Below are 111,282 nucleotides of genomic sequence, written 5' to 3'. Positions count from 1 at the left end.
GGCAACCTGTTGATCGGGGAACTGGCGCGCGATCGATTCATTGGAATGCCGGCCCCGCTCCCAGTCGATAGGGCTGCCGACTATCCCGCGCTTGCGCGTGCCGCCGGCGCCGGGGAGGTTCCCGGCTCGTCCGCGGGTGGCAAGCAGCCGAAGTTCTGCGCATATACGGCGCGCGGTCATGCGCTGGTGAAATTTTCGGCGCCAGACGATAACCCCGTCAGCGAGCGATGGCGCGACCTGCTGCTTGCCGAGCATCTGGCGCTTTCGGTGCTTGGCGTCGAAACCGAGGTTTTCGATTTCGGTGGTCAGCGATTCCTGGAAGTGCCGCGATTCGACCGCATCGGTCAGCTAGGCCGCGTTGGCGTGTTCTCTCTGCGCGCGCTCGATGCGGAATTCGTCGGAGACGTTTCGGCTCCCTGGCCGTCGCTGGTAAGTCGACTTGTCGCTGCCGGCCATGTCCATGCCGACGCCGTCGCTGGTTCTGCACTGCTTTGGGCATTCGGAACCCTCATCGGCAATACCGACATGCACGCGGGGAATCTATCGTTTGTAAGTCGTCACGGCCGCCCGTATCAGCTCGCGCCGGCTTACGATGTTCTGCCCATGGGGTTTGCCCCTGGAAGTGGAGGCGCACTCGTCGATACGCTTCCGCCGGTTTCACTGTCCGCTTCGGTCGATGGTGACACTTGGCGCGAGGCGCTGCGTTTGGCTGAAATGTTCTTTGCCATGGTCAGCGATTGCGATGGTTTCTCCGGCAGGTTCTCTCCCTGTGTCGAGTCGATACGCAAGCGTATCGACGAGGCCGCATCCCGCATCGCCCGGTTGGGATAAACCCCGGCCGAAGCCGGACTGCCCCGGCAGTCCTTGCGGCAAACCTCATCGATGCCCCTCATCGCCGCCACGTCGTGCGGCGCGCCAGCGCAGCCGATGCCGCAGGGCGCCCAGGGCCTCAGGGGATCAGGCCGTCGCCCAGACCGAACAGCGTGGCGATACCGAGGACGGCGAAGAGCAGGGCCGCGATGCCATGCACCAGCCGCACCGGCAGATGCTGGGCGATGCGGTCGCCGAGCAGCACCGCCGGCACGTTGGCCGCCATCATGCCCAGCGTGGTGCCGACGACCACCCAGGCCAGGGACTGGTACTGGGCGGCCAGGACCACCGTCGCGACCTGGGTCTTGTCGCCCATTTCGGCGAGGAAGAAAGCCACCAGGGTGGAGCCGAAAACGCCCCAGCGCGGGAGACGGGCCTCGTCCTCCTCGAATTTGTCGGGGACCAGGGTCCACAGCGCCATGCCGATGAAGGACAGGCCCAGCACCCAGCGCAGGGCCTGCGGCGCCATCAGGGAGGTCAGCCAGGTCCCCACGGCGCCGGCAAAGCCGTGATTGACCAGGGTCGCCACCAGGATGCCGAGGACGATGGGCAGGGGCTTGCGAAACTTGGCCGCCAGGATGAAGGACAGCAGCTGGGTCTTGTCGCCGATTTCAGCCAGGGCGACGATGCCGGTCGAGACGAGAAAAGCTTCCATGAGACCGGACAGGGTCAGGGGTTGAGCACGGCGCGGGCCGACGCTCAGGATTCGACCGGTTCGAAGTCGCTCTTCGGCGCTCCGCACTCGGGGCAGCACCAGTCGGCGGGAATGTCCTCCCAGCGGGTGCCAGGCGCGATGCCATGCTCGGGGTCGCCCGCCGCTTCGTCGTAGATATGACCACAAACCACACACTGCCAGCGTCGCATCATGACTGCTCCTTCAGTTCGTCAGCGGATCGGCCGGGTGCCGGGCAGGCGCGTCGCCAGCAAGGCGCACCGCACGACGTCGATGGCGCGATGGCGCGGAAAGCTGCTGCGCCAGACCAGGCCCACCCGCCGCGTCGGCTGCGGCTCGACGAAAGGCCGCACGCGCAGCAGCGGATCCTTGGCGGGAATGCCATCCACCGCCGAGGCCGGCATCACGGTGATGCCGACGCCGCTGGCCACCATGTGGCGAATGGTCTCCAGAGAGCTGCCCTCCAGGATGTGTGGCGAGGCGCCGGCCTGCAGATTGGCGGGGGTGCATAGATCCAGCACCTGGTCGCGGAAGCAGTTGCCCGGCCCCAGCATCAGCAGGGGCGTCCCCAGCAGTTGGGCCGGCTCGATCTCCTTGCGCTTGACCCAGGGATGGCCCACCGGCAGCAGCACGCGGAACACCTCGTCGTAGACCGGCTGCGCCACCAGCCCCGGCTCCTCGACCGGCAGGGCGAGGATGGCCACGTCCAGCTCGCCGTTCTTGAGCTTTTCCAGCAGGCGCTGGGTGAAATTCTCCTCGATGATCAGCGGCATCGCCGGCGCCGCCTCGCGCAGCAGGGGCACCAGGCGCGACAGCAGATAGGGGCCGATGGTATAGATGCAGCCCAGTCGCAGCGAGCCGGCCAGGGGATCGCGGCCGGCGGCGGCCACTTCGGTCAGCCGGGCGCATTCGGCCAGCACGCGGCCCGCCTGGGCCACCACCTGGGCGCCGATCTCGGTGACCCGCACTTCCTGCGGCGCGCGCTCGAAGAGCGCCACGCCCAGTTCATCCTCCAGCTTCTTCACCGCCACCGACAGGGTAGGTTGGGACACCGAGCACTTGTCGGCGGCGCGGCCGAAATGCCGCTCCTGGGCCAAGGCGATGATGTAGCGCAGTTCAGTCAGGGTCATGATGGCGTGAAAACGATGCGTCCAGGGCCGCATAATACGCATCATGACCCTATCGCCGCTGATCGCCGCCCTGCTGGACCCCGCGCGCTACGACGCGGGGACGACGCGGGTCGACCTGGTGGAGACCCATATCTCCTGGCTGCTGCTGGCGGGAACGCGGGCGTACAAGATCAAGAAGCCGATCGTCCTGCCCTTCCTCGACTACGGCACCCTGGACCGGCGCCGTGCCTGCTGCGAGGCCGAACTGCGCCTGAACCGCCGCTACGCGCCCCAGCTGTACCGCGGCGTGGCGCGGATCACCGGCAGCAGCGCCGACCCGCGCTGGAACGGCAGCGGGCCGGTGCTTGAATACGCGGTCGAGATGGAGCGCTTCGACGAGGCGGCGCGCCTGGATCACGTCTGCGCCCGCGACGCGCTCACGCCGGCGCATCTGGACGATCTGGCAGCGACCGTGGCCCGCTGCCATGCCGAGGCGCCGGCCGTGGCGAGCGGGGCGCCGTGGGGAACGCCGCAGCAGGTGCACGCCGACGCCGAGGAGAATTTCGCCGAGCTGCGACAGCTGATGACACCCGATGATCAGCCCCTGATCGAGGAACTGGCGCGCTGGAGCGCGGACGAATGCCTGCGCCGCGCGGCCGACTTCGCCCGGCGCCACGACCAGGGCCGGGTGCGCGAATGCCATGGCGACCTGCATCTGGGCAATCTGGTGCTGCTGGGCGAACGCGTGCTGCCTTTCGACTGCATCGAGTTCAACGAGGGGTTCCGCTGGATCGACGTGGCCAGCGAGGTCGCCTTCACCTATGTCGATCTGCTCGACCACGGCAAGCCGGACCTGGCCGCATGGTGGCTCAACGCCTGGCTGGCCGCGAGCGGCGATTTCGATGCCCTGGCGGTACTGCGCTTCTACGCTGTCTACCGGGCTCTGGTGCGGGCCAAGGTGGCCGCGATCCGCGCCGCCCAGGAGGGCGGCGAACCGTGCCAGGCGCGCGACTATCTGGCGCTGGCGCGACGGTTGAGCCGGCCGCCGGCCCCCACCCTGACCATCACCTGGGGCCTCTCGGGCAGCGGCAAGAGCCGGGCCTCGGCGCGGCGCCTGCAGGCGGATGCGGACGCGGCAACCATCCGCCTGCGCTCCGACGTCGAGCGCAAGCGCCTGTTCGGCCTCTCCGCGCTGGACCACAGCGGTTCCCCGCTGGACGGCGGGTTGTACACCGCTGCCGCCCACCAGCATACCTACCAGCGACTGGCGCACTTGGCGGAACGGATCCTGGCGGCCGGTTGGTCGGTGATCGTCGATGCCGCCTTCCTGCGGCGGCGGGAACGCGATGCCTTTCACGCCCTGGCCCGCACGGCCCGCGTGCCGTTCGCCATCCTGGCCTGCCAGGCGTCGCCGGCGCAATTGCGCGAGCGCGTGGCGCACCGCGCCGCGCAGGGCGCCGACGCCTCCGAAGCCACGCTGGCGGTGCTGGAACGGCAATTGCACGATCACGATCCGCTGGCGGCCGACGAGCGGCCCTGGGTGGTGCCCAATCAGGAAACGTCCTGACTCGCGGCGATACGGCGGGCACGGGGCATGTGGGAGCGGGCCATACCCGCTTCCACAAAATCAGAACCTCCGTGCCTCCTTGACAGAGCTTTTCCGTCGCTCCGCCCCGGAGGATGGCGAAGGGATGGAATGCCGAAAAAGCTTTTCCGCCGCGCCACCTTTCCCACGATGGGGAAAAGCGGCACGCGGCGCCAGCCGCAACCTATCGGTGCCGCTACAGCGTTCCCCGTGATATCGAGCACAGCGAGCCGACTCGAACCCTCCGGAGGGGGGCGAGTCCACCTCACAGTATCACCTCGACCCGGTTGCGGCCCTGTTGCTTGGCGCGGTACAGCGCCGCGTCGGCGCGGCTGATGGCGTTGTCGAGCGAGACGTCGGCGGGCTTCAGCAGGGTCAGGCCGATGCTGACGGTCATCGGGATGGCGATGCCCTGGAATTGCGCGGGGGACTGCTCCAGCGTGGTACGCAGGCGCTCCGCCAGTTCCAGCGCCCCGGCCTCGTCGGTGCCGGGCAGCACGGCGGCGAATTCCTCGCCGCCGACGCGGCCGAAGATATCCACCCGCCGCAGACTCTCCCGCGCCACGATGGCGAAATGCCGCAGCGCCGCGTCGCCGGCGATGTGACCATAGTTGTCGTTGACCCGCTTGAAGAAGTCCAGATCCAGCATCAAAAAGGCGGCGGACTGGGTGAAGCGCTTCACCCGCTCCATTTCCTGCTTTCCCTGCTCCATGAAGCTGCGCCGGTTGGGCACGCCGGTCAGGGTGTCGGTGGTCGCCAGGCGCAGCATCTCCTCCTCGGTACGGCGCCGCACCTCGATGTCCTGGAACGCCGCCACCGCGCCCTCGATCACGCCCTGGTCGATCATGGCGGTGATGGTCCATTGCACCGGAAAGCCGCTGCCGTCCTTACGGAACAGCCAGTCCTCGGCGGTGCGGGTCACGCCATCCTGCAGCGTCTGATGCATCGGGCATTCGTTGGCGTGAGACTCGCGGCCATCGGACTGCCGGTGATGGAACAAGGTGTGAGCATCCTGGCCGATCGCCTCCTCCCGCGCATAGCCCAGCATTTTCAACGCGGCCGGATTGACGAAGCTCACCTTCCTCTGTCGATCGATGCCGAAAATGCCCTCCCCGACCGACATCAGCAGCAATTCGTTGCGACGCGACAGGCTGGCGATCGCCTGTCGGTCAGCCTGCGCCGCCGCCGTCGCGTTGTCCAGCTGACGCTGCCATTCGGCGCGGGAATAACGCAGCAACAGCAGCAGCAGGATCTCCGCCGCGAGGAAACCGAAGGCATTGATGACGACGTTGCGCCAGGTCTGGTGGCGCAATCCGGTCACTGCGTCGCTGACATCGGACCAGACCAGCACCGAACCCACCGGCGCGCGCCGCGGATCCCTGCCGCCCAGGTAATCGCGCAAGGGAAAACGCACCACCTGGTAGGTGCGTCCGCGCCAAGCCAGGAGGCTGGAAGTGAAGCGGTCGCCATAGGCCGGCAGGACGCCCGCCGCCAGCCAGGCGCGCACCTCGGGACGCGTGGCGGTGTCCAGATAGCAGTCGCAGGAGACGTATTTCTCCCCAGCCGGCGGCCGGTTGGCCGGCCAGACGACGCTCTCCAGCCGGGCGCGGTCCACCACCACGGCAAATCCCGCCGTCAGTTGGCGATCCAGCAGGGACAGGATGGGCTCGAAGGAGCCGCCCGCCTCCACCGCGCCGATGGCCGTGGCGCCACCTTCGGCGGTGGGCAGCGACACCGGCGCCACGCCCCGTACCCCGGAATGGACACGGCCGATCTCGAACCCGGAGCGGGCGCGCCGATCCCGATTCACATCGACGACCAGCGGGCGGATCTCGTCGATGCGGTCGCCGAACTTTTCCGGCACGTGGATCCGCAGAAAGGACAGCGCACCCGGCGCCAGGAAGAAATGCAATTGGCGCAGGCCGAACTGTTGCTGCAGGACACGCCAGGATGGCTCCACCTCCTGCAGCAAGGCCGCGCGGATTTCGGCGGCACGACGGTGGCCGGCCCCGCCGCCTTCCGCCAGCACCGCCTCCCGGCCACGGGCGAACAACGCCGAAACGCGGGGCGAATTGGCTACCAGCGCGGCCAGGGTGACCAACTGATCCTGCTGGTTGGCCATCGCGACCTGGAAAGCCGTCTGCGCCCGCGCCGCCTGCTCCGCCAGCATCTTCTCGAAATCTTCCCGCTCCCGGGCATTGCGGCCCAGGGCCAGGGCCACGAACAGGATCACCAGCAGAAAGCTGGAGAAGCCGACCAGGGGAACAAAGAATCTTTGTCGCATGAGGTTAGGACCAACCGCCGACTCCCCGATGTTCACCCTTCCGATTCTATGCCGGTTCCATGACCCTGCGCCAATTCTCGATCTGAACGCTATCCCAGGCGCCGGCGCAGCACGGCGCTGTCGCCATCGACCGCCACCGAGAGCAGCAGCAGGGCTGCCGATCACGGTACTGGCCTGGGCGCAATGGAACAGCGAGAGCTCCACGTACAGCAACTGGCCCAGGGTGCCGTAGACGAAGGCCAGGAGCGGGTGCGCACCGGCCACCCAGCGTCAGGCGGCGCGGGGAACGATGGTCATGGTTTCTCCCAGTCAAGCAGCCGCCGCGACGGGGAAGTCATCGCGGCTTAACAGCGGCCCGATACACGGGCCGCGACAGAACGGCAAAGCGGTACGCAGACCGCGGGCGGGACTATGTCAGCGGTTGGTAGATCACCAGCCTTCGCAACCCTTGATGCGCTCAACCCAGCTTGGCCTGCTGGGTGATGTTCATGGCCGCGATGGCATGTTGACGGATGGATTCCTGTTCACGGGTTCGGCGATCAGGTTGGTGAAGCGCGCCCGATGATCTGCACGATCTCGGTCAGGCTGCGGCGGTAGCCGATGGTCAAGGCGTATTCGCACCAGATCCAGTCGGAACCTTCCTTCGCCATGTCCAACGCGATGGACTCGTGGTCGTGCTCATGGCATTTGCTCAAGAAAACATGGATCAGGGACGAGGCTCATATCGGCTCATATCGGCTCATATCGGCTCATATCGAATCAAAGCCCTTTCGTCCGGAATAATATCTAACACATTGTTAAATATATGATTTTCATATAAATCAAACGAATCCCAGCAGGCAGAACAAAACTCGATCAAATTTTTCCCGGTACCCATGGCGGCTCATAGCGACTCATTCTCGCCCAAGGTGTAGAACGCCCCGCGCCGCTCGCCATGCTGCACCAGTCTGCCTTCGTCCTTGAGCCGCTTCAACAATTTGGCGGCCTGGTCTCCAGTCAGATGACACAACTCGATCACCTCGCCGCGCCGGATGCGCCCATGATGCTGAAGATGACCCAATACCAGTTGCTCGTGCTGCAAGGAGCTGAACCCCGCCTGGCGGGTGTAGGCCACCTGCTTGCCCTTGGCGCGATAAACCTCCGCCGATAGCGTATAGCTGCGGTTGCGCGTGTTGCCGTGAGGCTGCACCAATCCGGCCTCGACCAGCCGTTCCAGCGTTCGCTTGGCCTGGGAGTGATCGCGATGGATGTGCCCGGCCAATTCTTCCACGCCCAGACGTTTTTGCTCGCGCAATGCGGCCAGCGCAATCAGGCTGTCGATGGGCAGTACGGCCCCATCTTGCCGGCTTTCCTGTTCGACCACCAGTTGCAGGAAAACCTCATCCGCTTCCACGGTTGCCAGTTGCAGCACCACACCGTGGTCATCGGTGCGGCTGTAGTCGGGTTCCGGTCGGCCAAAACGCAGCATGCCGCGATAAATCTTGTCCACCCCGCGTCCCGAACGTTCGACGACACCGATACGTTTCATGGCATCGGCCAGCGCCGGGTTGCGTGGACGCGGTTCGGTCGTCAGCAAATTATGGAGTGTCACGCCCTCCATCAATCCTCCCGGATTGCTGACCGTCAGTCCATGATCGTCCAGCCGCACATGGACAGCACCGAGACGGTGGTAATCGCGGTGCACCAAGGCGTTGGCCACCGCTTCCCGAAAGGCGCCAATGTCCACCTTGGGAACGGGAACGCGAAACAAACCAATCTGTACTTCATGCTCCGGGTTGTAGGGACGAAAATTGGTTTCCAGCCATTCCAATGCTTTCAACAATGGGTAACGCTGAAACTCATTGAACGACACGGCTTCGCGAGACAGCACCTGGAATGCCAGCTCATGCGTGGGCACGAGTTCACGCAAGGCATTCTCGCGACCAATCACCAGCAGGCCCGTGAGCGTTGGCACCCGTACCGCCTGGGCCCCTTGCCCGACACGGACGGTGAATCCGAGTGCGCCATCCAATGCCTCGTCATCCAGTTCCAGCAATATCCGGTCACCACCGAATTTCTGTATTGCCTGACGCAGGCGCTCCCGCTCCAGCGGATCGAAATCGGCAAGCGTGGCGCCGGCCACCGGCTGGGCCGACACATCCGTCAGTCCAAAACTCGATGCCCGGCTGATCCGGTCATGCGGCAACATGGGCACGCATTCGGGCGTGCCATCGTGCTTGATACGGCGGCGCAGATACACGCCTGCCGTCGTCGCAACCTCGGACATCGACTTGGGAACCGCAATCCGGGCGACGCGGCAGCCTGCGACATCCAGAGCCTCCACCGTCACCCCCAGGGATGGCGAGGTTCTGGCGGCGACCAGCCCCGGCAATCCGGCCAGATTCCGGTGGGCTTCATGCAGGCCCGTCGGCGTGCCGTCATCCTCCACACCCAGCCAGAGTTCCCCGCCATCGGCATTGGCCAGGCACACCAGGGCTTCGACCAGCTCATCGTCGGACAGGCGCTTGAGGTCACTCTTGAATTCCACCGTCAGGGTTTCTGCGTGCGGCAAGGGTGGGGAAGAACGGGGCTTGTTCATGCTCATGCTCGCGTCCCCCTCGTTGTTTTCGCAATTGCCCCCTCGCTCCGCTTGCGGAGAGAGGGCTGGGGTGAGGAGCGTTTTTCCGCTGTCATTTTCGTGTACGGCTCGAACAGCTTTTCCAGCCGCTCGGTGTCGTTCCGGAAACGGCGACCGATGTAGATGCGCTCCAGCACCTCGTCGTTGCGCTCGTGGGCGCGGCAAAGGACTGGAGGGCAAGGTCCGAGAGGGTGGCTTCGATTTCGACTGCGCTCATGGGGGCTTTTTTAGCGTGAAGTGTCCGGTAGCCCCGCTCAGTCGCGCAGTTCGCGGCCGGTCAGCTTGAGGAACACGTCTTCCAGATTGGCGGGACGGTGCAGGGTGCGCAGCTGCGGGCGCGTTGCCAGATGATCGAGCAGCGGCCGGGCGTCCTCCACGTAGCAGAACGCGGTCTCGCCGCTCACCTCGCAGCGGCGCGCGAAGCGGCCGGCCTCGGCGGCGGCCCAGCCGGGGGCGTCCTCGCCGAACACCTCCACCACGTGGGGTTCGATGAATTCGCCGATCAGGCCCTGCGGCGAGCCTTCGCTGATGATGCGTCCGGCATCCATCACCGCCAGCCGATGGCAGAGGCGCTCCGCCTCGTCCATGAAATGGGTGGTGAGCAGGATGGTCTTGCCCTCGGCCAGGAGACGCTTCAGGCGCTCCCAGATCAGGTGCCGGGCCTGCGGGTCCAGCCCCGTGGTGGGCTCGTCGAGGATCAGCAGGTCCGGATCGTTGACCAGGGCTCGGGCCAGGGTCAGGCGCCGCTTCATGCCGCCGGAGAGAGTCTTGATGTCGGCGTTTTCCTTGCCAGCGAGGCCGGCGAAATCCATCAGGTGGGGAATCCGGGCGCGGATCGCGGCATCGGGCAGGCCGAAATAGCGGCCATACACCAACAGGTTCTCGGCGCAGGTGAAGTCGGGGTCGAGGTTGTCCAGTTGCGGCACCACACCGACGCGCGCACGCGCCTGCCGCGCCCGGGCCGGCACCGGCTGCCCGACCAGTTCGATGCGGCCGTCGTCGGGCGCGATCAGACCCAGGCAGCAGCGCAGGGTGGTGGTCTTGCCGGCGCCGTTGGGACCCAGGAGGCCGAAGCATTCGCCGCGCCGCAAGGCAAAGGAGATCCCCGCCACCGCGCGGCGCCCGCCGTAGGACTTGACCAGGTCGTCGACGACCAGCGGCATCGCGGCCGCGGCAGAGGCGGCGGGGGCTATTGCCGGCGCTCCCATAGGGTGACCTCGGACAGGGTGTGCTGGTGCTTGCGCCGGGTTTCGCGAATCACGAAAGGCACCTCCAGCGGGCCTTCGAGCAGGCGAAAATGGGGCAGGAGGATTTCCTTCAGGCCGTCCAGGGTGGTGAAGCTTTCGCCGTCGCGCTTGAAGCCGCCGATCCATTCGGCGCGCGGCGTGTGTTCCTCCAGCCAGGTACAGGGCGTGGCGATGAGCAGGAGGCCGCCGGGATTGACGCGGCCCGCCAGCCCGTCGAGGAACTTCTTCGGACTGTAGAGGCGGTCGATCAGATTGGCGGCGAAGACCAGGTCGTAGCCGGTGAAGATGTCCTTCAGATTGCAGGCGTCGCCCTGGAAGAACTCGACCTTGCCGCGCACCGCGTCGAGGCCGAGGTCGGCCAGCCGCACCTCCCGGTAGCTGACCAGCTCGCCCTCGTCCGCCAGGGTGTAGCGCAGCACGCCGTCCTCGGCCAGGCGCACGCCGGCGCCGATGAAGCGGGCGGAGAAGTCGATGCCGGTGACGCGCTCGAAATGCCGCGCCAGTTCGAAGCTGGCGCGGCCGGTGGCGCAGCCGATGTCGAGCGCGCGGCGCGCGGGGCGCCCGCCCAGCGCGCGGATGGCGAGTTGCGCCAGGGTGCGCGGGAAGTTGGGGACGCCGAAGTGCTCGCCGCCGTAGTGGAACTCGCTGTACTCGCTCAGCATGCGGTCGCTTTCGTAGCCGACGGCGGGGGCCGGCGCCGGCGCGGCGGCAGCCACGTAGCGGAAGCCGGCATGCTGGAAGAAATGGCGGCGGAAGGCGTAGCGCGCGGCGGCGAGCGCCTCGTCGCCGCAGGAGATCCAGGCGCCGCCCTTGATCAGGTTGTGGCGATTGTCGAAGGTCGGCGTGGTGAAATCGTCATACACCGGGTGCACGGCGAAGCCGTCGAATGGATAGGTCGGCGTCTCGGTCCATTGCCAGACATTGCCGACCACGTCGTAGAACTCGCCGTGACGGAAGCGGGTCACCGGGCAGGAAGAGGCGCCGTGGTCGAGATGCAGGTTGGCCTCACAGGCGCGCTCGGGCACGGGGTCGGCAACGCCGCTGACGGCATGCAGGCGGTACCACTCGTCCTCGCTGGGCAGCCGCACCGGCAGGCCGCTCGCGCGCGCCTTCCAGGCGCAGAAGGCCTTGGCCTCGTGGTAGTTGGTCTCCACCGGCCAGTCCCAGGGCATCGGCACTTCCTCGCACATCAGGCGCAGCCGCCACTGGCCGTCGCGCCGCAGCCAGAAGGTCGGCTGCCGGGCGCGGGCGAAATTTCGCCAGGCCAGTCCTTCCTCCTGCCACAGGCTGTCGTCGGCGTAGCCGCCGGCCTCGACGAAGGCGAGGAACTCCTGGTTGCTCACCAGATGACGGCTGGCCTCGAAGGCCGGGACGGCGGCCTCGTGGCGGCCGTATTCGTTGTCCCAGCCATAGACCGGATCGGCGTAGTCCTTGCCGATGCGTACCGTGCCGGCGGCGACGGGCACCAGATCATTCTCCGGTGCCGGTCCAGTAGTGCGGCAGGGCTGCCAGTCGGGATGGGGGCGCACGTAGCACAGATCGTGCTGGCGGATCAGCACCGACGAGGTTTCGAGGTGGATGCGCTCGTGCTCGATTCCCATCAGCACGATCCAGAACGGGTTCTGCCAGTCCACCGGCAGAGTCAGCGGCGTCTCGGCGATGAAGGTGTCGACCACCTCGCGCACCCGGCGCCGGTAGGCGCGCACCGCCTCGACGCTGGGCCAGTCGTAGTGGGCGTCGTTGAGATCGTCCCAGCTCATCTCGTCCACGCCGACGGCGAACATCGATTCGAGGCGCGGGTCGATGCGCTGGCCGATCAGCCCGGCGACGAACAGCTTGTTGATGAAGAAGGTCGCCGTATGCCCGAGATAGAAGATCAGCGGATGGCGCAGGGAGATCGGCTTTTTGTAATACGCCTCGTCGCCGATCAGGGTCTCGAACAGCGACTCGTAGCGGTCGGCGGTGGCGTGGAAATAACGGCGGATCTCGGCGCGCTTGGCCTCGGCGTCGGTGCCGGCGAGATGCGGCGTGCGCGGAAAAAGGGCCGGGTTCATGGCAGCGGGGACGGCGGTGTGGCAAAGCCGCGGCAGATGATGTCGCGGATCAGATGCAGGCGCCGATGGAAGAAATGGTCGGCGCCGGGAATCACCGTCACCGGCAGGTTCAGCGGTTCCGCCCAGGCCAGCACATTGGCCAGCGGCACGGTTGCGTCTGCCGCGCCGTGGATGACGATGGTGTCGGCGGCGACGGCCTCGCTCCGGTAGGTGCGCGCGCCCTCGACGAAGCCGGCGGCGGTGCCCACCAGCACCAGGCGCGAGGCCGGCCGGCCGGCCTCGGCCAGGCGCTTGGCGATGCGAGTACTGACATAGGCGCCGAAGGAAAATCCGGCGAGCACCAGCGGCAGTTCGCCGAAGCGGCGGCGCGCGTAGTCCAGCACCGCGAGCTGGTCGTCGGTTTCCTGCTCGCCGTGATCATGCGCCCCTTCGGAAGCGCCGACGCCGCGGAAGTTCGGCCGCAGCGTGACATAGCCCAGCTCGCGGAACGTGCGCGCCAGGGTGGTCACCACCTTGTTGTCGGCGGTGCCGCCGAACAGCGGATGGGGATGGGAGATCAGGGCGATGCCCCGGGCACCCTCCCTCGGTTCGACAAAGACCTCGATGCGTCCCGCCGGACCGTCGATCAGGATGCGTTCGTGGCGGGACATGCCGATCCCCTAGACTTTCAGCCGCTCCACGACGACGCCCTTGACCAGATGGGAATCGACGATTTCCTGGATGTCTTCCTCATCCACGTAGGAATACCAGACGCCTTCCGGGTACACCACGGCCACCGGCCCCTTGTCGCAACGACCCAGGCAGCCGGCCTTGTTGACCCGGACCTTGCCCGGCCCGTCCAGCTGCAGGGACTTCACCCGATCCTTGGCGTAGTCCAGCATCTTCGCCGCGCCGGCAGCGGCGCAGCAGAGCTCGCCCTCGGCGCGCTGGTTGACGCAAAAGAACATGTGACGTTCGTAGAAACCCATGACATTACCCCGCGGAGAAATCCCAGATTATCGCAAATCCGCCGGCGGCACCGGGTACTTGAGGGCATTCTTGACCATCTTGGCGTGCGCCGCGGCGATCAGGTCGATGCCCAGCACGTCGGCCATGCGCAGCAGGTAGATGAAGGTGTCGGCGATCTCGTCCCGCACCTCCGCCAGGGTCTCGGCCGGCAGCGCCGCGCTTTGCTCCGGCGTCAGCCACTGGAAGTGCTCCACCAGTTCGGCGGCTTCGACGATCATCGCCATCGCCAGGTTCTTCGGCGTGTGAAAGCCCTGCCAGCGGCGCTCGGCGGCGAAGCGGCGCAGCGCTTCGCGCAGTTCGTTCAGGGTGTTGACGTTTTCCATGGTTCCCTCGTCACCAGCAGCAGCCAGGGCAAGGCCAGGAAGGGCCAGAGCATGGACGTCAGCCGGGTCAGACCGTTGAAGTTGAGGAAATGGCCCTGCACCCAGACCTGGGCGGCCTGGACCAGGTAGGGATTCTCGGGCGCCAGGTTGACCAGCACGGTGGCGAACAGGAGCGCGCTGCCCGCCAGCACGCGGCGCAGCACCGCGGGTAGCCAGAGGCAGGGCAACAGCAGCAGCAGTCCGACTGCCAGCCCCCGGCTATTGCCCGGCGTCAGCCAGTGCAGCGCCTGGTCCGGCTCCACCAGCAGCGCGGCGGCGAAGCTTCTCACCAGGAGCGCCAGCGCGAACAGCAGCAGCAGGGCCCGTACCCGGTGCTGCCGCAGCACGCCGCTCGCCAGCAGGCCAACGGCATAGGCGCCGGCGGCGGCGATGCCGGTTTCAATGCGGCTGAAATGCTCGGCGTCGAAATCGAAGGAGGACTCCAGGCCCAGCAGCTGGCGCAGGTCGCCGCAGCCGAAGAGCAGGATCTCCGGGTTGAGCTGGGTCAGCAGCCACAGGGCCAGCAGGATCAGACCGTAGTCGCCCCGGTGTCCCGCCACCACCCAGCGGTCGCGCCATTCCCGCAGGTGGGCGCTATCGAACAGGCGCTTCCCGGCGGCGGCGGCGAGCGCCCCCAGCAGGGTGCCGAGACTGTTGCCGCTCAGATCCAGGTTGGAGGGCACGCGGCTGGGCAGGAAATGCTGCAGCGTTTCCATGCCGAAGCTGAGGCCGCTGCCGATCAGGAGCGCCAAGGCGACGGCGAGCCAGCGCGGCAGGCGGGCCTGGAGGGCGGCGCCCCAGAAAAACCCCAGCGGCAGATAGGCGGCCACGTTGGTGGCCAAATCGAAGAATGTGAAATAGCGCGGCCAGGGCGCCGTCAGAAAGGCCAACAGCGGCGCCCCGGAATCCTGCCAGCCGGTGAACGGATGCAGGCTCGCATACAGCACCAGCAGCGTATACGCGGCGGCGATGTAGAGCCGCAGCCGGGGCGGCCGTGCCGGTGATGGGTTCATCTCGTGCGTCGTGCTGCGTGACGTGCGGACGGTGCCGGCAGTGTCCGGCCCGCCAAGTCAAACGCTAGACGCCGCGCGGCGTGATCAGGCGCTGGCGCTGGCGCAGGCGTGCCAGCAGTTCGGCCGGGGTGAAGCGGGCCGGATCGAAGCGCGGCAGTTCGATGCCGTCCAGGGTGTTCTTCACCAGCAGGCCGAGGTCGGTGTCGCCTTCGGTGAGCAGGCGGCGGCTGAAGAACAACGTGTCCGGGTCCTCCTCGCGCGCCATCAGCGCGATGAAATCGCGGCTCTTGGCGGAGATGGTGAGATCGGGCTGGGCGGCATCGAAAACCGGCCGGAAGCCGCGCGCCGAATAGGCGAAACGCAGGGTCAGGCCGGCGTCCAGCACCCGGATCGCGAAGCGCTTGCCGATCAGCGGCTCCAGCGGTTCGCGCGGAATCATCCGACCCAGCGCCAGGTTGAGGCCGGTGGTCAGGGCCAGGGTGGGCGGCAATTGCGGCAGCCTGGCGCCGATACGGGCCACCGGGGCCGGCAGGGTGAACTGGGGCAGTTGGCTGGGCAACCGGGGAAAGTTAGGTGGTTTGGGCAGCTTGAATACCATCATGCGGTCTCCACGAGTTCGAGTCCCGGTCGATTGTGCCAGAAACCGTTGCAGGGGCCGGCGGCCATGGTGCCATTGAGCGCGGCCAGGGCCGCCGCGTCGGCGCGGATGCCCTCCAGGGCGCGGCGGTACAGCGTGACGATGGTTTCCATGCCCTCGGCCTGCGGGCTCAGGCGCAGCACGTCGACGCCGGCGGCGGCCATGTCCGGCACTTCCCGCAGCAGGCTGTAGGTCTTCGCCGACTGGGTCTGGATGCCGTTCAGGGTCAGGAAGGGCTCGCCTTCCCGCGTCTTCAGCAGCATGCCGTCCGGGAATTCGATGCACTTGAACTCGCAGGTGTCCTTCTGCAAGTTGTAGCGCCGCGCCGTGAAGCAGCGCGCCGAATAGGCCAGCGGCAGGCGGCCGTGGGCGAAGACTTCGGTCTGAAGGCCGGCCGGCAACTTGGCCAGGATGCCCGTCAACTGTTCGCGGGTGGCCTCGGGCGGCAGCACCCAGCGCGTGGCACCCAGCTCCGCCAGGAGGCGCAGCGTCTCGCCGTTGAAGACGTTGAGGGTGGGGCCGGCGACGAAGGGCAGCTGCTGCGCCGCCAGCAGATGCACCGCGCCCATTTCGTTGGCCTCGACGACGAAACGGCCATTCTCCACCTCCCGGCGCAGGGCCTTGAGATCGGATTCCGATTCGATCAGTGCCTGGGTGGACAGCACCACTTCCTTGCCGGCGTCGGCCAGCCGGGCGGCGACCTCGAGCCAGTCGGGCAGGCGCAGCTCGTGGCGGCGGGAGCAGACGGTTTCGCCGACATAGACGATATCCACCGGCAGCTCGGCGGCGGCGGCGTAGAAATCCAGGGTCTGCTGGCGCGGCCAGTAATAGAGATTGGGACCGAGAGCGAGTTTCACAATACTTTCCTATCAAACGAGTCCGGCCGCCGGGCCGCCCCAAGGCCGGACGGCGCGCCGCCGGAGGCGGCATGGTCGTGATGCCGAAACGACAGCGACCCCGAGTTATCGAGCGTAGCGAGCTTGCAAGCTCCCCTTCCCAGGGGAAGGGGTTGGGGGATGGCGGCCACTATTTCCAGGGGCGGTTGTAGGCGCCGAGCGTGGTGGCCTGGCCTTCGGAGACCTTGTTCAGTTCGGCCATCCAGGCCGTCCTGGGCGTGAAATGGCCGATGTCGCGGCAGGCGCTGTCGATCGCCTCGCGCCAGACCTTGGTCACCTGAGCGACGTAGGCCGGGCTGCGCTGGCGGCCCTCGATCTTGATCGCGGCGATGCCCATGTTGACGATCTCGGGCAGCAGTTCCAGGGTGTTGAGACTGGTGGGCTCCTCGATCGCGTAATAAGTTTCCTCGTCCACCTCGAAACGGCCCTTGCACAGGGTCGGGTAGCCTGCCCGTTCGTCGTCGCCGAAGCGGTCGATCAGGATGCCGTTCAAGCGGGTTTCCATACCCTGGGGCGTCTGCTCCCAGCGCACTGCCTTACCCGGGGAGCAAGCGCCGTTGCAGTTGGGCGAGACACCGGTGGCGTAGGCCGAGAGGGCGCAGCGGCCCTCCACCATCACGCACAGGCCGCCGAAGCCGAAGAGTTCGATTTCCACCGGCGTGTTGTTCACCACCTGCTCCACCTGCGCCAGGGACAGCACCCGCGGCAGCACCGCGCGCTGGATGCCGAAGCGCTCGCGATAGAAGTTGATCGCCTCGTAACTGGTGGCCGAACCCTGCACCGACAGATGCAGGCGCAGCTGCGGATGGGTGCGCCGGGCGTAGTCCATCAGCCCCATGTCGGCGAGGATCACGGCGTCGACGCCGAAGGCGGCGGCCTTGTCTACAGCGGCGGTCCAGCGCGACCAGTTGTCGGTCTGGGGATAGGTGTTCAGCGCGATCAGCACCTTGGCGCCGCGCTCGTGGGCGTAGCGGATGCCCTCCTTGAGACTGTTGTCGTCGAAATTCAGGCCGTTGAAATTGCGGGCGTTGGTCTCGTCCTTGAAGCCGGCGTAAACGCAGTCGGCGCCGTTATCGACGGCGGCTTTGAGAGCGGGCAGGCCGCCGGCGGGGCAGACCAGTTCGGGGCGCTTGGGGGAAGACATGATTCGGCTGTGCGGCGGGTGACGGAGCGCGGAATTATATCGCGCCATGATTAGTGCCTTCTTTGCGCTAAATCATGGATTTATCCTTGGAAAAGTAGTTAATCACGACAGCCCGACGAAGCCCTTCGATTTCCTGGCTGTTCTCACCTTACCCATTCAAGCGGTAGAAAAACTCCTTTTTGATCGCCCTTGAGCGTCAAAGATAGTGCGGCTCCGAGAGGGCCGTTTTATCTGTCTTCCGTTGCACAACTGCTGAAGAGGAAATCTTTCGTCATATAGACAGAGCATTGCCATTTACTTATGCTCAAGTGCCGCTGGCCGTTTGCCATTACAGCATGTATGGTCAGAAATAATTTTAATGGCATTTATACGCCACTAAAATTTATTAATCCTTTGATAAATATAAGTAAATGATCGTATCGAGAATTTTATCCAGCCTAATGATGGATTTTTTCCCATCTTTTAGGCGGTCTACTTAACGTTATGCGTCATATCACGGAGTCATGTGATGGAAGAAGCATTGAGGCTCGCGAGGATCGAAGAGGAACCCATAAAGGGCGTCGCCCTTGGCAAGGGCTTTCACCTCTATGAACAGAGGAACCAGTGGGTGAATTGGGATGGCGATACTGACGTCGTAAGCCGCTCCCAAATGGCCATCCAACTTTCTCTAAACGACGCTGAACAGCGCGCTGAACACTTTCGGCTCCAGGGCACCAAATTCGTAATCGACGAGATTCCCATTGTTTGCCTTCGAGCAACATCAGGGTCAATCATCGTCGCCGAACTATTCTCAGAGGCTCCCTTCCTGGGGTACTTGAAGCATTCGCCACTGGACCCTCAACACACTATGGTCGGCCGACTGGTCTGGGCTCTGCCGCCTTCCAAGTGGCGCGTTGTTTTCCCGGCTGAGGCATCCGTTTTGCTCACCCCGCTGGACGGTACGTTCTACTCACGCGCATCTTCCCCTGGGAAAGGCAAGAGCCATCTCGGGTGGTCCCTGAAGGCTCGCGGTATCAATCAGGAGGGCATCAGAAAGTTCATCGCAGATATCAAAGCACTCATGTTCAATGAACATGACGCATAACCCTGCGGTCCACCGGACGCTGCGCGATAAAGCCGCGCAGCGCCGGTGACCTCCACGTTAGGCAATTAAGCATGAGCACAATCACCCTTGCCCAAATCAATGACGCCGAGGCAATCCTCAGTTTGCAGAAGCGCGCTTATGAGTCTGAGGCGAGACTGTACGATGATTGGTTCATTCCCCCACTTACACAGTCGCTCAGTTCACTCAAAGACGAAATTTTGGCTGGTGGAGCACTAAAGTACAGCCAAGGCGAGGTCATTATCGGCTCAGTTCGCGCCTCGTTCCAGGATGGCAAGTGTGAGATTGGCCGCCTCATTGTCGCGCCAGAGTTTCAGGGCCAAGGCATAGGCAGCACTTTGCTTAAAGCAATCGAGGCCCGGTTTCCTCAAGCACATAGTTTTGAGCTTTTCACTGGGTCCAAGAGCGATGGCAACATGGGCGTGTCCGAGTTTTTGTGTAAACGGGGTTTCGGTTACAGCTGAGGGATGCGCTCCTCGAACTGGATGGTAAAGCGATTTAGCGCTGCCTTCCAATCACGGATCGGCATGGTCCATTTCTGGCTGATGTTGCGCAGTGCCAGGTAGAACAATTTCAGCAGCGCCTCGTCGCTCGGGAACGAGCCGCGATTCTTGGTCAGTTTGCGCAGGCTCATATTGACCGACTCAATGGCATTGGTCGTATAGATGACCTTCCTGATCTCCGGTGGGTAATCGAAGAACGGGATCAGGCGTAGCCAGTTTCGGCGCCAGGACTGGCTGATCGGTAGATACTCGCCATCCCACTTGGCCTCGAACTCGCCCAGCCGTTGCTCGGCTTCATCGGCAGTGGCCGACTCGTAAATGCGTTTCAGGTCGGCAGCCACTTCCGGCCGACGCTTCCAGGAAACGTAGTTCAGGCTGTGCCGCACCATATGTACGATGCACAGTTGAACGGCAGCACGGGGAAAGACGGCCTCAATGGCCTCCGGGAATCCTTTCAATCCATCCACGCAGGCGATGAAGATACCGGCTCGTTCTTGCCGTGACCGAGGTGCTCGGCCAATTCAGCGTCCAACGCCTTCTCGACCAGCAACTTGGTCAGCTGCTTGAGCAGACCGTTCTCGCCAATCAGGTCTTCGGGTTTCTTGTAGTCGGCCAGCAGACCGGCCAATAGTTCTTCAGGGACTGCATGCTTCTTCGTGCTCATTGTGCCTCCGGACAGTTCGGCAGTTTCCTGCTAATCGTCCGTTTACACAAAATTCAGTACAGGCCCGGCAACATTCGTTTATACCGGCGGCATGGCTACGAAATCTTTGCCACCAAGGCACTTTCCCCTGCGCTCACATTTGTATTCATGTCCAAGCCGCAGGCAGTTGCCTAACAATTCATAGGTAATCCCCCCATTTCTAAGGGCGCCCGGAAGTAGAGTCACGCGGCCATGGCCAACCGCTGCTTTGGTGTGAATCCGCCCAATGCCATGTGTGGGCGATGGTGATTGTAGTGGTCCATCCACTGGGTAGCGAACAACCTGACCTCATCAAGGTCTTCCCAGTAGTACTGCGACAGCCATTCGTAGCGCACGGTGCGATTGAAGCGTTCGACGTAGGCGTTCTGTTGCGGCTTGCCAGGTTGGATGTAATCCAATCGAATCGCGTGTCTACCAGCCCAGGCCTGGATCAGCCCACTGATATTCTCCGGACCGTTATCACACCGAATGACAGCAGGGTGTCCGCGCCATTCGATGATCTGGTCCAGCGCCCGGATGACACGGGCCGACGGCAGGGAGAAGTCGATCTCCATGCCCAGTGCTTCCCGGTTGAAGTCGTCAATGACATTGAACAGACGGAAGTTCCGACCATCCGCCAACTGATCATGCATGAAATCCATCGACCAGACAGCATTGATGGCCGCAGGCACCACGAGCGGTTCCGGCTTTTCCCGCTGCAGACGCTTCTTGGGCTTGATCCGCAGGTTCAGTTCCAACTCCCGGTAAATGCGATAGACCCGTTTGTGATTCCAGCGGTAGCCCTTGACGTTGCGCAGGTACAGATAGCACAGGCCAAACCCCCAGTTGCGTTGATTGCTCGTCAGCCGCACCAGCCAGTCCGCAATCTCGGCGTTCTCGGCGCGATGCTTGGCCTCGTACCGGTAGCACGTCTCGCTGATGCTGAAGATTTCGCAGACCAGTCGAATCGATGCCTGCCTGGCCTGCACGACTTCCTTGGCCATCTCGCGCCGGCGGGATGGCCTCACCACTTTTTTGCCATCGCCTCCTTGAGAATCTCGGCCTTGAGGCGCTCCTCGGCGTACATCTTCTTGAGCCGGGCGTTCTCCTGCTCCAACTCCTTCATGCGCGCGATCATCGACGTATCCATGCCGCCGTACTTCGCCCGCCACTTGTAAAACGTCGCCGAGCTGATTCCCAGGTCCCGGCATATCTCCGGCACCGCCAGCCCAGATTCCGCCCTCTTGAGCGCCTCCATGATCTGGCTGTCCGTGAATTTCGACTTCTTCATGCAGAACTTCCCCTTTCGAGAAAATTCTACTTCCGACCACCTTCAATTTCAGGGGGGATTACCGCTCGACGACTTTCCATTTGTCATCTGCAACAGCAATTTGGAATACACTCTTGGCAAGATCAACGGCCATGGTAGTAGCATGCATTTCGGACTCATCTCGTCGAAGACCGATCCCCGTCCCCACGAGCACCGGTGGCGCCCACTGGGCGCCAGAAAGGCGGGGGAGTCCATCCCATCAGTCAACCGGATGCTGCGCCTATCGGCGCACCGCCGGTGACCTCCACGCTAGAGTCCACGTTTCCACCGTACCAACTTGCATGATAACTACAATGTAACTACACTTAGTTTATGAGCGGGCTACACTTCGAGTGGGACGAAAGAAAAGCAGTCGTAAACGTCAAGAAGCACGGCGTGAGTTTCGAAGAGGCGAAATCAGCCTTCTACGATGAACGAGCCAAGCTTATTGATGACCCCGATCATTCGGGTAACGAGGATCGTTTCGTCCTCCTTGGGCTAAGTTCTGCGCTACAGCTCTTGGTTGTTTGTCACTGCTATCGCGGAGATGACGGAGTAATTCGAATCATCTCTGCACGCAAGGCAACTGCCAAGGAAACAAAGTCCTACCCGTAAAGGTGTCACCATGCGTAAAGAATATGACTTCTCCAACGCCAGTAAGAACCCCTACGCTTCTCAGTTGAAGAAGCAGGTCACGATCCGCCTTGACGAAGAATCGATCGGCTACTTCAAGTCCCTATCTGAAGAGGTTGGTATTCCATACCAAAGCCTTATTAACCTCTACTTGCGGGACTGCGCGGCCTCACATCGCAAGCTGAACCTCAATTGGAAGTAGATTTTGGGGTTGATGCAGATCGGCTCCAACCTATCCATCAACACGGACGCCAGCGATAAAGCCGCTTGCACTGGCTATGCCAAACGTTGGCCCGCACGAAAAGCCGAGCAGACCGGTTACCCGTAGCGTCCGCCGTGTCACCGTGCTCACCGTGGTTTGAACCGAGGTTCATCTCACCTTGATCTCGGTCCACAAGCGCGACAGGGCGCGGCGCATGCGCGGCTCGAAATCGCGCAGCATTTCCAGGCGGCGCAGATCCGCGCCGCTGGGGAAGATACCCGGATCGTCGGCGATCTCCGGACGCAGCCAGCGTGTCGCCGCGGCATTGGGATTGCCGGCGCCGATCAGGTTGGAGACGTCGGCGGCGTTCTCTCCTTCCAGCATGAAATCGATGAAGCGCAGGGCCAGGTTGGGATGTTCGCCGGAACGATGCAGCACCCAGTTGTCCACCGCCAGCACCGCGCCTTCGCGCGGGATGGTGAAGCCGATGGTGAACGGCCGGCCCGCCGCCTTGGCGTCCTCGCGCGCCCGGAACATGTCGTTGGAGTAGCCGTGGGCGACCCAGATGTTGCCCACCGCCAGGTCCTTGATGTAAGTGCTGTTGGAAAACGTGGCCCAGTAGGGCTTGGCACGCAGGATCAGGGTCTTGGCCGCCTCCCATTGCGCCATGTCCCGCGACTGGACCGAGTGGCCCAGGTATTTCATCGCCGCCGCCATCAGTTCGCGCTGGCTGTTGAGCACCGTCACCTTGCCACGGATTTTCGCCAGGTAGCGCGGCTCGAAAATCAGCGCCCAGGTGTCGGTGGGTAACTGCAGTGCGCGCAGCTTTTCGACGTTGTAGCCGATCAGGGTGACGGAGGTGGCATAGGGCACGGCGTAGCGCCCCGCCGGGTCATACCAGGGGTTGCGGAATTCCGGCTTGATATCGTCCAGATGGGGCAGGCGGGTCTTGTCGAGCGGCCGCAGGGCGCCGCGCCGGATCAGGGACTCCACCGCGTTGCCGGTGGGCACCAGCAGATCGTAGCCGATGGCGCCGGCCTCCAGCTTGGCCAGCATTTCCTCGTTGTCCGAATAGTAGTCCTGCTTCACCCGGCAGCCGCAGCGGGTCTCGAAGCGCTGCAGGGTCTGCTCGCTGATGTAGTTGTTCCAGTTGTAGAGATGCAGCACTTCCTCGGCGTGGGTGGCATGGGCACCGGCGACGCACAGCAGCAGAAAGAGGAGCCAGAACCTCACGATTTCGCCTTCAGCGCATCGGGCGCGATCCGGGAAGCGATGGCGATCAGGGTCAGCGTCAGCGCCATCAGCAGGGTGGAGACGGCATTCACCTCGGGCGTCACCGCCACCTTGATCATCGAATAGATCTGCAACGGCAGGGTACTGATGCCCACGCCGGCGACGAAGAAGGTGATCACGAAGTCGTCGATCGAGAGTGTGAAGCTCATCAGGAAGCCGGCCACCAGCGCGGGCAGGATCAGCGGCAGGGTGATTCGGCGGAACGTCGCCCAGGGGCTGGCACCCAGGTCGCGCGCCGCCTCGAAGATGCTTTCGTCCATGCCCGCCAGGCGCGCGCGCACGATGACGGCGACGAAACCGATGGAAAAGGTGATGTGGGCCACCAGGATGGAGAGGAAGCCCAGGGTCAGGTCCAGCACCTGGCGGAAGAACAGCAGCAGCGAAACGCCGAGCAGGATCTCCGGCATCGCCACCGGCGTCAGCACCAGGAACGACAGACCAGGGATGCGGTAGCGGTGCATCGCGATGCCGGCCATCGCGCCCAGCGCCGTGGCGCAGCTGGACGAGAGCAAGGCGATGGCGAGCGAGTTGGCCGCCGCCCGCAGCATCTCCCCGTCCCCCGCCAGCTTCGCATACCAGCGCAGCGTGAAGCCGACCCACTGGGCGTTGAGCTGCGAGTCATTGAAGGAGAACAGCACCACCACCGCCAGCGGAATGTAGAGAAAACCATACACGGCCAAGGCCGCGGCCCAGAGCCCGAAGCTGTTTTTCTTCACGATATCGCCTCGGTACCGTGCAGCCGGCGCCGCGCCGCCCACGCCGCGGCACCGGCCAGGAGCAGCACCGCGATGGTGAGCATGATCGACAGGGCCGAACCCAGTGGCCAGTCGCGGTTGTCGAGGAACTGCTCCTTGATCAGGTTGCCGATCAGGATGTCGCCGGTGCCGCCCAGCAGTTCGGGTACGGCGAACATGCCCAGCACCGGAATGAAGACCAGCGCCGAACCGGAGAAGATACCCGGCAGCGAAAGGGGAAAGGTGATGCGCCAGAAGCGCGTCCAGGCATTGGCGCCGAGATCCCGTGCCGCCTCCAGCAAGGCCGGATCGTGCTTTTCCAGGTTGGTGTACAAGGGCAGCACCATGAACGGCAGATGCACGTAGACCATGCCGGCGATCACCGCGAAGGGCGTGTAGAGCAGGTTCACCGGCCCCAGCAGCATGATCCAGGCATAGATGCGGACCAGGAAGTTGCTGGCGAAGGGCAGCACCACCAGCAGCACCAGGAGGTCGCGGCGCGCCTTGGGGCTCCTGGCGATGAGCCAGGCCAGCGGGTAGGCCAGGAGGATGCAGAGCAGCGTGGTGACCAGCGCGACCAGGAAGGAGCGGGCGAAGATCTCCAGATAGATCACGTCGCCGAAGAGGAAGCGGTAGGCCTCCAGCGACACCGCCGGCAGCGGCGCCAGGCCGCCGAAATCGCCCGGCTCGCGGAAACCGGCGAAGAACACGATCAACGCCGGTACGAGGAAGAAGACGAGCAGGAACAGGGTCGGCGGCAGAGTCACGGCCCATTTGCTGGTGTCACGGATGGCGGCCATGACCGAATGTCCTAATTGTTGCATCCCGTGTGATCATATCCCGCTTCGTAGCTGGCCACTCTTTCGAGCAAGAGAAGTGATGCGTGGTCTGATTGAAACCTTGAAAGCGAAGCAAGCGACATGAGTGAAGTCCACGCCCAAGCCCGAACGACCCCTCGAACGCGAACAGAGATCAAGCAGTCATCCGCATCGCTGGCTGAGTTGGCAGAACGCTACAACATCAGCGTAGCGACCGCGCGTAAGTGGAAGCGGCGCGATAGTCCGGAGGATTTATCGCACCGCCCGCACAAGCTCTGTACCACGCTGACGCCTGCGCAAGAGGCGATTGTCGTGGCGTTACGGCGCCTGACGCTGCTGCCGTTAGATGACCTGGTGGCTGTGGTGCGCGAATTCATCAATCCGGAAGTCTCGCGCTCGGGACTGGATCGCTGCTTGCGCCGCCATGGCGTGGCCAACCTGCGCCAACAACAAGCCGAGGCACTGGCCGATGCAGGCGAAATCCAGCCCTCTGTCAAAACCTTCAAGGATTACGAGCCAGGCTTCCTGCACATGGATATCAAGTACTTACCGCAGATGCCCGACGAAAAAGAGCGGCGCTACCTGTTTGTGGCTATCGATCGCGCCACACGCTGGGTGTTCATGCATATCTATGCCGATCAAAGCGAGCGTAGCAGCGTGGATTTTTTGAACCGCCTGGAACGCGCCGCACCGATGAAGATCGTCAAACTGCTCACGGACAACGGCAGCCAGTTTACCGACCGCTTCACAAGCAAAAAGCGTGAGCCCACAGGACGCCACGTCTTTGATGTACGCTGCGCGGCGCTGAACATCGAGCACCGCCTGTGCCCGCCACGCCACCCGCAGACCAACGGGATGGTCGAGCGTTTCAATGGCCGAATCAGTGAGGTGGTGAGCCAGACCCGATTTGCTTCAGCCGCTGAGTTGGAGACGACGCTTGCGCGCTATGTAAAAACCTACAACCAGCAGATTCCGCAGCGCGCACTCAACCATCGTTCTCCCATTCAGGCGCTCAAGGAATGGCAGCAGAAAAAACCAGAATTGTTCAAAAAACGTGTTTATAACCAGGCGGGACTAGACACCTAATCTCGCAGATAGACGCCGGCATCCTGGCGCCAGCAGATGAACACGGTGTCCCCCGTCTCGTGGAACTTGGCCCGGCCCGGCGCGGCGTTGGGCATCAGGGCCTCGATGACGAAACCGTTGGCCAGTTCCACCTTGTAGAGGGTCACGTCGCCCAGGTAGAGCAGTTCCCGCACCTTGCCCTCGAAGCGGTTCTTCAGATCGGCGGACTCGCGATGACCGTGCACCCGGATCAGCTCCGGCCGCAGGGCGAAGGCGCCGTGCTCACCGATGCGGATGGCGCACGGAGCGGCGGCGGCGATGTCGCCCAGGCCCTTGGCGTGGAGGGTCATCTGCGCCTTGCCGGCGGCCTTCACCTCCACTTCCAGCAGATTGATCTTGCCGATGAAGTCGGCGACGAAGCGGTTGGCGGGCTGGGTGTAGAGCCGATCCGGCTCGTCGCACTGCTCGATGCGGCCGGCGCGCATCACGGCGATACGGTGGGACAGGGCCAGCGCCTCCTGCTGCGAATGGGTGACGAAGACGAAGGTGACGCCCACTTCCCGCTGCAGGGCGATCAGTTCGATCTGCATCTCCTGGCGCAGTTTGGCGTCCAGCGCGCCGAGCGGTTCGTCGAGCAGCAGCAGGCGCGGCTTGTTCACCAGGCCGCGGGCCAGGGCGACGCGCTGCTTCTGGCCGCCGGAGAGTTCATGGGGATAGGCGCCGCCCTTGTCCTCCAGATGCACCAGCGCCAGGGTCTCGGCCACGCGGCGGCGGATCTCGTCGCGCGAGCGGCCCGCCATCTCCAACGGAAAGGCGACGTTGCCGGCCACGGTCATGTGGGGAAACAGGGCGTAGCTCTGGAATACCGTGTGCAGCGGCCGGCGCTCCGGCGCAATGCCGGCCAGCGGCTTGCCGTCGAGCAGGATCTCGCCCGCGTCGGGTGCGTCGAAGCCGGCGATCATCCGCAGAATGGTGGTCTTGCCGCAGCCCGAGGGGCCGAGCAGGGTGAAGAATTCGCCGGCCTCGATCGCCAGGGAAACTTCCTTGACCGCTTCCAGGCTGCCGAAGCGGCGGGTGAGGTTCCTCAGCTCCAGCAGGGCCATGGCGTATCAGTCTCCGGATTCGGTGGCGCTCGCTTGCAGTATGGCGCGATTGCGGCCGCCGCGCTTGGCGGCGTAGAGCGCCTGGTCGGCGCGGCCGACCAGCTGCTCGGCGGTCTGGGGCGACGCGTATTGGGCGACCCCGGCACTGAGCGTGACATGCACGGCCGTGCCGTCCACATCGATGGTCGCGACGGCGACGATGGAACGCAATTTGTCCGCCAGCAGCAGGGCCTGTTCGCCGGCGCAATTCCTGAACAGCAGCAGGAACTCCTCGCCGCCCCAGCGGCAGGCCAGGTCCGAGGCGCGCAGATTGGCGGCGACCAGCTCGGCGGTGCGCGTCAGCACCCGGTCGCCGGCCAGGTGGCCGTGGCTGTCGTTGATGTCCTTGAAATTGTCGATGTCGATCAGGACCGCGGCCAGCGGCGCCTGGCTGCGCCGGGCGTCCGCCAGGGCGTGTTCGAGCAGGAGTTCGCCGGTCTGGCGGTTGGCGAGGCCGGTGAGCTTGTCGGTGGTGGCCATCTGCTCCAGACGCTGTTGATAGCGGCGCAGGGTGACGCCGGTCAAGGCCAGGATCAGCAGGGTGACGCCGACACAGACCGCGAGGTTCAGGTACAGCGCGCGGCGGATGCTGGAGAGGGCGTCGTCCTCCACCTTCTCCACGAACAGATACCACTTCAGTTCCGGCACGTAGCGCACGTTGAGCAGATGGTCGCGGCCATCGAGACGGTATTGGTAGGAACCGGCGGGATTGGCGAGAATTCGATCGGCGATGGCGCCCAATCCGCTCACGGCATGGATGTCGTCGGCAGGGAGCGGCTGACTGCCGAAGAGGACGACCTTGCCGGTCTGGGTGACGAAATAGACGCTGCGCTGGTAGCGCTTCTGGTAGTCGCTGAGCAGATGGCGCACCGCATCCACCGTCAGGCCGACGCCGGTGGCGCCCAGGTAGCGGCCCTGATAGTCGAGCACCCGGTAGTTGACGAAGATGGTCATCGTGTCGCGGTTGGCCATGTCCAGGTCCACGTTGATCTCATAGGGCTCGCTCATCGCCCGTACCCGGTAATACCAGATGTCGCGATACTCGTCGGGGCGCACCTTCTTCAACACGCCCCCCGCGTGATAGTAAGTGGACGAGCCGTCCGCGACGAAAAAGCTGCTGAAGGCGCCATAGCGCGACTTCACTTCTTTCAGGTACTTGGTGATGAGCGTCACGTCCTTTTCGCCATGGAGCACCCAGTCGCGCAGGAAGGTGTCGCTGGCCATCATCGAGGAAATGAAGACGGGGCGGACCAGATCCTTCTGGATCTCGGAATACACCGTGTCCGAGGTCAGGGGCAGTTCGCGGTCGACGATGGCGTCGTGGATTTCCCGCTTGGAAACGAAATAGCTGCCCAGGCTGGTGGTCAGGAAGCCCAGCGTCAGCAGCGTTCCCAACAACAGCATGAGGCGGTGGCGTCCCGTGATGCGGTGGTGTGTGTTCATCGAGCGATCCCGCGCGGCGGTCTATCCATGATGATGGGGCAGCTCTCCGGCATGGTGGGTCTGGGAGGCTGCATGGTGATGCAGGAAGGCATGGGGGTCCTGGCCGACGGGCCGGCGGCCGACCCACTGCGGCAGCAGCGAGCCGAGCACCATGCCGGCGGCGCTGACGCCGAGGCCGATCAACTGCGCCGGCACCGGCACGGTCTCGCCCAGCAGGACTTCCAGCAGCAGCCAGGACGTCAGCCCGCCCGTCGTCGCCGCCAGGGCGCCCTGAGTGGTGGCGCGCCGCCACAGCGCACCGGCGATCAGCGGTACGAAGGCGCCGGCGAGGGTGATCTTGTAGGCGTTCTCCACCATCTTGAAGATCGAGGCGTTGGTGTTGAGGGCGAACAGCAGCACCAGGCAGGCGAAACCCACGATGGAGAGACGCATCACCCGCAGGAACTGCCAGTCGCTCAGACGCGGAAAGAAACCCTTGACGATGTTCTCGGCGAAGGTGACCGAAGGCGCCAGCAGCGTCGCCGAGGAGCAGCTCATGATCGCCGAGAGCACGGCGCCGAAGAAGATCACCTGGGCGAAGAGCGGCGTCTGGCTCATCACCAGCAACGGCAGCACGCGCTGATAATCCGCGGGCGCGTCGGACTGGAGCAGCGGCAGGTACTGGGCCGGATCGATCAGGGTGGCCGAATAGGCGATGAACATCGGCACGAAGGTGAAGCAGAAATAGATCGAGGCCCCCAGCACCGAGCCGCCGACGGCGACCCTGGCGCTCTTGGCCGAGGTGATGCGCTGGAACACGTCCTGCTGGGGAATCGAACCCAGCATCATGGTGACCCAGGCGCCGATGAAGGTCAGCCACTGTATCGGGTCCGGCGGCGGGAAGAACTCGAACTTGCCGGCGGCGTGGGCATGTTCGATCACGGTCGCGGCGCCGCCGGTCTTGCCGGCAAGCACGTAGGCGATGAAGAACAGGCCGCCCATGCTCACCGCCATCTGGACGAAATCGAGCACCGCCACCGACAGCATGCCGCCGAACGTGGTGTAGGTGAGCACCACCGCCGCGCCCAGGATCATGCCGGCCTCCTGACTCAGCGCCCCCTGGGTGACCACGTTGAGGACCAGGCCCAGGGCCTTGATCTGGGCCGACACCCAGCCCAGATAGGAAGCGACGATGCACAGGGTGGTGATCACTTCCACGGTGCGGTTGTAGCGCATCCGGTAGAAGTCGCCCAGGGTGATGATGTTGAGCTTGTAGAGGTAGCGGGAAAAGAACAGACCGGCCAGCACCAGGCACATCGAGGAGCCGAAGGGGTCGGCCACCACGCCGCTCAAGCCCTCCTTGACGAAGGTGGCCGAGGCGCCGAACACCGCCTCGGCGCCGAACCAGGTGGCGAACACCGTGGCGGTCACCACCGGCAGCGGCAGGTGGCGGCCGGCCACGGCGAAATCCTTGACGTTATGGACCCGGGTGGCGGCGAACAGGCCGATGCCGACCGAAATCAACAGATACAGCGCGACGAACCAGAGCAGCATCGACAATTCCCGCGATGTGGCGCAGTTATCATGCAGCGCCAGGACAAATGCGGCATTATAGCCAGCGTCATTATGGTCTTTGCGCCCGTTTCCGCCCGCCAGCCACCCATGGATTGCACCCGCTACAGCTTCGCCTACCAACCCATCCTCAACGCCGCCCAGGCCTCGGTGGCCGTCGAATTGCTCTACCGGCGCGCGGACGGCGCCGAGGAACCGGCGATGATGGCCGACGCCGTGGTGAGCGCCTTCATCCATTCGGGTCTGGACGACTTGCTGCGCCTGCGGCGGGCCTTCGTGCCCGCCTCGGCGGCGCTTCTGGCGAGCGATCTGCTCAACCTGCTGCCGGCCGACCGCTTCGCCCTGGAAATCGACCTGGCCACGCTGCACGCCTGCGCCGAGCGCTGCCGGATCTTGCGGACCAAGGGCTTTCGCATTGTCATCGACCTCTCGGGCGGCGGCGCAAGCGCCCGGGACGGCCTGGGAGACGCCGCCACGCAGGCCGACATGGTCAAGTTCGACGCCGCCGCCGTGGCCGGCGGCGGCATCGACGATCTGGTGATGGAAGCCTGGGGCCAGGGCGCGCAGCTCTACGCCCGCGGCGTGGACCAGCCCGAGCAATTCGAGGCGCTCAAGCGCAAGGGCTTTCACCTGTTCCAGGGCTACCATTTCGCGCGCCGCACCGAGATCGCCGGCAAGCGCGCCGACCCCCAGAAAATGGCGGTGCTGGACCTGCTTTCCAAGCTGGCCGGCGACAAGGACGACCGGGTGCTGGAGGAAGCCTTCAAGGCCGATCCGGTACTCTCCGTGCATTTGCTGCGCCTGGTGAATTCATCGGCCTTCGCGCTGCCCACCTCGATCCGCAGCATCAAGCACGCCTTTTCCATCCTCGGCCGCAAGCAACTGACCCGCTGGCTGCAGGTGCTGCTCTACGTGCTGCACGGCGAGGGCCACGCCTCGCCGCTGATGGAGCTGGCGCTGCGCAGGGCGCGCTTCATGGAATACGTGCTGACCTACCGCACCCATCACGTCACCACCATGCTGCAGGAGGAGGCCTACATGGTGGGTCTTCTGTCCCTGGCCGACGTGCTGATGGGCTGGCCCATGGAGAAGGTGGCGAAGCGCCTGAACCTGGCCGACGAATTGTGCGAAGCCCTGGTGGAGCGGCGGGCTCCCCTCGGCCACCTGATCCTGCTGTGCGAAGCCCTGGAACAGGCCGATTTCGACGAAGTCAATCGCATCGCCGACGAACTGCAGTTGAGTCAGGAACAGGTGATGACGGCCCAGGCCGAGGCGCTGACCTGGGCCCAGCACATCTGCGAGGGCGGCGCCGCGCGGGAGGATTCAGTGCCGCAACAGCAGCAGCGCCAGGACCAGGGCCAGTAAGATCGCCGTCAGCGCGAGCCAGCGCCCCTGCCGGGCCTGGGTGGCGCGCAGCGCGGCCAGTTCCTCGCTCACCCGGCTGCGTTCCGCCGCCGCCAGCGCCTGGTGGGCCAGGCGCGGCAGGGCCGGCAGCAGGGACGCCCATTGCGGCGCCTCCTGCTTCAGGTTGCGCACCAGGCCGCGCCAACCCACCTGCTCCCGCATCCAGCGCTCCAGGAAGGGCTTGGCGGTCTGCCACAGGTCCAGGTCCGGGTCCAGTTGCCGTCCCAGGCCCTCGATATTGAGCAGGGTCTTTTGCAGCAGCACCAGTTGCGGCTGGATCACCACGTTGAAGCGGCGCGAAGCCTGGAACAGGCGCAACAGCACGCGGCCGAAGGAAATGTCCTTCAGCGGCCGATCGAAGATCGGCTCGCAGACGGCGCGGATCGCCGCCTCGAACTCGTCGATGCGGGTATCCGGCGGCACCCAGCCCGACTCCACGTGAACCTCGGCCACCCGCTTGTAGTCGCGGCGGAAAAACGCCAGGAAGTTCTGCGCCAGATAATGCTGGTCGGTGGCGGTCAGCGTGCCGACGATGCCGAAGTCCAGGGCGATGTACTTGCCTTTGTGGACGCCCTCGGTGGCGACGAAGACGTTGCCCGGATGCATGTCGGCGTGGAAAAAGCCGTCCCGGAACACCTGGGTGAAGAATATTTCCACCCCGGCCCGGGCCAGGGCCGGGATGTCGACGCCGCGGGCGCGCAGCGTCTCCACCTGGGAGATGGGAACGCCCTGCATGCGCTCCATCGCCATCACCGACTCGTCGCACCAGTCCCAATACACCTCGGGCACCAGCAGCAGCGGCGAATGGGCGAAATTGCGCCGCAACTGGGCGCAATTGGCGGCCTCGCGCATCAGATCCAGTTCGTCGTGCAGGTACTTGTCGAATTCCGCCACCACCTCGCGCGGCCGCAGGCGCTTGCCATCCGACCAGAGCCGCTCCAGCAGCAGGGCGCCCGCATCCAGCAGCGCCAGGTCGTGGTCGATCACCCGTTCGATGCCCGGACGCAGGATCTTGACCGCGACCTCGCGGCCATCGGGCAACTCGGCGAAGTGGACCTGGGCCACCGACGCAGACGCCACCGGCACCTGTTCGAAGCGGGTGAAGACCTGATCCACCGGCTTGCCGTAGCAGGCCTCCAACCGTGCGCGGGCCTGCTCCCAGGGAAAGGCCGGGACCTGATCCTGCAGCCGGGCCAGTTCATCGGCGATGTCCGACGGCAGCAGGTCGCGGCGGGTGGACAGCAACTGGCCGAACTTGACGAAGATCGGCCCCAGGGCCTCCAGGGCCTGGCGCAGACGCACGGCGCGGGGCGCGGACAGATCGCGCCAGAACAGCAGCCATCGCGCCAGCCTCAGCAGGCGGCCGCTCGGTTCGTGCTCGAGAATCAACTGATCCAGGCCGAAAGCAAGGCTGACGCGAATGATCTTGAGAAGACGAAAAATGCGCACGGTGTTCGGTCAGGCAAGGAGAGGCCGAACTCTACCCCAATTGCCGGCGCCTGCAAGTTGCCCCGGGTGATTGACGCAAAGATTACCCGTCCTTATAATTGATAACAATTATCAATTAGATTGAACCTCTTTTCCGGCCGTCACGGTCGGCACTCAACTCTCGATACGGAGCCCACCATGATCCAGACCGCTTTCCCGACGCTGCGCACCCTCGTCCTGGCCGCCGCCCTGGGCCTCACCGCCCTGTCCGCCGCCGCCGTCGAATACCCGATCGGCACCCCGCAGCAGCGCAACGGCATGGAAATCGCCGCGGTCTATCTGCAGGCCGTCGCCATGGAGCCGGACGGCATGATGCGCAAGGCCGAGGAATCGGACATCCACATGGAGGCCGACATCCACGCGCTGGCCAACAACCCGAACGGCTTCGAGGAAGGGGCGTGGATTCCCTACCTGATGGTCAAGTACGAAGTGACCAAGCAGGGCAGCAACCAGAAGATCGCCGGCGACTTCATGCCCATGGTGGCCAACGACGGCCCCCATTACGGCGACAACGTGAAGTTGTTCGGGCCCGGCAAGTACCACGTCAAATACACCATCCTGCCGCCCAGCGCCAATCCCCACGCCCATTTCGGCCGCCACACCGACCGGCTCACCGGCGTGCGGCCCTGGTTCAAGCCGTTCGACGTGGAATTCGAATTCACCTACGTCGGCATCGGCAAGAAAGGCGGGTATTGAGTCATGATGGCCGTCGACCGCAAACTGAAGCTGCGCGCCACCGTCCTGGCCACCGCCGCCCTCTTCGCCTGCGGCACCGCCGCCGCCGCGCCGGCGGGCCGGGACGAGGGAAAGCTGCTGAAGCTGGTGCAGCAACTCACCGAGCGCCTGGATCGCCTGGAACAGCGCAATGCCGAACTGGAGCGGCAGGTGCGGCAAGGCCAGCCGCCGGCCGAACTGGGCCAGCGCCTGCAAGCCCTGGAGCAGCAGCAGACCCGCTTGAACCAGGGCCTGGACAGCGACAACATCAGTGAGCTGGAGCCCGAGATCACCGCCCGCCTCAAGGCGGTGGAGAAAGACACGCTGGACATGAAGAAGGCGTCGAAGAAGATCGACGCCCTCGACGGGCTGGCCGTCGGCGTCAGCCTCACCACCGTGATCCAACGTCCGAGCGGCCTGCCGCGGGGGACGGCGGACGGCAACAGCCAGCTCAACTACCGGGCCGACGTCACCGCCGAACTGCCGCTCGAATCGATCGGCGACGTGGAGCAGAAACTTTTCGCCCATTTCCGCCTCGGCCAGGGACTGGGGCTGAATGGACCGTTCTCCAATCTCGGCGCCTTCGCCAGCGCCCCCAACGCGGTGGCCTTCCGCGCCAGCGGCGCCAGCCCCGACGATTCGGTGGCGATCCTCGGCCAGGCCTGGTACCAGGCCAGCATCCCCCTGCCCTTCGGCGGCTTCAAGCCCCGCTCGCGGGAGACCCTGGAGCTGACCTTCGGCAAGATGGACCTGTTCGGCTTCTTCGACCAGAACGCGGCCGCCGGCGACGAATCGCGCCAGTTCCTGAACTCCGTCTTCGTCCATAACCCGATGCTGGACGCGGGCGGCCAGATCGGCGTCGACGCCAACGGCTTCCAGCCCGGCATCGTCGCCTCCTACTACGACTGGAGCGCCAAGCCGGAGACCTGGCGCGTCTCGGCCGGCATCTTCGGCACCCGGCGCGGCGCCAACTATCAGCGCTATTTCTCCTCGCCGCTGTTCATGGCGCAGCTCGAAGCCTCGATGAAATTCTTCGGCGGGCTGACCGGCAATTACCGGGCCTACCTGTGGCGCAACGGCCAGGGCCTGGAACTCGACGGCAGCCTGACGCAGCAGGCCGGCTGGGGCGTCTCCGCCGACCAGCGGCTGGGCGACGGCGTCACCGTCTTCGGCCGCTACGGCCAGCAGACCAAGGGCCGCGTGAGCTTCGACCGGGCCCTGACGCTGGGCGCCGAACTGAGCGGTTCCTATTGGGATCGCGGCGGCGATGCCCTGGGCGTGGCCGGCGCCTGGCTGCGGGCCAGCGACGACTATCGCACCGCCGGCGGCAGCGGCGACCTGAACGGCGACGGCACCGGCGTGTTCACCTTCACGCCGGTCGGCGCCGAGAAAGTGGCCGAGATCTATTACCGCTACCGGATCACCAAACAGTTCGAACTCTCGCCCGACTTCCAGTACATTTGGAAGCTGGGCGCCAATCCCGACGCCCGCAACGCATCGATCGTCGGTCTACGCGCCCAGATCACATTCTGAGATTCCCGCCATGAAAACCCTGTTGCAACTGTGCGCCGCCCTGCTCCTGGGCGTCCTCTCGGGCGCGGTGCCGGCCGCCGATCTGCCGACGCTGCGCCTGACCATCCGCGACGGCCGCTTTCATCCGGAAACCCTGGAAGTGCCGGCCAACACCAAGTTCCGTCTGCTGATCAAGAACGAAGGCCCCGGTCCCGAGGAATTCGAGAGTCAGATCTTGAACAAGGAAAAGGTGCTGGCCGAAGGGGTCGAGAGCTTTCTCATCTTCCAGCCGCTGAAACCCGGCAGCTATCCCTTCTTCGGCGAGTTCCACCCCAAGACCGCCCAGGGCCAGCTTCTGGCCCGCTGACCGCCCACGGCCGACCCACCGCTGGACGCTCATGACCGGATTGCCTCCCGTCGCGCCAGCGCGCCGCATCGTCACCCTCCATCCCGCTCCGCGGGACCGCCAGGGGCGCCTGGCGCGCCTGGGCGACTTCCTGGCGCGCCGGCGCGACCTGATCATGGCGTTGCAATGGCTGGTGGTGCTCGGCTATCTGTTCCTGGTGGCGGTACCCGCCTTCCTGCCGCTGCCGGACGATGCGGCCCACATCTGGAACAACCTCACCCGCTTCGCCCAGTTCGCCTTCTGGGGCCTGTGGTGGCCGGGGGTGATGATCGCCACGGCCAGCCTGGGCCGGGTCTGGTGCGGCCTGTTCTGCCCGGAAGGCGCGCTGTCGGAATGGGCCAGCCGCCGCGGCCTGGGCAAGCCGGTGCCGGGCTGGATGAAATGGGGCGGCTGGCCCTTGCTCGCCTTTCTCGGCACCACCGTCTACGGCCAGCTGGTCAGCGTGTACGAGTATCCACGGCCCGCGCTGCTGGTGCTGGGCGGCTCCACCGTGGCGGCCGTCGCCGTGGCGCTGGTGTATGGCAAGGGCAAGCGCGTCTGGTGCCGCCATCTGTGTCCGGCCAACGGCGTCTTCGCCCTGCTGGCGAAGATCGCGCCGCTCCACTACCGGGTGGACCGGGCGGCCTGGGACGCGGCGCCCGGCGGACGGCGCGTGGACTGCGCGCCGCTGGTGGATATCCGGCGCATGAAAAGCGCCTCCGACTGTCACGCCTGCGGCCGCTGCAGCGGCCATCGCGACGCCGTGCGGCTTGCCTGGCGCGCACCCTGGCGCGAAATCCTCGACCAGGCCGCGCCGCCGCGCTGGGGCGAAGTGCTGACGCTGCTGTTCGGCGTGCTGGGCGTGGCGACCGCCGCCTTCCAGTGGTCGTCCAGCCCCTGGTATGTCCAGGTCAAGCTGCGCGTCGCGGAATGGCTGCTCGACCATGGCCACGAGGCGCTGCTCGGCGACGACGCGCCCTGGTGGCTGCTGACCCACATGCCGGCGCTGGGCGACGTATTCACCTGGCTCGACGGCCTCCTGATCCTCGCCTACCTGCTGGGTGGCGGCGCACTGCTGGGCGCCGCGCTTGCCCTGATCGTGGCCGGCGCCGCCCGGCTGGCCGGCGCCGCCGGTCCCGGCTTCCGCCGCCTGAGCCTGGCCCTGGTGCCCCTGGCGGCGGCGAGCGTGGTGCTGGGCCTGTCGATGCTGACGGTCAGCCACTTGAAGGCCGAACACCTGCCCCTGGGCTGGCTACCCGCCTTCCGCATCACCCTGTTCTCCCTGGGCGCCGGCGGCGCCAGCGGGCTGGCCTGGGCACTGCTGCGCCCGTTGCCGCTGCCGCGCCGCGCCGCGGCCGTCTTGCTGTTCACCGCCGCCCCGCTGCTGCTGGGCGCGGTGTGGTTCCAGGTGTTTTTCGTCTGGTAGGAATGGAACCTGGCATGGACCTTCTGGTCTAATATGTCGTTTCCCATCTTCAGTATTTCAGCCTAGCCAGCCCTGTCCTCTTGCCATGGAAGTCACCGTTTCCATTTCCCCCCAATCGCCGCCGGCCCCCGGACGGCGATTGCGGCGTGGGTGGCAGGGCGCAAATCTCGCCTGTCTTTTCTACGCCCGGCGCTGCCACGAGTTCCAGTCCGCCTTGTCCTAGGCTCTCGTCACTGGAACCAAAGCGCCGGGCTCTCCCTCGCAGCCTGCGTCACGCCACGCGGTAACCCGTTTTCATCCGGCAAGGAGAAAGACATGCTCATGCAACAAAGCCCGAACCTTCAGATCACCGAACTCGACCTCGCGCGCCTGCAGCGATTGCTGGCGCAGATGGGCGACATCGACCACGACCACGTCGACAACCTGCGCGACAAGCTCGGCCAGGCCCACGTCGTCGAGCCTCGGGAAGTTCCACCCGATATCGTCACCATGAATTCCAGCCTGGTTTGCGAAGATGCGGACTCCGGCAAGCCGCTGCAACTCACGCTGGCCTATCCCGAGGATGCCGACCCCGGCAAGGGCCAGGTGTCGGTGCTCTCGCCCATCGGCAGCGCGCTGCTGGGTGCGGGCCTGGGCGAAACGGTGGCCTATGAACTGCCCAACGGCGCGGTCAAGCGGCTGCGCGTGAAGGAAATCGTGTTCCAGCCCGAGGCCCGCGGCTGGTTCGAGATGTAGGACCGGTTGCCGGGGAACCGGGGAATCGGGGGACCGTTGTCGGGCAGCGTGAAAAACGGGCTTTTCCGTCGGGCCGCCCGGCCATGCGCGCAAGTGGAGCAAGTCCTGCCGCCGCCACGGCACCGGCAGGACAAGAACGACCGGGGCGGACGCCACGGCCACCTCCACCGGCACGACGATTGAAGCTCGCCGCGACGGGCGACAGCCGACGCCCGCAGCGTACCTGCAACCTACCGGCGCCGCTCAGATTTGCGCCGGGCAATCCATCCAGTCATTGCGCGGTGGCCTGATCCGGCTGCCGACCCCGGGCGGCGCGGGCAGGGCCAGATGGGCGCGCACGATACCCTGGAGTTCGGCGTATGCCGTCGCCGGGAAAGGCGCGGATTTCCGCGCCAGCAGGTCGATATGAATATCCACCTGCTCGCCGGCGGCGGCGCGCCGGCCCGTGGTCAGGTTCATCACCTCGTGGAAGAAATGCAGCCGTTTCGCATCCACCGCCAGCAGCCAGGAGCGGACCTCCAGGCGGTCGCCGAGGGACACTTCATGCTCGAAGCGCATGTGGGATTCCAGCACCGCCTTGCCGCAGTGGGTCCGCGCCACGTAATCGTCGCCCAGGCCGATCGCCTGGGTGAAGCGGTAATGGGCCTCATACACCACCAGGTGGTAGCGGGTGGCGTTCATGTGGCCGTTGACGTCGATCCACTCCGCCGGCACCTCCACCCGATAGCTGATGCACGGCGCGTCCATGGTGCGGCCGGCGTTCAACGAGGGCTCGCCGGCATGACGTTGCGCGGCTTGCCGGCCAGCATCCCGCCATCCACCGGATAGTCGCCGCCGGTGCAGAACGAGGCCCGCGCCGAGAGCAGGAACAGCACCAGTTCCGCCACTTCCGAAGCGGCGGCCATGCGGCCCAGCGGATAGTTGCCGTAGGCCGCGTCATAGTCGGCGTCGCTCCAGCCGGGGCGCTCGGTCATGCTGGTCCTGGTCGGTCCCGGCAGCACGGTATTGACGCGGATGCCCAGCGGGCCGAGCTCGATCGCCGCGGTCCTGGTCAGCGCCCGGATGCCGAACTTCGAAGCCGAATAGGCCATCAGCCCCTCGCGCCCTTCCATCCCCTGCACCGAGGAGAAATTCACGATCGCGCCGCCCCCGGTCCGCTTCAAGGCCGGCAGCGCCGCCTTCATGCCGAGGAAGGTGCCGGTCAGGTTGACGTCCAGCACCTTGCGGAAGGTTTCCGCATCCAGCTTCTCGAAAGGCAGGTTGCGGATGATGCCGGCGCTGTTGACCAGCCCGTCCAGGCGGCCGAAGCGGGCCTCGGTCGCGGCCATGGCGGCTTCCCAGGCAACCTCGTCGGCCACGTCCAGGGCGACGCTGGCGGCACAGTCCGGGTGGCCGGCGTTGAGGCTGTCGGCCAGGGCCTGGCCTTCCTCGGCACGGCGGTCGGCGATCATCACCCGCGCGCCCTCCTCGACGCAGCGCCGGGCGCAGGCCGCGCCGATACCCCGCGCGCCGCCACTGATGAAAACAACCAGACCAGCGAGTTCCACCACGTCTCTCCTCTAAAACTCAGCTTTTCCGCCGCGCCGCCGCAAGGAAAAGCGGCACGCGGCGCCAGCCGCAACCTATCGGTGTCACCAAGAAGTACCCCCAAACATCCGAGCGCAGCGAGCCCTATCGACCCCCCCGGCGGGGGGCGAAGGGGGGCGAGCCAATTTTTAGCGCTGGAAACGGTCGAGGATGGCGGTGGCTTCGGCAACGACGCGCTGGATCAACTCGTCGCAGCTTTCGATCTCGTTGATCAGGCCCATCACCTGGCCGCCGGGCAGGATGCCGAATTCGGTCTTGCCTTCCACCATCGTGGTGCGCAGCAGGACCGGGGTGTTGGCCGCCATCACCACCTGGGCCAGGCCGTAGCCGTGGTCGCGGCGCATCGACCAGCCCTGCTTCATCATGTCGGTCAGCGACATGTGGGTCAGGCCGCGCAGCTTCAGGGCGTTGCCCAGCGCCAGCAGCGCGTTCTTCCAGCCCGGCGAGGTCAGCAGCTTGTCGACGAAGCCGTTGCGGATCATGCGGTGCTGGTGGCCGTCGACCTGGTCGGTGGCCACCGTGTCGCCGACGCCGGCCTTGATGTAGATGGCCTTGACGTTCTCCGGCACCGGCGACTCCTTGGTCAGCAGGAAGCGGGTGCCCATCGCGATGCCCTCGGCGCCGAAGGACAGGGCCGCCATCAGGCCGCGCCCGTCGCAGAAGCCGCCGGCGGCGATCACCGGGATGTCCACCGCGTCGACGATCTGCGGCAGCAGCACCGTGGTGGCGATCGAGCCGGTGTGGCCGCCGCCTTCGCCGCCCTGGACGATCAGCGCGTCGGCGCCCCAGGACGCCACCTTTTCCGCGTGGCGCTTGGCGCCGATCGAGGGGATGCAGGCGACGCCGGCGTCCTTCAGGGTCTTGATCAGTTTTTCCTTCGGCGCCAGCGCGAAGCCGGCCACCTTGACGCCGGACTTGATGATCATCTGCACCCGCTCGGCGGCGTCCGGCGCATCGGAACGCATATTCACGCCGAAGGGCTGGTCGGTGTGATCCTTGACGTAGGCGATCTCCTCCGCCAGCTGCTTCAGGTCCATGGTGGCCGAGCCGATGAAGCCCAGCGCGCCGGCGTTGGCCGTGGCGGCGCAGAGCCTGCCGGTGGCCACCCAGCCCATGGCCGACTGGACGATGGGGTACTTGCAGCCGGTCATCCGGCACAGCTTGGTGTCGAGGGCGGGATGCAGGTCGGCGGCTGCGGTCATGGCGAACTCCTTGGTAGCGGTCTTCTGGATGACACCCGGCGGTGGAAAAGGCCAGCAACCGCCGTGGCAAAGGGCGAAATCATATCCCGCCGGCCGTTATAATGAAACGCAAGTCCATGTTTCCGGCAACGATTTCACCCCCGCCTATGTCTTTCGACCCCAAACTGCATCTTTGCGATCTGCTTCGCACCGCCCTTGCCAGCGTCGCGCCCGACCACGTCGACGCGGAAATCCTGATCGAGCGCCCCAAGCAGGCCAGCCATGGCGATTTCGCCAGCAACCTGGCGATGCAGTTGGCCAAGCCCCTGAAGGCCAACCCGCGCCAGATCGCCGAGCGGCTGATGCGCGAGTTGCCCGCCTCGCCCTGGGTGCGGCAGGTGGAGCTGGCGGGCGCCGGTTTCATCAATTTCACCCTGGTGCCCGCCGCCAAGACCCAGGTGGTGAAGGAAGTGCTGGAACGCGGCCTGGACTTCGGCCGCAGCGCCGTCGGCGGCCGCCGCAAGATCCAGGTGGAGTTCGTTTCCGCCAACCCCACCGGGCCGCTCCACGTCGGCCACGGCCGGGGTGCCGCCTACGGCGCCAGCCTGGCTTCGCTGCTGGCGTTCGCCGGCTACGACGTGACCCGGGAATACTACGTGAACGACGCCGGCCGGCAGATGGACATCCTGGCCGTGTCCACCTGGCTGCGCTATCTGGAACTGTTCGGCGAGCGGGTGCCCTTCCCGCCCAACGCCTATCAGGGCGGCTACGTGCGGGAAATGGCCGAGCAGGTGAAGCGGGCCCATCAGGACAAATACGTGCGCCCCGCCGAGGCCGTGCTGGCCGCCGCGCCCGCGCCCGAAGCCGACATCGAGGCCCATCTGGACGGCCTGATCGCCGCCGGCAAGGATCTGCTGGGCGAGGACTGGCACTACATCCACCAGCACGCGCTGTCCGAGCAACTGGCGGACGGCCGCGCCGACCTGGAGGAATTCGGCGTCCATTTCGACGTCTGGTTCTCCGAGCGCTCGCTCTACGACACCGGCCTGGTGCAGAAGGCGGTGGCCCTGCTGGAAGACAAGGGCCACATCTACCTGCAGGACGGCGCCAAGTGGTTCCGCTCCACCACCTTCGGCGACGAGAAGGACCGCGTGGCGCAACGGGACAACGGCCTCTTCACCTACTTCGCCTCCGACATCGCCTACCACCTGAACAAATTCGAGCGCGGCTTCGAGCGGGTGGTGGACGTCTGGGGCGCCGACCACCACGGCTACATCCCCCGCGTGCGCGGCGCCCTCAAGGCCATGGGCCAGGACGACGGCGCGCTCGACGTGACCCTGATCCAGTTCGTCTCCCTGCTCAGGAACGGCGTCAAGGCCTCGATGTCCACCCGCGCCGGCGAATACGTCACCCTGCGCCAGGTGCGCGACGAGGTCGGCAACGACGCCTGCCGCTTCTTCTACATGCTGAGGAAGCAGGACCAGTCGCTGGACTTCGACCTGGAACTGGCCAAGTCGCAGTCCAACGACAACCCGGTGTATTACGTCCAGTACGCCCACGCCCGCATCTGCTCGGTGCTCGGCCAGTGGGGCGGCGCACCGGCGACCCTGGCCGGCGTCGACCTGGCGCCGCTGGAGAGCGAACGGGAACTGGCGCTGTGTGCCCGGCTGCGCGAGTTCTCCGGCCTGATCGAAGTCGCCGCGCGCGACTACGCCCCCCATTCCCTGGCCTTCTACCTGAAGGACCTGGCCGGCGAATTCCACAGCTGGTACAACGCCGAGCGCCTGCTGGTGGACGACGAATCCCAGAAACTGGCGCGCCTGGCGCTGGCCCAGGCGGTGCGCCAGGTGCTGGCCAACGGCTTGCGTCTATTGGGCGTTTCCGCCCCGGAGAACATGTGACATGACACGCGACGGCAAACCCCGCAACCACAACAACAGGCCGCAACAGAAAAGCCGCGGCAACACCCTGCTCGGCATGTTCATCGGCCTGGTGATCGGCGTGGCGATCGCCTTCGGCCTGGTCTGGTACCTGAACCGCGCCCCGCTGCCGTTCCAGGAACGCGCCCACCGCGCCGAGGAGCCGGCCGCCGCCTCCCAAGCCGAATCCTCCCAGGCGCCGCTGCCGCTGCCCGGCAAACCCGGCGACAAGGTGACCGAGAAGCCCCGTTTCGAGTTCTACAAGATCCTGCCCGGCGGCCAGGAAGGCGCGGCGCCCGGCGCAACGCCGCCCGCGGCGGACGGCGAGCCGCGCGCCACGGCGCCGGCGGCCCAATCCCCCCAATTCCTCCTGCAGGCCGGCGCCTTCCAGAAACCCGCCGACGCCGACAACCTCAAGGCCAAGCTGGCCCTGATGGGGGTCGAGGCCAGCGTGCAGCAGGTGAACGTCGCCGACAAGGGCACCCTGCACCGGGTGCGGATCGGCCCCTTCGCCACGCCGGAGGAGATGAACCGGGTCCGCAACCAGCTGGCTCAAGGCGGCGTCCAGGCCACCGTGGTCAAGGCCGCCGCCGCCGCCGATAACGCCGCCGCCGCGGAACCTAAAGCGGAAAGCCGGGCCGAAGCCAAGTCCGGCAAACAATAACCAGGAGTCATCCATGCGCTTTCTCAAGTCTCTCCTCGCAGCCCTGTTCCTGACCACGGCCACGCTCGCCCTGGCGGCCGATCCGGTGGAAGGCAAGGACTACGTGACGCTCAACCCGCCGCAGGCCACCGAGAGTCCGGGCAAGATCGAAGTGACCGAATTCTTCTGGTACGGCTGCCCCCATTGCTTTCATTTCGAGGGCGCCCTCAACCAGTGGCTGAAGACCCTGCCCAAGGACGTCGGCTTCCGCCGTGTGCCCGGCGCCGCGCGCCCCTGGCTGCCGGGCGCCAAACTGTTCTACGCGCTGGACGCGATGGGCCTGGAGGACAAGCTGCGCGCCCAGATCTTCAGCGCCATCCATGAAAGCCGGGAACTGCACCCCATCCGTGAAGCCGGCTTCGCCGAATGGCTGGGCAAGAAAGGCGTGGATGCGAAGAAATTCACCGACATCTACAACTCCTTCACCGTCCTGTCCAAGGTGAAGCAGGCGGAGCAGTTGAACGCGGGCCACCGCATCGATGCCGTGCCGGCCGTGGTGGTGGGCGGCCGCTACCGCCTGATCGAACCGGCCGAGATGTCGCCCGAACGCTTCCAGGCCGTGATGAATGGCCTGGTGGCCAAGGCGCGCGCCGAACAGGGACGCAAATAAGGTGGCGTGCGCGCCTCGGGTCTGGATCACCGGGGCGTCCTCCGGCATCGGCGCCGCCCTGGCGCGGCATTACGCCGCCAGCGGCGCCTGCCTGGGGCTGGTGGCGCGCAGCGGCGACGCCCTGCGGACGCTGGCCGCCACACTGCCCGGACGAATCTTCATCTACCCCCTGGACGTGACCGACGCGGCGGCGCTGGCCCATGCCGCCGGCGACTTCATGCAGCGGGCCGGCGTGCCCGACATCGTCATCGCCAACGCCGGCGTCTCCGCCGGCACCCTGACCGAGGCCGACGAGGATCTGGCGGTGTTTTCCCGCATCCTCGCGGTCAATGTGCAGGGCATGGTCAACACCTTCCACCCCTTCGTCGAACCGATGCGCAAGAGCGGCCGCGGCCGCCTGGTCGGCATCGCCTCGGTGGCCGGCATCCGCGGCCTGCCCGGTGCCGGCGCCTACTGCGCCTCCAAGGCGGCGGCGATCGCCTACCTGGAAAGCCTGCGCGTCGAACTGTACGGCAGCGGCATCAAGGTGGTGACGATCGCCCCCGGCTACATCGAAACGCCGATGACGGCGGTGAATCAGTACCCGATGCCCTTCATGCTGTCGGCCGAGGCCGCCGCCCGGCGCATGGCCCGCATCATCCGGCGCGGCCCGAGCTACGCGGTGCTGCCCTGGCAGATGGCGATCGCCGCCCGGCTGCTGCGCCTGCTGCCCGACGCGCTCTACGACGCCCTGTTCGCCCGCGCCGAACGCAAGCCGCGGGGCTTGCCGGTGTGAGAAGGCTCGCCCCCCTTCGCCCCCCTCCGGGGGGTTCTCATTTGCTCGCTGCGCTCGAAGTTACGGGGAACGCTGTGGCGACACCGATGCGTTGCGGCTTCGCCGCGTGCCGCTTTTCCTTGCGGCGGCGCGGCGGAAAAGCTTTTTCGGCATTCCATCCCTTCGCCATCCTTCGGGACGACGCGGCGGAAAAGCTCGTCCTAAGCTCTCTCCATCCCGGTTCCCGCGCACGTATGTTTGACTGGCCGTTTCAATTCGCGATTCCACGCCAATGCTGACCTTTCCCGCCATCGATCCCGTCGCCGTGCGCCTGGGGCCGCTCGCCGTCCACTGGTACGGCCTGATGTACCTCGCGGGCTTCGTCCTGTTCGTCGTTCTCGGCCGCACCCGCATCCGGCGCGGGCTGGCGCCGGGCTGGTCGTACCAGGACATCGACGATCTGCTGTTCTACGGCGTGCTGGGGGTGATCATCGGCGGACGGCTGGGCCAGGTGCTGTTCTACGAGCCCGGCTACTATTTCGCCCACCCCGCGGAGATTCTCGCCGTCTGGAAAGGCGGCATGAGCTTCCACGGCGGCTTTCTCGGCGTGCTGGCGGCGATGGCGCTGTGGGGCAGGAAGACCGGGCGCGGCTTCTGGGCCGTCACCGACTTCATCGCCCCGCTGGTGCCCACCGGGTTGCTGGCCGGGCGCATCGGCAATTTCATCAACGGCGAACTCTGGGGCCGCGTGGCGGACCCGAGCCTGCCCTGGGCGATGGTCTTCCCCCACGTGGACGCCCAGCCGCGCCACCCTTCCCAGCTCTATCAGGCGGGAATGGAGGGTCTGCTGCTGTTCCTGATCCTCTGGTTCTACGCCGCCCGGCCGCGCCCCGCGCGCGCCGTGTCCGGCGCCTTCCTCGTCGGCTACGGTGTGTTCCGCTGGCTCGGCGAATATTTCCGCGAACCGGACGCCGGCATCTTCGGCCATTCCTACGCCGTCAGCATGGGGCAGTGGCTGTCCCTGCCGATGGTCGTCCTCGGCGTGGCCCTGATTCTCATCGCTTATCGTCACAAGGAAAAACCATGACCCGTCCCTTCAAGGTCCTCGGCATCCAGCAGATCGCCATCGGCGGCCCCTCCAAGGAAAAACTCAAGACCCTCTGGGTGGACAAGCTCGGCCTGGAAGTCACCGGCAACTTCGTCTCCGAGAAGGAAAACGTCGACGAGGACATCTGCGCCATGGGCAGCGGCCCCTTCAAGATGGAAGTGGATCTGATGCAGCCGCTGGACCCGGAGAAGAAGCCCGCCGTGCACACCACGCCGCTGAATCACGTGGGCCTGTGGATCGACGATCTGCCCAAGGCCGTGGAGTGGCTCACGGCCAACGGCGTGCGCTTCGCGCCGGGCGGCATCCGCAAGGGCGCCGCCGGCTTCGACATCTGCTTCCTGCACCCCAAGGGCAACGACGAATTCCCGATCGGCGGCGAGGGCGTGCTGATCGAACTGGTGCAGGCGCCGCCGGAAGTGGTGGCGGCCTTCGCCAGGCTCGCCGGGTACTGAACAAGATTGTAGCGATCAGGGAACCAATCAGACCAATAGCCCTGGCATTGCCAGAAGCACACCCAGACACCATTTGGAGGTGAATTTCAGGCCATCCATTTTGGCTTTTGATTGTATCCCATCAGGAATCAATCACACTCCGCATGCCGACTCCTGCCGTCCTCCCCCGACGGCCCGTGGGCCGCGCACGTATCCAGCGGCCAGAGCTGGTGGGCGTCGAGCAATAGCCGGTAACGGCTCTCCTGCGCGTCCGCGCGCGCCTGGGCCGCGCCCAGACGCGCCTCGATGGCGAGGCGGCGGGCGGTGATCAACTCGGCCAACTGGCCTTCGCCCAGACGCCAGGCCCGGTCGAGCAGGCGGGCGTTGGCTTCCATGCGTTCCGCCACCCGCGCCTGCTGCTGCCACTGACGGTAGGCGGCGTCGGCCTGGGTCACCGCGCGTCGGGCATCGGCTTCGGCCGCCGCCTGCGCCAACGCCTCCCTGGCGTTGGCGACCTCGGCCTCGGCCTGGGCGCCGCGGCTGGCGGCGGCGCGGGCGGCGCCGGGCAGGGGAATGGTCAGTTGCACCCCGAACAGCTTTTCCTGCCCGTCCCGCTCCGATGACCAGCGCAGCCCCAGCGTCGGGTCCGGCAGGCGTTCCCGTTCGGCCCGATCCGCGCCGATGCGCTGGCGCTGGGCGGCGGCGCGCGCCGCCGCCAGCGCGTGGTTGTGGTTCAACAGCCGTTCCCGCCAGTCCTCCGCGGCCGGCGGCTGCGGCTCCGCCAGCGCGGCGTCGACCGGCGGCGGCAAGGCCGGGAAGTGCTGGGCCAGTTCGTTGCGGGCCAGTTGCAGGCGGCTCCGGGCCTGGCTGGACTGCGCCTCGGCCTGCGCCAGCTGCGCCTCCGCCAGCGACTGTTCGAGGGCGGCGGCGTCGCCCAGCTCCACCCGGCGCCGCGCGGCGCGGGCCTGCTCCTGCAGCACCTCGGCCTCGGCGCGCCATTCGTCGACCGCCGCCATCTCGCGCCGGATGTTGAACCAGAGCGCGAGCAGCAGGCGCGCGGCTTCGTGGCGGGCGTCGCCCAGTTGGGCCTGGGCCTGGGCGACGCCGGCGGCGCCCAGCTGAACGTCGACGCCGCGCTTGCCCGGCAGGCGGAACGCCCGCTGCAAACCGATTTCCTTCTCGGCGTAGCGCGTCTCGGCCAGCGTTTCGCGGCGGCGGCCGCCGCCCACGGTCAGCGCCAGTTCGTGCGGGCCGGCCTCCAACTGATCGCTGCGCGCCCGCTCCAGCGCGACGCCCGACTCGGCGGCGCGGACCAGGGGATGGGCATCCAGGACACGGACCGCGATCTCCGTCGGCGGCAGGTCGGCGGATGGAGCGGATGGCGCAGCCAGGGCCGGCAGCGCGAGCAGCAGTCCGATCCCGCCCGACAGCAAGCGGCGGCCGTTCATGAAAAACTCCCGGCGGCCAGGACCGCGGTGATCCAGTAGCTGACGTTGGTGTCCGGCAGCAGGGCGCGCAGTTCCTGCACCAGCTCGCGCGCCATGTCCTCGCGGGTGAGGATTTCGATCTTCACCCGCTCCGTCCGCCCCCGCACCTCCTCGCCGGCGCTGACCATGAATCGGGACGACCCATGGCCATCCACCGCGCAGGCGACGAAGGCGCCGGCCAGCTGCGGACGGTGCAGCAGGAACTCCACCACCTGCTCCTCCAGCGCACGCGGCAGGATCAGCTTCAGGCAGGCATCGCTATCGGGTCGCATCTCGGGGTCTCATCATGAAGTTTCTACGCCATGGCGGCGAAACAGGATGGGCAGCATGAACAGCGTCAGCGCGGTGGAGGTGACCAGGCCGCCGATCACCACGATGGCGAGCGGCTTCTGGATCTCCGAGCCGGGGCCGGCGGCGAACAGCAGCGGCACCAGGCCCAGGGCGGTGATGGTCGCGGTCATCAGCACCGGCCGCAGGCGGCGCCGCGCGCCCTCCACCACCACCTGCGCGATCGGCATGCCCTGCGCCAGCAGCTGGTTGAAGTAGCTGATCATCACCAGCCCGTTCAGCACGGCGATGCCCAGCAGCGCGATGAAGCCCACCGAGGCCGGCACCGACAGATACTCGCCGGACAGCAGCAGGCCGAACACGCCGCCGATCATCGCGAACGGAATGTTGGTGAAGACCAGGACCGCCTGACGCACCGAGCCGAGGGTGGCGAAGAGGATCAGGAAGATCAGCGCCAGGGCCACCGGCACCACCAGCGCCAGGCGCTGGGCGGCGCGCTGCTGGTTCTCGAACTGGCCGCCCCAGGCGACCGCATATCCCGTCGGCAGCTCGATCTCGGCCGCCGTCCGCCGCCTGGCCTCGTCGACGAAACCCACCAGGTCGCGGCCGCTGACGTTGGCCTGGACCACCACCATGCGCTGGGCATTCTCGTGGTCGACCTTGACCGGCCCGGCGAGACGCTTGAGCCGGGCCAGCGACGACAGCGCCACGCTGCCGCCGTCCTTCAGCGCCAGCTGGGTGTTGGCGAACGCGGCCGGCGACAGGCGCACGTCCTCGCCGCCGCGGATGACCAGCGGCGTGCGCCGGTGTCCTTCCAGCACCAGCCCGACGGGCTGGCCCTCGACCTGGGCGCGCAGCACGCCGGCCACGTCCTCCACGGAAAACCCCAGGCGCCCGGCGGCGAGCCGATCCACTTCCACCGCGTAGTACTGCACCCCCTCGTTCTTCACCGTCAGCACGTCCTGCGCGCCGGGGATGCCCTTGAGCAAGGCCGCCATCCGTTCCGCCAGGGCGTTGAGTTCGTTCAGGTCGCCGCCATGGATCTTCACCGCCAGGTCGCCGCGCGTGCCGGTGAGCATTTCCGCCACCCGCATTTCGATCGGCTGGGTGAAGGAAATGTCGAGCCCCGGAAAGCCGGCCATCACCCGCCGCACTTCCTCGGTCAGCCATTCCTTGTCGGGCTTGCGCCACTGCGCGCGCGGCTTCAGCACCAGGAAGGCGTCGGTCTCGTTGAGTCCCATCGGGTCCAGGCCCAGTTCGTCCGAGCCGGTGCGCGCGACGATGTCGCTGATTTCCGGCACCTCCGCCAGGAGCGCGCGCTGCACGGTCAGGTCGATCGCCGCGCTGGTGTCCAGCCCGATCGACGGCAGCTTGGCCACCTGCATCAGCAGGTCGCCCTCGTCCATCGCCGGCATGAAGGTCTTGCCCAGCAGCAGGAAGGCGCCGCCGGTCAACGCCAGCAGGGTCAGGGCGGTGACGATCACCTGCCGCGGACGGGCCAGCGCACGGTTCAGCAGCGGCGTGTAGAGCGCCGTCAGCCTCCTCGGCAGCCAGGGCTCCCGATGCTCGGCGGCCGGCTTCAGCAGCAGCGAGGCCAGCACCGGGATCACGGTCAGGGACAGCAGCAGCGAACCCGACAGGGCGAAGACGATGGTCAGCGCCACCGGCGTGAACAGCTTGCCTTCCAGGCCCTGCAGCGTCAGCAGCGGCAGGAACACGATGACGATGATGGCCATGCCGGAGGCCACCGGCTGGGCCACTTCGCGCACCGCGCGGTAGATGCGGTGGCGCAGCGGCAGGGCATCCTGGCCGCCGCGGGCGAGTTCGCTCTCGACGTTCTCCACCACCACCACCGCCGCATCCACCAGCATGCCGATGGCGATGGCCAGGCCGCCCAGGCTCATCAGGTTCGCCGACATGCCGAACAGATGCATCATGACGAAGGTGATCAGCGCCGCCAGGGGCAGCACCGAGGCCACCACCAGGGCCGGCCGCAGCCCGCCGAGGAAGGCCAGCAGCAGCGCCAGCACCAGCACGATGGCCTCGCCCAGGGCCTTGGAGACGGTGCCCACCGCCCGCTCCACCAGGGCCCCCCGATCGTAGAAGATGCGCGTGGAGACGCCTTCCGGCAGCGTCTGCCGAATTTCCGCCAGGCGTGCCTTGACCCCGTCCACCACCTGCCGCGCGTTGGCGCCGCGCAATCCCAATACCAGCCCCTCCACCGCCTCCTCGCGGCCGCCATGGGTGACGAAACCGTAGCGGCTGAGGCTGCCGATCCGCACCTGGGCCACGTCGCCGACCCGAACCACGCCGCCGTCGCGGCTGGCGACGACGATCCCGGCGATGTCGGCGAGGGTCTTCGCGCCGCCCTCGATGCGCACCAGCAGCGACTCCTCGCCTTCGGTCAGGCGCCCCGCGCCTTCATTGCGGTTGTTGGCCTCCAGCGCCTGGCGCAGTTCGGCCAGGCCCAGCCCGCGCGCCTTCAGCGCCACCAGGTCGGGCACCACCTCGAAACTGCGCACCTCGCCGCCCAGGCTGTTGACCTCGGCCACGCCGGGCAGGGTGCGCAACTGGGGACGGATCACCCAGTCCAGCAGGGTGCGTTTTTCCGCCAGCGACAGTTCGCCCTCGATGGTGAACATCAGCATCTCGCCCAGCGGCGTGGTGATCGGTGCCAGGCCGCCGCTGGCGCCCGCCGGCAGGTCGGCCATGACGCCGGCGAGGCGCTCGCTGACCTGCTGCCGGGCCCAGTAGATGTCGGTGCCGTCCTGGAAATCCAGGGTGATGTCGGCGATCGCGTATTTGGACACCGAGCGCACCATGCGCTTGTCGGGAATGCCCAGCAGTTCCAGCTCGATCGGGGTGACGATGCGGGCTTCCACCTCCTCCGGCGTCATTCCCGGCGCCTTGACGATGACCTTGACCTGGGTGGAGGAAACGTCCGGATAGGCGTCGATCGGCAGTTCGCGGAAAGCCGCGACGCCGCCGCCCAGCAGCAGCACCGTGGCGACGATCACCAGCAGCCGCTGGGTCAGGGAAAACTCGATCAGGCGCGCCAGCATCTAGCGGCTCTCCGCCGCGCCCAGGCCGAGCCAAGCCGCCTTGACCGTGGCCGCCCCCTTCACCACCAGCAGGCTGTCCGCCGCCAGCGCCGCGTCGATGCGCACGGTCCCGTCGGTCTCGTCCAGCAGTTGCACCGCCACCGGGCGATAGCCGCCCGGGGCGGCGACGAACACCCAGGCCTTGTCCAGGTGGCGCACCAGCGCCGTCGTCGGCAGCGTCCAGCCCTTGCCATGGTGGCTGGCGGAGGGACGCAGCCGGACCTGCAACTGCTGGTAGGGGCGGACGCAGCCGGCGGCCTGCTTCAGTTCGGCCCGCACCAGCACGGACTGGCTGCCGCCCGCCAACTGCGGCGCGACGGCGGTCACCCGCGCCGGCTGCGCGCAGCCCGGCACCGACACCGGGTCTCCCGGCATGACGCCGGCCGCCAGATGGGGCGTGGCCTGGATTTCCAGGGCCAGGGCGTCCAGCCGCCCCAGCTTGAACAACAGCGCCGAGGATTCCAGGCGCTGGCCGGGCTGGGCCGGCGCTTCCAGCACCACGCCGGCGAAGGGGGCGCGCAATTCCACCGCGCCGGAAAAATCGCCGCCCGCGCCACCACCTTCGCCACCATTGCCACCGTCCGGCCGCGCCAGTCCGGACAGCGCCAGGGCCTGGCGCTTCTCGTGCAGCAGCGCCGCGGCGGCGCGCTCCGCGGCCTGCGCCTGTTGCAGGCGGGCGCGGGCGATGATGCCCTCGGCGAACAGCGTCTCGTCGCGGCGCCGCGCTTCCGCCGCCAACTCGGCCTGGCCCCGGGCCTCCACGTATTCGCGCTGCAGGCCCAGCAGCGGCGCGCCCTGCAGGCGCCCCAGCACCTGGCCTTTTTTCACGGTCTCGCCGGACAGCACCCGCACCGCGGTGACGATCCCGCCCAGGGGCGCGGCGATGATCTCGATGCGGCGGGGGTCGATCACGACCTGGGCCGGCAGCCCATGGTCGTCGGCCGTCCGCAGCGCCTTCAGGGGCTGCACAACGATGCCGGCGCGTTGGCCCTGCTCCGGCGAGAGGGCGATCAGCGGCTCTTCCGCCAGGGCGGACAAGGGCAGCAGGGCACTCAGGAAAACCAGCAAGCTTCGCGGCATGGACCACTGTCTCCATTGAAGATGCGCGATTGTCGGCATTGCGTCTTAAGACAGGCTTAAGGCGCGATGCCGCGCGTACCCTCAACTCCGCCGCAGCAGTGCGTTGAATTCCGTCAGGGGCAGGGGACGGGCATAGAGGAAGCCCTGGACGAAGTCGCAACCGGAACTGATCAACCAATCCCGCTGGTAGCCGGTTTCGACGCCTTCGGCGATCACCCTGGGGCCCAGCTTGTGGGCCATGACGATGATCGCGTCGGCCAGCGCCCGGTCGTCGGCGCTTTCCGACAGATCGCTGATGAAGCTGCGATCGATCTTCAGATAGTCGATGTCGAAGCGCTGCAAATAGGAGAGGGCCGAATAGCCGGTGCCGAAATCATCCACGGCGATCTCGATGCCGGCCTCGCGATAGCTCAGCAGTTGCTCGGTCACGGCCGAACATTGATCGAGCAGCAGGCCCTCGGTGATTTCGATCACCAGTTGCTGGGGCGCCAGATCGATCTCGCGCAGGAAATCGAGCCAGGAGGCGCCGCTGAAGCTGCTGTTGAACTGGCGCGGAGACTTGTTGATGCTGACTTGCAGCGGCCACCCCTGTTGCTGCCAGGCCTTGGCCTGGCGGGCGGCGGTGCGGAACACCCAGTCGCCGATTTCCTCGATCAGGCCGACCTCCTCGGCCAGGGGAATGAAGACGGCCGGACTGATCAGGCCCTGGACCGGATGTTGCCAGCGGACCAGCGCCTCGGCCTTGACGATCAACCCGGTCTGAAGGTCGACGATGGGCTGGTAATGGAGCCGCAACTGGTCGTCGGCCAGCGCGCTGCGCAGATCGCCGAGCAGGGTGCGCCGCGCCTGCGCCGCCAATTGCAGATCGAGGGTGAACCAGGAGAAGTTGTTGTTTCCGGATTCCTTGGCCACATGCATCGCCTGGTCGGCATTTTTCAGCAGGGTTTCGAGATCCAGACCGTCGTTGGGGAACAGGGTGACACCGATGCAGGCGGAGACGTAGCCCACGTCCGTGCCCAGTTTGAAAGGCTGCGCCAGGGCATGCAGGATGCTGTTGGCCACCCGCTCCGCCTCGCCGGGGTCGGACAGGCCCACCAGGATGACGGCGAACTCGTCGCTGCCCAGCCGCGTCACGGTGTCGGAATCGCGGGCGCAGGCACTGATGCGCTGGGCGGCCTCGATCAGCAGGTGGTCGCCGGCCTCATGGCCGAGCGTCTCGTTGATCTCCTTGAAACGGTCGAGGTCCACGAACATCAGCGCCAGCACGCCGTCCTGGCGCTGCGCGCGCAACAGGTCCTGGCGCAACCGGTCGCGGAACAAGCGGCGATTGGGCAGGCCGGTGAGCTGATCGTAGTTGGCCTGCTGCCAGATGGTTTCCTCGGCCTGCTTCTTGGCGGTGATGTCGGAAAACATCGCGATGTAGCGATGGGGGCGCCCCGCCGCGTCGCGCATGACGTTGACGGTGAGCCATTCGGCATAGACTTCGCCGTTCTTGCGCCGGTTCCAGATTTCCCCCTGCCAGTGATTGCTGGCGCGCATCGACTGCTGCATGGCGTTGTAGAAAGAAGCGTCCATGCGTCCGGAGCCGAGCACGGCGGGACTCTTGCCCAGCACTTCCTGCGCGCCGTAGCCGGTCAGGCGCACGAAGGCGGGATTGACGGCGATGATGCGGTTCCTGCCGTCGCTGACCATGATGGCTTCGCCGCTGGCCTGGTACACCAGGGACGCCAACTGCAACTCCTCCTCGGCGCGATGCCGCTCCACGGCCACGCTGACCAGATGGGCGCCATGTTGCACGACATGGATGTCCTCCGGGACCGGCAGGATCGGCGTCCGCTGGTAAATCGAGAGCAGCGCCAGGATTTCGCCGCGGCTGGAGCGCACCGGTTCCGACCAGCAGCCGGCCACGCCCGCCTCGGCGGCGAATTCGCGGAACCGCGCGCCATAGGGATGGCGGGACAGGTCCTCGATGATCACCCGTTCGTTGCGGTATGCCGCCGTGCCGCTGGGGCCCGCGCCCTCGCCGATTTCGATGTCTTCCACCAGGGCGCGATAGCTGTCCGGCAGATTGTGCGCGACCCCCAGTTGCAGGTGCTTGCCGTCCCGGTCCAGGATCAGGATGGCGATATGCCAGCCCGGGCGCTGGCATTCCAGGCTGGAGACGATCAGGGCCAGCGTCTCCTGCAGACTGCCGCCCAGCGCCAGGCGCTCATAGACCTGATTGCGGATTTCCAGGTGGCGCTGACTCTGCGTCAGGGCGTCATCCTGCGCCGCCAGTTGGGCGGAGGTCTGGTTCAGGGCCTCGATCAACTTGTCCACCTCGGCGGTGGAGGGCCGGGTGGCGAGTTGCACGCCGTGGTTCAACGGCAGGTCGGCGGCGAATCGGGTGGCCGCCTCCAGGGCGCCGACCGGGCGCCGCAGCAGCCAGGCCAGCAGCAGGGCACTGCCGCCCAGCATTGCCAGCGCCGCGATCAGGGAATCGCGCCAGATGTGTTGATGCCGGGCCTGGTTCCACAGCGGATTGCTTTCCAGGCGGACCCAGCCGGCCGTCTTGTTGTCCACCATGACCGGCGACCAGACCTCGACAGTGTCGCCCCGGCGCTTCAACAGGGATTTCTCCCCGTGGGGCGGCGCCAGGCGGGACGCATCGAAAACCAGCTTGGGCGTGGTGTCCGACAGGGAGCGCCCCATATGGCCCAGCACCTGCCCCTGGACATCGATGATCTGCACCGTGAGCAGGCTGGGATCGATGATCACCTGGCGCATCAGCTGCTCGATTTCCCAATAGTCGCGGGCCATCACGACATGATCGGCGGCGGCGGCCAGACCGACGGCGACCAGCTGGACCTCGCGCTCGTTGGCGTCGATTTCCATCTCCATCTGCCCGGCCGCAGTGTAGTAGCCAAAGCCGAGCACCGCCGACGCCGCCGCTGACGACCCGGCCAGCAACAGCCGGAAATAAAGACCGCGCAGGAACTTCATTCATTCCCCCGCAGGACGAAAGGGGCGAGGCCAAGCATTTCCATGGGCTTGTAATCGATTTCGTAGGACGCCGCCACCGGTTGGCTCAAGTCCACGTCGTCCAGCAGCCTGGCGCCGGCGGCCGTGTCCGCCAGCGCCAGGATCGCGGCTTCCACGGCGCGGCGCGCCGCCAGGGGCACCCGGGGATGGGCCGCCAGCACATACGGGCTTACCGGCGGCGCCACGTAGAGCACGCGCAGGCGGGACTGGATTTCCGGCCGCTCGCGGCCAAGGGCGCTGGTCGTCGTCGCCGCGGCCTCAGCCTCCTGGTAGAGCACCTGGCGCAAGGCATTGCCGAAATTGCCGGCGAAGTGCGGCTGGTACGCGATGCGCTCGCGGGCCAGCAGCTGCCGGATTTGCAGGCTGTCCGGAAAGGTATTGACGGCGGGAAAGGCAATGGTCGCCTTGTTCAGGGCCTTCAGGCTGCGGATCGGACTGTCCTGGCGCACCAGGATCACGCCTTGCAGCAGACGGCTGCTGTCCCGCAGCAGCGATAGATAGCCGAGCGACTGATGAGCGCGCACCATGAGATAGGGATCGACAAAAGCGAAATCGGGATCGCCGTCCAGCACGCGCCGCTCGAAGTCTCCCAGCGTCGGGGGAATCTGCAGACGGAAGGAAATTCCCGTCGCCGCCGCCACCCGCTGCATCAGCAGCAGCCACTGGCTGCGTTCGGCCGTCGGCGCCGTCCGCCCCACCATCATGATCGAATAACCGGGAGCTGCGGCCGGCGCCTCCACCGCAAGACCGGAACCCAGGCAGAGCAGCAGCGCAAAGAACAGAAAAAACATTCTTGACTGAATTTTCATTGACAGTGCCCGGTCGGTCGCTTCCCCCATTGCGAAAAGGCGAGCCGAGTTTAACGTGAAAATGGCGTTTTTCCGACAGGCCGCCTTCCACCCTGGAAGAAGCGGTGCCACGCTTCCTTTGGCACGGAAACGGTCCGCGCTGTCGGTTTTTCGATTGATATGCGTATACCCCTCATAGCGACCTTGACCACTTCATGAGTTCCGGGCGCTTCATCACAAACCATGAACCAAGGAGGGGAACAACCATGATCCTGTATTCCAAGTCCCGCGCGGCCCTGGCCGGTCGTCCGCTGTTGATGGCGACGGCGGTGGCCTCCGCTCTGGCGTCCTTCGCCAATCTGGCCGCCGCCGACGAGGCAAAGATCGACGAAGTCATCGTCACCGCCCAGAAGCGGGCGGAACGTCTGCAGGACGTGCCGATCGCCATCAGCGCCCTGTCGGCGGGGCAGATCGAGGCGCGCGGCATTTCCAACGTGCTCGACCTGAAGGCCCTGGCGCCCAACCTCCAGGTCAGCAAATATCCCACCAGCAACGTCACCTCGCAGATTTCGCTGCGCGGCGCGGTGACCTTCAACGGCGCCATGTACTGGGAGCCCAGCGTGGGCATGTACCTGGACGGCGTCTATCTGGGCAAGGCCGTGGGTTCGGTGCTCGACGTGGTCGACGTGGAGCGCATCGAGGTGCTGCGCGGCCCGCAAGGCACGCTGTATGGCCGCAACACCATGGCCGGCGCGGTCAACATGATCACGCGCAAGCCGAGCGGCACCCTGAGCGGCTCGGTCGGGCTGGAGATCGGCAACTACGGTTATCACACCGAAAAGGTCTCCCTCGATCTGCCCAAGCTCGGCATTCTCAGCCTGTCCCTGGGGCTGCGCTCGGAAAAGCGCGACGGTCTGGTCAAGACCACCGCGGGCAGCCCGGCGCGCGAACTCGACACGCGCGACAAGACCGGTGCCCGGCTCGCCGCGCTGTTCGATTTTTCGCCCGATTTCCAGGCCGATTACCGCTACGACCACAGCCGCGTGAATCAGGAGCCCCCGCACAACCAGCTCTATCGCATGACGGCCACCACCGCTCCGATGGCGGGGATGGCGCCCTATGTCGCCCAGGACTGGCAAAAGACCGCCAGCCTCGACTATCCGTCCTACGAGCGCCTGGTGCTGCAAGGCCATGGCCTGACGCTGACCTGGAAGCTCGACGACCGCAATACCTTGAAGTCGATCACCTCGCGCCGTACCTTGAAAAACGACGATTCCTACGATCTGGACGGCACGCCCCTGGTGATCGCCACCGGCGCCCGCATCGCCGACTACACCCAGCGCTCGCAGGAGTTCCAGTGGATCGGCAACACCGACCGCCTGAACTACGTGCTCGGCCTGTACTACTACAAGGACCGCGGCTACACCATCAATCCGCACGTCTTCTATTTCGGCACCGACAGTTCGGAATACGGCTACAGCGCCGATGCCCAGTCGATCTACGGGCAGGCGGATTACAAGCTGACGGACCAGTGGACGGTGTCCGCCGGCCTGCGCCGCACCAAGGAAACCAAGATGGGCTCGCGCTTCAAGAGCATCACCGGCTTTGGTTCCGCGATCCCCTACGTCGAGGCGGAGGCATCCTTCAAGGCGACGACGCCGATGCTCTCGCTGGCCTACAAGTTCGACGAGCACCTGAATGTCTATGGCAAGTACTCGGAAGGCTTCAAGAGCGGCGGCTTCCAGGGCGAGGCCGGCACGGCGGCCGAGGCTCGAATCCCCTTCGACCCGGAAAAGCAGAAGACCTACGAATTCGGCGTCAAGATGAGTTCGGCCGACGGCCGCATGCAGCTCAACGCCGCCGTGTTCCACAATGACATCCAGGATCTGCAGATTTCGCGCTTCACCGGCCTGCCCGGCGTTTCCGTGATCCGCAACGCCGGCAAGGCCACGGTCAAGGGCCTGGAACTGGAAGGGGTGTACGTGCCCGTCGACGGCCTCAGGCTACAGGCCGGCTATGGCTATCTGGACGGCAAGTACAAGGAGTTCATGGAAGCGCCGGCCACCGGCCTGCCGATCGGCAACGTCGCCGGCAACCGCGCCTTTCCCCATGCGCCCAAGCACACCTTCAACCTGAGCGTGGATGCGCGACTGGGGCGCTCGGCGCTCGGGGTCTGGCGCGGTATCGCCGACTACAGCTACACCTCGTCCTTCTACGGCTATCCCTACCAGTTGAGCGCGGTGGACCCGGCCCGGCCGCTGGCGGAGAACAGCAAGGTCAAGGGCTATGGCTTGCTGAATCTGCGTCTGGTGCTGTCCAACATCCCGATCGGCGGCCCCGGGTCGGCGGACGTGGCGCTGTGGGTGAAGAACGCCACCGACAAGATGCAGCCGGTGAACTTCATCGACTTCGGGCCTGGCTTCAACAACCTGACCACGGCCTATTACCTGCAACCGCGCACTTACGGCGCGAGCTTCAACTATCGCTGGTAAATCCCGTCGAGGGCGGATCGGTGCGCGGCGCCGGTCCGCCTGCGGCGTGCAAGCGGTGGGCGATGCTGCGATGCAGATGCGCCGCGACGTGACGCCGATCGCCGCCCGCCACGGCGTGCGCGGGCAACACCTCCACCTCCACCACCAGTCCGCGACTGGCGGCGATGGTGCGCAGGCACTGTAGCAGCGAGACGTCGCCCACATAGGCGGGGGCTTCGCTGCGCCTGCCGGCGCGATCCAGATAGCGCAGGACGACCGGCGTCACCGGCGTGCCGGCGTCGATCGCCGACTGCAACAGGGCACTGTGGAACGGCAGCACCGCCTCGCCACGGCTGGTGGTGCCTTCGGGAAACACCACCACCCGCTTGCCGGCCGCCAGATGCCGCACCAGGTTCTCCCGCGCCCGCTGCGCCGCGGCCCGGCTGCCCCGTTCCAGGAACAGCGTGTCGGTACGACGGCACAGCCAGCCGATCAAGGGCCAGCGCGCCACCTCGGCCTTGGAGACGAAGCAGGCGGGCATCGCGCCGTTGAGCGCGAAAATATCGACGAAGGAAATGTGATTGGCGACCACCAGGCCGGCCATCGGCGGCTGGCCGCGATAGCGGGCGCGGATGCCGAGGATGCGCAGCAATCCCCGCGACCAGGCCTGCGTGACGCGCTGGCGCCGCGCTTCGGACCAGTGGCGGAAGAACAGCAACACCACCAGCGCGCCGCCCAGCAGATACAGGGCGGCGCCTGGCAGGCGAATCAGTACCCTCAATGGGCGACGCGGGTGACGCCGCCGCCGGAGAGCACCCGCACCCGCTCGCCGAGACGGAACACCTCGTCGGCCTCCTGGGTGACGGCGATCAAGGTGTTGTTCTCCAGCCGCACGGTGATCTCCACGCCATCCTTCTTGGTGGCGCTGCCCTCCAGGGCCGAACCGGCGATGCCGCCGGCCACGGCGCCGACGATCGCCGCCACCGCCGAGCCCTTGCCCTGGCCGACCTTGGAGCCGGCGGCGCCGCCGACGACCGCGCCGGTCAGGGTGCCGGCACCGGACTTGCTGCCCTCGATCTGCACCGGACGGACCGCCTCCACCACGCCCAGGCGCACCACCATTTCATGGCGGGCCTGGGCCTGGCTGTAGCTGGCGCCGGAACTGCTGGTGGCGCAGCCACTGATCAACACCAGCGCGGCGGTTGCGGTAGCGGCGAAAGTGACGATGCTTTTCATGGAATTTCCTTTAACGTGAAGCAGCAAAGTAAAGCGGCAAGCCAAACAGCGAGGGCGAGGTTGGCGCCCTGGCGCGTTACCAGGGTGTTGCGCCAAACGCCGCCTCGTAGCGGGCGGCGATCTCGTCGCGGCCGGGTTTGTGGTTCTGCCCGCCGCGGTGGGCAATCTTGATCGCGCCCATCACCGACGCCAGACGTCCGGTCTTTTCCCAGCCCAGATCGTGGCCGATGCCGTAGAGCAGACCGGCCCGATAGGCATCGCCGCAGCCGGTGGGATCGATCACGGCATCCGGCTTAACGCTGGGGATGTCGATGCGTTGACCGTCGGCGTAGATTCGGGAGCCGTTTCCGCCCAGGGTCACGATCAGCGCCCGGACATGGGTCGCCAGCTCCGGCAGATCGCAGCCGGTGCGCTCGCAGACCAGTTTCGCCTCGTAGTCATTGACCGTGCAGTAGTCGGCGAGTTTCAGGAATTCGAGCAGTTCCGCGCCGTCGAACATCGGCAGGCCCTGGCCCGGATCGAAAATGAACGGCACGCCGGCCGCGTGGAATTCGCGGGCATGGCTCAGCATGCCGTCGCGGCCGTCGGGCGCCAGGATGCCCAGGCCCACCCCGGCGGCGTCGGCCACCTTGTTTTCATGGGAATGATTCATCGCGCCCGGATGAAAGGCGGTGATCTGGTTGTCGTCCAGATCGGTGGTGATGAAGGCCTGCGCGGTGAAGCTGCCGGGCACTTCCCGCACGTGGCTGACATCCATGCCCTGCTGCTTGAGGCGATACAGATAGGGCGCGGAATCGTCGCCCACGGTCGCCATGATCAGGGGCTCGCCGCCCAACAGCTTCAGGTTGTAGGCGATGTTGCCGGCGCAGCCGCCGAACTCGCGGCGCATCTCGGGCACCAGGAAAGCCACGTTGAGGATGTGGATCTGTTCGGGGAGGATGTGATTCTTGAAACGGTCGCCGAACACCATGATGGTGTCGTAGGCCATGGAGCCGCAAATCAGGGTACGCATCGGAAATTCTCGTCAGGGAAAATAAACATAAAGCCGGTAGCCGGCGGCCGGCAGATCGCCCGCGTCCAGCACCAGGTCGAGGGGCAGTTCGCCGGCGGCGAACCCCTGCCCCGGATCGACGCCGGCGGGCAGGTACTCGCGCGGCGGCAGCGAGCGCACCAGCAGGACGGCATCGGCGGTGTCGGTCAGGGTCACCTCCAGATGCGGCAGCTCCTGGGCGAAGGGCGCCCGGTTGCGCAGGGTCAGCGTCAGATGCAGCAGGCCCTGGCGGCGGGGATCGGGGTGCAGGTCCGAGGTCTCGATTTCCAGCAGGTCCGCCCGGCGCGGACGCGGCACGTCGCAGCCGAACGGGGCGCAGACGGCGCGCAGCAGGGGTTTGAGGCCGGGCTGGAGCACCGCCAGTTCGACGCGGAAATGGAGCAGCGCCTGCGCCGACAGCAGCAGCAGGGCCAGCAGCAGACCGACGATCCAGGGCCAGCGCCGCGGACGAACCGACGGATAGGACGGAACCCAGAAAGGGCGCGGCGGAGCGACGAGCGGTTCCGCCGCCGCCTCGGCGTCGGAAGCGGCCGCCGGCAGGCTGTCGGGCGTTTCCAGCGCGGGCGGCGAAACGTCGGGGGAAGCGATGTCCTCGCCCGGCGAGGCCTCGGCCGCCGTGACGGCGGCGGGCTCCGCTACGAACGACGCCGGTTCCGGCCCCAACTCCGGTTCCAACTCCGGTTCCAACTCCGGTTCCAACTCCGGCCCCAACTCCGGCCCCAACTCCGGCTCGGGCGCGGCCTCCGGCGGCGGCACCTCGACCGCGTCCGGCGCCGGCATCGGCACTGGCTCAAAGTCGGCGGATTGGACCGGCGCGTCCCCGGCTTCGTCCCGATCGGGCTCGGCGGGCGGCGGTGCGGACGGGGCGGGTACAGCCACAACCGGCGGAACGACGGCGGCGGGTTCCTCCACCAGGCTGTCCAGGGCATTGAAGACGTGGCGGCATTCGCCGCAGCGCACCTTGCCCTGGCGCGCCTTCAACTGGTCCGGCGTGACGCGGAAGGCGGTGGCGCAGCCGGGGCAACGCGTCAGCATCACCGGCGGCGCCCCTCCAGACGGCACCAGCCTTCATGAACCGCGCCCGGTTCCAGCCGCAGATAGGGGGCATAGGCCTCGATCACCTGGGACGCCTGGGTTTCCAGCACGCCGGAAAGGGCGAGGCGGCCGCCCGGGGCGAGGCGGTCCGACAACAGCGGCGCCAGCACGCACAGGGGATTGGTCAGGATGTTGGCCACCACCAGATCGAAACGCTCCGCCAGCGGCTGGCGCGAGTGGCGCAGCGCCAGATCGACGCCGTTGCGCCGCGCATTCTCGGCCGCCGCCTCCAGGGCTTTTTCGTCGATGTCGACGCCGAGCACGCTGGCGGCGCCCAGTTTCGCCGCGGCGATGGCCAGGATGCCGGAGCCGCAGCCGTAATCCAGCAGCGTCTCGCCGCCCTGCACCTGCTCGCAGAGCCATTGCAGGCACAGCCAGGTGGTGGGATGCGAACCGGTGCCGAAAGCGAGTCCGGGATCGAGCTGCAGGACGATGCGGTCCGCCGCCGGCGTCTGCTGGAATTGCTCCATGTGCCAGGACGGCACGATCCAGAACCGGTCATTGATGCGGATCGGCTCGAACTGGGACTGGGTCAGCTGCACCCAGTTCTGCTCCGCCACTTCGGCGAACTCGAATTCCGGCAGGTCCGCCAGCCCGATCGCCTGACAGGCGGCGGCCACGCGGCCGGGCAGGTCGTCGCCGGGCTCGAACAGGGCGGTCACCCGGCTGTGTTCCCACAGCGGCGTGGTCGGACTGCCCGGCTCGCCGAACTGGGGCGTCTCCTGCTCGGTGCCGAGGAAGGCGTCCTCGACGCTGACGGAGAGCGCGCCCTGTTCCATCAGGGCATCGGAGAGGGGCTCGGCGTGGGCCGCCTCCACCGGGACGGTGACGTTAATCCACATGGTGAGTCATATTAAAGCAAGCCGTGTGCGACTTCGATCGGGATACGCCTTCCTGCCGCGCGCAGGCGGCTTACCGCCTTTCACCGGAGGCGGGACCAGCCACCACCCGCAGCGGGCGCAGCCCGCGAACCTCCGTCACCGCCCTTCCCCGGGAAGGGAGGCCGGGAGGGATGGCCCACGATTCCCCCTGGGGTGCACCAGCACCCCCGAAGGGAAAACGAGGACTGCGTCCTCATTTCCCCTTCGCGGCGAGCTTTTCTTCCAGGTAGTGAATGCTGGTGCCGCCCTGGACGAAGCGTTCGTCCTGCATCAGCTCCTGGTGCAGCGGAATGTTGGTCTTGATGCCGCCCACCATCATCTCGGAAAGCGCGATGCGCATCCGGCGGATGGCCTGCTCGCGGGTGTCGCCGCAGGTGATCAGCTTGCCGATCATCGAGTCGTAGTTGGGCGGCACCATATAGCCGGCATAGACATGGGAATCCACCCGCACGCCGGGGCCGCCGGCCGGATGCCAGGTCTCGATGCGGCCCGGCGAAGGCGTGAACTTGAAGGGGTCCTCGGCATTGATGCGGCATTCGATGGAGTGCCCCTTGAGGACCACGTCGCGCTGCCGGAACCAGAGCTTCTCACCGGCGGCGATGCGGATCTGGGCCTGGACGATGTCGATGCCCGTCACCTGCTCGGTGACCGGATGCTCCACCTGGATCCGGGTGTTCATTTCGATGAAATAGAACTCGCCGTTCTCGTAGAGGAACTCGAACGTGCCGGCGCCGCGGTAGTTGATGCGGCGGCAGGCGGCGGCGCAGGATTCGCCGACCTTGGCGATCAGGCGGCGGTTGATCTCCGGCGCCGGCGCCTCCTCGATCACCTTCTGGTGGCGGCGCTGCATCGAGCAGTCGCGCTCGCCCAGGTAGACGGCATTGCCGTGCTCGTCGGCCAGCACCTGGATCTCGATGTGGCGGGGATTTTCGAGGAACTTCTCCATGTACACCGTCGGATTGCCGAAAGCCGACTGGGCCTCGGTGCGGGTCATGGTCACGGCATTGAGCAGGGCCGCCTCGGTGTGCACCACCCGCATCCCCCGGCCGCCGCCGCCGCCGGCGGCCTTGATGATCACCGGATAGCCGATGGCGCGGGCGATCTTGACGACCTCCTTGGAATCCTCGGGCAGGGCGCCTTCGGAACCCGGCACGCAGGGCACGCCGGCGGCCTTCATGGCGTCCTTGGCGCTGACCTTGTCGCCCATCAGGCTGATGGTCTCGGCGCGCGGGCCGATGAAGATGAAACCGGACTTCTCCACCTTCTCGGCGAAGGCCGCGTTTTCCGAGAGGAAGCCGTAGCCGGGGTGGATGGCCTCGGCGTCGGTCACCTCGGCGGCCGAGATGATGGCGGGGATGTTGAGATAGCTCTGCCCCGACGACGGCGGCCCGATGCAGACCGACTCGTCCGCCAGCTTGACGTATTTGGCCTCGGTGTCGGCCGTCGAATGGACGGCCACGGTCTTGATGCCCAGCTCGCGGCAGGCGCGCAGAATGCGCAGGGCGATCTCGCCCCGATTGGCAATCAGTACTTTTCCGAACATGTGGGGTCAGCCGATCACGAACAGGGGCTGGCCAAATTCGACGGGCTGGCCGTTCTCCACCAGGATCGCCTTGACGGTGCCGACGACCTCGGACTCGATCTCGTTCATCAGCTTCATGGCTTCCAGGATGCACAGGGTGTCGCCGACCTTGATGGCCTGGCCCACTTCGACGAAGGGACTGGCGCCCGGACTGCTGGCGCGGTAGAAGGTGCCGACCATCGGCGCGGTCATCACCGTCCCCTCCGGCAGAGTGCTGGCGGGCGGCTCGGCGGCGGGCGCCGCGGGAACGGCGGGGCTCGGCGCCGGATGCGGCGCGGCCTGCGGCATCCCCACCATCATCGTGGTCGGCGCGGGAACGGCAAGGTGCTTGGCGATGCGGATCTTTTCCTCGCCTTCGCTGATCTCCAGCTCGGAAATCCCGGAATTCTGCACGAGATCGATCAATGTTTTTAGTTTTCTGAGGTCCATGGAAACAACTCCCTGCAAGTCAAAAAAGGGGCCTTGCGGCCCCTTTGAAAGGATTCAGGTCAATGATCGAGCCGGGCCAGCGCCGCGTCCAGGGCCAATTCATAGCCCTGGGCGCCCAGCCCGCAAATCACGCCGACGGCCAGGTCGGAGAAATAGGAATGATGGCGGAACGCTTCCCGTGCGTGGATGTTCGACAAATGCACTTCGATGAACGGGATCGCCACCGCCGCCAGGGCGTCGCGCAGGGCGACGCTGGTGTGGGTGTAGCCGGCCGGGTTGATGATGATGAATTCGATGCCTTCGCTCCGGGCGCTCTGCACCCGATCGATGAGCTCGCCTTCATGGTTGCTCTGAAAGCTCTCGATCTGCACTCCGACGGCCTGGGCGCGCGCTTCCATCGCTCGATGAATATCCGCAAGGCCGGTACGGCCATACACGACGGGCTCCCGGCTGCCCAGGAGGTTCAGATTGGGTCCATGAAGGACCAATATGCGCACGGGAAGCGTGCCGCCCTTGGTGGCGGCTTTGCTTTTTTGGCTGCGAGTTGGCTTCGGCATGGCTGCTAGTTTGCCGCAAATCGCGACACTTTGTCCAGTTTCATGAAATTATGCGGATGCAATTCGGCGCCCGGCGTTTCGGGCCGGGAGCGGGAAAATCAAACGCCGGCCGCCAGGAGCGGCTGGAGCCGCTTGAGCAGATCGTCCTCCGGCCAGCGGCCCAGCCGGTTCGCCACCGGCTGGCCGGTGCGATCGAGAATCAGGGTGAAGGGCAGCCCCTGGATGCTGTTGCCCAGCTCCTTGCTCAGGGCGCTCAGCTCGCTGTCGCCCAGCAGCAGCGGATAGGCGACCGGATACTGTGCCGAGAAAGCCTTCACCGCCTCCGCGGTATCGATGGCGATGCCAACGAATTGCACGCCATTGCCGGCCGTTTGCTGCTGAATCTTGGAGAAAGCCGGCATTTCCTCCTTGCAGGGCGTGCACCAGGTGGCCCAGAGATTGATCACCAGAACCTTGCCGCGCCATTCGGCCAGGGTGCGGTGCTGCCCCGCCAGATCCGTCAGGGGCGCCGCCATCAGGCGCGGCAACGCGTCGCGGGAGACCGGGCCGCTGGGGATCGCCGGCGCCGGTGCGAGGCGCTGACTGAAGTAGTAGCCCCCCCAGGTGGACGCCAGGGTGACCAGAACGAGGCCGGCCCAGAGTGCGGACTTGCGCATCACGCGTCGCCTTCCAGCAGGGCGGCGACCGCGCCGGCGCGCGCCCGGCGGCTGCGCGGACTGACGCGCTCCGCCACCAGCGGATACACCGCCAGCACCAGGGGCAACCCTTGCCAGTCCAGCCGCAGCAGGGTCTCCGGACTGTCCGGGCCGTGGCGGCGGGGCTCCTCCGGCTCGTAATCGAGGTTGCGCGAGAGCAGGAAAATCTCCACGTCCTTGGCGCTGTCGGCGAACAGGTCCAGTTCGATCCCGGCATAGCGGCCGGCCGTGCCGTCCAGCACCGCGCCGGTCAGGCAGGGACGGAACGGCACCAGCACGTCCATCGCGGTCAGCGCCGCCGCGCGCATCGACTGCAGGCGCTCGCGCATCTCGTCTTCCTGGTAGAGCGACTGGTAGGCGCGCAATTCGGCCTCCACCTCGTCGTTGCCCGGCAGTGCCGCGCCCTCGCCCAGCCCCAGGGAGCGGACGGCCTTGCGCTTGGCCTGGCCGTAGTCGGCGATGCCGTCCTCGGCCATCAGCCGCGCCGCCAGACTGGCGATGGAGCGGCGGGCCTGGGCACTGGGCTGAGGGACGGGTTTGCGGCGGGGCATGGCGGCGGATCAGTTAAAATGCGCGCCGATTATTGCACGCTTGGTCGCCATGCATATCCACATCCTGGGCATCTGCGGTACTTTCATGGGCGGCATTGCCCTCCTGGCGCGGGCCGCGGGCCACCGGGTCACCGGTTGCGACGCCAACGTCTACCCGCCGATGAGCACCCAGCTCGAAGAACAGGGCATCGCCCTGGTCGAGGGCTACGCGGCCGACCAGTCGGCGCTGGCGCCGGACCTGTTCGTGGTCGGCAACGCCATCTCGCGCGGCAATCCGCTGCTCGAGGAAATCCTCGACCGCAACCTGCCCTACGTCTCCGGCCCGCAATGGCTGGCCGAACACATCCTGCGCGACAAATGGGTGCTGGCCGTGGCCGGCACCCACGGCAAGACCACCACCACCTCGCTGCTGGCCTGGATCCTGGAGGATGCCGGCCTCAGCCCCGGCTTCCTGGTGGGTGGCGTGCCGCAGAATTTCGGCCTCTCGGCGCGGCTGACCGACTCGCCGTTCTTCGTCATCGAAGCCGACGAATACGACACCGCCTTCTGCGACAAGCGCTCCAAGTTCGTCCACTACAAGCCGCGCACGGCGATCCTCAACAACCTGGAATTCGATCACGCCGACATCTTCCCCGACCTGGCGGCGATCGAGACCCAGTTCCACCATCTGGTGCGCACCCTGCCGCGCCAGGGCCTGATCGTCGCCAACGGCGCCGAGGACAGCCTGCAACGGGTGCTGGCGCGGGGCTGCTGGACGCCGGTCGAATATTTCAACCACGCCGGCGACTGGCAGGCGCAAGCCCTGGGCGGCGACGCCTTCGAACTCCTGCACCAGGGCGCGGCGCAAGGGCGCGCCCACCTGACGCTGGCCGGCGCCCACAACCAGGCCAACGCCGTCGCCGCGCTGCTCGCCGCGCGCCATGCCGGCGTCCCGCTGGCCCACGGCCTGGAGGCATTGAGCCGCTTCCAGGGCATCAAGCGCCGCCTGGAAATGCGCGGCACGGTGCGCGGCGTGACGGTGTACGACGACTTCGCCCATCACCCCACCGCGATCGCCGTCACCCTGGCCGGCCTGCGCGACCAGGTGGGCGACGGCCGCATCCTCGCCGTGCTGGAGCCACGCTCCAACACCATGAAGCTGGGCACCATGAAGGCCCAACTGCCCGCCAGCCTGGCGCGGGCCGACCAGGTCTTCTGCTATTCCCACAACCTGGGCTGGGACGCCGCCGCCGCACTGGCGCCGCTGGGCGAACGCGCCACCACCCACGACGACCTGGAAGCCATGGTCGCCGCCATTGCCGCCACCGCCCGCGCCGGCGACCGGGTCCTGGTGATGAGCAACGGCGGCTTCGGCGGCATCCACGACAAACTGCTCGCCGCGTTGGCGGCATAGCGCCCTCCCGTAGCCCCCCCTCACCCCGGCCCCGCTCCGCGCCCCACCCGGCGGGGGGCGAGCCCCACTCAGCGCTTCAGCGTCGCAACGTACTCGGCCACCGCCAGCATCTCGTTTTCATTCAGGCGCGCGGCGACGTCCCGCATCACATGGGCCGCGTCGGTGGTGCGCTTGCCTTCCTTGTAGGCCTTGAGCTGGGCCACCAGATAGGCGGCGTGCTGGCCGCCGATCGCCGGCGCCAGGACCACCGGGGGACGGGCCATGGTGTCGCTCCAGGTGCGGTTGCCCGCGCCGCTCTGGCCATGGCAGCCCATGCAGGCGGCGACCACGGCGGGCCGGCCCTTGCCCTGGGTGAAGATCCGCTCGCCCTGGGCCAGCAATTCGGGTTTCGCGGCGACCGCCGGCTTCATCCGCTGGCTGGAAAAATAGGCGGCCAGGTCGGGAATGTCGGCATCCGCGACCAGCCGGGCCTGCGGGCTCATCTGCTCGTTGTCGCGGCGGCCGGCCTTGAAGGCCTGCAATTGAGCGGTGAGGTACTCGGGCAACTGGTCGGCCAGCTTGGGCCAGGTCTCCACCATGCTGTTGCCGTCGGGACCGTGACAGCCCATGCAGACCGCCGCCTTCTTCTGGCCGGCCTCCGGATTGCCGGCGGCCAGGGCCGGCGCGGACAGCGCGAGAACGGAAAATGCGGACAGCGCGGCAAAGCTCAGGATTCGTGCCATGGTTGTTCCTCCCCCGACGAATTGGCGAGCATCCGCTTCCCCTTGCCCTAGCAAATACCGCAGAAGCGATTAAGCTGGCTGGAAGCGGTTGCGGCATCATGTTCCATCACTGAAGCACAAACAACGGGCGCTCGCCAGTTGCGCCCGGACCGGGAAAGAGGGGAAGGCATGACTCAGCATCATGAAGCCGCTCACGACCACGCCCACTGGGACACCAGTGTCTGGCCCTTCACCATCAGTTGCGGCGTCCTCGCCCTGGCGCTCGCCTTCTCCCTGCACTTCGTCTATCACAACGGCTTCGCCGCGGTGATCGCCCTGGGCATCGGCGTGCCGCTGATCGTCGCCGGCATCGCCGGCTGGAGCGACGAGGCGATGGGCCAGGCGGGCGCCGGCCTCTCCTACGGCGCGATGGGCTGGTTCATCCTGGCCGAGGCGATGATCTTCGTCGCCTTTTTCGTCGGCTACTGGTTCATGCGCCTGACCGCGCCCATCTGGCCGCCCGAGGGCACCGTGCCGCTGCCCCGCGTCATGCCGCTGGTGATGACTCTGGCGCTGGTGTCCTCCTCCCTCACCATGCACCATGCGGAGCATCTGCTGCACCAGGACAAGCGCGGCGGCTTCCTCGCCTGGCTGGCGCTGACCATCGCCCTGGGCGCGGCGTTCATCGGCATGTCGGCCAGCGAATGGCAACACCTGATGAACGAGGGTTTCCGCATCGACACCAACGTCTATGGCACGGTGTTCTTCACCATCACCGGCTTTCACGGCGCCCACGTGATCGTCGGTCTGTCGATCTTCCTGGCCGGCGTCGTCCCCGCGCTGCGGGGGCGGCTGAATCGCGGCTTCTGGCGCACCGCGGGCCTGTACTGGCACTTCGTGGACATCGTGTGGCTCTTCGTCGTCTCGCAAGTCTATTACTGGTGATCGCCACGGGCTGGGCGCATCTCGTGAGCGCATCGCCCCTCCGCGACAGCACACCGGACGCGTCGGTCATGCGGATCGACGAGGCCCGCCATCTGGGGCGCCGGCTGCCGGGCGGCCTCGCACTGGAAGACGCCGCGGGCCGGACCTTCCACCTGGCGGACACGCGCGGCAAGCCGCTGATCCTGCTGCTCTCCTACTACGGCTGCGACGCCTCCTGCCCGACCATGGGCGTGGAACTGGCGCTGGTTCTGGCGAAGGTCACGCGCTTCCGCCTCGGCGCCGACTACCGGGTGCTGACCGTGTCCTTCGACCGGCGCGATTCGGCGCGGCAGGCCGGCGCCTTCCTGGCCCGGAACGCCGCCCTGGCCGGACTGCCGGCGGAAGGCTGGCGCCATGCGGTGATCAAGGCCGAGGGCGGCCAGGATGCGGCGGAGCTGGCGACCGACGTCGGTTTCCGCTTCTTCTGGTCGGACGCGGCGGGCGCCTTCCTCCATCCCAACGTGCTGATATTCGTCACCCCCCAGGGGCGCATCGCGCGCTACATCTACGGCACGCGGATGGACCCCGCCACCATCGAACTGGCCCTGATCGACGCCGACTGGGAACGCATCGCCAACTCGCTGGCGGTGTTCGACCAGCTCACCGGCGCCTGCTTCAGCTACAACGCGGCCGAAGGGCGCTACCAGCTGAATTACGCGCTCCTCGCCGGCGTCGGCTCCCTGCTGCTGGGGCTGCTGCTGACCGGGCTGGGATTCTGGATTCATCGCCGCAAAATCATGGAGGCTCGCCATGAATAGCATTCTCAAACGTCTGGTGGCCGGATCGACGGGGCTGCTCTCCGGCATCGCCTGGGCCGGCTATGGCGATCCGGCCACGGCCGGTAACGCAACGGGCGGCGCGCCCATCCACGATCCCGCCGGCGGCTGGGACTTCCTCTGGCGCGAAGTGATCATCGACATCTCGGCGATCGGCATCGCCTTCGCCCTGCTCACCGCCTGGTTCATCTGGCGCTACCGGCGCCGGCCCGGCAACGAGGTCGGCCATGCCCCGCGCCTGTCGCCGGGCGCGGCGGTGGCCTGGGTGGTGCTGCCGACCTTCATCTTCCTTTCCGACGACCTGTTCATCGCGGCCAACGGCTGGCAGTTGTGGAACGCCTACCGCCAGGTGCCCGCCGACCGCCTGGAGGTGGAGATGGAATCGGGCATGTACAGCTGGGACTACACCTATCCGAACGGCGTCAAGGCGCAGAACGACCTGCGGGTGCCGGCCGGCAAGCCGGTGATGCTGCGGATGCACAGCCGGGACACCCTGCACAGCCACTTCATTCCGGACTTCCGGGTGAAGGAGGATTCGATGCCCGGCCGCGTCACCTACCTGTGGTTCTATCCCAAGGCGCCGGGCCGGCATCTGGTGACCTGCGCCGAATATTGCGGCGTGATGCATTCCTACATGGTGGGCCGGGTGATCGTGATGCCGCCGGCGGAGTTCCAGGCCTGGTACCAGCAGGAGAGCGCCAGCCAGGATCACGCCAAGGCAGCGGCCGCCGACGGCAAGGCCGGTTGAGGACAAAGGGGACAAGAGGGAGGCAGCGATGAATCTCAAGGAATGGATCTTCACCACCGACCACAAGCGGGTGGGCGTGCTCTACCTGATCGGCTCCCTGGCGGCGTTCGCCGTGGCCGGCATCATGGCGCTGTTGATGCGGGCCGAACTGTCCACCATCGGCCCCACCATCACCGCCAATCCGACCCAGTACAACGTCTGGCTCTACGCCCACGGCGCCATCATGATCCTGGGCTTCCAGATTCCGGCCCTGACCGGCTTCTTCGCCAACTACTGCATTCCCCTGATGATCGGCGCCAAGGACGTGGCCTTCCCCCGCGTCAACGCCCTGTCGGTGTGGCTGTTCTATGTCGGCATCGTGCTGGCGTTGCTGACCTTCTTCCTGCCCGATCCGCCCGACATCATGTGGACCGCCTATCCGCCCTATTCCACCATCACCACCGGCAACACGGCGCTCTACACCTTCACCGTGCTGGTGCTGGGCTTCGCCTCGATCGCCGGCGGCGTCAATTTCCTCACCACGGTGGCCTACATGCGGGCGCCGGGGCTCACCTGGGGCAAGCTCAACATCTTCGTCTGGTGCACCCTGGGCGCCTTCGTGCTGCAATTGATCTTCGTCCCGGTACTGGGCACCGCCGTCACCCTGATCAGCTTCGACAAATACCTGGGCACCCACTTCTTCGACCCCGCCCGCGGCGGCGACGTGCTGACCTACCAGAACCTGTTCTGGTTCTATTCCCATCCGGCGGTGTATGTGATCTTCCTGCCCTTCATCGGCATCGTCTACGAGATCGTCGCCACCTTCGCCCGCAACCACGTGTTCAACTACAAAATGGTGGTCTATGGCGGCATCGGCGGCGTGGTGCTGCTTTCGGGCGAAGTGTGGGTGCACCACCTCTACGTCTCCGGCATGGTCGACTGGATCCGCATCGGCCAGATGCTGACCACGCTGATGATCTCGGTGCCGGTGGGGCTGCTGGTGATCGGCCTGATCGGCACGCTCTACAAGGGCGCGATCAGCTTCGAGACGCCGATGATGTACGCACTGGGCGTGGTGTTCCTGTTCCTGATCGGCGGCCTCACCGGCATTCCGCTGGCGGTCACCGCGCTGACCTTGCACCTGTCCGACACCTACTACGTGGTCGGCCATTTCCATTACGTGATGGCGGTGGCCGGCACCTTTTCCATCTTCGGCGGCGTCTATTACTGGTTTCCCAAGATCACCGGGCGCATGTACAACGAATTCTGGGGCAAGCTGGGTTTCTGGGTCACCTTCATCGGCACCAACATGGTGTTCTGGACCATGATGGACATCGGCGTCAAGGGCATGCCGCGGCGCTACTACGATTACGCGCACTTCCCGCAGTTCGAGCAGGCCCACCAGTTCATGACCCTCGGTGCCGCGATCCTCGGGCTGGGCTTCATGATCGCGGTGCTGAACTGGATCATCGGCGCCGCCCGCGGCAAGAAGGCCCCCGACAATCCCTGGGGCTCGCCGTCCCTCGAATGGAGCACGGTCTCGCCGCCGCCGCACGGCAACTGGCCGACACCGCCGACCGTGGCCGCCGACTGGCATCCCTACGCCTACCGGCCGGACTGAGCCCGGAAGAATCGCGCTCTATCGGGCGACATGCACCTCGACAGCCTCCCCCCTCCCCAGGGCAGGGGCAGCGGCCTCCACTGATGAGTTGGGAAAGGGGCCAGCTCAGGCTCGATTAATGCCCTGTGCCTGGCCCCTTTTCTCTATCGAAGTAGTGAGCGATTGCGTCCTCCCTGCCGAACCCCTTGCCTTGCCGCCTCTGTCGCACCGTTACTGAATGCCATGGAAGGCCGCTGGCCGAGGGGCGGCCAAATTGAGCGAATCCGTCCCATACAATGAGTGTTGCCGGCCCGACCATGATGGGTGTCGAGTCCGTAGATCGGGTTAGCGCAGCGTAACCCGACATCGGTGTCTGCAACGGCTGTCCGTCGGGTACGCCCTGTGGGCTGACCCGACCTACGCGACTCAGTGTTCCACGGAATCGCCGGTGTCGTCTTGCAGGATCGTTTCGTAGTCCTGGCCGCCGTAGAAGATGCCGAGGATGGAAACCACGTCGGTGTCCACCGCGAAGGCGATCACTGCCCGCTTCTTGTAGTGGGTGACGCGCAAGCCGGAGCGTACATCATCCCGTTGTGTGCCACGCAGAGGAAAAGCGCACAGCGTCTCACAGTAGGTCACGATGGCGTCGGTGTACCTGGCTGCGACGACGGGCGATGCCGCCTCGGCGATGTAGCGGTACAACTCGACAAGCCGTTCCTGCGCCTGTGGGCTGAAAACGACACGATAGCTCATCGCATCTTGGCATGTTCAGCTGCTAAACGAGCACGCAATTGGTCAGGAGTGACGGCTAGGGAAGAATCAGCCTTCAAGGCATCGTAGGCTGGACCGACCTGGTGATGCAGCCAGTGCTCTACGGCACGATCCCGAGCCATCAGCGCCCGCAGGCCATCCCGGATGACTTCGCTTTCGCTGGCGTACTCGCCGGAGCGAACCTTGGTCTTCACTACATCGGCCATATCGTTGGGCAGGGTAATGCTCAGTTGTTGCGTGGTGCGCATGGCTGGCTCCTTTTTGAAATAGGATTTAATCCTACTATTTTAGTCAGACGCCGTCCATGTCAATGCCTTTCATTGAATGAGCTGTCCCCTATTCCGTATTCTGAAATATTGTTTATGCGTTTCTCTTGAGTGCATAGAAAAACCCCCGCCGCCTTGTGAGCAACGGGGGTTTCGGGTTATTGCACCCTCGGTGATCTGAGGGCTAGGGGACTCGGCCGATGGTTAATCGGGGTCTGTCCCCTATTGATTGCGCTCTTTCGAAGGACAGGGTTTCAATCACCTCAAGCACCTACCCGAGGGCGGGTGCTTGTCTCCGGGGGAGATTAAGCGATGTCGATATAGCCAGCAGCAACAGCATCGATACCAGACAGGGTCACACCAACCAACTTCACCAGAGAGTCGGTGGTTGCGCCATTGTGGAACACGTAGGAGTCGGTGCCATCAACGAAGGCAACTGCCTTGTCTGCGGTGGTGATCACGGTCTGAGCGATTGTGGCCTTTTGAGCAGCAGTCAGCGCAGCAGCCGAGGTACCGGCGAATGCCAGCAAGCCGTTGGTCACGGTGTAGGTCAGTTCTGCAGAGGTGTAACCCGTCACAGAGCTGGCGGTCACGTTGGCATTGGCAGAGGCCGTACCGTCGAAGTCAAGCTGGAAAGCTTCCTTCGTAGCAGTAGACACCACAGCGCCGGTGATGACATCGAAGTCAGTCAGGGTGGAATGACCTTCCTGAACCTTAACGATGGTGTTCACAGCCGTGTCAGCGTTAGCGGTGCTGTCACCAGTGATGGTGATGGTGTCCTTGCCTGCGCCGCCGTTGATGGTAACGGTACCGGTAGTGATCGTCGCACCAGCGATCGTCACGTTGATGGTGTCGTTGCCAGCGCCCGTGCTGATGGTGTGAGCACCAGTGGTGGTGCCAGCAGCCAGCAGGGTAACGGTGTCAGCACCGGAACCAGTGGTGATCGTTTGTGCTTGGGTGGTAGCTGCCGTGGCGGTCAGGGCAACAGTAGCGGCACCGCTGAACGAGGTCAGGTCAACCGTGTTAACTTGAGCGTTGGTCGCGTCACCCAGAGTCAGCTTCGCACCATTGGTCTTGAAGTTGGTATCGAAGAAACCACCGCTGGTGATCGAGATCGCTTTGTTAGCCACGGTGTAGCTGATCTCTTCCACGCCAGTTACGTACTGAACGTTGGCGTCAACCAGCGTCAGACCGCCAGCATCTGTCAGAGTGAGCTTGTCGGTACCGGCACCACCTTCGATCTTCACGGAACCATTAGCGCCGGAAGTGTTGTTGATGGCAGCAGCAGTCGAGGAGATCACGTCGTTGCCAGCACCTGCATCGTAGGTCACGAAGTCACCAGAGGTACCAGTGATGGCGGCAGTCGTAGTCAAGCTATCAGCAGCTGCAGAGCCGGTCACGCTGGAACCCTTCACCAGGTTACCGGTGATGGTCAAAGCGTAGTCGGTCGCGGTCGAGCCAGCATAGGTCAGACCAGATGCGTTGATTGCAGCGGCCTTGGTGATGTTGGTAGTCGTCACGCTGATCGGCTTGGCACCAGAGATGTTCAGCGCAGTCAGGTCACCAGCGGCAGCAAAGCTCAGGGCGTTGATGTCAGCAGACGAACCGGAGGACGAAACAACGTTCAGGGTTTCGAAGCCAGTGATCGTTGCTGCAGTCAGGTCAGCAGACGCAGTCGCAGTGGTGTTCTGCAGGGTGACAGACATAACATCTGCCGTGCCCGTTGCCGTAGCCAGTGAGAAGGTGTTGGTGCCGTTGTCAGTACGGTTGGTGATGGCAGCAGCCTGAGCAGCAGTCATCTTGGTCGCACCGGCGTTGGCGCTGTTCAACTGGATGGAAGTGATGCCGGAAAGCAGCGACACATCCAGATCAGTTGCGCCAGAGTTACGCAGCACTTCGAAGTTGGTGTAGACAGCAGCTTCGGCGGCAGTATCAACGTCAGCACCTGCAGCAACGTTCAGGACGTCAGCAGTACCTGCACCCGCATCAACAGCACCAGCGGTCGTGGCAGCAACAGCAGCAGTCGTCACCACATCATTGCCTTGACCACCCTTGAAGCTGGTGGTGTTGGTGCCGAGAGCGATGGTCAAACCGCCAGCGGTCAGGCCGGAGGCATCGATGGTCTTGAAGTTAGCGGCGGTACCCAGGTCAACGCTAGCAGCGGCACCAGCAACCGTCAGAGCGGAAGTAGCAGCGAAATCAGCGCCAGTCAGGGTAGCAGTCAGGTTGGTAGCTGCGTTAACGTTCAGCGTGGTAACGGTGCCGCCACCAACGGAATCCAACTTGATCGTGTCAACCTTGTTGGCTGCGCCGGTCGAGTTGATGGTTGCCTTGGTGACACCAGTACTTGCGGTTGCCGTGATGTCAGCAACGCCAGCATTGTTGGTACCACCAGAGATGTTGATCACTTGGTCAGCAGTAGCAGTTGCGTAGGCGTACTTCAGGATGCCGTTGGCAACAACACCGTCACCGATCATGCCAACGGAAGCGCCGTTAGCCAGGCCGGTCACGGTCACGTTGCTGGTGGAGCGATCTGCATTCACAGCAGTCACGCCAGAGGCATTGCCAGCAGCAAAGGTCGCAGCATCGGTGCCGACAGTGCCATCGTTGTCCAAAGCGCGGATATTGACGGTTTCAACGTTCTGAATGTTGCCAGCCGGAACTGCGATGTCAGCGGCCAGAACAGCAGCGGTCACGTTCAGCGTGTCGGTGCCAGCACCGCCGTTGATGACGTCAGCCAGGCCCAGGGTGTTATCGGCGGCAGTGGCGCTGACAGAACCGTTGATGGTGTCGTTGCCCGAGGTACCAGCAACGTTATCCAGACCCGTAGTGAGCAAACTAATGCGGCAACCTAATTAATACATAAAAATCATATGGTTGCCGTTTGGTGGTCAGTTAACCTTCCCACCGACCTACGTATAACCTGCGACGAGGTTTACCGCACCTCTTTATTTCTGCCTTTGACTTGCCCCTTTCTTCGGGGTTTCCGATTTAGTTTTAGGCGCGGCCAGCAAACTCCCGGCAGGTTTCTTCCGGTCCGCTCTTCGCAGGTTTTGATCGAGCAGGCGGCGCTGCGCTGCTACGAGTCCATCAGCGTCAACCCGCACTACGACTTCATTTGAGAGCATGAATTCGAGTTCCACGCCCTGGGTCTTGTAGAGCCTGACAATCGCGGCGAGTTGCTCTGCACGTAACCCACCCTCAAGGGTTTCCATCCGGGCAATCGTGGTTTTGGCCATCCCGAGATGGGTCGCCAATTCTTCCTGCGATAAACCTACGGCAGCCCTGGCGGTACGCAGGGCGACCGCTAATTTGACTTTGTCTAGCTCTTGCATGTGTCTATTAATCTCTATAAAATATTTCTAGACGCATTTTGTGATGAAAATATGGCTCAACTACGCTTAACGCCGTCAATAGTGAATGGCATGGTCTGCCCTCCCGGCAAGAAAAAACTCGATCTGTTCGATGTTCAGGCCAAAGGTTTGGTTTTAGAGGTACGCAAGTCGGGCGGCAAGACGTATTACCTGCGATATCAGGATTGCCGTAGTAAAACCCGCCAGATGCGACTTGCAGACGCCAGGGACATCACATTGTCGCAAGCGCGGACACTGGCTGACAAGGCACGCAACAGGATAGCCCTCGGCGACGACCCCGCCGAACAAAAAACCCGACTGCGCCAGACGCCGACGCTCGGGGACTTTTTCTACGAGCGCTACCTGCCCTTTGCCAAGAGCTACAAGAAGACCTGGGGCTGCGACGAGTCGCTGTTCCGCAACCACGTCGCGCTCCGGCTCGGCCGGCGCCACCTGGACGAGATCACCAAGACGGACATCGCCGCGCTCCACCATGGCCGGCGCGCGGTCGGCGCGGCCAAGGGTTCGGCCAACCGCCTGCTGGTGATGCTGCGCTACGTCTTCAATCTGGCGCTGCGCTGGGAAACGCCCGGCATCGCGGTGAATCCGACCGCCGGCGTGGCGCTCTTCGAGGACCCGCCGATGAAGGAACGCTTCCTGACGCCCGAAGAGGCGCGGCGCCTGTGCGCGGCGGTGGAGGGCAGTCCGAATCCGATGCTGCGCTTCATCGTCCCGATGCTGATCCTGACCGGAGCGCGGCGGCGCGAGGTGCTCGATCTGCGCTGGGAGGACCTCGACCTGGAGCGCCGCCAGTGGCGCATTCCGCTGACCAAGGCGGGCAAGCCCCGGCACGTGCCACTGTCGAGCGGCGTCTTGCAGGTTCTGGCGGCGGTGCCGCGCCTGGAGGACTGTCCCTGGGTGTTCCCGAGTCCGAAAACCGGCCGGCCCTTCGTCTCCGTGTTCTATTCGTGGGACAGCGCGCGCCGCAAGGCGGGGCTGGCCGACGTGCGGATACACGACCTGCGCCACAGCTTCGCCAGCTTTCTGGTCAATGCCGGGCGCAGCCTGTACGAGGTGCAGAAGATCCTCGGCCACACCCAGGTGCGGACGACGCAGCGCTACGCGCATCTGGCCCAGGAAACCCTGCTCGACGCCTGCGATGCCGTCGTCGATTCCCTCGGGGTTGGATTCTGCCCGGTGAATCCGAGCAGTGCGGAGGGCAGGGCGGCCGCATGAGCGGCGACACCCGCCCTTGCAGGGGGAAAGCCAGGGCAGGGGTTCCGGAATCCGCCGTCGAGGCGGTATTTCCGGGGGAAGGTCAGGCCGTCGCCGGTTGATCCAGTTCCAGCAGCGCCGCATCCGGGGTCAGGATGCGGAACAGCCCCTTCAGCTTGTCGCGGCGCGCCAGGCGCAGCAGCGCCTTGTCGCTGGTGATCAGCCAGTGGGCGCCGCCGTCGCGGGCGACTTCGAGAAACTTCTGGTCGTCCCGGTCCTGGCATCGGGGCAGCGCCGGCGCATCGACGGACGACGGCGGCACGAGCCGGACGCGGGCGGCGTAATCGGCATGGAGTTCCGCCTGGCGCTGCGGCGGAATGCCGAACTGGGGGTAGTCCAGCACGCGCTGGAATTCGGCGAGACAGTCCTCCCGGCTCAGCGCCCGCCAAGCGCCGGCATCGAGGCGGGCGCGCAGGGGGGCGAAGCGGCTGTCGGTGAAGGCCCAGAGCGAAAGCAGCACGTTGGTGTCGAGCACCACCGGCAGCGGTGCGGGCAACGGCGCGGCCGTGCTCACTCTGCTGCGGGCTTCTGGTCCAGGCGCTGCTTGACGTAGCTGCCGGGGGCGTCTTCCAGCGCCTTCAGCTTGCCCTTGGCCGGATCGCGCGCCGGCACCGTGGCGCCGCCGTTGCGGGCGACGATCCACTGCTGCCAGTCGGTCCACCAGGAGCCTTCGTGCTGCTTGGCGGCGGCGAACCAGTCATCGGCGTCGGCCGGCGGTTTCTTCGCCTGGTCGTTGGTCCAGTAGCCGTACTTGTTGGCGGCGGGCGGGTTGACGATGCCGGCGATGTGGCCGGAGCCGCCCAGCACGAAGCGCACCGGGCCGCCCAGGCGGGTGGCGCCCAGATAGGTGCCTTTCCACGGCGCGATGTGGTCCTCGACGGTGGAAATGAAATAGCACGGCGCCTCGATCTTCGACAGATCGATCGGCACTCCGGCCAGGGTCAGGCCGCCCGGCTCCTTCAGCAGGTTCTGCATGTACATGTTGCGCAGGTAGAAGCTGTGCATCTTGTAGGGCATGCGCGTGGAATCGGAGTTCCAGTACAGCAGGTCGAAGGGGAACGGCTCCTTGCCCAGCAGGTAGTTGTTCACCACGAAGGACCAGATCAGGTCGTTGGCGCGCAACGCGTTGAAGGTGCCGGCCATCGCGGACCCTTCCAGGAAGCCGTGCTCCTCCATTTTCTTTTCCAGGTGGGAGACCTGCCGTTCGTCGATGAAGACGCCCAGTTCGCCCGGTATCGAGAAGTCCAGCAGGGTGACGAAGAAGGTGGCGGAAGCGATGCGCTCGTCCTTCCGCGCCGCCAGCCAGGCCATCGTCGACGCCAGCAGGGTGCCGCCCAGGCAGTAGCCGATGGCGTGCACCTTGTCGCTGCCGGTCTGCTTGCACACCGCGTCCAGGGCCGTCAGCGTGCCTTCGGTCAAATAGTCGTCGAAGCTCTTCTGGGCCATGCGCCGATCCGGGTTCACCCAGGAAATGCAGAACACGGTGTGGCCCTGGTCGGTGGCCCACTTGATGAAGGAATTCTTCTCCCGCAGGTCGAGGATGTAGTACTTGTTGATCCAGGGCGGCACGATCAGCAGGGGCTCCTTGAACTGCGCCTTGGTGGTCGGCTCGAATTGGAGCAGTTGCATCAGCTCGTTCTGGAACACCACCTTGCCCGGGCTGGTCGCCACGTTCCTGCCCAGCTCGAAGGCCGCCGGATCGGTCATCCTGACGCGCAACTGGCCGTCGGTCTCCATGTCGCGCAGCAGGTTGTTGAATCCCTTGAGCAGGTTCTGGCCGTGGCTCTTGACCGTCTCCCGCAATACCTCCGGGTTGGTCAGGGCGAAGTTGGAGGGCGCCATCGCATCGATGAACTGGCGGGTGAAGAAATTGACTTTCTTCTTGGAGCCGTCTTCCAGGCCCTCCACCTTGCTCACGGCGTCGTGCAGATGATGGGCGGTGATCAGGTAGGACTGCTTGATGAAGTCGAACAGGAAATGTTCTTCCCAGTGGGCGTCCTTGAAGCGCTTGTCGTCCTTGGCCGGCTGGGCCACCGGAGCGGCCCGCACACCGGCGAAACGCAGCATCGAATGCTGCCAGAGGGACATGTAGTCCCACACCAGGTTCATCTGCGCCTGGGCCAGCTTGTAGGGGTTGGCCAGCATCTTGGACATCATGTCCATGAAGGCCTGGGCCACGCCCAGTTCGTCGGCGGGCGGCGTGATGCCCTGCTTCAGCTGGCGCTGCACATGCTCGGTCAACAGCTTGGACGCCCGCTGGGCCACCTGCGCGTAAGTCTTGGCGATTTCCTTGGGGTCGGGAAGCTGAGGCTTGTCGTCGTGGTGGGACATGGGGCGGCTCCTCGTCAATGGGTCCGGTGGACGTTGGAATCGTCTGATTCTATCCCAATGTCCCAATATTTGCTGCACTGCATCAATCTCTATTTCATACCCTTGATATACAGCCGGAACCGCTTTATCTAGACTGGGTGGAACGCGCTCGGAACGATACCAAAGGAGTCCGCATGGAATTCAAGGACTATTACCAGACCCTGGGGTTGGCCCGCGACGCCACGGCGGAGGCGATCAAGAAGGCGTTCCGCAAGCTGGCGCGGAAATACCATCCGGATGTCTCCAAGGAGCCGGACGCCGAGCAGCGGATGAAGGAGATCAACGAAGCCTACACGGTGCTCTCCGACCCGGAGAAACGCGCCGCCTACGACCAGTTGGGGCGGGATTACCGACCGGGCCAGGAATTCCGTCCACCGCCGGACTGGGACGCCGGCTTCGAATTTTCCGGGCACGGCTTCTCTTCGCGCGAGGCGGCGGATTTCAGCGATTTCTTCGCCGAACTGTTCGGCCGCATGGGTGACATGGGAGGTGGCGCGGATGGCGCGCACGACGGATCTCATGCGCGGGGCCGGCCGTTCCGGATGCGCGGCGAAGACCATCACGCCAAGGTGCTGCTCGATCTGGAGGACGCCTTCACCGGCACCGTCCGCCAGATCAGCCTGCGGGTGCCGAAGCTGGATGCCCAGGGGCGGGTCGCCCTGGAGACGCGGACCCTGAACGTGAAAATTCCTCAAGGCGTGCGCGAGGGCCAGATCATCCGGCTGGCGGGCCAGGGCGCGCCGGGCAGCGGCGGCGCGGCGTCCGGCGATCTGCTGCTGGAGGTGCATTTCCACCCCCACGGACGCCTGCGGGTGGACGGGCGCGACCTGCACCTGGTGCTGCCGGTGACGCCGTGGGAGGCCGCCCTGGGCGCCATCGTGCCGGTGGAACTGCCCGCGGCCAGCCTCAAGGTGCGCATTCCCGCCGGCGCCCAGAGCGGACGTCAGTTGCGGGTGCGCGGCAAGGGCATCCCGGGCCAGCCGGCGGGCGATCTGCTGCTCGACCTGCAAGTGGTGCTGCCGCCGGCCGACAGCCCGCAAGCCCGCGAGCTTTACGCAACCATGGCGCGGGAACTGGCCTTCGATCCGCGCCGCCCCGGGAGCCCCTGACCATGCAAGACGACGCAATCCTGACCGGCCATCCCATCGAAGACGACTGGCTGCCCCTGGAACTGGCGGCGGTGATCTGCCCGGTGGAGCTGGAATGGCTGCTGTGCCGGATCGACGAAGGACTGCTGACCGGCGCCGAGAACGTGGCGGGCCACTGGCGGCTTTCCGCCGCCGGCCTGCTGCGCGCGCGCCGGATGCGCGAAGTGGAACGCGATTTCGAGGCCGAGCCGGAACTGGCGGCGCTGGTGGCCGATCTACTGGAGCAGATGGACGCCCTGCGCGGCCGGCTGCGCAGGGCGGGCATTCCACCCTTACAATCTCCGGACGCCGCACCGTGACGACCCATGAAGACTGCCGACGCTCCCGTCGAATTCTATTTCGACTTTTCCTCCCCCTACGGCTACCTGGCCAGCGAGCTGATCGACGATCTGGCCGCGGCCCACGGCCGCTCGGTGGCATGGCGGCCCATCCTGCTGGGTGCGGTGTTCAAGGCTACCGGCTCCCAGCCCCTGGTGCATCAGCCCATGAAGGGCGCCTATGCGCTGCGCGACTTCGCCCGTTCGGCGCGCTTCCACGGCCTGCCCTTCGCCATGCCGGCCGTTTTCCCCGTCGCCACCCAGGCCGCGGCCCGCGCCTGCTACTGGCTGCAAGGAGAGGATGACGCCGCCGCGCGGCGCCTGGCCCACGCCCTGTATCGGGCCTATTTCATCGGCGGCCGGAACATCGGCGAGACCGACACGGTGCTCGCCGTGGGCGAGGAACTGGGCGTGGCTCCGGCCCGGCTGGAAGCCGCGCTGGCCGAGCCGGCGGTGAAGGAGCGCTTGCGGGCGGAGACCGAAAGCGCGATCGCGCGCGGCGTGTTCGGCTCCCCTTATTTCGTGGTGGACGGAGAACCCTTCTTCGGCGTCGATCGTCTGCCCCAACTGGAAAAATGGCTCAAGCGCGGAGGCTTCTGAGAGTGCAATCCCCTTGCGTGCGCCAGTGCTGCCTGGACGACGAGACCCTGGTCTGCCTGGGCTGCCTGCGCACCCTGGACGAGATCATGGCCTGGGGCGAGGCCAGCGACGAAGAGCGCCTGCGCATCCTGGAGGCCGTGGCGCGGCGGCGGCAGGCAAGGAACGCCCGCAATGGATGAAGAGCACACGATGGAATACGAATGCATCGGCATCTGCGAACCCGACCCGCTGTCGGGCCGGTGCCAGGGCTGCGGCCGCCCGCTGATCGAACCCGGCCGCGTCGATGACGGCGCGCTCAGACCGCCGGCGGAGGAAAGCGCGTCGTGCGGTTGATCCTGATCAGCGGCCTGTCCGGCTCGGGCAAGAGCGTGGCCTTGAACATGCTGGAGGATTCCGGCTACTACTGCGTGGACAACCTGCCGGCGCCGCTGCTGCCGCAGTTGGTGGGCCAGCTCCAGGCCGAGGACTACACCCGGGTGGCGGTGGCGATGGACATGCGCGGCGGGCGCAGCATCGCCGCGCTGCCCAAGCAGTTGCGCGACCTGGAGGCCATGGGCGGGGTGGAAGTGCGGCTGGTGTTCCTCGATGCGCGCGACGACGTGCTGATCCAGCGTTTTTCGGAAACCCGCCGCACCCATCCCCTGGCCCAGGGCGACATGACCCTGGCCGAAGCCATCGCGCGCGAACGCGAGGCCCTGGAGACCGTCTCCATCCTCGGCCACCGCCTGGACACCAGTCAGTTGCGGCCCAACGCGCTGCGCCAGTTCATCAAGGACCTGGCCGACCTGGACGCCGGTAGCGGTTTGACGCTGCTGTTCGCCTCCTTCGGCTTCAAGCACGGCCTGCCGCTGGACGCCGACCTGGTGTTCGACGTGCGCTGTCTGCCCAATCCCCATTACGACCCGCGGCTCAGGCCGCTCACCGGCCGCGACGCGGCGGTGATCGGTTTTCTCGAAGCGCAGCCCGAGGTGGGCAGGATGGCCGAGGACATCCGCCGCTTCGTCGCCGACTGGCTGCCGGCCTACGTGCGCGACAACCGCGCCTACCTGACCGTGGCCATCGGCTGCACCGGCGGCCAGCACCGCTCGGTGTATTTCGCCGACTGGCTGGCGGCCCGCTTCCGCGACCAGGCCCGGGTGCTGGTGCGCCACCGCACCCTGGCCGGATGAGGAAACTCTCCCCCCTTCGCCCCCCGCCGGGGGGTTCGATACTGCTCGCTGCGCTCGAAGTTACGGGGAGCGCTGTGGCAGCACCCACCGATAGGTTGCGGCTGGCGCCGCGTGCCGCTTTTCCCCATCGTGGGAAATGCGGCGCGGCGGAAAAGCTCTGTCGGGGGAGCGCAGGTCAATAAACTTGAGTCATAAGAAACCATCTCCCACCAGTCTCCCCACCAGCCCCGCCGACTGGCTGTCGTTGCTGCGGCCGGGGGACTGGCTGACCGCCTCGTGCGCGCTGCTGCTGGTGGTCGCCTCCTTTCCCCTGCTGTGGCGGGGCGGCACGGCGGATGCGGTGGTGGTGCGCAAGGACGGCCAGGCGGTGGCGCAACTGCCGCTGACGACGGCGAAAAAAATCGTCGTCGCCGGACCGCTGGGCGAAACCGTGGTCGAAGTGCAGCCGGGCCGGGTCCGCGTGCTGTCCGACCCCGGCCCGCGCCAGTACTGCGTCAAACAGGGCTGGCTGAGCCGTCCCGGCGCGGTGGCGATCTGCGCCCCCAACCACGTCAGCCTCACCCTCACCGGGCGCGACGCCGGCCATGACTCGCTCGCCTACTGATCGCCCGCTCGAACTCCCGGTCACGCCCGACGACCGGCGCGTGGCCCGCTACGCCGCCGCGGCGATCGCGCTGACCGTGGCCGAGGCGGCGATCCCGCTGCCGCTGCCGGGCGTAAAGCCGGGCCTGGCGAACATCGTGGTGCTGCTGGTGCTGCTGCGTCACGGCTGGCGCGAGGCGGCCTGGGTGGCCCTGCTGCGGGTGTTCGCCGGCAGCCTGCTGATGGGCCAGTTCCTCGCCCCCGGCTTCTTCCTCAGCCTCACCGGCGCGCTGCTGAGCCTGGGTGCCCTGGCGCTGGCCGCCCATCTGCCGCGCCGTGTCTTCGGGCCGGTGACCCTGAGCCTGGTGGGCGCCTTCGCCCATATCGGCGGCCAGGTGCTGCTGGCCCGGTTCTGGCTGGTGCCGCACAACGGGGTGTTCTATCTGGTGCCGGTATTCACCACCGCGGCCTTGATCTTCGGTATCGTCAACGGCCTCGTGGCCGCCGCCCTGTTGCGGGAAAACTCTGCATGAAAACCGTCGCCCTCGCCTTCACCGGCGCCTCCGGCATGCCCTATGGCGTGCGCCTGCTCGAATGCCTGCTTTCCGCCGGCGTGCGGGTCTGGCTGGTCTATTCGCAGGCCGCCCAGATCGTCGCCAAGCAGGAGATGAACCTGGTGCTGCCCAGCCAGCCGCGCGAGGCGCGGCGGTATTTCGCCGAGCGCTTCGGCGCCGCCGAGGACCAGCTCGCGGTGTTCGGCCGCGACGACTGGAACGCGCCGCTCGCCTCGGGCTCCAATCCGCCCGACGCCTACGTGATCTGCCCCTGCACCATGGGCACGCTGGCCGAGGTGGCCGCCGGCATGGCGTCCGACCTCACCACCCGCGCCGCCGACGTGGTGCTGAAGGAAGGCCGGAAACTGATCCTGGTGCCGCGGGAAACCCCGCTGTCGACCATCCAGTTGGAGAACATGCTGCGCCTGTCCCGCGCCGGCGCCGTGATCCTGCCGCCCAGCCCCGGCTTCTATCACCATCCGCAGGATGTCGCGGGCGTGGTGGATTTCGTCGTCGCCCGCATTCTCGACCAGTTGGACGTGCCCCATGCCCTGATGCCCCGCTGGGGCAGAGCGTAGTTATTCTGGACTCATCTTTCCCATGGCAATATCTACTAATACTTCTATAGATTAGTAGACATTATTACTATCTGGCCCCTATACTAATTTCTACTAATCAATTGTGAAATTAGTACACAAATGAGGCTTCCAGAACCAGCCCCGGATCTCCGGCAAATCCTCGAGCGCCTCGATCCAGAGCGGATTCAGGTAGTTTTCCAGAACACGACACCTCTGCCCAAGGGGCGCTATCTCCACTGGGACGAAATGCGCTACCGGGATCCGCCCCCGGGGCTGTCCCGGGATGAGTGGTGGGCCACGGTAACCATCTCCCGGGCCGCCCTGATGCAGAACCTACCCTTGCTCGACAAACAGGGGCTGCCCTTCCGCTTTGCCACGCCCAGTCCGGTACTCATCGATCTCCATCACATCGACCGGGATGCCGCCGGGCAGATTCGCAGCACGGCGGGGGAACCCCTGCGGGAAGACCCGAACCGCTACCTGATGAGTTCCCTGATCGAGGAGGCCATCACCTCCAGTCAACTTGAAGGGGCCTCCACCACGCGGCAAATCGCGGCAGCGATGCTGCGCACGGGCCGGAAACCCGCTGACCACAGCGAGAGGATGATCTTCAACAATTACCGGGCGATGGAACACCTGCGCACCCTGAAGCATGAAGCCCTGACGCCGGAGCACATCCTGGAGCTGCATCGCATACTCACCACAGACACGCTGGAAAATCCCGAGGAGGCCGGCCGCCTGCGCCAATCCGACGATGTCCATGTCGTCGACCAGCGCGATGACGCCATCGTCCATGTCCCGCCCGACCATCAGGAGCTTCCCGAACGCCTGGAGCGGCTTTGCGCTTTCGCCAACGCGGATGAAACTTCCCTGCCCTTCGTTCATCCCGTGCTGCGGGCGATCCTGCTGCATTTCATGATCGGCTACGACCACCCCTTCGTGGATGGGAACGGCCGCACCGCCCGGGCGCTGTTCTACTGGTCCATGGCCCGCAGCGGCTACTGGCTGATGGAATACACATCGATCAGCCACATCCTGCGCCGCGCCCCGTCCCGCTACATGCGAGCCTACCTGCACACCGAGACGGACGGGAACGACACCACCTATTTCCTGCTGCATCAGCTCACCACGATCCGACGGGCCATCGTGGCGCTGCATGAATACCTGGGCCGGAAAACCCAGGAGCAGAAGGAAACGGAACGGATGCTCGCCGCCTCGCCAGCGCTCCGTACCCGCTTCAATCATCGGCAGGTTGCCCTGCTGACCCATGCACTGCGCAACACCGGCGAGGGTTATCGGGTCGATGCCCACCAGCGCTCCCACAACGTGGTCTACCAGACCGCCCGCAGCGACTTGCTGACGCTGCACGAACTGGGGCTGCTGGAGAAAGCCAAGCAGGGAAACGCCTATGTGTTCTTCGCGCCCCCAGATCTGAAGGACCGGCTGGCCGCCATGGCGAAGTGACCCGCCTTCACCGCCCGAATCCCACCAGAATGCGGCGGATGGGTGTCGGCAGAGGCGCGTCATCCAACTGCCCAGGATCCAGCCAGCGCGCTCCCTGTTCCCGCGCCTGCGGCAACAGCCGGACCCGGGTGCGTAGGGGCGTCAGGTGCAGGCGGAAATGGGTGAAGGTATGCACCAGGCCCGGCAGTTCCTCCCAGTCCTCGGCCAGGCAACCAAAAGCGTCCAGCGCGTATTGCGCGGGATCGGCGCCGGCCGGCAGTTCCGGCAGCGACAGCAGTCCGCCCCAGATGCCGCTAGGGGGGCGCTGCTCCAGCAGCACCCGGCCCTGATCGACCAGCAGCAGCACGATCGCCTCCCGTTCCGGCAGGGCCTTGCGCGGCCGGGCGACAGGCAGTTCGGCCTGGCGGCCGGTGCTGCGGGCGACGCAGATCTCCGCCAACGGACAGGCTTCGCAGCGCGGCTTGGCGCGGGTGCAGACCGTGGCGCCCAGGTCCATCTGCGCCTGGATGTAATTCCCACACGGCCCACCCTCGCCGTCCTGGCGCGGCGGCATCAGGGACTCGGCCAGGGTCCAGAGTTCCCGCTCCACCGCCGGCGTGCCGGGGAAGCCCTCGATGCCGAAGCAGCGGGCGAAGACCCGCTTGACGTTGCCGTCGAGGATCGGCGCGCGGGCATCGAAACAGAAGGTGGCGATGGCATTGGCGGTGGAACGGCCGATGCCCGGCAGTTCGGCGATCGCCTCGGGCGCGGCCGGGAAGCGGCCGCCGTGCGTTTCCATCACGGCCCGCGCGCAGGCATGGAGGTTGCGCGCCCGGGCGTAGTAGCCCAGGCCGCTCCACAGCGCCATCACCTCCTCCACCGGCGCGGCCGCCAGCGCGGCGAGCGTCGGGAAGCGCTCCAGGAAACGCCGGTAATAGGGGATCACCGTCGCCACCTGGGTCTGCTGCAGCATGATTTCCGAGAGCCAGACCCGATAGGGGTCGCGGGTGTTCTGCCAGGGCAGATCGTGACGGCCGTGGCGGCGATGCCAGGCGACCAGGCGGTCGGAAAAATATCCATCGCCCTCTCCCTCTCCCGCAAGGGGGGGAGAGGGAACCTTCTGCAAGCGCCTCATGCCCGCACCAGGGAAGCCGCGGGCAAGGAAGGAGTGGAAATCAGTCGCGCTCGCCGCCGAAGGCCATCAGCAGTTGCAGCAGGCTGACGAAGATGTTGTAGACGTCCAGATACACGGCCAGGGTGGCGGTGATGTAGTTGGTCTCGCCGCCCTGGACGATGCGCTGGATGTCGAACAGGATCAGCGCCGAGAACACCAGCACGGCGGCCGCGGAGATCGCCAGGGTCAGCGCCGGCAGATGCAGGAAGGCGTTGGCGATGGCGGCCACCAGGATCAGGACCACGCCCGCCATCAGGAAGGTGCCCATCTTGCTGAAATCGCGCTTGCTGGTGGTGGCGATGCCGGCCAGGGTGAGGAAGATCGCGCCGGTGCCGCCCGCCGCCAGGGCGATCAGGGTGCCGCCGTTGGAGAAGCCCAGCGCGTGGCGCAGCAGCGGGCCCATCATCAGGCCCATGAAGAAGGTGAAGGCCAGCAGCAGGACCACGCCCATGCCGCTGTTCTTGGTCTTCTCGATGCCGATCATCAGACCCCAGGCGACGCCCAGGAACAACAGCAGGCTGAGGATGGGGCTGCCGACCATCAATGACGCGCCGATGCTGGTGCCCAGCAGCGCGCCCAGCACCGTGGGCACCATCGAAAGCGCCAGCAGGGCGTAGGTATTGCGCAGCACCCGGTGTTGCTGGGCGGCGGCGGTGGTGTTCTGGACGATGACGTCGTTGTAGCTCATGACCGCGATGCTCCTGAAAGTTGAGGATCAGAGTATGTGACCGGACCATCCGCTTTTGGTTTCACGCCGGAGGAGATCCCTGAATGATTATAGCCGCCGGGCCGGCGCCTCACGGCGGCGCCGGCGACGCGGCCGGACTGCGGAAAAACAAACCGGCGGCCGGGCAAGCCGGTCCGCCGGTTCTGATGTGTAACTGAAAGGGCCGACAAAGCCGGCCCTCAAGCAAAGCAGGAGCGGATCATGTCCGCTCTTTTTGCTTACCACTTATAGCCGAAGGAAACGCCATAAGTCCGGGGCGGGGCCCAGGCTACGGTACGGAAGATGGAGAAGTCGATGCCGTTCATGATTTTCTTCTCGTCGGTCAGGTTCTTAACCCAGAAGGAGGCCTCGGCCGCACCGGGACCGCCGACGGGGATGTTGGCCAGCAGCAGGCGCGCGTTGACCATGCCGATCGCCGGCATTTCCGAGACGGAAGCAAAGCTCCCGCTACCCGCGATGGGCGAAGTGACGCTCTCGTTGGCCGCGTACAGATAACGCTCGGACATGTAGGTGTAGTCGGCGATGACCCGCAGCGTACCCCAGGCGGTCTTGGCCAGGCGGCCGTCGACGTTCAGGTTCAGGGTGTGCTTGGGCGCATAGGGCATGACCCGGTTCTTGCCCGTATCGATCAGCATACCGACGTTGGGCGGATTGATGCCCGTGTCCATGTACTGATCGAATTCGGCATCCAGATAGCCATAGCTGCCGGTCATGCGCCAGCCGTCGGCCATCTGCCAGGCCATCTCCAGCTCGATCCCTTGCTGGGTGGCCTTGCCCGCATTGTAAATATTGGAGGAAAGCGCGCCCGGCGGCAGCATGGTCAGCTGCATGTCGGTGATCTTGTTGTGGAAGTAGGTGGCGTTGAACGTGCCCCGACCATCCGCGAAGCTGCTCTTCATGCCAACCTCGAAGGTCTGGGATTTCTCCGGATCATAAGGCGTGCGCAGAATGGCCGGGTTGGTGGATTCGCCGTTCCAGCCGCCGCTCTTGAAGCCCTTGGCCATACGGGCGAAGACATTGACATTGTCGTTCAGCTTGTAGACGGCACTGAGGGTCGGCGTCGTGGCGCTGAAGCTGGTCATGTAATTAACCGGCGCGACAAGGTTCATGACCGCCGGCCCCAGATAACCGTTGGTGATGTACTGGCTGGCCTCCAGGCCCCGGTCCTCCTGGGTGCGGCGAATGCCGGCGGTCAGCGTCAGGTCGCGGGTCGCCTTCCAGTCCAGCTGGCCATAGACGGCTTTCTGCTCGGTGGTCACACCGCTATTGACGATCATGTTGGTCGGATTGACCGTGCCGAACCAGAAACTGCGCGGACCGAAGGTGAAACCGTCTTCCTTGAAAGCGTAGTAGCCGGCGACATAGTTCAGGCGATCGGTATTGCCGATCCACTGAAATTCATGAGACCAGGTCCTCAGGTCGGTGTCCCGGCGCGAGTAGCCGATGGGCTGGGGCGTGGCGTCCAGTTCCAGCTGGTCGCTGTAATAGGTCTTGCGGAAAGAACCGATGTACTTGAGGGTATTGGTCGGATTGAGCTGATAGGTGGCGGTCAGGGCATGGCCGTCGATTTTCAGCTTTTGCCAGAATTCGCGCCCCGGATCGCTCGAAAAAGAACTTGGACGGGAGGTGGAGGCGGCGCTGGCGGCGTTGAGGAACATGTTCCCCAGGGCCGTCATGCCATAACCGATATACATATTGCCGAGGCTGGTCAGGCTGGCGCCGCTCGTCAGGGTGCTGCCGCCGTCGGGTGCGTACATTGTCGCCGGGCTGGGCATTTCATCGGCCTCGGTGTGGTCGTACTTGTAGTCCACCTGCAGATCGCGGCTGATATCGAAGTTGGCGGAGAGGCGGAAGGCCTGGCGATCCTTGTTGCCGAAGGCGCGGCCAGTGTCGTTCTTCAGCCAGCCGTCCTGCTTTTCATTGCGCAGGGCGAAACTCACGCTGGCAATGCCCATGCGCGGCAGATCGATCGACACGCGCTCCACGTGGCGACCATAGTTGCCGATTTCCAGATTCGCCGAACCGCTGAAAACGCCGGCGGGCTTGCGGGTGATGAAGTTGATCGCGCCGCCCAGCGTGTTGCGGCCGAAGAGGGTGCCCTGCGGGCCGCGCAGCACTTCGATGCGCTCCAGATCGACCATTTCGGACAGATTGCCCTGGGACTTGGCCACATAGACGCCGTCGATGTACATGCCGACCGACGGATCGACCAGGATCGACGGCTGGCCGGTGGCGGCGCCGCGAATGCTGATCTGGGAAATCAGGTCGTTGGTGGGCGACTTGGCCACCAGCAGGTTGGGGGCCAGGCCGGACATGTCGGCACCGCCCTCGATGCCGCGGGTCTCCAGTTGGGCGCCGCCAATGGCGGAAATCGAAAGCGGCACGTCCTGCAGACGCTCGGCCCGTTTCTGGGCGGTCACGATGACCTCCTCCAGCTTGGCGCCTTCCGCCGCCGCGCCACAGGAATAAGCCGCCGTCAGCAGCACCGGCAGCGCCTTCAGGATGTACTTCTTGCCTTTCTGGTAACGCATCGCTTCCCTCCTTCAATCAATATATGAATCCGGGCGACCGCACTCCGCGTCAATTTCGAATATCCGATTTTTTATAAATCGCGCGCGGACGCCCAGCTTGTCCAGCGCGGCCAATATATAACTAAAGCAATACCCCTGAATGCATTTCCACGAACCGGCCCCCGGCTTTTTCGTGGAGTGTTGCATTAACGCAAATTGCCTGCCCAGGCAGCGAATGCGACGAATGTCGCTTCAAAAATGCGGACGTAATCGGGTACCCGTGGCGGTTGGCGGGAGACCCGGCCCCTTCAGTCCCCTTCAAAGGGAGGGCCGGGGCGGGGGTGGGTTTGGGGAATGGCCGACACATCTGAATGCGTCACTCACCCAACCCCGTCCACCAATACCGCTCGCCCATCAAGCGGTGAGCGATTTCGTCCCCATGCCGAGCCCCTTGTCTTGCCGACCATGTCGCACCATTACTGAACGTCATGGAAGGCCGCTGGTCGAGGGGCGGTCAAATTGAGCGAATCCGTCCCATGCGATGAGCGTTGCCGGCCCGACCATGATGGGTGTCGAGCCCGTAGTCGGGTTAGCTCAGCCCATCCCCTATTCTCGCGGTAGCTTGACCAGCGATAGGGCGAGGTGGCCGTTACCTGGTCAGCGCCTCAATTACCGCCTGAGGGTTATGCTCGATGACGTTGAGCAGCGCCAGTGCCGGGCCTCGGGGTGAACGATCACCCCGCTCCCAATGGCGCAGGGTTGCCGTCGAAAAACCGAAACGGGCAGCAAACTGCTCCTGCGTCATGCCTACCTTGGCGCGGACGGCCTTTACATCAATGGCCCGCGGGCGATGTACCCGCACACCTTGTGTCTCACCCTGGGCGTGAGCGATAGCCTCTTTTAAACCCTGCTTGATACTTTCAAATGCGCTGCTCATGATGTTGCCCTTTCCTTCCATATCCCGATCAGTACATCCACCAGCCCCGTCAATTCGTTACGTTCAGCCTTGGTCAGATTTGCCTTGTCGCCCTTGGCAAAGAGCGCCAGCAGATACAGCGGCATGCGTTCATCGTGGAAGTAGTAGATCACACGCACGCCGCCGCTCTTGCCCTGCCCGCCGCGCCGCCAGCGCAGCTTGTGGACACCACCCATCCCTTCCATGATGTCCCCGGCCTTGGGATGCCCGGCCAGATAATCGATCAGGTCTTGGCGTTCACCCGCAGACAACAACTTTTCGGCCAGACGAATGTAGGTTGGCAGTTCGGCAACACCGTGCAGGAGTTCAAACATAGTCTAGCGTAATCCAATGGATTAGGCATTTCAAGGATGAATTGCGCCAAACCGACCCCAACACAGAAAATGTCGGGTTAGCCCACAGAAGAAAAGGCTGTCCCTGAGGTTTCCCCCAGGATGGGCGAACCTGGCTGGTTAGCGGCCGGGCATCGCCCTCGCCGGGTCAGGCTGCATGCAGGACCGACAGGGCATTGGGGTTGGCCTCGACGATCTTCAGCAGCGCACGCGCTGGACCTGCCGGGCGAACCCGGTGCTGTTCCCAGTTCTGCAGGGTCTTGGGCTTGACCCCGATCAGGTAGGCAAAACGAGTCTGACTCAAGCCCGTACGCTCCCGGATAGCCTTTACGTCGGGCTCTGGAAACTCCCGCACCTTTGCTCCCGCGACAGCTTCGCCACGCATGTGGCGCCCCATGTCGCGAACACTTTCCAGCAGTTCGTTAAATTTTTTGTCATCCATGGTTCACCTCCGCATCGATTACATCGACCAATCGCCGCAGTTGCTCCTTGGTCAGGTCAGCCGCCACATTCTTGGCATAGGCATAGACCAAATAGCACTGCTCGTGACTGACCCAGTGGTAGTAGATCACTCGAGCTCCGCCACGTTTCCCTCGCCCCAGTAGGGGGACGCGCAGTTTTCGCAGGCCACGCCCACCTGGAATCAAATCTCCAGCGGCAGGGTTTTCCAGCAAGGTCGCCTGCAACTCGCGCATGTCCTCATCCGAGAACAACTCGCCGGCGCAGCGGACGAAGATGGGAAGCTCAACGAAGACCATATATTCAATTGTACGCTAGAAGCGGATACCAGTAAAAGCACGTTATTGAGCCTAGCCCCTTTGTTGGGAGATTAAATCGGAGCCTAAATCGGGGCCACTGCCCGGGTCAGCTCAGTCTGTCCCCTTTTACTCTCGTGCTCATGCAGTTGTGCTTCGCTTCGCTGTGATCAACTTACGGTAGGACTTGCACCCACAAGAAAAAACCCCACCCCTTTTTGAGGGGTGGGGTTAATGGACTTTTACCTTAAGCCCGGCTGTTCACGCGGGCTTGTATGAAAAATTAGGCAAAAGCAAAGTTGCTGGTAATCAGCGTATCAACATCGAAGTTGCCGCTGGTCACACCAACCACCACAACGTCAGTTGCGCTAATCGTACCGCTGACGCCGTCCAACGTGTCATCCACAAAGAAGATGTTCGCTGCGTTAGCAGGTGCCGATGCATCACCTGTGATCACGATGGCTTTGCCGCCGCTGGTGATTGCGAATGCATTACCTGCGCCTTGAATTTCGGCAACCAAACCGGCGGCGTTCAGTACAGCGCCATTGGTGTCGAAAATCGCAACCTTATTGGTAATGTTCACATCGTTGTTATTGGCCGCTGCATAGGCCACGATTGCAGTGCCAGCACCACCATTCTGATCAACTGAACCACCAGACATGAAGTTCTTAAAGTTCAGAATATCGTCTGCAACAACTATCGTGATAGTGTCAGAACCGTTCAGAGCCGCAGTAGCTTCGAAGACATAGCTATCGGCACCGTTACCGCCGCTCAGTATGTCATCTCCCTTACCGCCTTGGATCGTATCCGCAGCACCGCCACCGGTAATGGTGTCAGCCGCTTGCGAGCCAATGATGGTAGTGGCAGTAGCAGAAGCCGTCACGGTCAAACCACCCTTCGAAGACGAAGCGTCAATCTTCGTCACCGTAGTACCTACGGTACCAAGATCGGTGCGATCCAGACCATCCAGGTTGATGGTGGCTAGCGATGTACCAGATAAGGAAGTGAACACACCACCCGCCTCGTCAGCCGTCGTATTGCCATTGCTGGAGGTGACGGTCAGCGTAGTCGTGCCGGAGTCGAGCACCACACTTCCGATAGTGTGGTTACCAGAGAACCCGATCTTCTGGGAAGTCCCGCTGTTGATGGTTGTCGTAACCGTACCCGTAGTGCCGGCACCGAAGGTAAGAGCGGTGTCGCTACTCAAACGATTCAACACGAAGCTGTCGTTGTCACCGCCATCAATGATATTCAGGGTAGTAAGGCCCGTTACATTGCGGAAGTCCGCCTTAAAGATATCAGCATTACCAGCTTCAGCAGTGATGCTTACCGTTTCAAAGCCTGACAGAGCCAGAATACCGGCGTCTTGGTCTTGAGTGGCCTGAACGGTCAGTGTGTCGGCGGTACCGGCACCACCATCAAAACTATTGCCTTGCTTCAGGTCACCAGCCACCAGCGTAATCTGATCCTTGCCAGAGCCACCCACATAGGACTTGACGGAAGCGCCGAAGGTCGTGGCAGTCAGGTCGCCCGTGTAGTTAGCAGCACTGAAGGTCGCACCGGAGGCCATGGTGATCGCGCCACCGGTCATAGCGCCTGCACCCGACAGGTTCACTGTGGTCGCGGAGGACAGGGTCCCCGTGGTCAGGGCGTTGGTGTTGCCGCTGCTGTCCTTCGTCGAAACGAGGTTGACTGTCTCGTAGTTGGTGGCAGTCAGCGTAGTAACGGTAGTGCCATCAAGGTTGAAGGTTACGGTGTCCGCAGTAGTGTCGGTACCGATTTGAGCAGACACGGCAACAGCACTGTTGTTAACGCGAATGGTGGAGGCAGCTGCCAAACCAGTCACGACCAAAGTATCAGCAGCATTGCCATCCCAAGCAATGTCAGAAATGCCGAGCTTGTTGGCGGCCATTGCCAAAGTTGCAGTCATTGCACCACCAGCAGAGAGCACCGAAATCCTTTCGAATCCGGTAACAGTGCCGCTGAGATCAGTTGCCTGAGTACCCGTTGCGGTGAAATCAATTACGAGCGTATCAGTACCCGCACCGCCGGTCAGCGCATCGGTCGCATCGCCGGTGATCTGAGCGTTGGTCACTTTCACGGTATCGTCGCCAGAACCTGCGGATACGGAGGTGTAGTCGGAGGCCGTGGATGCACGAACGTCGATGGTGTCGTTGCCAGAACCACCAATCACCGTCACGCTGGGCGCAGTAGCGGAACCGGCAGCGGTTGCGTCAGCCGTCACGACGGACAGCTTGCCAGTCAGGTTGGTTGCATCGATCTTGTATGCAGCGCCGGCCAAACCACCTGCCGTGCCAGCAATGGTCAGGTTTTGATCGCCCGACACATTCAGGGTCGTGGTGGTTGCACCCGTCGTCAGCGTACCAACAGAGCTTGCACCGCCGGTCGTTTTGATGTTCAGGGTGGTGACAGCAGCGCCCGTCTCGGTCAGGTTACCGCCACCCGACGTATCCACAGTGTTCAACGTCAGCGTTGCCGAGGTATCCGTAGAGCCAAAGTTAACAGTCTGCAGACCACTGCTCAGGGCATTCTTGGACAGAGTCACACCAACGCCATTACCCACGGTCACCGTGGAAGCACCCACTGCACGGGAGTTAGTCAGGCTGGTGATACCGCTGATTGTGGAAAAGTCCCAGGTCGTGCCAGCACCCATACTGTCAACAGTCACGTTCTCGATGCCGGACATGTTGGCAACGGTCACAGTGTTGGTACCGTAGATGGTCAGGGAGTCGGTGCCGGCACCGCCAGCCAGGGTATCTGCAGCCGTGAACTGCGAAGTAGCGCCAGTGTTGTCAGCGGTAAAGCTATCGTTACCAGTACCACCGGTGAAGTTATCTACGCCGGTAGTGAGCAAACTAATCTGTCAAAATCACAACCACCTGATTAATAAGATATTTATCAGGTAAAACAACCCGGTTCCCAGGTGCTTCCGGTACTCTTCCGGTAATTCGTACCGAAAAAAACCCCCAAAATATGACTTCTGGATGGCACAAAACACCATCAACCCTATGATTTCCCTTGGTTTTGACGGCGAACCCCACTGCCAAAACCTTCCGGTACTCTTCCGGTTTTCGTCGTCCCGCAGGAGGGGTGTTCTGCCGTGCGCGATGCCTTGGCAGCGCTTCAGCCGTCCATCCGGCTGAGCAGCATCGGCGCCAGTGCCAGGCGGTTGCCCACCAGGTCGGCCAGGGTGTATTGGTCGAGGAAGGCATAGAGGGCGTCGAAGGCCCCTACCAGGATGCCGGAGAGGCGGCAGGCCGGGGCGATGTGGCAGGTGTCGGGGTCGCCGGAGAGGCACTCAGCGATGGGGCCCTCGCCCTCGCTGGTTCTCACCACCTGGCCCAGGCGGATTTCCTCGGGCGGCCGCGCCAGGCGGATGCCGCCGCCCTTGCCGCGGATCGAGGTCACCACGCCGCTCTTGGCCAGTTGATGCACCACTTTCATCAGGTGGTTTTCCGAAATGCCGTAGGCCGCCGCGATCTCGGGGATGGTGGCGAGATGGCCCGGCTCCAGGGCCAGATACATCAGCACCCGCAGCGTGTAGTCGGAAAAAGTCGTCAGGCGCATGGTGGCGAACAATAAGATGCAAAAAATATATTGCTTTCGATTCGGGGCGATGATAATCTGAAGCTGTATAAATAATACAGCTTTAAATTCGTCATGACCATCGACGCGTTGTCCGACCTGTCCGCGACTGCCCCGCTTCCGCATCCCGACGCCCTGCGCGCGGCGTTGAAGGACGTGGTGGACCCGGAAGTGGGGATGAACATCGTCGATCTGGGGCTGATCTACGGCATCGACCTGAGCCCGGCGGGTTTGCAGTTGGACATGACGATGACTTCTCCGGCCTGCCCGATGGGCGAGATGATCCTGGAGGAGGTCGAAGCGCGCTTGCGCGGCGAGTTGCCGGAAGGGTTTCCGCTCCAGGTGAACCTGGTGTGGAACCCGCCCTGGGACCCGTCGCGGATGAGCGACGAGGCACGCCGGCATTTCGGCTGGTGAGCGATCCATAAACCATAACCCCCAACCCCAACCCCAAAAAGGAGCCATCATGAGCGCCGAGCAAGCCACCCTGCAAGCCACCAAAACGACCATCGACGTCCGCACGATTCCGCCGCGCGAACGCCATCCCCTGATTTTCGACACCTTCCACGCACTGGCGTCCGGAGAGGCGCTGCTGCTGGTCAACGACCACGACCCGAAGCCGCTGTACTACCAGTTCCAGGCCGAAAGCAAGGACGCGTTCACCTGGGACTATCTGGAAAGCGGCCCCGACGTCTGGCAGGTGCGAATCGGCAAGCGCTGATTGGGTCTTGAACCGGTCAAACCGGAACCAAACGGGAAAGACTCCGATGAAGGACGATGCTGGCTGGCCGGAAAAACAGCAGGAAGGCCCGCCTCCTCCCGACCTCCCCCTCTCCGGGGGAGGTGACGGCATTGGCTCGCTGCGCTCGACTAATTGATTTGCTGTTTCATATGACCCGATCTTCGTCCGCCTTCATGCCCAACCTGCCGCCGCCCCTGCGTGTTCCCCTGCTGGTGCTGGGCATGGTTTCGCTGGTGCTCGGCGTGCTGGCGGGGCTGGCGCGGCTCGCCGTCGACCTGCCGGCGCCGGTGATGGCGCGGGCCGGCGGTCATGGCGCGTTGATGATCTGCGCCTTCCTCGGCACGGTGATCAGCCTGGAACGCGCCGTCGCCGTGGCGCGGGGCTGGGCCTACCTGGCGCCGCTGGCCGCCGGCGTGGGCGGCCTGGTCTTGCTGGCGGGTGTCTCGCCGCTGGCGGCGCAGATCGCCTTCGTGGCGGCCGCCGCGCTGCTGTCCGCGGCCAGCCTGTGGGTGATGCGTTTGCAGTTCGCGCCCTTCACCGCCACCCTGGCGCTGGCCGCGCTGTGCTGGCTGGCGGGCAATCTGGTGTGGCTGCAAAGTCAGGACATGACCCTGGCCGTGCCCTGGTGGATGGCCTTCCTGGTGCTCACCATCGCCGGCGAGCGCCTGGAACTGACCCGCCTGCTGCCCACGCCCAAGGCCGCCCGGCGCGGATTCGCGCTGCTGGCGGGGCTGCTGCCGCTGGCGGCGGCCTGCGGCCTGATCCATCCGGTGCCGGGACGCGTGCTGTATGCCCTGGCGCTGCTGGCCCTGGCGTTCTGGCTGCTGCGCTACGACATCGCGCGCACCACCGTGGGCCAGACAGGTCTGACCCGTTTCATCGCCGTCTGTCTGCTCTCCGGCTACGCCTGGCTGGGGGCCGCCGGCCTGTTCGGCCTGCTGGACGTCCTGGCGCCCGCGCCGGGACTGCGCGACGCCTTTCTCCACGCGGTGTTCCTGGGCTTCGTGTTCTCCATGATCTTCGGCCACGCCCCGATCATCTTCCCGGCGGTGCTGAAGGTGAAAATCCCCTACCACCCGGCCTTCTACCTGCCGCTGGCGGCCCTGCATCTGTCGCTGCTGCTGCGCCTGGCGGGCGATCTGGGCGGCCGGCCGGAATCGGCGCAGATCGGCGGCATCGCCAACGGCCTGGTGCTGCTGCTGTTCATCCTCACCATGGCCGCCAGCGTGCTGCGCGGACGCCGGCAATGAAGCGCGCCGCCGCCCTGGCCGGTCTGTCCCGCGAGCACCACACGGCCCTGGTGCTGGCCCAGCGCATCGCCGCCGGCACCCTGTCGCCGGCCGATTTGCAGGCGCGCTTCGAGCGCGAGCTGGAACCCCATTTCCGCGCCGAGGAGGCGGCCCTGCTGCCCCTGCTGGCGGCGGCCGGCGCCGGCGCCCTGGCCGAACGCACCCGGCGCGAGCATGACGGGATGCGGCGCCTCCTGGCACTCGTCCTGGCGGGCGACGCCGCCGCCCTGGCGGCTTTCGGCGGCGCGCTGCGCGACCACGTGCGCTTCGAGGAGCGCGAATTGTTTCCGGACGCCGAAACCCGGCTCACGCCGACCCAACTGCAAACCCTGGCGACGCAACTGGAGGACGCGGCAACGCCCCCACCCGCCGCCGCGTCGCCATCTCACCTCGATTTTTAACCCACCCCTCAATCCCCAACCAAGGAGCCACACCATGAATCAAGCCGTCCACCGCGCCCACCTGCATCTGTCCCCGGATTCCATCTATCCCTTCGACGCCCGCGGCATCGCCAAGCGCTTCCGCCACGCCGCGATCTTCGGCGCGCTCGACGCGCTGCAACCCGGCGAGACCATGCGCTTTTGCAACGACCACGATCCGCTGCCCCTGCTCGATCAGCTTTCCAACCGCTACGGCCCCACGGTGGACATCCGCTACCTGCAACGCGAACCCGGCGCGATCGTGATCGATTTCGTCAAGCAGGCGGGGTGACGGCTCGCCCCCCTTCGCCCCCCTCCGGGGGGGTCGATGCGGCTCGCTGCGCTCGGATGTTACGGGGAACGCTGTAGCGGCACCGATGCGTTGCGCCTCCGCCGCGTGCCGCTTTTCCTTGCGGCGGCGCGGCGGAAAAGCTCTGTCGGTAAATCACCGCCCGTTCGGGCTGAGCTTGACGAAGGGTCTGTCCCGAGTCTCGCCGAAGGGCCCGGTGCGAACGGACTCAATCCGCATTTCTTCAGGATGGTGAAACTCATGGAATATCCCGCCTTTTTCGATGCCGTGCCGGGCATTCGCCTGCGCGATCCGCTGGCGGCGTTCCTCGGCGCGGCGGAGGACGGCCTGGTCGACTACGGCTATCTCGACGCGGTCAAGCTCGCCGGCCACTCCTGTCCCACGGTGGCCGCCGCCTACTGGATGACGGTGCGCGCGCTGCGCGCCCTCTATCCGGGGCAGACGCCGGAGCGGGGCGGGGTGCGGGTGAGCTTCGCCGACCCGCTTGACGCCGGCGTCGTCGGCGTGACGGCCGCCGTCGTCACCCTGCTCACCGGGGCGGCCGGCGCGGGCGGCTTCAAGGGCCTCGCCGGGAATTTCGTCCGGCGCGATCTGCTCGCCTTCGGCGCCGAACTGCCCCTGGAAATCCGCTACACCCGCGTGGATGGCGGCGGCCAAGTCGACGTCGGCGCCGATCTGCGCCAGGTGCCGGCCGATCCCGATACTTTCCCGCTGCTGCAACGCTGCCTGGCGGGGCAGGCCGATACCGCCGAGCAAATGCGTTTCGGCGAACTCTGGCAGGATCGGGTGCGCCGCATCCTGCTGGAGCACGGCGAGGACGAGCGGGTGTTCGTGGTGCGCTGAGCGCGGGTTTGGCTCGCCCCCCTTCGCCCCCCTCCGGGGGGTTCGATACGGCTCGCTGCGCTCGAAGTTACGGGGAACGCTGTGGCGGCACCGATAGGTTGCGGCTGGCGCCGCGTGCCGCTTTCCCTTGGGACGGCCCGGCGGAAAAGCTCTGTGTTCGCCCCTCCGAGGGGGTCGCCAGCGGGAACCGCGTCGGCTGGCATCGGTAGAATGTCGTTTCGATCAACGCCCCCCAGCCCCCGATGCAACTGCAACTCAGCCATGACCCCGCCGAAGACCGCCTGCTGCTGCGCCTGGACATCAACGGCCAGGGGCACGGCTTCTGGCTGACGCGGCGCATGACCGGCCTGCTCTGGCCGGTGCTCTGGTCGCATCTGGAACAGGGTCTGGCGGCGGGCGCCAGCGATGCCGCCCGCCACTGGCTGTTGGCGCTGCGCCATCAGGAGGCGCGGGCCGGCCAGTCCCTGGCGGCGGTGCCGCCCATCCCGCTGATCGGCGAACCGCGCCTGCTGGTCACCCTGAAGCACGGCAACGACGCCAGTGGACGCCACGTGCTGACCCTGCTCGACCGCGACGACGACGGCGAGACCCTGACCATGGCCGACGACGGCCTGCACGCGCTGATCCGCCTGCTCTACGAGACCGTGCCGACGACCGGCTGGGATCTGCCCCTGCCGCTGCCCGACCAGGCCGATCCGTCGGGCGTTGCCGACGTCCCGCTGGTGCGCCACTGAGCGGTTGCACGCGGTTACAGAGCTGAACGGGGGTGGATGGGGCATGGAGTAGAATGACCGGCTTTTGTCAGTCCGGCTCCGGCATGATCCCAGGATGAAAAAACTTCTCGCTCCTCGTACCGAGCTTCTTTCGGCCCTGCTGGGCTATCGCCGGATTTTCTGGGTCGCCGGCCTGTTCAGCTTCTTCATCAACCTGCTGTATCTGGTGCCGTCCATCTACATGCTCCAGGTCTATGACCGGGTGCTGGCCAGCCGCAGTCCGATGACCCTGTTGATGCTGACCCTGATCATGCTCGGCCTGTACGTGCTGATGAGCCTGGTCGAATATGTCCGCAGCAAGCTGCTGGTGCGGCTCGGCGCCGCCCTGGACATCCAGTTGAGTCCGCGGGTGTTTTCCGCCGCTTTCGAGCGCAATCTGGTCAAGGTCGGCGGCAATCCGGGCCAGGCGCTGGGCGACCTGGCCAACGTGCGCCAGTTCCTCACCGGCAACGGCCTGTTCGCCTTCTTCGACGCGCCCTGGGCACCGATCTACCTGGTGGTGGTGTTCTTCCTCCATCCGCTGCTGGGCATTTTCTCCCTGGTCGGCGCGCTGATCCTGTTCAGTCTGGCCTACGTCACCGAGATCGCCACCCGCAAGCCGCTGGCGGAGGCCAACGGCGCCGCCATGGCCGCCGGCAACTGCGCCAACAGCAACCTGCGCAACGCCGAGGTGATCCAGGCGATGGGCATGCTGCCGCAGATCCGTGCCCGCTGGGCCCGCTACCAGAACGACATGCTGTCCCTGCAAAGCGAGGCCAGCGACCGCGCCGGCATCATCGGCGCGGCGACCAAGTTCTGCCGCATGTCCCTGCAGTCCGGCATCCTGGGCCTGGGCGCGCTGCTGGCCATCGACAACATCGTCACACCGGGCGTGATGATCGCCGCCTCGATCCTGATGGGCCGCGCCCTGGCGCCGGTGGAGCTGGCGATCGGCACCTGGAAGCAACTGATTTCCGCGCGCGCCGCCTATCAGCGCCTGGACGAACTGCTGGCCGTCTTCCCCGAGCGTCTCTCGGGCATGTCGCTGCCCAAGCCCAACGGCGCGCTCAACGTGGAAAACCTGATCGCCGGTGCGCCCGCGGGCGGACCGCCGATCCTGAAAGGGGTCAACCTGGCCATCGGCGCCGGCGAAGTGGTGGGCGTGATCGGCCCCAGCGCCTCCGGCAAATCCACCCTGGCCCGGCTGCTGGTCGGCATCTGGCCGCCCCAGGCCGGCAAGGTGCGCCTGGACGGGATGGACGTCTATCTCTGGAACAAGGTGGAACTGGGGCCCTGGATCGGCTACCTGCCCCAGGACGTCGAACTGTTCGACGGCACCATCGCCGAGAACATCGCCCGCTTCGGCGAGGTGGATTCGTCGCAGGTGATCGCCGCCGCGCAGAAGGCCGGCGTGCATGAAATGATCCTGCGCCTGCCCAAGGGCTACGACACCGCCATCGGCGAAGCCGGCGGCATGCTGTCCGGCGGCCAGCGCCAGCGGGTCGGCCTGGCCCGCGCGCTGTATGGCGATCCTTCGCTGGTGGTGCTCGACGAGCCCAACTCCAACCTCGACGACGCCGGCGAGGCGGCGCTGGTGCGGGCCGTGCTCGACCTCAAGCAGCGCGGCAAGACCGTGATCCTGATCACCCACCGCACCAACGTTCTGGCGGTGGTCGACAAACTGCTGCTGATGCGCGAAGGCACGCCGCAGCTCTACGGTCCGCGCGACGACGTGTTGCGGGCGCTGCAACAGGCGCAGCAGCAAGCCCAGCAACAGATTCAGCAAGCCCACCCTGCCACGTCGGCCGCCTCGGCGACGGCCTGATCCGCCATGAAACCGCAACTGAAGAACATCACCTCTCCCGTCCTGATCGAAGGCGCCGGCACCCGGTTGCCGCCTGCCGCGGCGGCCGGCCCCGACGCCGACCCGAACAAGCCGGCGCGGCTGGGCCTTCTGATCCTCTTGATCGGCTTCGGCGGCTTCCTCCTCTGGGCGCTCCTGGCGCCGCTGGATTCCGGCGTGCCGGCGGGCGGCGTGATCTCGGTGGAGTCGCAGCGCAAGACCGTGCAGCACCTCTCCGGCGGCATCGTCGAGAAAATCGCGGTGCGGGAGGGCGACGAGGTCAAGGCCGGCCAGGTGCTGGTGGTGCTCAACTCCACCCAGGCCCGCGCCAACCTCGGCATCATCCGCACCCAGTATCTGGGCGCCCGCGCCGTGGAGAACCGCCTGATGGCCGAATACCTGAACCGGGAGTCGATCCAGTTCGACAAGGACCTGCTCGAAGCCCGGCGCGATCCCCAGGTGGCGGAGATCCTGGATGTCCAGGCCACGCTGTTCGCCACGCGGCGGGCCAGCCAGCGCAAGGAGGCCGCCGTGCTGCGGGAGAGCGCCGCCGCCCTGGAGCCCCAGTTGCAGGGGATGCGCGATCTGGCCAGGGAAGGCTATGTGCCACGCAACAAGATGCTGGACACCGAACGCGCCCACGCCGAGATCCGGCTGCGCATCCTGCAGCAGGAGCAGGAATACCGCAAGCAGGTGGAAACCCAGCTGGGCGACGCCCAGAAGGAGGCCTCGGCCCAGCACGACCGCCTGATGGCGGCCCAGGAGGAACTGGCCCGCACCGAGATCAAGGCACCGGTGGATGGCTACGTGGTCGCCCTCTCGATCCACACCGTCGGCGGCATCGTCGCTCCCGGCGGCCACATCCTCGACCTGGTGCCGCGCGGCGAGCCGCTGATCGTCGAGGCCCAGGTGCCGGTGCATCTGATCGACCACGTCAAGGTGGGCATCGATGCCGACCTGCGCTTCTCCGCCTTCAACCAGAAGACCACGCCGGTGATCCAGGGCAAGGTCAGCACCGTGTCCGCCGACCGCCTCACCGACCCCGCGACCCGGATGCCCTATTACCTGGTGCGCATTTCGGTGTCGCCGGAGGAAATGAAGAAACTCGGCCACCATAACCACGTGGTGCCGGGCATGCCGGTGGAAGTGATCGTCAAGGGCGAGAGCCGCACCCTGATGAACTATCTGCTGAAACCCCTCGCCGATCGCGTCGCCACCTCCCTGAAGGAGATCTGACGTGGCAAAACTCAGGCATCGTGGCGCCCTCTTCGGCGCGCTGCTCGCCCTCCTGGGGCCGAGTTTCGCCTTGGCCGCGACGAATTTGCTGGAGGCCTACCAGCAGGCGCTGCGGAATGATGCCGACTTTGGCGCCGCCGCCGCGGAACGGGATGCGGGGTTGGAGGAGGCCAACAAGGGCCGTGCCGGCCTTCTGCCCACCGTGAGCGTGAGCGGCACCGAGACCAGGAACAGCACCGACCAGCGCAGCCTGACCGTCCTCGGGATGCGGGGCACCACCTACGACTACACCTCCAGCAGCTACGGCATCAGCCTGCGCCAGCCGCTCTACCGGCCCTACAACTGGGCCGGCTACCTGCAGGGCCAGGCCCGCGCCAGCTACGCCGAGGCCACCTACGAGGCGGCACGCCAGGATCTGATCGTGCGCCTGGCGGGCGCCTACCTGGACGCGCTGCTGGGGCAGGACACGCTGGCCCTGACCCAGGCGCAGCGCCAGGCCTATGCCGAGCAACTGGTCCAGGCCGAACGCCTGTTCGCCGGCGGCGAAGGCACGGTGACCGACATCAACGACGCCAAGGCCCGCCGCGACAGCGCCGTCGCCCAGGAGCTGGAGGCCGCCAACAACCTGGAAGTGGCGCGCCGCGCCCTGGAGCGCATCATCGGCCAGGAGCCGGGAACGCTCGCCACCCTGATGGCGGACAAGCCGGTGCCCCAGGGTCCGCAGCCCAACGACCTCAACCAGTGGGTGGAGTGGGCGCGTAGCGGCAACCCGACCGTGCAGGCCCAGCGCCACGGCCTGGAGTCCGCCCGCCAGGACGTGGCCAAGGCCGGCGCCGAACACAAGCCGACGCTGGATTTGATCGCCAGCCGCTCCAAGAGCGACAGCGAGAACAACGTCTCGATCAACACCCGCTACGACACCCGCGCGGTCGGCGTCCAGCTCAACGTGCCGCTCTTCGCCGGCGGCTACGTCAGCGCCAACGTGCGCCAGGCCGAGGCCGGACAGCGCAAGGTCGAGCAGCAACTGGAATCCGCCACGCGCAAGGCCGTGCTGGACGCGCGGCAGTACTTCCTGGGCGTCAACACCGGCGTCGCCCAGATCAACGCCTACCGCCAGGCGGTGACGTCCGCCGAGGCGGCCCTGGAATCCACCCGCAAGGGCTTCCAGGCCGGCATCCGCACCAGCGTGGACATCCTCAACGCCCAGCAGCAGCTGTTCGCCGCCAAGCGCGACCTGGCGCGCAGCCGCTACGGCTACATCGTCAACTGGGTGCGGCTGAAGGCGGCGGTGGGCGGCCTGGGTGACGACGACGTGACCCACCTCAACAGCTGGCTGGACGTCAACCGGGCGAACTGAGGCTCGCCCGCCGGGTCAGCCGTTGCCTGCCGCCGCCGCGTGGCGCTGCACGGTGATCTGAATCTGGGTGACGTTGTTGGCCGCGAGTTGGGCCAGGGCGTCGGGCTTGCGGATGATCAGGCGCCGCATGTCCTTTTCCACGATGCCCTGCTCCAGCACGTGGGCCATCGCCCGCGACACGGTTTCCCGGCTGGTATTCACCATGATCGCGATGTCCTGCTGGGTCGGCAGGTTCTCCACCGTCACGATGCCGCCGGGATGCACCTGCTTGAGCAGGTTCAGCAGGGCATAGACGCGGCGGAAGGCGTTGTGGATGCTGAGCAGGGCGCGGAACTCCGATTCGCGGCGAATCTTGAGCGCCATGTGCTGGAGAATCCGCTCCGCCACCGAGGCGCAATGGGAAAACAGCCACAGCGCGGTGGTGCGCGGCAGGAAGGCCACGATCACCTCGGTCAGGGCCGTCACCGAGGCCGAACGGGCGCCGCCGTCGATCACCGCGATCTCGCCGAAGAAGTCGCCCGGCTGCAGCAGGTTCAGACCGATCGCCCGGCCGTCCTCCGTCACATCCACCACCTGCACCTGTCCCGCCAGCAGGAACAGCAGGGCGTCGCCGCTGGACCCCTTGTTGATCACGGTTTCCCGTTTCGCGTACTGGCGCACCCGCAGATCGCCGGCGACGCGGGCCAGCTCCTCGTTGGCGAGCGCGGACAGCAGCGGAATCTTCCTGAGGTCGAAGGTCGTTTGCGATGATCTGGCGGGAGTGGTCATTGCGGCCAGGGGCGGCGATGGGGAAAGTGTTTCGATATGGGGACGATGAGCCTATATCATGCCATCGCACTGGCGAGGCTAAGGAAAAGATTAGAGTGAAAAACGAGCTTTTCCGCCGGGCCGCCTGACCTCTGGGGTCCGCTGGCGAACTGTCCGGGGGCGTTGGCGATGACCCAGGACCGCTTTTCCCAGGTCCGGGTGGGCGAGGTAACGCTGCTGATGCTACTGGCCCGCGAGGGCGCGCCGCGCGGGGGCGGAACGGCGCATCCACGCGTCCGAATACACCGCCGGCTACGCCGAGCCGAGTTCCATCGTCATCCGCCGCGGCATGCTCGACGACGGCTGCCGCCACCTCACCGAATCAAGGAACTTCCGCCCGACGGCGGCTCTCGGCGACGTCCTGCTGCTCGTGCGGCAGCCCTGAGACGGGCGGCGGGCCGGTGTCGACAGTGACGGGCGTGAACAGCGTCTCCTCCTGGGCCCGGCCGCGCAGCGTTACCACGCCCAGGGGGCGCAGGCGATGGCGGCGGGTCAGTGCGGCGGTACCCATGCCGACGATGATGTCGCAAGGATAATCGCGGGCCAACTCCTGCAGCCGGGCCGCCACATTCACGCTGTCGCCCACGGCGGTGTATACGCTGCGGAACGGTGTGCCCAGGTCGCCGGCGACGGCCGACCCGCTTTCCACCCCGATCCGCACCCGTACCGGCGTCCGGCCCTGGCTCAGGCGCCGGACATTGAAGCGGCGGACTTCCTCGACGATGCCCAGCGCCGCGTCCAGCGCCTGGTCGGCGTGGTCCGTGCGCGGCAGCGGTGCGCCCCAGAAGGCCACCAGGCCGTCCCCGGTGTATTTGTCCAGGGTGCCCTGGTGGGTCAGCACCGGCCGGGTCAGGCAGTCGAGGAAACCCCGGGTCAGAATCACCGACTCCTCCAGAGGCAGGCCCTCGACCAGTGCCGTGTAATTTTCCATGTCGGCGATCAGCGTCGTCACCTGAAGCTGCGTCGGGGCCATGGGGTCGCGCAGGCCGCTTTTCAGCAACTCGTCGAGGACCGGCTGTGCGACATAGTGGCTGAGAGTGCTCAACAGCCGCGAGGACGCCAGTTGGGCGATGCGCCATTCGGTGGGGATCGCCACCGCGAGCAGGAAGAGCTGGCCCAGCAGCGGGCCGCTGGTGACGAACAGCGGATCGTGGGGCGCGATGCGATAGGCGCTGAGCAGCCACGCCGCCATCGCGCACATCAGCAGCAGCGTGCAGCGGGTGGCGGAGAGGCGGGGAAAGGCCAGGATCGCCAGCAGCGCGGTACCGAGGGCGAAGATGGTCGCCAGCCAGCGGCCAGGCCACGGGGCGATGCCGTCGCCGGCCTGCTCGTCGAGCAGCGCCGTCAGGGCCGCGGCATGCACGGTCACGCCGCTGGTGGAGGACGAGAGCGGGGTGGCGACGCGGTCGGCGAGGCCCAGCGAGGACGAACCGATCAGCACCAGGCGCCCGGCGAAGACTGCCCGCGGCGCGCGCAGCGCCAGCACGTCGGCCGCCGGAATCGACAGATAGGCCTCTTCCCGGCGCAGGAAAGGGACTCGCCAGGAGGTTGCGTCGCCGGCCAGCGGCAGCCGCGCGTCGGTACCGGGATGCTCGCTGATGCCGCAGGAGAGCAGGGCCAGAGCCAGGGTCGGATAGGCGCGGCCGGCGGCGTGGGTCCATAGCGGAATGCGGCGGATCGCCCCGTCGGCATCCGGAATGAAGCCGATGTTGCCGGTGCAGCGGGCGGCGGCGAGCCCCGCATGATTGGCGATATAGCCGGTGGCGGCCACGGTCGCCGCGCCGGGACCGGGCGCATCCCGGATGACGCCGCCCGTCAGCCGGCCTTCCCGCACCGGCGTCGGCCGCGCGACGTAATCGAACGCCTGGGCCAGCACCAGCGGGCCATGCTCGGCCATCGCCGCCAGGCGCCGATCCCCCTCGGTGTCCCCGCCGCTGGGCATGACCAGATCCATGGCGACGGCGCGGGCGCCGTAGGCGCCGATCAGCAGTTCGCCCAGGTCCGCCAGTCGCTCCCGTTTCCACGGCCAGGGGCCGATTTCACCGAGGCTGGCCTCGTCGATGTCCACCAGCGTCAGGCGGGTCTCCGGCGTGTCCGTGGCGTGCCAGCGCACGAAATGGTCGCGCAGCCAGTTGTCGCTCGCCTGCACCGGCCCACCGGCCGGAGGAAACCACTCCATCGCCATCGTGATCAGCAACGACACCAGCGCAATACCGATCCGCAGCCATGAAATACCGGGTGAATAACGGTAGGTGCCGGGAGCGCTCGGGATGTCAGCCGCCATGAAGGAATCGATGGAAATCGTCGGAAGTATGCTTGCTACATTCTGAAATCGGCCGTCATGGCCGACGCTGACCAGCGTTCCACCAGTTTAGCGGTAAAATCCGCCCGCCGTTGGCACGGTCGGCGTCCTCCGCCCCTGAAAATCATCCGAACCCCGCAATGTCCTTTTCGTTGTCCGAACCCATGACTGCCTCTGCCGGGGCGCCACCCCCGGTGTCCAAGGTGGCGATCCTGATGGGAACGTGCCAGGGTGCCTCCTTTCTCGCCGAACAACTGGCCTCGATCGAACGGCAGACGCTCGTGGACTGGTGCCTGGTGGCGTCCGACGACGCTTCGGAGGACGACACCTGGACGCTGCTCGAAGACTTCCAGCGCCGTCACCCGACCGGCAAGGTCCTGCTGCGGCACGGCCCCGGCGCCGGTTTCGCCTGCAATTTCCTCTCACTGGCGTGGCAGCCGGGCGTGCGTGCCCGCCACTACGCTTTCGCCGATCAGGACGACGTCTGGGAGGCGGAGAAGCTGGCGCGCGCCCTCGCCTGGCTGGACTCGGTGCCGGCCGAGGTGCCGGCCCTCTACGGCGGCCGCACCCGGCTGATCGACGCCGCCGGCCGGGAGCTCGGCCTTTCCCCCGAGTTCCGCAATGCGCCCTGCTTTTCCAATGCCCTGGTGCAAAGCATCGCCGGGGGCAACACCATGGTGTTCAACGAAGCCGCGCGGGCGCTCCTGGCCCACTATGAGGCCGTGCCGCACACCGTTTCCCATGACTGGTGGATCTACCAGGCGGTCACCGCCTGTGGCGGCGTGGTGCGTTACGACCCGACGCCGACGGTGCGCTATCGGCAGCATGCGGCCAACCTGATCGGCTCCAACCGCGGTTTCGGCAACGGCATGAGCCGGCTCTGCCGCTTGTGGGAGGGCGGATTTCACGCCTGGATGGACTGCAATCTCGAAGCCTTGTCCATATTGCGTCCCCGCATGACCGAGGCCAACCGGGCGGTCCTCGACGAATTCATGCGCGCCCGCGTCGCCGCCGATCCCCTGGCGCGTTTGCGCCACGGCCTGCGCTCCGGCGTGCACCGCCAGACCTGGCCCGGCACCCTCGCCCTGCGCCTGGCCCTGGCAATGGGCAAGGTATGAGGCAAGGCATGAAAGGCCGTCGGCCGCTGCCGCGTCCGAACAATGGCGGCCGTGAAACCGCAGCTTTTCCGCCGGGCCGCCCCAAGGAAAAGCGGCACGCGGCGCAGCCGCAAATCGTTCGGTGCTGCCACGGGGTTCCCCGTGACATCGAGCGTAGCGAGTCATATCGAACCCCCTGCGGGGGGGGAAGGGGGGCAGCCCATGTGCGGCATCGTCGGCGTGATCGATGCGGCCGTGGCGGAGCCGGCGGCGCTGCTGGATCTGCTGGAAGGCGTCATCCTCCCACGCGGTCCGGACAGCTCCGGGCGCCATCTCGAGGCCGGGGTGGCGATGGGGATGCGACGCCTCTCGGTGATCGATCCGGCCCACGGCGACCAGCCCTTTTTCAGCCTGGAAGGCCGGGCCGTCATCTTCCAGAACGGCGAAATCTACAACCACCGCACCCTCAGGGCCGAGCTGGAGCAGACGGGATACGCCTTTCGCACCACCAGCGACACCGAAGTCATCGCCCAGGGTTATGCCGCCTGGGGCCTGGATGGGCTGCTGGCCCGGCTCGACGGCATGTACGCCATCGCCATTCTCGACCGCCGCCACGGCGAACTGCATCTGGCGCGCGATCGCTTCGGCGAGAAGCCCCTTTACTACACCCACTGCGACGGTGTGTCCGGCCGTTTCGCCTACGCCTCCGACCTGCGCGCCCTGGCGGCGCTGCCCTGGGTGGCGCACGACCTCGACGCGCTCAGCCTGCAGCGCTATCTCGCCCTGCACTACGTGCCGGGTGAGCGCACCATCCTGCGCGCCGTACGCCGCGTGCTGCCGGGAGAAACCCTGACTTTCGCCCTGGCTGACGGCGGCTTGCGCCGCCGCACCTACTACCGGCCGCCGCTGGGGTGCGGCCGTCCCACCAGCGACGACGAGCTGGCTCAGGCGCTGGAGGTTGCGGTGAAGAGCCGCCTGGTCTCCGACAAACCGCTGGGCGTGTTCCTCTCCGGCGGCCTCGACAGCTCCATCGTCGCCGCCCTGGCCGCCCGCCACATGCCCGCCGTGGCCACCTTCTCGATGGGCTTCGACTCGGCCGCGCATGACGAATCCGCCTATGCCGCCCAACTGGCGCGCCACATCGGCAGCACCCACCACCACTTCCGCTTCGACGGCGAGGCCTTCGCCACGCTGCTGCCGGAAGTGGCGGCGGCGCTGGACGAACCCCTGGGCGACCAGGCGATGCTGCCCCTGTTCTGGCTCTGCCGCGAGGCGAAGAAGCAGGTGACCGTGGTGCTGGCCGGCGAGGGCGCCGACGAACTGTTCGGCGGCTACGGCTACTACGCGCCCTA

At 65.8% G+C, this 111,282-nt stretch carries 110 protein-coding genes and 2 pseudogenes (2 of these 112 running past the window's edge); 49 read left to right on the top strand and 63 right to left on the bottom strand.

Translation table 11 applies throughout. The features are described 5' to 3' along the window. Window positions 1-831, top strand: the 3' portion of a protein-coding gene (yjjJ, locus tag B9N43_RS13330; RefSeq protein WP_261379333.1) for a type II toxin-antitoxin system HipA family toxin YjjJ. Its footprint begins 528 nt before the window's first position; 831 of the gene's 1,359 nt are visible here — the last part of the coding sequence; the start codon falls outside the window, past its left edge; it ends in the stop codon at window positions 829-831. A 118-nt stretch (window positions 832-949) separates the two neighbouring features. On the opposite strand, the gene B9N43_RS13325 is transcribed toward yjjJ, so the two are convergent. The 3 genes from B9N43_RS13325 to B9N43_RS13315 are packed head-to-tail and all read right to left on the bottom strand — an operon-like array spanning window position 950 to window position 2,718. Continuing rightward, window positions 950-1,525: a TMEM165/GDT1 family protein gene (locus tag B9N43_RS13325; protein ID WP_145842671.1), complete on the bottom strand. Its 576-nt coding sequence runs from the start codon at window positions 1,523-1,525 to the stop codon at window positions 950-952. Window positions 1,526-1,569: 44 nt separating this feature from the next. Next, complete coding sequence (locus tag B9N43_RS13320; protein ID WP_145843574.1) at window positions 1,570-1,734, bottom strand: rubredoxin; 165 nt, start codon at window positions 1,732-1,734, stop codon at window positions 1,570-1,572. A gap of 21 nt (window positions 1,735-1,755) precedes the next feature. After that, window positions 1,756-2,718: a LysR substrate-binding domain-containing protein gene (locus B9N43_RS13315; RefSeq protein ID WP_261379332.1), complete on the bottom strand. Its 963-nt coding sequence runs from the start codon at window positions 2,716-2,718 to the stop codon at window positions 1,756-1,758. On the opposite strand from B9N43_RS13315, the gene B9N43_RS13310 reads away from it, so the two are divergent. Beyond that, window positions 2,717-4,219, top strand: a complete 1,503-nt coding sequence (locus tag B9N43_RS13310) for an AAA family ATPase (protein ID WP_145842670.1) — start codon at window positions 2,717-2,719, stop codon at window positions 4,217-4,219. The genes B9N43_RS13315 and B9N43_RS13310 overlap by 2 nt on opposite strands. Before the next feature lie 283 nt (window positions 4,220-4,502). On the opposite strand, the gene B9N43_RS13305 is transcribed toward B9N43_RS13310, so the two are convergent. The 13 genes and pseudogenes from B9N43_RS13305 to B9N43_RS13250 all read right to left on the bottom strand — a co-directional run bounded on the left by B9N43_RS13305 (window position 4,503) and on the right by B9N43_RS13250 (window position 17,499). After that, on the bottom strand, window positions 4,503-6,521 hold the full coding sequence (locus B9N43_RS13305) for a diguanylate cyclase (RefSeq protein WP_145842668.1): 2,019 nt from the start codon (window positions 6,519-6,521) through the stop codon (window positions 4,503-4,505). Between the two features lie 539 nt (window positions 6,522-7,060). After that, on the bottom strand, window positions 7,061-7,216 hold the full coding sequence (locus tag B9N43_RS17225; protein WP_186454061.1) for a hypothetical protein: 156 nt from the start codon (window positions 7,214-7,216) through the stop codon (window positions 7,061-7,063). A gap of 188 nt (window positions 7,217-7,404) precedes the next feature. After that, window positions 7,405-9,105 carry an ATP-binding protein gene (locus tag B9N43_RS13300; RefSeq protein WP_222428733.1) on the bottom strand — a complete coding sequence of 567 codons (1,701 nt, stop codon included), beginning with the start codon at window positions 9,103-9,105 and terminating at the stop codon, window positions 7,405-7,407. Next, window positions 9,102-9,314, bottom strand: a pseudogene (locus B9N43_RS17800) (type IIL restriction-modification enzyme MmeI); the annotation flags it as partial. The gene B9N43_RS13300 and the pseudogene B9N43_RS17800, both read right to left, overlap by 4 nt. 78 nt (window positions 9,315-9,392) lie before the next feature. Then, the gene (locus B9N43_RS13290) at window positions 9,393-10,301 is read right to left on the bottom strand and encodes an ATP-binding cassette domain-containing protein (protein WP_222428732.1); all 909 of its coding nucleotides are present in this window, start codon (window positions 10,299-10,301) and stop codon (window positions 9,393-9,395) included. 26 nt (window positions 10,302-10,327) lie between these two features. Further along, window positions 10,328-12,439 (bottom strand): 5-histidylcysteine sulfoxide synthase, encoded by a 2,112-nt coding sequence (ovoA, locus tag B9N43_RS13285; protein ID WP_145842666.1) that lies wholly within the window; start codon window positions 12,437-12,439, stop codon window positions 10,328-10,330. Beyond that, complete coding sequence (locus B9N43_RS13280; protein ID WP_145842665.1) at window positions 12,436-13,089, bottom strand: alpha/beta hydrolase; 654 nt, start codon at window positions 13,087-13,089, stop codon at window positions 12,436-12,438. The genes ovoA and B9N43_RS13280 overlap by 4 nt, the downstream gene beginning before the upstream one ends. 9 nt (window positions 13,090-13,098) lie before the next feature. Continuing rightward, window positions 13,099-13,407, bottom strand: a complete 309-nt coding sequence (locus tag B9N43_RS13275) for a (2Fe-2S) ferredoxin domain-containing protein (RefSeq protein ID WP_145842664.1) — start codon at window positions 13,405-13,407, stop codon at window positions 13,099-13,101. A gap of 27 nt (window positions 13,408-13,434) precedes the next feature. Next, complete coding sequence (locus B9N43_RS13270; RefSeq protein WP_145842663.1) at window positions 13,435-13,770, bottom strand: nucleotide pyrophosphohydrolase; 336 nt, start codon at window positions 13,768-13,770, stop codon at window positions 13,435-13,437. Beyond that, window positions 13,749-14,822: a VanZ family protein gene (locus B9N43_RS13265; RefSeq protein WP_145842662.1), complete on the bottom strand. Its 1,074-nt coding sequence runs from the start codon at window positions 14,820-14,822 to the stop codon at window positions 13,749-13,751. Before B9N43_RS13265 ends, B9N43_RS13270 begins: the two co-directional genes overlap by 22 nt. Before the next feature lie 64 nt (window positions 14,823-14,886). Next, the gene (locus B9N43_RS13260; RefSeq protein WP_145842661.1) at window positions 14,887-15,423 is read right to left on the bottom strand and encodes an SCP2 domain-containing protein; all 537 of its coding nucleotides are present in this window, start codon (window positions 15,421-15,423) and stop codon (window positions 14,887-14,889) included. Then, a complete protein-coding gene (locus B9N43_RS13255) occupies window positions 15,420-16,316 on the bottom strand; it encodes a U32 family peptidase (protein WP_145842659.1) in 897 nt (298 codons plus the stop codon). The genes B9N43_RS13260 and B9N43_RS13255 overlap by 4 nt, the downstream gene beginning before the upstream one ends. A gap of 169 nt (window positions 16,317-16,485) precedes the next feature. Continuing rightward, window positions 16,486-17,499 (bottom strand): peptidase U32 family protein, encoded by a 1,014-nt coding sequence (locus B9N43_RS13250; protein ID WP_145842658.1) that lies wholly within the window; start codon window positions 17,497-17,499, stop codon window positions 16,486-16,488. A 508-nt stretch (window positions 17,500-18,007) separates the two neighbouring features. Between B9N43_RS13250 and B9N43_RS13245 the strand changes: the two genes are divergently transcribed. After that, on the top strand, window positions 18,008-18,583 hold the full coding sequence (locus tag B9N43_RS13245) for a hypothetical protein (RefSeq protein ID WP_145842657.1): 576 nt from the start codon (window positions 18,008-18,010) through the stop codon (window positions 18,581-18,583). Window positions 18,584-18,654: 71 nt separating this feature from the next. Next, a complete protein-coding gene (locus tag B9N43_RS13240; protein ID WP_145842656.1) occupies window positions 18,655-19,065 on the top strand; it encodes a GNAT family N-acetyltransferase in 411 nt (136 codons plus the stop codon). On the opposite strand, the pseudogene B9N43_RS13235 reads toward B9N43_RS13240, so the two are convergent. From B9N43_RS13235 to B9N43_RS13230, 3 genes and pseudogenes are all read right to left on the bottom strand, one after another. Continuing rightward, window positions 19,056-19,586: pseudogene (locus tag B9N43_RS13235) on the bottom strand (transposase); the annotation flags it as partial. The gene B9N43_RS13240 and the pseudogene B9N43_RS13235 sit on opposite strands and share 10 nt — an antisense overlap. Beyond that, complete coding sequence (locus tag B9N43_RS17795) at window positions 19,559-19,768, bottom strand: hypothetical protein (protein ID WP_409994719.1); 210 nt, start codon at window positions 19,766-19,768, stop codon at window positions 19,559-19,561. The pseudogene B9N43_RS13235 and the gene B9N43_RS17795, both read right to left, overlap by 28 nt. Window positions 19,769-19,989: 221 nt before the next feature. Further along, window positions 19,990-21,077, bottom strand: a protein-coding gene (locus B9N43_RS13230) for an IS3 family transposase (RefSeq protein WP_145840398.1) whose coding sequence is annotated in 2 segments (ribosomal slippage) — window positions 19,990-20,816 and window positions 20,816-21,077 — 1,089 coding nt in all. Because the reading frame shifts where the segments join, the coding sequence is not laid out codon by codon here. Here B9N43_RS13230 and B9N43_RS17220 point away from each other — a divergent pair. The 3 genes from B9N43_RS17220 to B9N43_RS13220 all read left to right on the top strand — a co-directional run bounded on the left by B9N43_RS17220 (window position 21,043) and on the right by B9N43_RS13220 (window position 21,930). Next, entirely contained in the window at window positions 21,043-21,357 is a 315-nt protein-coding gene (locus B9N43_RS17220) for a hypothetical protein (RefSeq protein WP_186453824.1), read from the top strand. The two genes, B9N43_RS13230 and B9N43_RS17220, sit on opposite strands and share 35 nt — an antisense overlap. Before the next feature lie 71 nt (window positions 21,358-21,428). Next, the gene (locus B9N43_RS13225; RefSeq protein WP_145842655.1) at window positions 21,429-21,710 is read left to right on the top strand and encodes a BrnT family toxin; all 282 of its coding nucleotides are present in this window, start codon (window positions 21,429-21,431) and stop codon (window positions 21,708-21,710) included. A 10-nt stretch (window positions 21,711-21,720) separates the two neighbouring features. Then, the gene (locus tag B9N43_RS13220; protein ID WP_145842654.1) at window positions 21,721-21,930 is read left to right on the top strand and encodes a BrnA antitoxin family protein; all 210 of its coding nucleotides are present in this window, start codon (window positions 21,721-21,723) and stop codon (window positions 21,928-21,930) included. Between the two features lie 168 nt (window positions 21,931-22,098). Here the strand turns inward: B9N43_RS13220 and B9N43_RS13215 are convergent, their stop codons facing one another. The 3 genes from B9N43_RS13215 to B9N43_RS13205 are packed head-to-tail and all read right to left on the bottom strand — an operon-like array spanning window position 22,099 to window position 24,757. Then, window positions 22,099-23,163, bottom strand: a complete 1,065-nt coding sequence (locus B9N43_RS13215; RefSeq protein ID WP_261379331.1) for a PotD/PotF family extracellular solute-binding protein — start codon at window positions 23,161-23,163, stop codon at window positions 22,099-22,101. Continuing rightward, window positions 23,160-23,939 (bottom strand): ABC transporter permease, encoded by a 780-nt coding sequence (locus B9N43_RS13210; protein WP_145842653.1) that lies wholly within the window; start codon window positions 23,937-23,939, stop codon window positions 23,160-23,162. Before B9N43_RS13210 ends, B9N43_RS13215 begins: the two co-directional genes overlap by 4 nt. Continuing rightward, complete coding sequence (locus tag B9N43_RS13205; RefSeq protein ID WP_145842651.1) at window positions 23,936-24,757, bottom strand: ABC transporter permease; 822 nt, start codon at window positions 24,755-24,757, stop codon at window positions 23,936-23,938. Before B9N43_RS13205 ends, B9N43_RS13210 begins: the two co-directional genes overlap by 4 nt. A 120-nt stretch (window positions 24,758-24,877) precedes the next feature. On the opposite strand from B9N43_RS13205, the gene B9N43_RS13200 reads away from it, so the two are divergent. Further along, window positions 24,878-25,861 carry an IS481 family transposase gene (locus tag B9N43_RS13200; RefSeq protein WP_145840561.1) on the top strand — a complete coding sequence of 328 codons (984 nt, stop codon included), beginning with the start codon at window positions 24,878-24,880 and terminating at the stop codon, window positions 25,859-25,861. Here B9N43_RS13200 and B9N43_RS13195 read toward each other — a convergent pair. Genes B9N43_RS13195 through B9N43_RS13185 form a run of 3 tightly spaced genes read right to left on the bottom strand, consistent with a single transcriptional unit; the run spans window position 25,858 to window position 29,958 of the window. Further along, window positions 25,858-26,943 (bottom strand): ABC transporter ATP-binding protein, encoded by a 1,086-nt coding sequence (locus B9N43_RS13195; RefSeq protein WP_145842650.1) that lies wholly within the window; start codon window positions 26,941-26,943, stop codon window positions 25,858-25,860. The two genes, B9N43_RS13200 and B9N43_RS13195, sit on opposite strands and share 4 nt — an antisense overlap. Window positions 26,944-26,949: 6 nt before the next feature. Next, entirely contained in the window at window positions 26,950-28,425 is a 1,476-nt protein-coding gene (locus B9N43_RS13190) for a sensor domain-containing diguanylate cyclase (RefSeq protein WP_145842649.1), read from the bottom strand. Between the two features lie 21 nt (window positions 28,426-28,446). Further along, entirely contained in the window at window positions 28,447-29,958 is a 1,512-nt protein-coding gene (locus tag B9N43_RS13185) for a sodium:solute symporter family protein (protein ID WP_145842648.1), read from the bottom strand. A gap of 72 nt (window positions 29,959-30,030) precedes the next feature. Between B9N43_RS13185 and B9N43_RS13180 the strand changes: the two genes are divergently transcribed. Beyond that, complete coding sequence (locus tag B9N43_RS13180) at window positions 30,031-31,341, top strand: EAL and HDOD domain-containing protein (RefSeq protein ID WP_186453823.1); 1,311 nt, start codon at window positions 30,031-30,033, stop codon at window positions 31,339-31,341. On the opposite strand, the gene ubiB is transcribed toward B9N43_RS13180, so the two are convergent. Further along, a complete protein-coding gene (gene ubiB, locus B9N43_RS13175; protein ID WP_145842646.1) occupies window positions 31,300-32,829 on the bottom strand; it encodes a ubiquinone biosynthesis regulatory protein kinase UbiB in 1,530 nt (509 codons plus the stop codon). The two genes, B9N43_RS13180 and ubiB, sit on opposite strands and share 42 nt — an antisense overlap. A gap of 177 nt (window positions 32,830-33,006) precedes the next feature. Between ubiB and B9N43_RS13170 the strand changes: the two genes are divergently transcribed. The 5 genes from B9N43_RS13170 (at window position 33,007) to rnk (ending at window position 37,640) form a co-directional block, all read left to right on the top strand. Further along, complete coding sequence (locus tag B9N43_RS13170) at window positions 33,007-33,564, top strand: iron transporter (protein WP_145842645.1); 558 nt, start codon at window positions 33,007-33,009, stop codon at window positions 33,562-33,564. Window positions 33,565-33,567: 3 nt separating this feature from the next. Continuing rightward, a complete protein-coding gene (locus B9N43_RS13165) occupies window positions 33,568-35,115 on the top strand; it encodes a carbohydrate porin (protein WP_261379330.1) in 1,548 nt (515 codons plus the stop codon). Between the two features lie 10 nt (window positions 35,116-35,125). Next, a complete protein-coding gene (locus B9N43_RS13160) occupies window positions 35,126-35,461 on the top strand; it encodes a cupredoxin domain-containing protein (protein ID WP_145842644.1) in 336 nt (111 codons plus the stop codon). Between the two features lie 31 nt (window positions 35,462-35,492). Continuing rightward, window positions 35,493-36,905: a 4Fe-4S binding protein gene (locus tag B9N43_RS13155; protein WP_145842643.1), complete on the top strand. Its 1,413-nt coding sequence runs from the start codon at window positions 35,493-35,495 to the stop codon at window positions 36,903-36,905. A 315-nt stretch (window positions 36,906-37,220) separates the two neighbouring features. Continuing rightward, on the top strand, window positions 37,221-37,640 hold the full coding sequence (rnk, locus tag B9N43_RS13150; protein WP_145842641.1) for a nucleoside diphosphate kinase regulator: 420 nt from the start codon (window positions 37,221-37,223) through the stop codon (window positions 37,638-37,640). Between the two features lie 243 nt (window positions 37,641-37,883). Here the strand turns inward: rnk and B9N43_RS13145 are convergent, their stop codons facing one another. The 3 genes from B9N43_RS13145 to B9N43_RS13135 form a co-directional block, all read right to left on the bottom strand. Further along, on the bottom strand, window positions 37,884-38,405 hold the full coding sequence (locus tag B9N43_RS13145) for a thioesterase family protein (RefSeq protein ID WP_145842640.1): 522 nt from the start codon (window positions 38,403-38,405) through the stop codon (window positions 37,884-37,886). Continuing rightward, a complete protein-coding gene (locus B9N43_RS13140; protein WP_222428731.1) occupies window positions 38,402-39,187 on the bottom strand; it encodes an SDR family NAD(P)-dependent oxidoreductase in 786 nt (261 codons plus the stop codon). Before B9N43_RS13140 ends, B9N43_RS13145 begins: the two co-directional genes overlap by 4 nt. Window positions 39,188-39,355: 168 nt before the next feature. After that, the gene (locus B9N43_RS13135) at window positions 39,356-40,429 is read right to left on the bottom strand and encodes an NAD(P)H-dependent flavin oxidoreductase (RefSeq protein ID WP_145842638.1); all 1,074 of its coding nucleotides are present in this window, start codon (window positions 40,427-40,429) and stop codon (window positions 39,356-39,358) included. Between the two features lie 146 nt (window positions 40,430-40,575). Here B9N43_RS13135 and argS point away from each other — a divergent pair, with 146 nt between their 5' ends. The 6 genes from argS (at window position 40,576) to B9N43_RS13105 (ending at window position 45,954) form a co-directional block, all read left to right on the top strand. Continuing rightward, a complete protein-coding gene (gene argS, locus B9N43_RS13130) occupies window positions 40,576-42,309 on the top strand; it encodes an arginine--tRNA ligase (protein ID WP_145842637.1) in 1,734 nt (577 codons plus the stop codon). A gap of 1 nt (window position 42,310) precedes the next feature. Continuing rightward, on the top strand, window positions 42,311-42,991 hold the full coding sequence (locus B9N43_RS13125; protein ID WP_145842636.1) for an SPOR domain-containing protein: 681 nt from the start codon (window positions 42,311-42,313) through the stop codon (window positions 42,989-42,991). Window positions 42,992-43,004: 13 nt separating this feature from the next. Beyond that, entirely contained in the window at window positions 43,005-43,640 is a 636-nt protein-coding gene (locus tag B9N43_RS13120) for a thiol:disulfide interchange protein DsbA/DsbL (RefSeq protein WP_145842635.1), read from the top strand. A gap of 25 nt (window positions 43,641-43,665) precedes the next feature. After that, window positions 43,666-44,415: an SDR family oxidoreductase gene (locus B9N43_RS13115; protein ID WP_145843568.1), complete on the top strand. Its 750-nt coding sequence runs from the start codon at window positions 43,666-43,668 to the stop codon at window positions 44,413-44,415. A gap of 271 nt (window positions 44,416-44,686) precedes the next feature. Further along, the gene (gene lgt / locus B9N43_RS13110; protein WP_145842634.1) at window positions 44,687-45,481 is read left to right on the top strand and encodes a prolipoprotein diacylglyceryl transferase; all 795 of its coding nucleotides are present in this window, start codon (window positions 44,687-44,689) and stop codon (window positions 45,479-45,481) included. Beyond that, on the top strand, window positions 45,478-45,954 hold the full coding sequence (locus B9N43_RS13105; RefSeq protein WP_145842632.1) for a VOC family protein: 477 nt from the start codon (window positions 45,478-45,480) through the stop codon (window positions 45,952-45,954). Before lgt ends, B9N43_RS13105 begins: the two co-directional genes overlap by 4 nt. Window positions 45,955-46,082: 128 nt before the next feature. Here the strand turns inward: B9N43_RS13105 and B9N43_RS13100 are convergent, their stop codons facing one another. The 6 genes from B9N43_RS13100 to B9N43_RS13075 all read right to left on the bottom strand — a co-directional run bounded on the left by B9N43_RS13100 (window position 46,083) and on the right by B9N43_RS13075 (window position 55,701). Further along, window positions 46,083-47,381: a TolC family protein gene (locus B9N43_RS13100; RefSeq protein ID WP_145842631.1), complete on the bottom strand. Its 1,299-nt coding sequence runs from the start codon at window positions 47,379-47,381 to the stop codon at window positions 46,083-46,085. Then, window positions 47,378-47,692: a DUF3240 family protein gene (locus B9N43_RS13095; protein WP_145842630.1), complete on the bottom strand. Its 315-nt coding sequence runs from the start codon at window positions 47,690-47,692 to the stop codon at window positions 47,378-47,380. Before B9N43_RS13095 ends, B9N43_RS13100 begins: the two co-directional genes overlap by 4 nt. Window positions 47,693-47,704: 12 nt before the next feature. Beyond that, window positions 47,705-50,770 carry an efflux RND transporter permease subunit gene (locus tag B9N43_RS13090; protein ID WP_145842629.1) on the bottom strand — a complete coding sequence of 1,022 codons (3,066 nt, stop codon included), beginning with the start codon at window positions 50,768-50,770 and terminating at the stop codon, window positions 47,705-47,707. Further along, window positions 50,771-51,889 (bottom strand): efflux RND transporter periplasmic adaptor subunit, encoded by a 1,119-nt coding sequence (locus tag B9N43_RS13085; RefSeq protein WP_186453821.1) that lies wholly within the window; start codon window positions 51,887-51,889, stop codon window positions 50,771-50,773. Window positions 51,890-51,970: 81 nt separating this feature from the next. Then, a complete protein-coding gene (locus tag B9N43_RS13080; protein WP_145842627.1) occupies window positions 51,971-54,871 on the bottom strand; it encodes a putative bifunctional diguanylate cyclase/phosphodiesterase in 2,901 nt (966 codons plus the stop codon). Then, a complete protein-coding gene (locus tag B9N43_RS13075; protein WP_186453820.1) occupies window positions 54,868-55,701 on the bottom strand; it encodes a PhnD/SsuA/transferrin family substrate-binding protein in 834 nt (277 codons plus the stop codon). Before B9N43_RS13075 ends, B9N43_RS13080 begins: the two co-directional genes overlap by 4 nt. Before the next feature lie 263 nt (window positions 55,702-55,964). Between B9N43_RS13075 and B9N43_RS13070 the strand changes: the two genes are divergently transcribed. Then, complete coding sequence (locus B9N43_RS13070) at window positions 55,965-58,190, top strand: TonB-dependent receptor (protein WP_186453819.1); 2,226 nt, start codon at window positions 55,965-55,967, stop codon at window positions 58,188-58,190. Here the strand turns inward: B9N43_RS13070 and B9N43_RS13065 are convergent. From B9N43_RS13065 to B9N43_RS13020, 10 genes are all read right to left on the bottom strand, one after another. Continuing rightward, a complete protein-coding gene (locus B9N43_RS13065; protein WP_145842624.1) occupies window positions 58,174-58,950 on the bottom strand; it encodes a lysophospholipid acyltransferase family protein in 777 nt (258 codons plus the stop codon). The genes B9N43_RS13070 and B9N43_RS13065 overlap by 17 nt on opposite strands. Continuing rightward, window positions 58,947-59,405 (bottom strand): glycine zipper 2TM domain-containing protein, encoded by a 459-nt coding sequence (locus B9N43_RS13060; RefSeq protein ID WP_145842622.1) that lies wholly within the window; start codon window positions 59,403-59,405, stop codon window positions 58,947-58,949. Before B9N43_RS13060 ends, B9N43_RS13065 begins: the two co-directional genes overlap by 4 nt. Before the next feature lie 76 nt (window positions 59,406-59,481). Continuing rightward, window positions 59,482-60,417, bottom strand: coding sequence for a carbohydrate kinase family protein (locus tag B9N43_RS13055; protein WP_145842621.1), 936 nt, complete (start codon window positions 60,415-60,417; stop codon window positions 59,482-59,484). A 12-nt stretch (window positions 60,418-60,429) separates the two neighbouring features. Continuing rightward, a complete protein-coding gene (locus tag B9N43_RS13050; protein ID WP_145842620.1) occupies window positions 60,430-61,491 on the bottom strand; it encodes a DUF3426 domain-containing protein in 1,062 nt (353 codons plus the stop codon). Further along, window positions 61,491-62,393, bottom strand: a complete 903-nt coding sequence (gene prmA / locus B9N43_RS13045) for a 50S ribosomal protein L11 methyltransferase (RefSeq protein ID WP_145842619.1) — start codon at window positions 62,391-62,393, stop codon at window positions 61,491-61,493. The genes B9N43_RS13050 and prmA overlap by 1 nt, the downstream gene beginning before the upstream one ends. A 232-nt stretch (window positions 62,394-62,625) precedes the next feature. Beyond that, window positions 62,626-63,975: an acetyl-CoA carboxylase biotin carboxylase subunit gene (accC, locus tag B9N43_RS13040; protein WP_145842618.1), complete on the bottom strand. Its 1,350-nt coding sequence runs from the start codon at window positions 63,973-63,975 to the stop codon at window positions 62,626-62,628. A 6-nt stretch (window positions 63,976-63,981) separates the two neighbouring features. Then, on the bottom strand, window positions 63,982-64,443 hold the full coding sequence (gene accB, locus B9N43_RS13035; RefSeq protein ID WP_145842617.1) for an acetyl-CoA carboxylase biotin carboxyl carrier protein: 462 nt from the start codon (window positions 64,441-64,443) through the stop codon (window positions 63,982-63,984). Window positions 64,444-64,502: 59 nt separating this feature from the next. Continuing rightward, window positions 64,503-65,000, bottom strand: a complete 498-nt coding sequence (gene aroQ, locus B9N43_RS13030) for a type II 3-dehydroquinate dehydratase (protein ID WP_145842615.1) — start codon at window positions 64,998-65,000, stop codon at window positions 64,503-64,505. A 98-nt stretch (window positions 65,001-65,098) separates the two neighbouring features. Next, window positions 65,099-65,656, bottom strand: coding sequence for a TlpA family protein disulfide reductase (locus B9N43_RS13025; RefSeq protein ID WP_145842614.1), 558 nt, complete (start codon window positions 65,654-65,656; stop codon window positions 65,099-65,101). Further along, entirely contained in the window at window positions 65,656-66,246 is a 591-nt protein-coding gene (locus tag B9N43_RS13020) for a nucleotidyltransferase (protein WP_222428730.1), read from the bottom strand. Before B9N43_RS13020 ends, B9N43_RS13025 begins: the two co-directional genes overlap by 1 nt. Window positions 66,247-66,295: 49 nt before the next feature. On the opposite strand from B9N43_RS13020, the gene mpl reads away from it, so the two are divergent. Further along, window positions 66,296-67,639 (top strand): UDP-N-acetylmuramate:L-alanyl-gamma-D-glutamyl-meso-diaminopimelate ligase, encoded by a 1,344-nt coding sequence (gene mpl, locus B9N43_RS13015; RefSeq protein WP_145842613.1) that lies wholly within the window; start codon window positions 66,296-66,298, stop codon window positions 67,637-67,639. Window positions 67,640-67,707: 68 nt separating this feature from the next. On the opposite strand, the gene B9N43_RS13010 is transcribed toward mpl, so the two are convergent. Further along, window positions 67,708-68,361 carry a c-type cytochrome gene (locus B9N43_RS13010; RefSeq protein WP_145842612.1) on the bottom strand — a complete coding sequence of 218 codons (654 nt, stop codon included), beginning with the start codon at window positions 68,359-68,361 and terminating at the stop codon, window positions 67,708-67,710. A gap of 168 nt (window positions 68,362-68,529) precedes the next feature. Here B9N43_RS13010 and B9N43_RS13005 point away from each other — a divergent pair, with 168 nt between their 5' ends. The 4 genes from B9N43_RS13005 to B9N43_RS12990 are packed head-to-tail and all read left to right on the top strand — an operon-like array spanning window position 68,530 to window position 72,448. Beyond that, a complete protein-coding gene (locus B9N43_RS13005) occupies window positions 68,530-69,285 on the top strand; it encodes a heme-copper oxidase subunit III (RefSeq protein ID WP_145842611.1) in 756 nt (251 codons plus the stop codon). A 23-nt stretch (window positions 69,286-69,308) separates the two neighbouring features. Further along, on the top strand, window positions 69,309-70,082 hold the full coding sequence (locus tag B9N43_RS13000; protein WP_145842610.1) for an SCO family protein: 774 nt from the start codon (window positions 69,309-69,311) through the stop codon (window positions 70,080-70,082). After that, a complete protein-coding gene (locus B9N43_RS12995) occupies window positions 70,075-70,848 on the top strand; it encodes a cytochrome c oxidase subunit II (RefSeq protein ID WP_145842609.1) in 774 nt (257 codons plus the stop codon). The genes B9N43_RS13000 and B9N43_RS12995 overlap by 8 nt, the downstream gene beginning before the upstream one ends. 28 nt (window positions 70,849-70,876) lie before the next feature. Then, a complete protein-coding gene (locus tag B9N43_RS12990; protein WP_145842608.1) occupies window positions 70,877-72,448 on the top strand; it encodes a cbb3-type cytochrome c oxidase subunit I in 1,572 nt (523 codons plus the stop codon). Window positions 72,449-72,853: 405 nt separating this feature from the next. Here B9N43_RS12990 and B9N43_RS12985 read toward each other — a convergent pair whose 3' ends face one another. The 4 genes from B9N43_RS12985 to B9N43_RS12970 form a co-directional block, all read right to left on the bottom strand. Beyond that, on the bottom strand, window positions 72,854-73,180 hold the full coding sequence (locus B9N43_RS12985; RefSeq protein ID WP_145842606.1) for a type II toxin-antitoxin system RelE/ParE family toxin: 327 nt from the start codon (window positions 73,178-73,180) through the stop codon (window positions 72,854-72,856). Further along, window positions 73,177-73,446 (bottom strand): type II toxin-antitoxin system ParD family antitoxin, encoded by a 270-nt coding sequence (locus B9N43_RS12980; RefSeq protein ID WP_145842605.1) that lies wholly within the window; start codon window positions 73,444-73,446, stop codon window positions 73,177-73,179. The genes B9N43_RS12985 and B9N43_RS12980 overlap by 4 nt, the downstream gene beginning before the upstream one ends. Before the next feature lie 323 nt (window positions 73,447-73,769). Next, window positions 73,770-76,301, bottom strand: coding sequence for a beta strand repeat-containing protein (locus tag B9N43_RS12975; protein ID WP_145842604.1), 2,532 nt, complete (start codon window positions 76,299-76,301; stop codon window positions 73,770-73,772). A 111-nt stretch (window positions 76,302-76,412) separates the two neighbouring features. Continuing rightward, the gene (locus tag B9N43_RS12970; protein WP_145842603.1) at window positions 76,413-76,799 is read right to left on the bottom strand and encodes a helix-turn-helix domain-containing protein; all 387 of its coding nucleotides are present in this window, start codon (window positions 76,797-76,799) and stop codon (window positions 76,413-76,415) included. 51 nt (window positions 76,800-76,850) lie between these two features. Here B9N43_RS12970 and B9N43_RS12965 point away from each other — a divergent pair, with 51 nt between their 5' ends. Beyond that, the gene (locus tag B9N43_RS12965) at window positions 76,851-78,053 is read left to right on the top strand and encodes a site-specific integrase (protein WP_145842602.1); all 1,203 of its coding nucleotides are present in this window, start codon (window positions 76,851-76,853) and stop codon (window positions 78,051-78,053) included. Between the two features lie 82 nt (window positions 78,054-78,135). Here the strand turns inward: B9N43_RS12965 and B9N43_RS12960 are convergent, their stop codons facing one another. Next, a complete protein-coding gene (locus B9N43_RS12960; protein WP_222428728.1) occupies window positions 78,136-78,606 on the bottom strand; it encodes a putative toxin-antitoxin system toxin component, PIN family in 471 nt (156 codons plus the stop codon). Beyond that, entirely contained in the window at window positions 78,603-80,423 is a 1,821-nt protein-coding gene (locus B9N43_RS12955; RefSeq protein ID WP_145842601.1) for a PHA/PHB synthase family protein, read from the bottom strand. The genes B9N43_RS12960 and B9N43_RS12955 overlap by 4 nt, the downstream gene beginning before the upstream one ends. A 173-nt stretch (window positions 80,424-80,596) precedes the next feature. Here B9N43_RS12955 and B9N43_RS12950 point away from each other — a divergent pair, with 173 nt between their 5' ends. The 10 genes from B9N43_RS12950 to B9N43_RS12905 all read left to right on the top strand — a co-directional run bounded on the left by B9N43_RS12950 (window position 80,597) and on the right by B9N43_RS12905 (window position 86,874). Then, window positions 80,597-81,571 (top strand): DnaJ C-terminal domain-containing protein, encoded by a 975-nt coding sequence (locus B9N43_RS12950; RefSeq protein ID WP_145842600.1) that lies wholly within the window; start codon window positions 80,597-80,599, stop codon window positions 81,569-81,571. A 2-nt stretch (window positions 81,572-81,573) separates the two neighbouring features. Continuing rightward, complete coding sequence (locus B9N43_RS12945; protein WP_145842599.1) at window positions 81,574-81,909, top strand: MerR family transcriptional regulator; 336 nt, start codon at window positions 81,574-81,576, stop codon at window positions 81,907-81,909. A 6-nt stretch (window positions 81,910-81,915) separates the two neighbouring features. After that, entirely contained in the window at window positions 81,916-82,527 is a 612-nt protein-coding gene (locus B9N43_RS12940; protein WP_145842598.1) for a 2-hydroxychromene-2-carboxylate isomerase, read from the top strand. 2 nt (window positions 82,528-82,529) lie between these two features. Further along, on the top strand, window positions 82,530-82,706 hold the full coding sequence (locus tag B9N43_RS12935; RefSeq protein ID WP_261379328.1) for a DUF1289 domain-containing protein: 177 nt from the start codon (window positions 82,530-82,532) through the stop codon (window positions 82,704-82,706). Then, a complete protein-coding gene (locus B9N43_RS12930) occupies window positions 82,699-82,860 on the top strand; it encodes a DUF1289 domain-containing protein (protein WP_145842595.1) in 162 nt (53 codons plus the stop codon). The genes B9N43_RS12935 and B9N43_RS12930 overlap by 8 nt, the downstream gene beginning before the upstream one ends. Further along, window positions 82,851-83,696, top strand: coding sequence for an RNase adapter RapZ (rapZ, locus tag B9N43_RS12925; protein WP_145842594.1), 846 nt, complete (start codon window positions 82,851-82,853; stop codon window positions 83,694-83,696). The genes B9N43_RS12930 and rapZ overlap by 10 nt, the downstream gene beginning before the upstream one ends. Before the next feature lie 184 nt (window positions 83,697-83,880). Then, window positions 83,881-84,300, top strand: coding sequence for a NusG domain II-containing protein (locus tag B9N43_RS12920; RefSeq protein ID WP_261379327.1), 420 nt, complete (start codon window positions 83,881-83,883; stop codon window positions 84,298-84,300). Next, complete coding sequence (locus tag B9N43_RS12915; RefSeq protein WP_145842592.1) at window positions 84,281-84,811, top strand: Gx transporter family protein; 531 nt, start codon at window positions 84,281-84,283, stop codon at window positions 84,809-84,811. Before B9N43_RS12920 ends, B9N43_RS12915 begins: the two co-directional genes overlap by 20 nt. Then, complete coding sequence (locus tag B9N43_RS12910) at window positions 84,808-85,410, top strand: flavin prenyltransferase UbiX (protein WP_145842591.1); 603 nt, start codon at window positions 84,808-84,810, stop codon at window positions 85,408-85,410. Before B9N43_RS12915 ends, B9N43_RS12910 begins: the two co-directional genes overlap by 4 nt. Window positions 85,411-85,530: 120 nt before the next feature. After that, complete coding sequence (locus B9N43_RS12905; protein ID WP_145842590.1) at window positions 85,531-86,874, top strand: Fic family protein; 1,344 nt, start codon at window positions 85,531-85,533, stop codon at window positions 86,872-86,874. A 7-nt stretch (window positions 86,875-86,881) separates the two neighbouring features. Here the strand turns inward: B9N43_RS12905 and mutY are convergent, their stop codons facing one another. From mutY to B9N43_RS12860, 9 genes are all read right to left on the bottom strand, one after another. Next, the gene (gene mutY, locus B9N43_RS12900; RefSeq protein WP_145842589.1) at window positions 86,882-87,988 is read right to left on the bottom strand and encodes an A/G-specific adenine glycosylase; all 1,107 of its coding nucleotides are present in this window, start codon (window positions 87,986-87,988) and stop codon (window positions 86,882-86,884) included. A gap of 40 nt (window positions 87,989-88,028) precedes the next feature. Next, entirely contained in the window at window positions 88,029-88,715 is a 687-nt protein-coding gene (locus B9N43_RS12895; protein WP_145842588.1) for a Bax inhibitor-1/YccA family protein, read from the bottom strand. Window positions 88,716-88,972: 257 nt separating this feature from the next. After that, the gene (locus B9N43_RS12890; protein ID WP_145842586.1) at window positions 88,973-91,285 is read right to left on the bottom strand and encodes a TonB-dependent receptor; all 2,313 of its coding nucleotides are present in this window, start codon (window positions 91,283-91,285) and stop codon (window positions 88,973-88,975) included. A 628-nt stretch (window positions 91,286-91,913) separates the two neighbouring features. After that, window positions 91,914-92,201, bottom strand: a complete 288-nt coding sequence (nadS, locus tag B9N43_RS12885) for a NadS family protein (protein ID WP_145842585.1) — start codon at window positions 92,199-92,201, stop codon at window positions 91,914-91,916. After that, window positions 92,198-92,554, bottom strand: a complete 357-nt coding sequence (locus B9N43_RS12880; RefSeq protein ID WP_145842584.1) for a type II toxin-antitoxin system RelE/ParE family toxin — start codon at window positions 92,552-92,554, stop codon at window positions 92,198-92,200. Before B9N43_RS12880 ends, nadS begins: the two co-directional genes overlap by 4 nt. Before the next feature lie 166 nt (window positions 92,555-92,720). Further along, window positions 92,721-93,014, bottom strand: a complete 294-nt coding sequence (locus B9N43_RS12875; protein WP_145842583.1) for a helix-turn-helix domain-containing protein — start codon at window positions 93,012-93,014, stop codon at window positions 92,721-92,723. Further along, window positions 93,007-93,330, bottom strand: coding sequence for a type II toxin-antitoxin system RelE/ParE family toxin (locus B9N43_RS12870; RefSeq protein ID WP_145842582.1), 324 nt, complete (start codon window positions 93,328-93,330; stop codon window positions 93,007-93,009). Before B9N43_RS12870 ends, B9N43_RS12875 begins: the two co-directional genes overlap by 8 nt. A gap of 280 nt (window positions 93,331-93,610) precedes the next feature. Then, complete coding sequence (locus B9N43_RS12865; protein ID WP_145842581.1) at window positions 93,611-96,202, bottom strand: beta strand repeat-containing protein; 2,592 nt, start codon at window positions 96,200-96,202, stop codon at window positions 93,611-93,613. Window positions 96,203-96,471: 269 nt separating this feature from the next. Continuing rightward, window positions 96,472-96,915 (bottom strand): RrF2 family transcriptional regulator, encoded by a 444-nt coding sequence (locus B9N43_RS12860; RefSeq protein WP_145842580.1) that lies wholly within the window; start codon window positions 96,913-96,915, stop codon window positions 96,472-96,474. A gap of 93 nt (window positions 96,916-97,008) precedes the next feature. Between B9N43_RS12860 and B9N43_RS12855 the strand changes: the two genes are divergently transcribed. The 10 genes from B9N43_RS12855 to B9N43_RS12810 all read left to right on the top strand — a co-directional run bounded on the left by B9N43_RS12855 (window position 97,009) and on the right by B9N43_RS12810 (window position 105,724). Then, a complete protein-coding gene (locus tag B9N43_RS12855) occupies window positions 97,009-97,350 on the top strand; it encodes a metal-sulfur cluster assembly factor (protein WP_145842579.1) in 342 nt (113 codons plus the stop codon). A 49-nt stretch (window positions 97,351-97,399) separates the two neighbouring features. Continuing rightward, complete coding sequence (locus B9N43_RS12850; RefSeq protein ID WP_145842577.1) at window positions 97,400-97,654, top strand: DUF2249 domain-containing protein; 255 nt, start codon at window positions 97,400-97,402, stop codon at window positions 97,652-97,654. 170 nt (window positions 97,655-97,824) lie between these two features. Then, window positions 97,825-98,925: a hypothetical protein gene (locus tag B9N43_RS12845; protein ID WP_261379326.1), complete on the top strand. Its 1,101-nt coding sequence runs from the start codon at window positions 97,825-97,827 to the stop codon at window positions 98,923-98,925. After that, window positions 98,922-99,365, top strand: a complete 444-nt coding sequence (locus tag B9N43_RS12840; RefSeq protein ID WP_145842576.1) for a hemerythrin domain-containing protein — start codon at window positions 98,922-98,924, stop codon at window positions 99,363-99,365. Before B9N43_RS12845 ends, B9N43_RS12840 begins: the two co-directional genes overlap by 4 nt. A 34-nt stretch (window positions 99,366-99,399) precedes the next feature. Then, window positions 99,400-99,675 (top strand): DUF2249 domain-containing protein, encoded by a 276-nt coding sequence (locus B9N43_RS12835; RefSeq protein ID WP_145842575.1) that lies wholly within the window; start codon window positions 99,400-99,402, stop codon window positions 99,673-99,675. 258 nt (window positions 99,676-99,933) lie between these two features. Continuing rightward, window positions 99,934-100,536: a hypothetical protein gene (locus B9N43_RS12830; protein WP_145842574.1), complete on the top strand. Its 603-nt coding sequence runs from the start codon at window positions 99,934-99,936 to the stop codon at window positions 100,534-100,536. Between the two features lie 242 nt (window positions 100,537-100,778). Then, the gene (locus B9N43_RS12825) at window positions 100,779-101,270 is read left to right on the top strand and encodes a hypothetical protein (protein WP_145842573.1); all 492 of its coding nucleotides are present in this window, start codon (window positions 100,779-100,781) and stop codon (window positions 101,268-101,270) included. A gap of 94 nt (window positions 101,271-101,364) precedes the next feature. Beyond that, the gene (locus B9N43_RS12820) at window positions 101,365-103,113 is read left to right on the top strand and encodes a type I secretion system permease/ATPase (RefSeq protein WP_145842572.1); all 1,749 of its coding nucleotides are present in this window, start codon (window positions 101,365-101,367) and stop codon (window positions 103,111-103,113) included. A gap of 6 nt (window positions 103,114-103,119) precedes the next feature. Then, window positions 103,120-104,367, top strand: a complete 1,248-nt coding sequence (locus B9N43_RS12815; RefSeq protein ID WP_145842571.1) for an HlyD family type I secretion periplasmic adaptor subunit — start codon at window positions 103,120-103,122, stop codon at window positions 104,365-104,367. A gap of 1 nt (window position 104,368) precedes the next feature. Next, on the top strand, window positions 104,369-105,724 hold the full coding sequence (locus B9N43_RS12810) for a TolC family outer membrane protein (protein ID WP_145842570.1): 1,356 nt from the start codon (window positions 104,369-104,371) through the stop codon (window positions 105,722-105,724). A 15-nt stretch (window positions 105,725-105,739) separates the two neighbouring features. On the opposite strand, the gene B9N43_RS12805 is transcribed toward B9N43_RS12810, so the two are convergent. Continuing rightward, window positions 105,740-106,492 carry a Crp/Fnr family transcriptional regulator gene (locus B9N43_RS12805; RefSeq protein ID WP_145842569.1) on the bottom strand — a complete coding sequence of 251 codons (753 nt, stop codon included), beginning with the start codon at window positions 106,490-106,492 and terminating at the stop codon, window positions 105,740-105,742. A gap of 361 nt (window positions 106,493-106,853) precedes the next feature. Then, on the bottom strand, window positions 106,854-108,815 hold the full coding sequence (locus B9N43_RS12800) for a CHASE2 domain-containing protein (protein ID WP_222428727.1): 1,962 nt from the start codon (window positions 108,813-108,815) through the stop codon (window positions 106,854-106,856). 182 nt (window positions 108,816-108,997) lie between these two features. Here B9N43_RS12800 and B9N43_RS12795 point away from each other — a divergent pair, with 182 nt between their 5' ends. Further along, window positions 108,998-109,951: a glycosyltransferase gene (locus B9N43_RS12795; RefSeq protein WP_186453818.1), complete on the top strand. Its 954-nt coding sequence runs from the start codon at window positions 108,998-109,000 to the stop codon at window positions 109,949-109,951. Between the two features lie 201 nt (window positions 109,952-110,152). Beyond that, window positions 110,153-111,282: the 5' portion of an asparagine synthase (glutamine-hydrolyzing) gene (gene asnB, locus B9N43_RS12790; RefSeq protein WP_186453817.1), read on the top strand. Its footprint extends 724 nt past the window's final position; only the first 1,130 of its 1,854 coding nucleotides appear in the window; it begins with the start codon at window positions 110,153-110,155; the stop codon falls past the right edge of the window.

Origin of the sequence: Denitratisoma sp. DHT3 (assembly GCF_007833355.1) — a bacterium.
In the GTDB taxonomy this organism is placed as follows: domain Bacteria; phylum Pseudomonadota; class Gammaproteobacteria; order Burkholderiales; family Rhodocyclaceae; genus Denitratisoma.
Note: the sequence above shows the minus strand (reverse complement) of the source record. Positions and strands in the feature narration are given on the sequence as shown.

Excerpts from the sequence above, each read along its gene's own strand:
- B9N43_RS12870 (WP_145842582.1), bottom strand. The coding sequence starts at position 93,330 with ATGGTCTTCGTTGAGCTTCCCATCTTCGTCCGCTGCGCCGGCGAGTTG.
- B9N43_RS13160 (WP_145842644.1), top strand. The coding sequence starts at position 35,126 with ATGAAAACCCTGTTGCAACTGTGCGCCGCCCTGCTCCTGGGCGTCCTC.
- B9N43_RS13155 (WP_145842643.1), top strand. The coding sequence starts at position 35,493 with ATGACCGGATTGCCTCCCGTCGCGCCAGCGCGCCGCATCGTCACCCTC.
- B9N43_RS13085 (WP_186453821.1), bottom strand. The coding sequence starts at position 51,889 with ATGCCGCGAAGCTTGCTGGTTTTCCTGAGTGCCCTGCTGCCCTTGTCC.
- B9N43_RS12970 (WP_145842603.1), bottom strand. The coding sequence starts at position 76,799 with ATGCAAGAGCTAGACAAAGTCAAATTAGCGGTCGCCCTGCGTACCGCC.
- B9N43_RS13125 (WP_145842636.1), top strand. The coding sequence starts at position 42,311 with ATGACACGCGACGGCAAACCCCGCAACCACAACAACAGGCCGCAACAG.
- B9N43_RS12830 (WP_145842574.1), top strand. The coding sequence starts at position 99,934 with ATGGAATATCCCGCCTTTTTCGATGCCGTGCCGGGCATTCGCCTGCGC.
- B9N43_RS13265 (WP_145842662.1), bottom strand. The coding sequence starts at position 14,822 with ATGAACCCATCACCGGCACGGCCGCCCCGGCTGCGGCTCTACATCGCC.
- B9N43_RS12895 (WP_145842588.1), bottom strand. The coding sequence starts at position 88,715 with ATGAGCTACAACGACGTCATCGTCCAGAACACCACCGCCGCCGCCCAG.
- mpl (WP_145842613.1), top strand. The coding sequence starts at position 66,296 with ATGCATATCCACATCCTGGGCATCTGCGGTACTTTCATGGGCGGCATT.
- B9N43_RS13225 (WP_145842655.1), top strand. The coding sequence starts at position 21,429 with ATGAGCGGGCTACACTTCGAGTGGGACGAAAGAAAAGCAGTCGTAAAC.
- B9N43_RS13005 (WP_145842611.1), top strand. The coding sequence starts at position 68,530 with ATGACTCAGCATCATGAAGCCGCTCACGACCACGCCCACTGGGACACC.
- B9N43_RS13195 (WP_145842650.1), bottom strand. The coding sequence starts at position 26,943 with ATGGCCCTGCTGGAGCTGAGGAACCTCACCCGCCGCTTCGGCAGCCTG.
- B9N43_RS13020 (WP_222428730.1), bottom strand. The coding sequence starts at position 66,246 with ATGCCCCGCCGCAAACCCGTCCCTCAGCCCAGTGCCCAGGCCCGCCGC.
- B9N43_RS13310 (WP_145842670.1), top strand. The coding sequence starts at position 2,717 with ATGACCCTATCGCCGCTGATCGCCGCCCTGCTGGACCCCGCGCGCTAC.
- B9N43_RS12860 (WP_145842580.1), bottom strand. The coding sequence starts at position 96,915 with ATGCGCCTGACGACTTTTTCCGACTACACGCTGCGGGTGCTGATGTAT.
- B9N43_RS13165 (WP_261379330.1), top strand. The coding sequence starts at position 33,568 with ATGATGGCCGTCGACCGCAAACTGAAGCTGCGCGCCACCGTCCTGGCC.
- B9N43_RS13260 (WP_145842661.1), bottom strand. The coding sequence starts at position 15,423 with ATGATGGTATTCAAGCTGCCCAAACCACCTAACTTTCCCCGGTTGCCC.
- B9N43_RS13060 (WP_145842622.1), bottom strand. The coding sequence starts at position 59,405 with ATGAAAAGCATCGTCACTTTCGCCGCTACCGCAACCGCCGCGCTGGTG.
- B9N43_RS12980 (WP_145842605.1), bottom strand. The coding sequence starts at position 73,446 with ATGCGCACCACGCAACAACTGAGCATTACCCTGCCCAACGATATGGCC.
- B9N43_RS12985 (WP_145842606.1), bottom strand. The coding sequence starts at position 73,180 with ATGAGCTATCGTGTCGTTTTCAGCCCACAGGCGCAGGAACGGCTTGTC.
- B9N43_RS13025 (WP_145842614.1), bottom strand. The coding sequence starts at position 65,656 with ATGCGCAAGTCCGCACTCTGGGCCGGCCTCGTTCTGGTCACCCTGGCG.
- B9N43_RS12820 (WP_145842572.1), top strand. The coding sequence starts at position 101,365 with ATGAAAAAACTTCTCGCTCCTCGTACCGAGCTTCTTTCGGCCCTGCTG.
- B9N43_RS12990 (WP_145842608.1), top strand. The coding sequence starts at position 70,877 with ATGAATCTCAAGGAATGGATCTTCACCACCGACCACAAGCGGGTGGGC.
- B9N43_RS13055 (WP_145842621.1), bottom strand. The coding sequence starts at position 60,417 with ATGCGTACCCTGATTTGCGGCTCCATGGCCTACGACACCATCATGGTG.
- B9N43_RS13190 (WP_145842649.1), bottom strand. The coding sequence starts at position 28,425 with ATGAACACACACCACCGCATCACGGGACGCCACCGCCTCATGCTGTTG.
- B9N43_RS12875 (WP_145842583.1), bottom strand. The coding sequence starts at position 93,014 with ATGGATGACAAAAAATTTAACGAACTGCTGGAAAGTGTTCGCGACATG.
- B9N43_RS12880 (WP_145842584.1), bottom strand. The coding sequence starts at position 92,554 with ATGTTTGAACTCCTGCACGGTGTTGCCGAACTGCCAACCTACATTCGT.
- B9N43_RS12800 (WP_222428727.1), bottom strand. The coding sequence starts at position 108,815 with ATGGCGGCTGACATCCCGAGCGCTCCCGGCACCTACCGTTATTCACCC.
- B9N43_RS13305 (WP_145842668.1), bottom strand. The coding sequence starts at position 6,521 with ATGCGACAAAGATTCTTTGTTCCCCTGGTCGGCTTCTCCAGCTTTCTG.
- B9N43_RS13245 (WP_145842657.1), top strand. The coding sequence starts at position 18,008 with ATGGAAGAAGCATTGAGGCTCGCGAGGATCGAAGAGGAACCCATAAAG.
- B9N43_RS13275 (WP_145842664.1), bottom strand. The coding sequence starts at position 13,407 with ATGGGTTTCTACGAACGTCACATGTTCTTTTGCGTCAACCAGCGCGCC.
- B9N43_RS17220 (WP_186453824.1), top strand. The coding sequence starts at position 21,043 with ATGATCTGGCTGTCCGTGAATTTCGACTTCTTCATGCAGAACTTCCCC.
- B9N43_RS12915 (WP_145842592.1), top strand. The coding sequence starts at position 84,281 with ATGACTCGCTCGCCTACTGATCGCCCGCTCGAACTCCCGGTCACGCCC.
- B9N43_RS13185 (WP_145842648.1), bottom strand. The coding sequence starts at position 29,958 with ATGCTGCTCTGGTTCGTCGCGCTGTATCTGTTGATTTCGGTCGGCATC.
- B9N43_RS12795 (WP_186453818.1), top strand. The coding sequence starts at position 108,998 with ATGACTGCCTCTGCCGGGGCGCCACCCCCGGTGTCCAAGGTGGCGATC.
- B9N43_RS13270 (WP_145842663.1), bottom strand. The coding sequence starts at position 13,770 with ATGGAAAACGTCAACACCCTGAACGAACTGCGCGAAGCGCTGCGCCGC.
- aroQ (WP_145842615.1), bottom strand. The coding sequence starts at position 65,000 with ATGCCGAAGCCAACTCGCAGCCAAAAAAGCAAAGCCGCCACCAAGGGC.
- B9N43_RS17795 (WP_409994719.1), bottom strand. The coding sequence starts at position 19,768 with ATGAGCACGAAGAAGCATGCAGTCCCTGAAGAACTATTGGCCGGTCTG.
- B9N43_RS12850 (WP_145842577.1), top strand. The coding sequence starts at position 97,400 with ATGAGCGCCGAGCAAGCCACCCTGCAAGCCACCAAAACGACCATCGAC.
- B9N43_RS12825 (WP_145842573.1), top strand. The coding sequence starts at position 100,779 with ATGCAACTGCAACTCAGCCATGACCCCGCCGAAGACCGCCTGCTGCTG.
- B9N43_RS12840 (WP_145842576.1), top strand. The coding sequence starts at position 98,922 with ATGAAGCGCGCCGCCGCCCTGGCCGGTCTGTCCCGCGAGCACCACACG.
- B9N43_RS13280 (WP_145842665.1), bottom strand. The coding sequence starts at position 13,089 with ATGTCCCGCCACGAACGCATCCTGATCGACGGTCCGGCGGGACGCATC.
- B9N43_RS13240 (WP_145842656.1), top strand. The coding sequence starts at position 18,655 with ATGAGCACAATCACCCTTGCCCAAATCAATGACGCCGAGGCAATCCTC.
- B9N43_RS12905 (WP_145842590.1), top strand. The coding sequence starts at position 85,531 with ATGAGGCTTCCAGAACCAGCCCCGGATCTCCGGCAAATCCTCGAGCGC.
- B9N43_RS13120 (WP_145842635.1), top strand. The coding sequence starts at position 43,005 with ATGCGCTTTCTCAAGTCTCTCCTCGCAGCCCTGTTCCTGACCACGGCC.
- B9N43_RS12890 (WP_145842586.1), bottom strand. The coding sequence starts at position 91,285 with ATGCGTTACCAGAAAGGCAAGAAGTACATCCTGAAGGCGCTGCCGGTG.
- B9N43_RS13105 (WP_145842632.1), top strand. The coding sequence starts at position 45,478 with ATGACCCGTCCCTTCAAGGTCCTCGGCATCCAGCAGATCGCCATCGGC.
- B9N43_RS13170 (WP_145842645.1), top strand. The coding sequence starts at position 33,007 with ATGATCCAGACCGCTTTCCCGACGCTGCGCACCCTCGTCCTGGCCGCC.
- B9N43_RS13080 (WP_145842627.1), bottom strand. The coding sequence starts at position 54,871 with ATGAAGTTCCTGCGCGGTCTTTATTTCCGGCTGTTGCTGGCCGGGTCG.
- B9N43_RS13220 (WP_145842654.1), top strand. The coding sequence starts at position 21,721 with ATGCGTAAAGAATATGACTTCTCCAACGCCAGTAAGAACCCCTACGCT.
- argS (WP_145842637.1), top strand. The coding sequence starts at position 40,576 with ATGTCTTTCGACCCCAAACTGCATCTTTGCGATCTGCTTCGCACCGCC.
- B9N43_RS12950 (WP_145842600.1), top strand. The coding sequence starts at position 80,597 with ATGGAATTCAAGGACTATTACCAGACCCTGGGGTTGGCCCGCGACGCC.
- B9N43_RS12835 (WP_145842575.1), top strand. The coding sequence starts at position 99,400 with ATGAATCAAGCCGTCCACCGCGCCCACCTGCATCTGTCCCCGGATTCC.
- B9N43_RS13135 (WP_145842638.1), bottom strand. The coding sequence starts at position 40,429 with ATGACCGCAGCCGCCGACCTGCATCCCGCCCTCGACACCAAGCTGTGC.
- B9N43_RS13075 (WP_186453820.1), bottom strand. The coding sequence starts at position 55,701 with ATGTTTTTTCTGTTCTTTGCGCTGCTGCTCTGCCTGGGTTCCGGTCTT.
- B9N43_RS13200 (WP_145840561.1), top strand. The coding sequence starts at position 24,878 with ATGAGTGAAGTCCACGCCCAAGCCCGAACGACCCCTCGAACGCGAACA.
- B9N43_RS13290 (WP_222428732.1), bottom strand. The coding sequence starts at position 10,301 with ATGCCGCTGGTCGTCGACGACCTGGTCAAGTCCTACGGCGGGCGCCGC.
- accC (WP_145842618.1), bottom strand. The coding sequence starts at position 63,975 with ATGTTCGGAAAAGTACTGATTGCCAATCGGGGCGAGATCGCCCTGCGC.
- lgt (WP_145842634.1), top strand. The coding sequence starts at position 44,687 with ATGCTGACCTTTCCCGCCATCGATCCCGTCGCCGTGCGCCTGGGGCCG.
- B9N43_RS12815 (WP_145842571.1), top strand. The coding sequence starts at position 103,120 with ATGAAACCGCAACTGAAGAACATCACCTCTCCCGTCCTGATCGAAGGC.
- B9N43_RS12910 (WP_145842591.1), top strand. The coding sequence starts at position 84,808 with ATGAAAACCGTCGCCCTCGCCTTCACCGGCGCCTCCGGCATGCCCTAT.
- B9N43_RS13315 (WP_261379332.1), bottom strand. The coding sequence starts at position 2,718 with ATGATGCGTATTATGCGGCCCTGGACGCATCGTTTTCACGCCATCATG.
- B9N43_RS13010 (WP_145842612.1), bottom strand. The coding sequence starts at position 68,361 with ATGGCACGAATCCTGAGCTTTGCCGCGCTGTCCGCATTTTCCGTTCTC.
- rnk (WP_145842641.1), top strand. The coding sequence starts at position 37,221 with ATGCTCATGCAACAAAGCCCGAACCTTCAGATCACCGAACTCGACCTC.
- B9N43_RS12930 (WP_145842595.1), top strand. The coding sequence starts at position 82,699 with ATGGATGAAGAGCACACGATGGAATACGAATGCATCGGCATCTGCGAA.
- nadS (WP_145842585.1), bottom strand. The coding sequence starts at position 92,201 with ATGAGCAGCGCATTTGAAAGTATCAAGCAGGGTTTAAAAGAGGCTATC.
- B9N43_RS13205 (WP_145842651.1), bottom strand. The coding sequence starts at position 24,757 with ATGGCCGCCATCCGTGACACCAGCAAATGGGCCGTGACTCTGCCGCCG.
- ovoA (WP_145842666.1), bottom strand. The coding sequence starts at position 12,439 with ATGAACCCGGCCCTTTTTCCGCGCACGCCGCATCTCGCCGGCACCGAC.
- B9N43_RS12965 (WP_145842602.1), top strand. The coding sequence starts at position 76,851 with ATGGCTCAACTACGCTTAACGCCGTCAATAGTGAATGGCATGGTCTGC.
- B9N43_RS12805 (WP_145842569.1), bottom strand. The coding sequence starts at position 106,492 with ATGACCACTCCCGCCAGATCATCGCAAACGACCTTCGACCTCAGGAAG.
- B9N43_RS13325 (WP_145842671.1), bottom strand. The coding sequence starts at position 1,525 with ATGGAAGCTTTTCTCGTCTCGACCGGCATCGTCGCCCTGGCTGAAATC.
- mutY (WP_145842589.1), bottom strand. The coding sequence starts at position 87,988 with ATGAGGCGCTTGCAGAAGGTTCCCTCTCCCCCCCTTGCGGGAGAGGGA.
- B9N43_RS13300 (WP_222428733.1), bottom strand. The coding sequence starts at position 9,105 with ATGAGCATGAACAAGCCCCGTTCTTCCCCACCCTTGCCGCACGCAGAA.
- B9N43_RS13250 (WP_145842658.1), bottom strand. The coding sequence starts at position 17,499 with ATGTCTTCCCCCAAGCGCCCCGAACTGGTCTGCCCCGCCGGCGGCCTG.
- B9N43_RS13070 (WP_186453819.1), top strand. The coding sequence starts at position 55,965 with ATGATCCTGTATTCCAAGTCCCGCGCGGCCCTGGCCGGTCGTCCGCTG.
- B9N43_RS13180 (WP_186453823.1), top strand. The coding sequence starts at position 30,031 with ATGGTCTTTGCGCCCGTTTCCGCCCGCCAGCCACCCATGGATTGCACC.
- B9N43_RS13095 (WP_145842630.1), bottom strand. The coding sequence starts at position 47,692 with ATGCGACCCGATAGCGATGCCTGCCTGAAGCTGATCCTGCCGCGTGCG.
- B9N43_RS12845 (WP_261379326.1), top strand. The coding sequence starts at position 97,825 with ATGACCCGATCTTCGTCCGCCTTCATGCCCAACCTGCCGCCGCCCCTG.
- B9N43_RS13090 (WP_145842629.1), bottom strand. The coding sequence starts at position 50,770 with ATGCTGGCGCGCCTGATCGAGTTTTCCCTGACCCAGCGGCTGCTGGTG.
- B9N43_RS12855 (WP_145842579.1), top strand. The coding sequence starts at position 97,009 with ATGACCATCGACGCGTTGTCCGACCTGTCCGCGACTGCCCCGCTTCCG.
- B9N43_RS13320 (WP_145843574.1), bottom strand. The coding sequence starts at position 1,734 with ATGCGACGCTGGCAGTGTGTGGTTTGTGGTCATATCTACGACGAAGCG.
- B9N43_RS13050 (WP_145842620.1), bottom strand. The coding sequence starts at position 61,491 with ATGCTGACGCGTTGCCCCGGCTGCGCCACCGCCTTCCGCGTCACGCCG.
- prmA (WP_145842619.1), bottom strand. The coding sequence starts at position 62,393 with ATGTGGATTAACGTCACCGTCCCGGTGGAGGCGGCCCACGCCGAGCCC.
- B9N43_RS12945 (WP_145842599.1), top strand. The coding sequence starts at position 81,574 with ATGCAAGACGACGCAATCCTGACCGGCCATCCCATCGAAGACGACTGG.
- B9N43_RS12940 (WP_145842598.1), top strand. The coding sequence starts at position 81,916 with ATGAAGACTGCCGACGCTCCCGTCGAATTCTATTTCGACTTTTCCTCC.
- B9N43_RS12995 (WP_145842609.1), top strand. The coding sequence starts at position 70,075 with ATGAATAGCATTCTCAAACGTCTGGTGGCCGGATCGACGGGGCTGCTC.
- accB (WP_145842617.1), bottom strand. The coding sequence starts at position 64,443 with ATGGACCTCAGAAAACTAAAAACATTGATCGATCTCGTGCAGAATTCC.
- B9N43_RS12955 (WP_145842601.1), bottom strand. The coding sequence starts at position 80,423 with ATGTCCCACCACGACGACAAGCCTCAGCTTCCCGACCCCAAGGAAATC.
- B9N43_RS13100 (WP_145842631.1), bottom strand. The coding sequence starts at position 47,381 with ATGAACGGCCGCCGCTTGCTGTCGGGCGGGATCGGACTGCTGCTCGCG.